Raw genomic sequence first — 115343 nt, forward strand, 5'->3', positions numbered from 1 at the left:
TATCCCTTCCGTCTCTTCACTCTGAAAAACAGCACCGACAATCAAAAAACCAGAAATTCCAGTCCCTCAACGTCGGGACGCACCTTCTAAGCCCCAAATCAAAAACCGTCAACACAATTCATTAAACATATAACAAAAAAAAATGCATCATCCCCCAAACAACAAGGACTGACGATCAGCCTGCTATCACAGCATCTTCGCTAACATCCGTTTCAGGTGAAATGGCAATAGCATCCTTTACCAAGCCGGCGTTGGCTCTGATAGCCTGCTCAATCTCAGCAGCCATAGCTGCATTGTCTCGCAAGAACTGCTTGGCATTCTCACGCCCCTGCCCGATGCGGGTAGAGCGGTACGAAAACCAGGCACCAGACTTTTCAACAAGCCCAGCCTTCACACCCAGATCCAGAAGCTCTCCCGTTTTGGAGATGCCTTCGCCGTACATGATGTCAAAATCAATAACCTTGAAAGGTGGGGCAACTTTGTTCTTCACAACCTTGACCCTGGTCTGGTTGCCAACAACATCATCACGATCCTTGATCTGGCCTACGCGACGAATATCAAGCCGCACCGATGCGTAAAACTTCAGCGCGTTCCCGCCGGTTGTTGTTTCAGGGCTCCCGAACATCACACCGATCTTCATCCTAATTTGGTTGATAAAGATAACCAAGGTATTGGACCGGGCAACAGAAGACGTCAACTTGCGCAGGGCTTGGCTCATCAGACGGGCATGCAGTCCAACATGGCTGTCACCCATTTCACCTTCAAGTTCGGCTCTGGGAACGAGAGCAGCGACAGAATCAACAACAAGGACGTCGATCGCACCGGAACGAACCAAAGTATCTGCAATTTCAAGCGCCTGCTCTCCGGCATCGGGCTGAGAAATAAACAGTTCGTCCGGATTCACGCCCAATTTGCGGGCATAGACAGGATCCAGGGCATGTTCAGCATCAATGAAAGCACACGCTCCACCGACACGCTGCGCTTCGGCAATGACATGCAGAGCCAGCGTTGTCTTGCCAGAACTTTCCGGGCCATAAATTTCTATGATCCGGCCACGGGGCAAGCCACCTATGCCAAGGGCAAGGTCAAGACCCAGGGAACCAGTCGACACAGCCTCCATATCTGCTACAGAGTTATTCTGACCAAGCCGCATGACAGATCCCTTGCCAAAGGCACGTTCGATCTGAGCAAGCGCGGCGTCCAGGGCTTTTTGTTTATCCATGGTGTCCTTGTCAACAAGATGGAATGCGGTTTGAGACATCTCAATCCCCGTTTATTTCACAGCTGGGCGATACCTGCAATGCGAAGAATGTACATGTTTTGTTCTTCTGCGCAAGAAGAACCGCAACATCAGGCAGAATTCACGCATTCTCTTCGACGAAGAAGGACAGCATGCACACACTCTGCCAACTGCGTCAGGGAAAATGGTTTCGGAAGAAATGAAAAATCGGTCGAGTCCGCGATACCGCCACCGGCTGCTTCTTCGGAATAGCCGGAGATAAGGATCACCTGAATATCAGGCTTTTCTACCTTCACCCTGCGCGCCAATGTCGCACCATCCATCCCGGGCATGATCATGTCGGTAACCAGCAGATCAATATCCAGGTTATCGGCCAGTTTCTCCAGCGCCTGCTCCCCGCTACAGGCTTCAACAACGCGATAGCCCTTGTTACGAAGCGCACGTGATGCAAAAACCCGAACAGCATCCTCATCCTCCACCAAAAGAATTGTCGCGCTTCCGGATAGATCCTTTGCTAAAGTCTGTCGTTGTGGCGTTGTGGCCCCGACCCTTCCAATACCTGAGGCTTCAGCCTCTTCTGTAACGGCATTGTCTGCACAAGGCAGATAAATGATGAATTTGGTTCCCTGCCCTACACTGGAATCCACAAGGATTACGCCGCCTGTCTGTCGAACAATTCCATAGACTGTCGACAAACCAAGACCCGTGCCAGCTCCAACACTTCCTGTCTTTGTCGAGAAGAACGGTTCAAAAATACGGGCGAGGTTCTCTCTTGAAATACCGGTCCCGGTATCAGAAACGGTAATAACCGTGTATTCTCCGGCAGAAAGGCTTTCAGCACCAACAACCATGGGGCTGCCAACCATCTCACGTCGTGTTTCTATACTCAGGCGCCCCCCGCCCGGCATTGCATCCCTGGCATTGACGGCGAGGTTGATGATCACTTGGTCCAACTGTCCTGGATCAACCCTGATTGCCCCGACATCTCGCCCAAGACGTAGCTCAAGATGTATGCTTTCTCCCAGCAACCGCCGGAGAAGATGACTGATTTCTGTCAGGGCATCGGTAACCAGAACCTGGCGAGGTCTTAAAGGCTGTTTTCGCGAAAACGCAAGCAGTTGACGTACCAGATTGGCAGCGCGATTGGCGTTTTGCTTGATCTGCATCAGATCGGCAAAGGATGGATCACCAGCCCCATGCCTCTGCAACAGCAAATCACAGAAACCAATCATCGCGGTCAGCAAATTATTAAAGTCATGAGCAACACCACCGGCAAGCTGGCCCATGGCCTGCATCTTTTGTGCCTGGGCAAACTGTATTTCCAGATTACGGTGGGCAGTATTATCGAAGAAAAATGCCATAAACAAAGCCCCACCCAAGGGGACAATGCCAATAGAAGCTGCCTTGTCAGGGCATTTGCAAAAACGCACTTCATGAGCCATACCGGCCTCGACGCTCCCGCCCAGCAGGGCCTGTTCAAACAGGTCATCCCATGTGACACGGTCATCCTCTGCCAACACATTGCGAACAGATGTTTCTTTCAACGACGAAGCATCATACCCACACAGACGTAGGAAGGCTTCATTGGCATCGGTTACAACGCCTTCAACATCGACAAGGCACAAGCCTACGGGAAGGGAAGCAAATACAATACGGAACCACTGGTCTACGGGAGAGCAGGACAAGTCTGTTGTATGAGCCTGACGCATGACGACGCTGCGCGTACGTGTTTCTCCGGCATCATCAAAGGCCACCTGCTCCACCATCGCGGAAAAAATATTCCCGGTGCGGTCACAAAAACGGAGCACACCGCTCCACGCCTCCTCGGCATCCGGTCGGCTGCCATCAGCCAGAATACGGGACAAGGGCATGCCCAGCAGTTCATTCACGCTGTACCCAAGCCAGTCAGCAAGACGCTGGTTCACAAAGCGCAACTGCTCGTTGGCATCAACAGAGTACAGTCCTGCTGGCATAAGGTAGAGAAACTCAGCCTGAACATCACGGTCACGACGCAGTATATCTTCTATGGCACGATGCGCTGTAACATCCTGCGCCGTCCAGATCACCCCCTCGGCACACGGCGATGTCATGGGCGCTGGACAGACCCCGATACGCCACCATTCTGCAAGCCCACGTTCACCCTGTAACATAACGTCCACATTTTCCGGAATCCGCCGTGCCACCGCAGAGAGCAAACGCTCAAGGGCACCAAACGTTTCCTCATCTGCGCGATCAATGCGACGGGCCAACTCAGCATCTGGCTCACTTCCTCGCCAGAAAGTTTTTGCACGGCTATTTACAGCCAGCACATGGCCGTTGGAGTCGACCATAAGACGGGCAACGTCATCAGCTTCCAGAAAACACCTCAGGCATCCCACATCACGCCGCAAGCGCCGGATGTAAAAGACAAGGCCGCACGTGGCCAAACACAGTATGCCTGCAGCCAGTACATAAACCCACACAAGGTGCAGATCGTGCAAGATGATCACAAGGTCTGTCCTCTTTCGTCTGCAGTGACACGGTCTGCCCCCTGCCCGGAACGCCTGCTACGACCTGTAAGCCCTGCCCTCTTCAGCTTCATAACGTACCCAATGACCTCAGCCACAGCCTTGTAATGCTCTGGAGGAATTTCCTGGTCCAGCTCCACAGCGGAATACAGCACCCGCGCCAACGGGGGGTTTTCCATGATCGGGATATCATGTTCCTCGGCAATGGCACGAATACGCAGGGCAAGGCTGTCCACACCCTTGGCGACCAGTTTCGGGGCGGACATTTCATCCATCTCGTAACGTAAGGCTACCGCATAGTGAGTCGGGTTTGTGATAACAACGCTGGCTTGGGGAACGGCCGCCATCATACGTTGCCGCGAACGCTGCAACCGCATCTGCCTGATCTTGCCCTTGATCTGGGGATCACCCTCGGTATCCTTGTGTTCGTCCTTGACCTCCTGCTTGGTCATTTTCAACTGCTCACGATGCCGGTAGCGCTGCCACCACCAATCTGCTGCGGCAACAAGCGAGAACGTCACCACAACACCGGCGAGAACAAGGACTAGTAACGTGTGCAAGTTCTCCAGAACCACAGTAGGATCCAGAGCCATATAGACCTCGGGGGTAGCTAAGTGTGGTACCACCAAGGCAAGAAATACAGCCGTAACCAGAATGATCTTCAGCACACCCTTGGCCAACTCAAACAGCTGATTACGGGAAAAGATGCGACGAAAGCCGCTGATCATGCTGATGTTGGATAATTTTGGTGCGATCTTCTTCGGTGTGAACACAAGCCCATATTGAAGGGTACCAGACAAAATTGCTGCCAAGAATGTAATGGCAAAAACAGGCGATAAAAAAATAATACCCTTCAGAATCGCGTGCAGGAACCACATCCTGAAACCTTCCGGATCCAGCGGGACCGCATGCACGCTGGCCAGGAGACTGCCAAGATGCTTTTTCAATTGCCCGGACAACCAAGGAGCCAACATGGCCACCAAAGCCAATGCCGTCACCAGCATCAGTAGACTCTTGATTTCTTGGGATATGGCAACCTGCCCTTCCTGTCGGGCACGCTGGAGCTTTCGCTCGGAAGGCTCCTCGGTCTTGGATTCCTTGTCTTCGTCTTCCGCCATTCCGGACTCAGCCCGCGGTAAACGTCATGAGAACATCCTCCAGATGACGCAGGAACCACATCATCAAGGCTGGCACTGTAACCCACAATACCCCAAGTCCGAACAGGATCTGAACAGGCAGGGCAACGAAAAACACATTCAGCTGCGGCGACAGACGGGACATCAATCCCATCGAAGACTGGAAAACAATCCCGAAAACAATGAAAGGCATGGCCATAGACAGGCCAAGCAAGAAGCTTTTTGCCAGAATATCCAGCCATGTTGTCAAATGATCTTCGGCAACCGGGTTCTGTCCCACCGGAAACAAGGCATAGGAATGGTAAAGGGCCTGCAACATCAAATGGTGTAGATCCATCACAAAAATGCTGACCAGCGCAATGGTTGTCAGCATACCAATAACAAGCGCGCCCTGCGATTCTGTAACAGGATCAAACACCATGGCATTCATCAGCCCGGAGTTCTGGCTGATGGAGGTTCCGGCCAGATGTATGGAGGCTGTCACAGCTTGCCCGATCAGCCCCAGGAAAATACCGTAAAAAACCTCGATTATGATGAGGAAGACCAAAGGACCAACAGTGGCGGGTAAAGCAGGAAGAACAGGCCCCAGAACAGGGGCCATGACCAATGTCACGCCAATGGCTAGCAAGAGACGGGCCTGAACATTGAAATAACCAACCGAAAAACCCGGCATGGTTACCATCATGCTTCCGACACGGCAGAATGTCAGCAACAGATGGAACGTGTTCAAACCAAGGAATTCCGAGAGCGTCACAACGGAGTCTCCAGCCAACCCTGATCAGGGCAGCGAAATAATCAGATCCATAATTTGCTGGGTAAACTGCGTGATATGGCGCAGCATGAAAGGAAGAAGAAAAATGATGGCGCCAAACACAATCAGCATCTTGGGAACAAAGACAAGCGTTGCTTCCTGCAAGGATGTCAAAGCCTGAAACAGGGAAACCAGAAGACCCACAGCCAAACCAACCAAGAGGACCGGTGCGGCAATAACAATCATGACCCATACGCTGTCGCGGGCAATATCAAGAATTTGCGTCTCATTCATCGGAACGGATCCAGAAAGACAATAACGCCACTCAGATCGGCATCTTCAAGATTTCCTGATAGGCAGACACGACACGATCCCGGATTGCCACCACGGTATTCAGCGTTGTCTCGGCATTGCTGACAGCCAGAACCACATCACGCATATCAGCCTCCCCGGCAATACCCCTCAGGCTGACAGCCTCTGCCGTCCTTTGAACCTGTACAGCCTCCTTCAGAGAAGACCGGACCATATCGCCAAAAAGACCATTTTCGGGTGATGGAGCACCAACAGAGGATGTTGCGGCACGAACAGTCTCGGCCGTTTCCGTAGCCGATCCCAGAACCTGACGGGCGGCTGTCCGGTATGCCTGTATGGCGCTGGAAATAGAATTGGTCATGGCCGTCATCCATCAAACGCCGCTACTGCAAACAACAGCATCACCGGAGAAGATCCAAGGTCTTACCCAGAAGATCACGCGATATGCTGATTGTATTCAGGTTGGCCTCGTAAGATCTCTGCGCTTCCCGCAGGTCCATCACTTCGATCAACGGATTGACGTTCGGGGTCATGACATACCCCTGCTCATCCGCACCCGGATGCCCGGGATCGTACTTCCGCCCGAAATCGGTCATGTCACGATCGGTACGATCGGCACGCACTGTATCCACCTCAAGGGATGGATCAAGCTGGTTGCGAAATTGAAGGATCTTGCGCCGGTACGGTTCGCCACCCGGGGTTTTGGCCAAAGAATCGGCATTGGCCAGATTTTCCGAAATCACACGAAGACGCTTCGCCTGGGCTTTCGCCCCGAACGAGGCGATCGACGTCGCTTTCGAAAGATCATCCATATCCCATACCCCCTACACCACAATCGCGCCAGACAGAGAGCGCAGGTGCCACATCCCTCACGTCAACGCTGCCCAAGCGCGGACTTGATCATTGTCAGGTTCTTCTTGACCAACTGCAAGGCCAGATCGTACTGGGACCGCCCCCTGGCCATCTTTTCCATCTGCTCCTCAAGAACAACGGGATTGCCGTCAATGGAACGCTCCCATGTTCTGCGCACAGCAACTTCGCGATACGGACCCAGATCCGGCAGGGCGACCCCCATGTGGGATGGGTTGGTCATGGTCGGCTTGACAGACGGTTCTGTCGCATCCAGGACCATTTTCCCGAAATCAAGCTCCCTCAGGTCTTTAGCCTTGAATTTCGGGGTATCCGCGTTTGAAATGTTCTGGGCCAGAACGCGCTGACGCTGGGCAAGCCAGTCCATCTTTGTACGGGCCATACGAAACAACGATAACTTGGATGTATCCATAATTCCCTGTCCCTGCCGTACGGGGCATACAGTCCAGGCTACCCGCTCACAAGTAGCCTCAGGTGTGCAGACATGATCCAGCCCACCCCTTTAAGAAAGCGTAAAGACCGGTTCACAACACCCCCGGATACCGGGACATAGCAACCTGGCGACAAGCTAAACGATTTTTTAAGCGCCACCCCCACATGATGGGCCTGTCACTGAATGGTCACAAGGCCGATGGGCTTGCTCAGAGTGGAAGGAAATACCCGGTGAGTACCGGCACCCCCAAACCACCACCGGAGTCAGGATCCGGGTCACACCAAGACGATAACGCGTCCGCAAGCACACAGCCCGTCGCTGTCGCCGTGGATCATGATCCATCTGTTGATACAGTTCCCAGGATTGTCGCATCAGGGCGCGGGTTCGTTGCAGACCAGATTCTGAATATTGCGTTCGCAAGTGGCGTAAAAGTCCGACAGGACGCCGACTTGGCCCAGATTCTATCTGCTGTTGATCTGGATTCTGAAATTCCGACTGAGGCTTTTGCCGCTGTGGCGGAACTGCTGGTGTATGTCTATCGAGCAAACGGGACCTATCCACTGCCGCCTACGGCACCACACCTCGGAGGAGCAATGCCATGACGGCTCCACCCCGTCCCCCGATTCCGGGTATCCCTGACAGTGCCGTGTTGCGTCAGGAACTGCGCCGCATCGGTGATATCCTCTTCCAGGCACGCTCTTCTATTTCAGATGGTACCCTTCCTCGCCTCGGGGATCTGGAGCGCATGATACGAACAGCGTGCACATCTATTCACCTGATGACAAAGGATGATGCCCGCGGTCTCCGGCCCATGATGGAAGCCCTTTTTTATGATCTCGATGCTCTTGAGACCGAGATGCGTAACCGATTCGGAGATCTTGCGCTCCGCCCCGGTATTCAGCCCGGCAACGAACCGACACAGGCCGTAACCGTTGGTGCCGCATACCGTCATGCACAGAAGCTGCATATACCTCCACTGGGGGAAGAACATCGCCAAAGCGATACCGTCACACACCGGCAGAGTGATCCGGCAACCCACCCTGCTCGCTCTGTGTAATGTTTATTGTTTCTGATCTCTTCCAGGCCTGATTACGGCATCCCATGGACACAGACTTTTATCTTCGGCCACTGCTTGCCCTTTTTCTGGTTATCGGCATGATTTTCATAGCTGGTGCCGCTGTGCGACGCATCAGCCCGATACGCTCGTGGGCTGGAAAACATTCTGCCCCAAGCCTGGAAATCACAGAACGCCTGAACCTAGATGCCCGCCGACAGCTTGTCCTTGTCCGGCACAATGATCGTGAACACCTCATCCTTCTCGGGAATGCCAGTGAATTGTTGATTGATGCGGGCCAACCAGTACCAAGCTTCACAACGACAGAACAGGAAACAGCGCAACATACCATTTGTGCGGACCCCTTGTTACCAGAGCCGGAACCGGAGAGAGTACGATGAGAAACAGGCCTTTCAGCATACCGTGCAAGGCAGTGCTTTTGTGCCTGTTCCTCATACTCCTGCTGCCACACGAGGCCGTTGCCCAACAAATAAACCTTGATTTCGGGCCATCCGGGAGCGGATCAACAACAGCGACCATTGTTCGGCTGATTTTGCTGATGACAGTGCTGACACTGGCACCGTCTTTTTTGCTGATGGTAACCTGCTTCACCCGACTGATTGTTGTTTTCTCTGTTCTGCGGAATGCCATGGGAACAGGAACGACGCCTCCCAATCAGGTTATGGCCAGCTTGGCTCTGTTCATGACCATTTTTATTATGCAGCCAACCCTTGAGACCGCATGGAAACAAGGGATGGAGCCGATGATGAGCGACCAGATTGACGAATTCGAGGCATTTGACCGTTCCGTTATGCCCTTTCGCATGTTTATGGTCGAACACACACGCCCCAAGGATTTACAGCTGTTCATGGATATGGCCAATCTTGAGCCGGTAGAAGGGCCGGAACAGACGCCGCTACGGGCTCTGATACCCGCTTTCATGATCTCGGAGCTTCTGCGGGCTTTCGAGATCGGGTTCCTGATCTACCTTCCTTTCATCATCATTGACATGGTTATTGCCAGTGTGTTGATGAGCATGGGCATGATGATGCTACCACCCATGATGCTGGCCCTGCCCTTCAAGCTTGTTTTCTTTGTGCTGGTTGATGGCTGGCACCTGCTGGTTGGCTCTCTTGTCCAGAGCTACGGAATCCTGCAATAGAAAAATCCTTATACACGACCTGTCGCCTGAGACACGGCAATGTGCCACAATGCGCGCCACGTGTTTTCCAACCTGAATGAGAAGACCCATGCTGGATAATCTGGATCGCCAGATTCTGGACGCACTACGCGCTGATGCCCGGGAACCGACCGCAGCCTTGGCCAGACGACTGGATGTGTCACGCAGCACCATCCAACACCGGGTCAAACGCCTTGAGGAACAAGGTATTATTGAAAGCTATACAATTCGTCTGGCTGATGAGTTTTCCCGGCGCATAATACGGGCCCATGTCCTGATCAGTGTGTCCCCCAAACATGCGGCGCGGGTGTCCAGCGGAATAAAGCCGATGCTGGAAGTCAGGGCTCTCCACGCCATCAGTGGTGCATTTGACATGATTGCCGAAGTTGCCGCCGAAACAATGGATGCCCTTGATACAATCACAGACCGCATTGGAAGCATCACGGGCGTTGAACGCACACAGACCCTTATTCTGATGTCGACACGCTTCTCACGTTAACAGACAGGAGGCGTATCATCGCGACCTATCAATTGATTGTACTAAGCCCCATACTCTTCAGCTTCTCTTCATAGCCAGCCATGAAAGAGCGAAAGTTCTCAGCCTGCCGGATGCGCCCGGATACGGTCCTGTAGTCAATCAACCCACCTTCCGGGGTGGTCGTGATCAGGTCAAAGGCTGTATGATAGGATGTTTTCTTCATGGCCGGCATATACAATTTACGCAGGTCCATAATGCCGCGCTCATCCTGAGCCAAGGTCAGGGCCGTAGCCCAGTCCAGCAGCAACCTGGCTTGGGTGTCGGTCAAGACAAGGCCACTCTCCGGCTCCGGCGTCAGCTTCTCAAGGGTCTGGGCAACAGCGGGCCAATTCTGCTCTTTCCAGTAAATCTCCGTTCGCAGCAAGTCTGCCTCGGTTGATGTATCAAGCCCCAGAAGGTCAATCGCCTCAGCTCCCCGCCCCATGTCCGACAGAGCCCGGGCCAGCAGCCGTTGTCTCTGGGCTTCCAGTGGTTCCGGAGTGGCCGGATCGGCTGTTTTCAATAAAGCCTCAACGGCTTTCTGGGGCTGCTTGTCCAGCAAGTTGACCAAGGCAAGCCTGGCCCCAACCCGGCTTTTTTCGACCCCGCCCAAGCGATAGGTCACCTGACGGTCCAGAAGGGAAGCCGCCTGGGACAACAAATCAACCCCCACCAATCGATCGGCCAGACGACGAATCATTTCATCGCCTTTTTCCCCAGTTGGCGTCAATTCACGGAATTCATCATAGAGGGCAATTGCACCGACCGGGCTCATGCTGTCGGCTGCACCCTTGAGAAACAGGGACTCAAAAGCATCGCGCATACTGGCTGTTGCCTTCTCTGCCTCGCGATAGTCCTGAAAGTATGTGGCAGCCTGCTGCCAGATACGCAACGCTTCCCCATAACGTCCACGATCGCGCTCCAGATCCCCCAGAGTCATCAGCAAGTTAAATTCAAAAGCGCCGCCGCGCCATGCATAGCGAAGACGCTCCAAGCCATTGACAAGGGTTTCGGTGTCAATTTCCTCTATCTTCTTCTGCAACATTAACCGGTCGTACGAAGCAACGGCGCTATAGTACCGATCGCCTGTCTCAATAGCGTCAGCAAAGCGCTCCAGCGCAATCTCGAAATTCCCCTTCGACTGCGAGAGCTTGCCCTCGATGTAGTTGATGGCAGCAAGTTCACGCTGGGTATTGTGGTCAGACCGGGCGGCTGTCAGGAACGTATTGGTTCCAATTTCATCGCTGACACTAACCGTGGCTTTGGCAGCCGTCAGTGCCAACGGGATTTTCACGCGCTCGGGATAATTGCCGATCACCCCCCCATAGGCCCGCAGAGCCTGCGCCTGCAAACCCGGGTCTCCCATCTCCACCTGCGCGGCGGCACGCCAGAACGCCGCCTCTTCCACACCTTTCAGACTGGCGTGCTCCAGATCCTCTATGGCTTCTGGATAGCGTCCCATCAAAAACGAGGACACGCCACGCAGAGCACGAAATGCGCCCGTGTTGACGATTTCCTTGTCATCATCTGCCAGCACCTTGAGGATACCCAGCGCTTCGGCCGCACGTCCGTGCGCAAAGAAGAACCTGGCCAAGTCAAGCCGGGCATTATTGCGCCGTGCCGGTGGCGTGCTGGCCACAGCAATTTGCAGCTGCTTTCTATTTTTTGAAAAGTCCTCTTCCGGTCCATGCATCCAAGCATCAATATCCAGTACCTTTTTGAAGTCTGTCTTGGTGCCAATGCTGCTTAACAGCTCAGCTTGAGCAAGATCAGGCGAGAAGGTCAGACCACCACGGGCCGTTACATCAACTCCATTCCGGGTGGAGTTGACAACAATACGGTCTGACTTCGGTTCAACCAGAATGCCCTGCACGGTGACAGGAATATCGACGTCAGGGAAACTATAGGCAGGAAAAATACCGATCCCCAAAGGAACCAGGGGAACAACAATAAAACGATCGCCCACTTCCGGATCTTCCAGCACCATGGCACGACCACCTTCGGCCACGGGTACGAACAACCGGGGACCAACCGGGCTTTTGGGCTGAGCTTCGACTGAGGTTGGATTGGCCGGCCGCCACGGCTGACGCAACAGATCAACAACCCATAACAAGCCTTCACGGCGTACCGATGGATTATAGCCCGGCTCAACCAACATGCGGATCACCGTAGCGGAGCGGCTGGGGATCTGCTCAATCTCGCGCACAACACCACTACCCAGACGGCGCAACAAACCCAGATCCATCTCCTTGGGGCGATCAAAGACGACCCATGTCCAGCCGCTACGCCGAAAAACAGCAGCGGCTGCCGGCTCATTCCAGGGAAATGAAAGACTGGCGGCAACAGGGGCATCCCCACTGCGCCCCTCCTCTACCTGGACGGAATCAGAGTCTGATGAGGAGGGCGGCGGCGGAGGGGGAGCAGGCTTGGCCAGTCCCAGCCTATCTCTCATGGCCTGCTCCAAAGCCTGGACAGCAGCGCTGGGCGGTGGAGGAGGTGTTGTGGTCGCAGAGGGAGAGGCCGCCTCGGTATCTGTTGCAGCCTTGCCAGCAGGTGGACTAGCCGCCACTTCTGTTGGAGGTACATTTGCAGCAGGGACGTCCGGGACCGTCGCCGCTGCCGCCGAATCAGGCGAGGATGTAGCGGGAGATGTCTCTCCCCCTGTTTGCTTGATATCAATCAGAACACGCTTGCCATCCGCCGCCGTCATCAACGTTGCACGCGGAGGAACCGGAACGGTTATCGCCAGACGTCCACGTCCTTCTTCTACGGCAATATTTTTCAGGGACTCTGGTAAAGCAGATCGCAACGACGCGATATCGATCGTTGCCGTACGCGGAAATGTCACCGTTGTCTTGCCATCACCACGCTGCACAGTATAACGCTGCCGCTGCGGCCAATCCAGGGCAATGCGGGTAACTCCCCCTGGTTCGCTGGAGACCGACACCTCCACACCGCTGGACTTGATACCAGAGACAGCTTCAGGGGGCGCAGGCTGCACCGACGATGGCCCACGGTCTGCCTCTACGGGTGGTGATGCTGCAGGAATAACAGGAGGGGAGCCCCCCCCTGCTCCTGCGGAAGAAGGTGGAACTTGAGCTGCAGCGGGCTGTGCAGGCGATGTTTTCGGACTACCACCAGCTTGTTGTGGACCTGACTTCATATCCTTGGAAAAATCAACAGCAATAGCCGTACCAACAGTCAGAACCCGCACTGACCATGGCTCTTTCATAACCATGGTGACAACCAACATATCTGGAGATAGTGAGACTGAGTCGACATAGGACCGGATAGGTTTGGTCACGGAAGACGGATCTTTTTCCACCGGCTTGTCAAAGGTCATGGTCGCGGTCGTACCGGAAACCGAAAGATTGTATTTAACGGGAACGCCCCAATCAAAAACCAGACGGCCATAGGTATCGTGCAACCCTGCCCTGGTTTCAAAAGCCTGTACCGCAGATGATAAGCCAAACGCCAGCAATGCCGCCACCAAGAAGAGCGGGGACAAAACCGTAGCACACCATCTCCACGCGGACATCATCGCCTGTTCCGCTCCGGTAGAATGAGGATATCAACCGGTTGCACAGCATCTGCTGGAACCCCCGCGACCGGACGAGCCCCCCCATAACCAACAAGACCAAGATCGCCGGGGTATCCGGCGGACCGCATAGCCTGCGCAACAACACGCGCACGGGCCAAGGACAAGGTCCACGCCACAGCAGACCCCATTTGTCCTCCATCTGCTCGCCCGGCAATAACCAAACGGTTATCCAGACGAGATACAAGGTTCGCAACTTCTGCCAAAATATCCGATCCACCCGGCGCCGGAACCGCCTCCCCAGCCGGAAACAGAACCTTCCCCGGCAATGATAATACAAGCTGATCATCGGACATGGTCATTACCATGCCGTTAAGACGGGGTTCATTCTGAAGCGTTTGTCCGATAAGGGCACGGAGATAGGAAATATTTTGTCCAGGAGAAACAGCAACCTGCACCATGGAAAGGTCAGGGCTTGTTTCAGATACCTCCCGAATTACCAAAGGAGCAGGACGGGTTGAAATGCCATCAACCAAAGAACGCAAATAACGGAGATCAGGGTTCCCCATAGCGTACAGCATCACAAAAAAGGACAGCAAAAGCAGGATAAGATCTGTGAACGTATAAATCCAGACGCCGGATGATGTGCCAATGTCCTTTGATAACGCAGAGTCTGTGGAATACGGTTCCCCATCTTTGTACCCGGCCAAGACTCACCCCCCATCAGGCATCAGACGGAAGGCCAGGACGAGTTCACCATCCTTGCCAATCTCCTCGCCAACAACAAGCTGGGACACAGGCATGCCACGGGCTGCCGCAAGACGGGCAAAGCCAACAGCACGCTGTTCAGCCAAAAGTATCTCTCCAACCCGATCCATAGCGGGAACCTGGATCAGGACAGTCATCTCGCAAGAAAATCCGGCAGGAGAAGATGACAGTACGGCAACCAGATGATCCAGAAATGCTTGGCGTTCAGACCGGAATGCAGCTGTGCCGGGTTCAAAAAGGGATTCGACAGGAAGGACTGCCCTCAGGGTATCAGCGCCAACATAGTGAATAACCGGAAGAACCCGTAAATCCGTCGTCAAAGCCCGTGTCAGCGCAGCCTCGAAAGAACGCGCACTCGACAACCAGCGACCATGTCGCCCCGTAAAGGATACCCGATCAACCAAGCCATCATGATGACGAGAGTCAGAAAAGGCCCGCACGACACCTGACAGGACAGGTGTTGCACGATGACTGTCATAGCGGGAAGAGGAAACCAGAATAATGAAGAAACCAAGCAGCAACAGCGATAAAGAGAGGAACAGTGTCGTGGTACCACTCAACAGGACTGAACGACGGGATGATGCATCGACAGAATCAGTCATTACGGCCCAGCCACTCAGGTCCGCTTGGGACCCGTACCGTGAAGCAGAGAATCGATATCCCCCTGTTTCATCGCATCTCCATCCAGCTGTGGGCCATTAAGCAAGGCATCATCCCCCTCGTTATCACCAACAGCAGATGCACGGGCGCGCCCCTTGTTCCCCGCCTGCTGAACCGACTCCGCAGCTGCCGCATCACGCGCGGCAGCAATGAGCTTGGGATCGAATGCCTTGACAAGACTCTCAACCCGCTCCTCAATACTCTTAAGCATGCGAACAACTTTTGTAATGCGCTGGCCGGTCAGATCCTGAAACGAGCAGGCCTCGTATATCATTGTCGCCGCATCCATGAGCCGGGAACCCAAGTCTTCGCTGACAAGACCAGAGACCTCCTCGACCGCTTCGGTCGCATCCATGATGGAACCCGTAGCATTTTCGGTAGACTGGATAATCGCATCCAGTTCATCCGTTGCTGTAGGGAGAAACTCTTCCCGGATATCGGTGGGATTAAGGGCCGCAATCTCTGACCGAGCCTGACGTATGTACTGGGCCAGCTGCTCTACCTCTTGGTAAAGCCGCATATCCTCGGCAGACAACTCACCGGAAAGGGTATCCAGGATATCCGCAACGACACCACCTATATTGTCGACAGGCACAGCAACGCCGTGAGCCTCGCGGATTCCTGCAATGCGGGAAGCAACAGCACGGTGAAGGCCGCTGTCTTGTCCAGACGACGGAGCCTCTTGAGAGGAAGGGTCACCGACCATGATCATGGGCCTCCGGTCTGAAATCCAGAATCAGGACGGTGCGCCGGGACAACCTCAGAAATCGCCCAGAACGCTGACCATCTTGGCCTTCAGCGTTTCAGCATTGAAGGGCTTGACGATGTAGTTCGAGACGCCAGCCTCCTTGGCTGCGATAACGTTCTCGGACTTGGACTCGGCCGTGACCATGATGAAAGGCAACGCCTTCAGCTTGGGATCAGCACGAACCTCCCTCAGGAGCTGGAGTCCGGTCATAGGCTCCATGTTCCAGTCCGAAATGACCAAGCCGTACGTTGGCCCGCTTCGAAGCTGGGACAAAGCCGCGCTGCCGTCGGACGCCTCATCTATGTTGCTGAAGCCCAGCTGCTTCAGCAGATTGCGGATGATGCGAAGCATCGTCTTGTAGTCATCCACAATCAGAATGTTCATGTCTTTGTCGACAGCCATCTCACACTCCGTTCATGACGGCCAAACGGGCAGCCACAGCGATCTCCAGAACATCTTTCCTATTGTTACTAAAAGACTCAACCCCTTGGACGCAACATCTTTCCAACCATACTTATACCCAACACATAACGGAACCCATATTTACTTGCCGGGCTCCCCTTTGCCAGGGGCAGGAAGCTGGTGCCGGCGGCTCATCTCCATTGTCACGGCCCGCGCCTTCTCTGGCTCCATCGCAGCAAGGATAGGCGCTGTCTTGGCCTCCTTCATGTTCTCCATGATAGTCAGAAGAATGCCCATTTCCAGAGCATTGAAAATACCGGCTGCATCTTTTGGCTTCATAGTGGCATAAATCTTGACCAGCTGGTCAATTCTGCGCTTCTCGGCCTCGTTATGACGATTCAAAAGCTGGCTGATCGTCTTCTCTAGGTTCTGTAGCTCAACAATCTTACGATCTATGCGTTTCTCTGCTGCCTTCAGCATGCCATCGCGGGTATCCAACTCTTTTTCTCGACGGTCAAGAAGTTCACGCCGTTCCGCCAGCCTCTGGAGGACATCAACCTCCGTGCGCGTAAATGATGGTCCTCCACCACCCTCAAGATCGGACAGGGACGAGGGTACCGGATCTGATGTCTGCGCAACAGCGGAACCAATATGAATACCCGGTTCTTCTGCTGGACTCGGGACGGTGATAGCCCTTGTGGCAGATGATTCTGCCATGCGTGGCAAAGAGATATCCCTGCCCGGTTGGCTGGTCCGTTCAAAACTGGCCCCAATATCGTGCCACAAAGACTCCAGCCGCACTGACAGCATCAAAACCGCCACAAAAATGACCAGTGGCAACAGGCGAATCCGTGGGGTTTTGAGTCCTGCCATGCCCTGCCCCCTCAACGCACCGACCTGAGGGCACGCAGAAGCTCTTTCTCGGCTTCAGACCGGTCATCATCCCGGGGTATCGGTGCGTGCTTTCTTTCTGACTCAACGCGCTTGGGGGGAATCGCAGCTTCGGTCCTCTCCGTCGCGGCCAAAGCACTCCCCAACGATGGTGGCTGGGATATAGCCAAACCAGACTGAGAAACCGGACGCACATCAGGCATTACGTGCGAGTCGTCCCGAACAATCTCTGTGGTTGACGGTGCTCTTGCAACAGATGTGTTTTCGGCATACTCGGCAGCAGCAGCAGCGCTTTCAATATCAAGCTGAGCTGGAGGAGGAACACGGGCTCCGGATGCAGACAATCCAGCAGCAGCAGCAGCAGCGGCAGCGGCGGCAACAACAGACTCAGCCGCAGCAACAGGATCAACCGGCGGACCTCCCGAAACAGAGTTTCCGGAAGCAGGGATAACAGAAGACAGAGCACGCCCGGCTTTATCCTTTGCGGCACGTGCAGCTCCATCAAGCCGCTCTGCCATTGCGGAAGCACGTTCAACCATGAACGCAAGGTCATCACGCAAGACCTGCGCTCTTTCAATCTTCTCCTGTAGAAGGCGTCCTGCATCCTCACCAGCCTTGCGCAGGCGGGGAATACCACTCTCGGCCCTAACCGTTGCTTCATTGAAGGCAGCAATCAGGCGCGCCAGATCCTCACGGTTCCGGCGTAGTGCAGAAAGCCTGTTGTTAAGAAGGACGGCAAACACAATCGTTGGCACCAGAAGCAGAACAACCAGTACATCGAGGATCAGCGCAACGTCCATGGCACTACCTCCTCTGCTGCCTGATTTTGGAATCAACCCGGATTGAAATATGGTTACCCCTGCGTCCCATTTGCCCGGAAAACATGGGAATATCGCCACAGCGCAACTCAACGGGTGAATTGGGGGCTGCATTCAGCATAATCCGGGACCCCACTTCCAGGTTCAGGATATCGCGCAGGGACATGGTTTGTTCATCCAGAACAGCCTCCATCTCGACCTCGGTGAACCACATCTCTTCAGCCAAGTGGGTTTCCCAGATCGAGTCACGACCAAACTTTTCCCCCATGAACATCTGCAACAAGAGTTCACGGACAGGCTCCAGGGTCGCATAGGGCAATAGAAGCTCAACCCTACCACCGCGATCCTCCATATCGATTCGGAGCTTGGCCACAATCGCAGCATTGGACGGACGGGAAATGGTGGCAAAGCGGGGGTTGGTTTCCAGGCGATCAAAACGGAACGTAACCGGTGACAGCGGGTCAAAAGCCGCAGAAAGGTCGGCCAGAAGGACGTGAATCATACGTTCGACCAAGTTGCGTTCAATGGTCGTATAGGGGCGCCCTTCTACACGCATGGCCGCTGTCCCGCGGCGCCCACCCAGAAGCACGTCAACAATGGAATAAATCAGGGCGGAATCAACAGTCATAAGGCCGTAGTTATCCCACTCTTCGGCCTTGAAAACGGTCAGCATCGCCGGCAAAGGAATGGAGTTCAGGTAATCACCGAACCGAAGATTATAAATGTTGTCGAGTGAAACCTCGACGTTATCAGACGTAAAATTACGCAACGATGTAGACATCATACGCACAAGTCTGTCGAACACCACCTCCAGCATGGGCAGGCGTTCGTACGACACCAAAGCGGAATTCAGAATAGCCTGAATACCCGTCTTGTCGCTGCGCTCGTCGTCGGAATCATCAAAGCCCAGAAGGCTGTCGATTTCATCCTGGTTCAGAACACGTGTACTTTCACGCCCCGAGGAAGAGCTGGCTGTAAACTCAGGCTTTACTTCGGTCGCAACTCCGCCGCCACCGTCCCCACCACCCAGCATGGCCTCCCATTCAGCGGCCATGGCATCAGCGTCATCCCCTTCTTCTCCACCACCACCTCCGCCGCCGCCGCCGCCGGACATGGCTTCCCATTCCTTCATCAGGGCTTCTTCGTCTTCGGCGGTCCGATCTGCATCCTGAGGCGCGGTCATCCTGCTTCCCTCACTTCACCCCACTCCCCCTCCACATAAACAGAGGGCTACTGAACCAGCATTTCCTTGAACAGAACATCATTCACCTTGGCGGGTCGCACAGCAGAATTAACACGTAGCAAGAGTTCCTCTCGCAGGCGATAAATCCCGGCAGCGCCCTGAAGATCCTCAATGCGCAGCTCACGCAAATACACCTGGAAATTATCAACAATACGCGGCATGACACTTTCCACGATGGGAACATCCGCCTGCGACGACAACTCCAGACTGACCCGGACTTTCATAAAAGTCCGCTTGCGGCCCTGCCCGGCAATGTCCACCACCATCTCCGGCAGGTCATAGAAGGCCGGACCAGCAGGAGCGCCAGGAGCACCAGCAGCGCCAGGCGCTCCGGCGGCACCAGCAGACTGCGGCGCGGCCCCTTCGCCAGACGCAGCGGCTGCCTCAGCCTCCGGCGGTGGCTTGCGATCAAAAACGCCGGCAAACCATGCGCCGGCAACGCCCCCGACAATCAACAGGATCGGCAGCAAGATCAGCAGCAGCAGCTTTTTTCGTCCGCCACCGCCACCGCCACCGCCGCCATCGCCATCGCCATCATCGTCGTCATATTCTTCATCAAGATCTTCGGCCATCGTCCCCTCGGCATCAGCCAGTCCATGTGCGGGCGAGGTTCACCACGTACAAGCATGTATCCTTCTTGGGCAAAGACTACGCAGGAACCCTTAACAAGGGGTTAGGGCTTTCCCGTGTCGAACCCGGCGGAAATTTCTGCCTTCCCACCATACACCTTTTTACCTGAGTCCCAGGCAAGAAAGGACGCCATAAGAGCATAACACACTCATATATCAGCACTAAACAAGCTGGCACGATATGTGCTTCCCTGATCGGCACAAAAGCAATGCCGACGGGAGACCAGAAAGGCCATGCAAAATACGGGTTACATCGCCCTGTCTGCCCAAACAGCCCTGTGGCGCCGTATGGAAACGGTTGCCAACAACCTGGCCAATATGAACACAACAAACTATCGGCGACAGGACACGTTGTTCACCGATTATATGGTGCGCACACCGAATACAGACTCGGTTTTCAGGGACCAGGTTCGATTCGTACAGGATTTTGGAACAGTCAATGACCTGAGTCAGGGGCCAATCCGACACACAGGGAACACCTTGGATGTGGCCCTGGAGCGCCCGGATGTTTTCCTGTCTGTGGAGACACCTGCCGGCGAGAAGTACTCACGTAGGGGATCACTGATCCTGAACGAACAGGGACAACTGTCCAATCACGATGGCTACCCGATCATGACCGACAACAACACACCGATCTTCATTGCCCCGAATGAGTCCCAGATCTCCATCATGGCGAATGGAACAGTGGCAACAGAAAATGGACCCGTTGGTCGGCTGAAAACAGTGAATTTTGAAAATCCGCAGCGCCTGAAACGCTATGGCTCAACCTTATGGGAAGCGCCAGAGGGAATGAACGCGGAACCGGCGCAGAAACCCGGCGTTGTCCAAGGTGCACTGGAAGGCTCCAACGTCAATGGAATCATAGAGATCACACGGATGATAGACATTCAGAGAGCCTATGAACGTTCAAACATGATGATTGAAAGAGAAGACGAGCGCGTCCGTCGCACCATGGATACATGGACACGGCGTAGCGCATAACCGGCTGGATATGTCCTCCCGGCAACGGGAAAGAAAAGCATGGCCCCACACAGGGGAATGATGCGGAAGGAAAAAGAAGATGCGATCGTTGGCTATTGGCGGAACAGGGATGCTGGCTCAACAGACAAACGTTGAGGTCATCTCCAACAACATCGCGAACATGAACACAACCGCCTATGCCAGAAGGCGTGCCGAGTTCGCTGATCTTCTTTACCAGGATGTCCGCAGGCCCGGTGACAACTCTTCCGATACAGGAACCATTGTTCCGGCCGGTATCCAGCTGGGACTTGGCGTCAAGACTAATGCCGTATACCGGATTGCCGAACAAGGTAGCATGACATCCACAAACAATTCGTATGACATCGCCATTCAGGGCAAGGGATACTTCCAGATCACACTGCCTGATGGCACCACGGCCTATACCCGGGATGGCGCATTCCAGCCAGACCCCAATGGTCAGCTGGTGTCACACGATGGTTACACACTCCAGCCGGGGATCGTGATCCCCCAGAATGCAACCGGCGTCACGATCAATGCTTCGGGCGAAGTGATTGTCAAGATCGATGGACAGGTTGCACCCCAGAACGTAGGCCAAATTCAGCTGGCAACCTTCGCCAATGACGCCGGTCTTGCCGCGATCGGGAAGAATCTTCTGGTTGAAACACAGGCATCCGGGGCTGCAACCGTCGGGAACCCAGGTGCACCCGGGTTTGGTGGCCTACTACAGGGTTTTCTTGAAACCTCGAATGTCAACGTTGTGTCCGAAATCACCGAGCTGATCTCTGCCCAGCGCGCTTATGAAATGAACTCCAAAGTCATTACCGCATCCGATGAAATGATGCGGACGATCAGCCAGCTCCGCTAAGAACCATGACTGACTGGACCTTGAAACCATGACCACCACCCTGCGCATACTTGTCGTGTTTCTGGCGGCCGGCCTTGCCGGTGAAGCCATGGCCCGGACAGGTTCAGGACCCATTCTGGTCAGCGTACCGGAAGCCTTGATGGCTGCGGCACAAAGAAACGGGACAGCCGCAGTTCCGGTATCCTTGAATCGCAACATCGTTGTCACGGGGCATTCCGTTCGTTTGGGGGACTTGTTCAGCCCCGTAACAGGAATCCTGGAAAGCGGGGATGTCGAGGTCATGCATGCACCCGCCGCCGGAGAACAGCTGGTTCTGGGCGCTGACCGCCTGACCGCTATTTCTGCAGCCTGGAACCTGGGATGGCTTCCAGCCAGCCCAATGGATCAGGTCACCATAACACGTGACAGCACCACCGTCGGGCAAGACGACATTATGAATGTCCTGCGTCAGGCACTGGAGCAACGCGGCATTGCACCCGGAACGGACATCGAGCTGACCACCATGCCTGCCCCCGTCGATATACTCGCCGGTGATCTCGATAATATCCATGTCGTGGATATTGCCACAGACCGGTTCGGACGTTTCAGCGCCACGCTGACCCTGCCAGTTGGCGGTTCTGAACCCAAAAAGCTTCGTTTGTCAGGGCGACTCCACGAAACAGTGGAACTACCGGTTCTGACCCGTCCGATGACCCGTCGTGAAATTATCCGTGCCAAGGACATCACCTGGAAGCGTGTTCGCCACAAGGAATTACGGGACTCCGCCCTTGTTGATTCAGACAGAATCATCGGCATGGAGTTACGTCGCTCCATGCGACCGGGAGAACCTGTCAGCGCAGGAGACGTGGAACGTCCTGTCCTGGTAGCACGTGGCCAAATGGTCGTCATAGAACTACATACGGCAAACATGTCACTGACATCACGCGGGCAAGCTCTTGAGAACGGAAGCCTCGGAGACAACATCCGGGTCGAGAACCTTCAAGGCAAAAGAACTGTAGTCGGCACCGTGACGGGACAACGCACGATCCGGGTATCCGGCCCCGTGCAATCGGCATCACTCCGTTAGACCCGGTGGCGCAAGGAGATATGGTATGAAACCGTTACACAAAGCAGCCAAAGCCGGAATTCTTGCCAGCGCCCTACTCACGGCCAGCGGATGCGACACAATACAAAGGCTGTCTGAAATCGGAGGGGGACCAAAAGTCTCCACAATTGAAAACCCGGTCAACAAGCGGGATTACAGGCCTGTATCCATGCCAATGCCTGCGGCAAATGTAGCCACATCCAGCCCCAACAGCTTGTGGCGCCCCGGTGCCCGTGCGTTTTTCAAGGACCAGAGAGCTGGGCAGGTTGGCGACATTCTGACCGTTGTCGTCAACATAAAAGGCGAAAAAGCGTCCTTGAGCAATTCCACCAACCGTGATCGTGCAAAACCCACGGAAGAATTCGGATTTACCAACTTGATGGGGTTGGAAAATTCGGTCAGCAAGATTCTCCCCAACACGGTCAATCCTGCAACAATGATCGGTGGGATCAACTCCAGAAGCACACATGGCGGTAGCGGTAAAATCGAACGCCAAGAAACCATATCCGTCCAACTTGCTGCCGTTGTGATCCAAGCTCTTCCCAACGGGAATCTTGTGATTGCAGGACGCCAAGAAATCAAAGTCAACGGCGAGCTTCGCGAGCTGGCGGTTACAGGCGTGATCAGGCCCGAGGATATTGGGTCAGACAACAAGGTATCGTCGGAGAAAATGGCTGAGGCCCGGATTATCTACGGCGGACGCGGCACACTGTCTGATGTCCAGAAGCCACGCTACGGGCAGGAAGTCCTTGATATTATTCTTCCTTTCTGATCCACCCGGACCAGAAAGAGAGTGGACCCGCAGACCGGCAGCGGTAACACCAGAGAATCCAGCCGGCAAAGAAACAGGAGAATATCATGAGTACACGCACGATTGGTGAGACCTGCGAGGGAGAAGCTCTCGCCCTGTTCCTCGTCTCTGACGCCATCAGTCTGGCAGAGGAAAAAGGCGACCAAGCCCTGATGGACGCGGCCATAGAGAAGAATCTGGATATATGGCTGACTGTCAAAGCCCATTGCATAACCGGAAGTACGATTTTCCCGCAGCACATCCGGAATAACCTGATGGCGCTGGCAGACTATGTATCGCGTGAAACGGCCTTGATCATGCAGGGCAATGGCGGTAATCGCAGCCGTTCTCTTGCTGCCATAAACCTCCAGATTGCTGAAGGCCTTCTGGAGTCGGTACGCAACAGCGAAGCATCAAATGACAATGCCTTGGAAAACAGCGAAATAAAAATGCACGGCACACTTGAAGACAGCGCCGTGCACTAATGCAGAAGGAACAACTTCTAACGGTGAAAGACCGCTATTGATCGGATCAGAACGATAACACTAAATCAGTCCGTACGGTGTGTACGCTCCATCCTCTCGTGGCGCTCTTGCGCCTCAATAGAGAGGGTGGCGATGGGTCGTGCCTCCAGCCTACGAAGGCTTATGGGTTCGCCGGTTTCCTCACAGTACCCATAGGTACCGTGCTCCAACCGCTCCAGTGCTGCATCAATCTTGGAAATCAGCTTGCGCGCGCGATCACGGGTACGCAGCTCTAAAGCTCTCTCCATTTCAGCCGAAGCACGATCAGCAAGGTCTGGTTCCTGCAATCCCCCTTCTTGGAGATGCTCAAGCGTCTCCTCGGACTCACGCAAAAGCTCGGAACGCCACTTCAACAGCTTCTGTCGGAAATACTCCCTCTGGAGCTCATTCATGAACGGCTCATCATCCGAAGGACGATAGTCCGGCGGCAAGATACTCACTGTTGTCATGACGTGACGGACCTCCCAAATCCGGTCGGGACTATAGGGTGCAGCGCAGAATAGCGCAAGAAAAGTTGCGCTACCTTAACAAGATTAAAGACTAATAAATAACGCAAAAAGGGTATTGACGCCGCCATTACGAGGACGGCTCCCGGGTTCTGGCAGCATCCCCAGATCCCGAGCGTGTTGCGAGTTTTGCCAACTCCACCTCGGCCCTCAGTTCTATTTCATCGAGAATGGCGACCAAGTGAGGATCACCACCTGCATCCCGACGGGCACGGACCATACGGGCCAGATCGGCCAGCATATCCCTCGGAATAGCACCAACCAAAAGGCCGTGACGCACATTCTCCAACTTGTCCAATAAATCCTCGGCACGCTGCATCAGGCGACGGTTAGCTTTCCCCCCACCTGCATCAGGGTCAACCGTCTGCACAGATAAAATACTGCTGATCGCCGCCAAAGACGCTGGCGCATCAGGCCCGGAAGAGACATCAACGGCTCCGGCTGTATCATCAAGATGACTGGCAAAGCTGCGCGACGGGCTTCTGGATTTCCCGGCACGTTTGGTTGAAGACGTGGAACCACGGCCAACACCTGAAACTTTCATTGATATCCAGCCTACCCGTTTATTGCACAGAAACAGACCCCGAACACAGGGTACCCCTCTTTCCGGAGAGATTCTAAGGTGTTGCTGACAGTGATAAAAGGGGAAATCAACACGGGGCACCCGGCAATTATTGCCTGCCCTATCCGGGTGAAGAGCAAGAAGGATATGAGGTCGTACAATATTATGTATCCATAACAAGAGACTGTTGCACGGCATATACACACCGGCATCATGGCATAATTCTGGCATATGAGAGGAACGCAGACTGATTGTTTTGTCCCCGAGAGACAGACATGACCCTGCCCTGGATTGGAGGACTGTTGGAAATGCCCTGTTTCCGCGCTTGTTGTGCGAAAAAGTTGCGCGCTGTCACCACGGCAATAACTGCCGCTCTGGTTTTTCTGGCTGCAACGAACACGGCATATACAGCACCATCACGAATCAAGGACATTGCCGAGTTTGAAGGCGTACGGGAAAATATGCTGATTGGGTATGGCTTGGTTGTTGGCCTGAAAGGAACGGGCGACAAAATAGAAGATATGCCCTTTACCCGGGAAAGCCTGATCGGGATGCTGGAGCGTCTGGGTGTCAACACGCGGGATGCATCAAGCCTGAAACCCAAGAATATAGCGGCTGTCATGGTTACGGCCAGTTTGCCGCCTTTCGGACGTCAGGGATCCCGCATTGATGTTACCGTTTCGGCTCTGGGGGATGCCAAAAGCCTTCTGGGCGGCACCCTGCTGGTAACTCCCCTGGTTGGCGCCGATGGTGAGGTGTATTCCGTTGCCCAAGGGCAGGTGCAGGTTGGCGGCTTCGAAGCCCAAGGACAAGGAGCCAGCATCAGCAAGGGGGTTCCCACATCTGGCCGTATACCCAACGGTGCAACGATTGAACGTGAAGTCCCTTTCACGCTGGCCGGAATGCAAACGGTTAACATCTCTTTGCGCAACCCCGACCTGACAACCGCACGGCGGGTGGCTGCAGCAGTCAACTCATATCTGGGAAGCCAGCAAGCTGTCCCCGATGATCCGGGAACCGTCAAGGTAACCGTCCCACTTGGGCGTAATGTGGTCTCGCTCCTGACGGATATCGAGCAACTACGTGTAGAACCAGACCAGCTGGCACGGGTGGTCATTGACGAGCAAACTGGCATTATTGTGATCGGTGAGAATGTCAGGGTTTCACGGGTGGCTGTCGCACAGGGAAGCCTGACAATCCGCGTTACCGAAACACCCCAGGTCAGCCAGCCCAATCCCTTCTCCACAGTCGGCGAAACCGTCACGGTCCCCCGCACAGATATACAGGTGGACGAAGGCGCTGATCGCAAGCTGGGCATTGTGGATGCTGGAGTCAGTCTGCAGGAAGTTGTCAATGGTCTCAATGCATTGGGCATTGGCCCACGGGACATGATCAGCATATTGCAGGCCATCAAGGCCGCCGGGGCCCTTCAAGCAGAGATCGAGGTGATGTGATGGTGCCTCTGGCTGATACATCGCTGGGTTACAGCAGCGCCCGTCATCAAAATGAACTGGCTGCCCTAGGCAATCACGCAGCGGGAAGCAATCTGGACAAGGTGCATGCTGCGGCCGAAAGCTTCGAGTCCTTCTTTCTCTCGCAGGCCCTGCAGGCCATGTTTGCCGGCATCAAGACCAACGAAACATTTGGCGGGGGGATCGGGGAAGACAAATGGCGCAGCCTTCTGATTGATGAATACGGAAAATCCATTGCCAAGGCCGGCGGAATCGGTTTGGCCGACCACGTTGTAAAAGCCATGCTACAGGCACAGGAGACAACCCCATGATGACCTTTGGTTCATCCAAACGCCCCGGTCGTCTGACACGAACGGCAACACAGGATGCCACCCCCCGTGCAGGACGGCAGTCTGTTGCCAGCCTTGGTGCCCCGAGGCAAGCCCGGGCTGTTGCTGCCACCGGGAAACCACGTAATACGCCAAGAAACACGCATCAGGAAACAGCCAGTCGTGAATCCGGACAGGACAGAACATCCCCAATCACACCACCCGATCGTCCGGAAGATCTGTTGATGGTCGTGACTGAACTGACCCACATCCTGGATCTGGAAAATGATGCCTTGCGCAAACATCGTTATGGCGATGTCAAGGAACACAGCGAACGCAAGAAGGCCCTGACCCGGGCATACTTGGAACAGATTGTTGTACTGCGTCGGGAACCGGACATCACCAAAGGCATGCCGCAGGCACAGGTCGAAAAGCTCAAGGTTGCCGGAGAACTTCTGGAGCAATCCTCACGCCTGAACGAAAGCTTGCTGCGAGCCAGTATTGTGGCAGGCAATACCTTTATGGGGGCTGTTGCCGATGCCGTTCGCGAAATTCAGGAGAAAGGTCAGGCTGCTTATGGCGAGAGTGGACGCTTGGATGGAAATCAGGTGGAAAACAAGCGCCTTGCGATCGCCCTGAACAAAGAATTCTGAAACCGTATTTATGGAAACAAGCCGTTTTCAAACGGTAGCCAAAGGATAATCCCATGTCGCTGACACTTGGACTTTCTGCTGCTCTCAGCGGGCTACAGGCCTCCAAACAGGGCCTGGACCTGGTGTCAAACAATATTGCCAACATGAACACGCCAGGCTTTTCCCGCAAGCTGTTCAACCCGACAAGCCGCGTTCTGGCTGGCTATGGGGTTGGGGTAGAGGTTGCGGAAACAACACGCCGGGTTGACGAAAAATTAAGAGCCAATTCTTGGCAAGCCACGGGCTTGTACCAGCAGTACGCCGCTACACAAAAGTATTTTGACCGCCTGCAAGATCTTTTCGGCAAACCGGGTGACAATACAACGATTGCCCACACCATCAATAACCTCTCGACCCAATTCGAACAGGCTGCCATCAATACGGGACAAAGCGACCGTACTATCCGGAAAATGCAGGATATTGCGTATCAAATGAATACTCTGTCCAATTCCATACAGGATCTGCGGGCCGCAGCCGACCAAGATATTTATGGCAACCTTCAGACCATGAATGCGGCCGTTAAGGATATCGCAGTTCTGAATGAACGGATCGTTCTGGCCAGGGCAACCAAGCGTGGCACCGCCGACTTGGAAGACAAGCGTGATACGCTTCTGGGCAAAATAAACGAAATTATGGATGTCCAGCACTTTGTCCGCGAAAACGGGGCGGTTGTCATGTACACCGCGTCCGGCGTGACACTGATTGACAGTGTCGCCAAGGAAATTGTCTTTAACCCGGCGACCCAAGTTTCACCCACCGACACATTTGCCTCGGGCCAGTTCTCAAAGATGTCCGTCGGGGTTCTGGATATCACCGGCGATATCCGTCAGGGGAAACTGAAATCCCTGATCGAGGTTCGTGATCGGGAACTTCCCGACCTGCAGGCCCAGCTGGACGAACTGGCTACAAAACTGCGGACCTCTGTGAATGAAGCCCACAACCGGGGAACCAGCTTCCCAGCCGTGGCTAATGCTATGATCGGATCACGCTCATTCATACCGGATGCGACAACCACAAACTATAATCAGACAATCTCTCTGCAAAAAAGCGACGTGAACTTGACTGTTTTCAATACAGACGGGTCACAAAAGTCAACGACCACGCTGAATACAATCATGACCGATGGATCCTTTGCCGGTGGAGCTTATCCCGCCAACGGCCCATGGACCATCGACCAAGTAGCCAGCCGCATGCAATCCTGGTTGCGGCTTCCGGCTGGTCCAAATCTGGCTGATGCAACAGTCAAGGTCAACGCAGGTGGAACCTTTGAGATCCAGCTCAATACCGCCCAAGCGTCACTGGGTTTCCGCGACCAGGTTGACTCCAGCCTTGGGGCTGAAGTCACAGATGCCACAATCTTGTTTGATGCCAATCATGATGGAAATGCGGATGAGACCGTCAAGGGTTTTGCCAACTTCTTTGGACTGAATGACCTGTTCCACAAAGGCGTCAAGAACAGGACCTGGGACAGCACGGTTATCTCAAAAGATTACTATACCGTTGGCAGTGCAACCCTGCAGTTTTCAACAGACACCGTCGGCATCAACTTTGCCACGGTTTCCGTTCTGCCGGGGGATAGCCTGAGAACACTTGCTGATCGTATCAATGGAACTCCGGCCCTTGCAGACCGCATTATTGCCAACGTCATCCCGGATGGCACCGGAGAACGGCTGCGCCTGAGTAATCTGGATGGTGGAGAGCTGGTTGTAACCAGTGCCACAGGCGCCACAACAGCGTTTGGCCCATTGCAACTAGCCCCATCCGATACCGGAAACGCACGTAGCATTGTTGTCAATCCCAGCCTGACGCTCAGCCCCAGTCGGCTGCACCGGGGCAAGGTCCAGTTCAATCCCATTACGGCGCAATACTATGTGTCGGTCGGGGACAACAGCAACATAAACGAAGTGGCAAAGGTCTTCACAACACCACGGAGCTATAATCTGTCTGGCGGACTGGCCACCGGAAGCCTGAAGCTGACCGACTATGGTGCCGCTATCGTCTCCAATGCGGCAGGCCGAGCCGCCACCGCCAAGGAATCCGTCACCTATCAACAGGGACTGAGTGAAGCACTGGTTATGAAAGATGCTCAGGTCAGCCAGGTAAATTTGGACGAAGAGCTGTCGCAGTTGATGATCTTTGAACAATCATACTCTGCTGCGGCCAAGGTCATTTCAACGACCAAGCAGATGCTCGACATCCTCAACGATATCATCCGGTAAGGACAACGGCCATGACACGTGTTCCAAGCTATGTCAGCAGTCAGGTTCTGTTGAATCGCATGGTAGACCTGCAGGGCATGCTCTATGATTCAACCCTGCAAGTGAACAGTAAGAAGAAGAGCCAAACCTACGCAGGGCTTTCCATCGAAAGCTTCCGCCTAGTCAACATGGAAACCATCCGTGATCGCGCCGAACGGTTCAAGGCAGGCAATGTTGTCGCTGAAGTACGGGCCAACCAGACCCAGAATTGCGCCAATGACATTGAACGCAACGCACAGAAAATCATTGCTGATATCCGCGAAGTCGCCAAGCTGCGTACAGATAAGCCTGCATCGGAATACATCGCGTCCCTGAACCAAATGCGTAAAAATGCCGTGGGATCGTTGGCACAGATCCGCGATACCCTGAACACAGATCTTGAGGGACGCTATCTCTTTTCGGGAGGACGGGAACAAACACCACCGGTCAAGATGCCTGTATCCAGCCTGGAGGCATTCGAAGCTGTTTATAACGGCAACACCGTGACCTTCCCTGAGACACGCGCAGCCAACCTGTTTGACATCGATTTCCGTGCTGTGGATGTTGCATTTAACAATCCCCCTGCCATTTCTGGAACAAGCTATGGCACTATCGCAGTGGATACGGGGGCTGGTGAGACCAAACGCTTCATCACCGGTTCAATATCGGCGGCAACAGCCGGAACCATGACGTTCGCAACCTCTGTCCCTGATCCCAGACCGGCACCTGCGCCCGCCGAAGGTTCCATCACTTCGCCCAATGCCAATGCCTTTAGTCGGCTGGAACGAGGGATGGCCCTTTTGATTGACAGCGGCACGGCAGCCAATGACGGCGTTTACACCATTACAGAAATCTCGGAAGACGGGCGTTACATGAAGGTAACACCTCCATTCCCCAGCGCCGCAACAGAAAGCATTGATCTCAATGTCGGGGTTCCGAACGGAGCAGCCATACGACTGGAAAACAGCACAGGAAACAACACGGTCTTCACGGTACGCTATCCGTCGAATGCTGACATCACCGGCGCAGGTACCATGACACAGATTCTGGCCGGGGAAATGATTTACACAACGCCTGTGATTCCGACCACGGGCAATCAGGCCGACGTCAATATTGTCAGCACGGGCTATTATCAGGGCGACAATCTACGCAGCGAGCACAGGGTTGATGAAAACCGGATTATTACCATCGGTGTCAACGCACAGGATGCCGCGTTCGAAAAGCTGATCCGCGGATTGGGCATTATCGGTCAGGGTTTTCCGGTAACAGGTACAGGAGATATTGACCTGCCTGAGTTCTATCGGCGTCTGGAAACAGGAATCGCGTTGATCAACGACGCGATTCTGCACGATGAGGGCATGAATGAAAGCCGCAATGACTTGTCCGCACTTCAGCAAACGATAGGCTTCAACCGTGTCGAGCTGAAGGGCGCCGAAGACAGAGCGCGGAATTTCATTGCCTTTCTCGAAACCGGGATTGCCGATATAGAAGAAGTTGACATGGCCGAAGCCATCACCCGGCTTAACGAAACCCAAAGGGCACTGGAGGCATCATACCAAGTAACTGGACGCTTGGCGAAGTTGAGCCTGAAGGATTACATCTAAGAAAGGAATTCTGAAGAATAAAAGGCTACATCCAGCCCATACTGTCATAACAGAGTCGCGAGAACCTGCCTGCCAGCGTTTCAGATGCGGCTTTCTTCTGCCTTCTTGGCAACACTGATCTTCTCGTCCATATCCTCCAGAAATTCTCTGATCTCGGCTGTAATGACTTTGCTGCGTTCTTCATAAGCATTTGTAAATAGATCAAAGAATGCCTTCCTGTTATCCGGATCCTTGATCCTCGTTCCAACAAAGGCACCATACCGAATCATGGATTCAAACGTTGCACTGGCCATACGGGCGATAGGCATGAATGTCGTGCTGGATGATAAAAGCTCCTGGACCTGCTTTAAAAGCGATCGATAGCTGGGTGCTTCACCCCGCAAATCCTCCAAGATGCACGAAAGCGCATCATCATAAGACTCTATACCTTGGAGCCAACTGGATATGGTAATGTCACGCAAAATATCCGGAGGCTGGAAAAGCGGGAGCTGACGCTCAACCCTTTCAAGTATTTTCGACTTGGATACAGTGGATACATCCAGACGAATTGCCCCGGCAGCCAAGGGGGAAAATCCTTCTATCTTGGCCCCGTCAGAGCAATTCCACACGTCAACAGACAGCAGACGGACCGTCTCCACAAAAACGCGACGGGACATATCCAGATGCCAAGCACTGCGGACAGTGCCACCAAAATTTCCGGGCACAGTCCGAACCAGTTTATTTTCCCAATCCGTATCAACTTCAGACTTCCCATTGTAGTCAACATTATAGAAAACCTGCTCAGCATGATGCTTTTTAGGATCACGTGCACCACAGTCACAGCCAAAAAAATAGAATGTACGAAATCCAAGACGGACCATGCCGGAAAAGGCCGCATTTGCTACCAAAGGAAACGCGCCAAGCAGAGGCACTTCACGACCACCAAACAGATGGGTACTGGACAAGCCACTCCGGAAGTAAAACCAGACCGAACCAAAGAGCTTTCCAATCTCTGGCGTTACCGTCGTAGAAGCCATCAACCTGATTGTACTCAAATCATATTTTTCTGCAGCACCGGAGAGAATCTCCGCCACCAAATCAACATTCTCATTCTCAACATGTATATCGGGTTTTATACCAGATTTCAGAAGAATCCCTAATGCAGTACCGCAGCTAACAACAATAGATCGATCACTCCATTTACGAATATAGGCCATATCTTTATCAAGAGAAGGGCCAGACCCAACAATAAAAACTGGCATTCTCTGCTCAAGCATTTCTTGAGCACGAAGAAGCCTGAATGTGTACATATTGAAATTTGAAACTGTATTATAAACCATCTTTACTTCATCTTCATAAAATCCACTTGTTATATAGTGATACTTTATCATGTCGCTGAATATATTGTATGATTCCTTTAGAGCCCAAGAATAGTAATGTACATAAATATATGATCCATCCAAGAATGCGTTACCTCTGTTTGTAACGACATCTTCTATGGACCTGACAGCACGTTCTGGCATATCTGCTGTGATAAAATATAAAGAAGCACCCCGCTCATATATCTTCTCGATAACAGGAACCCAATCAATAACACTCATTGAATGGATGATAAATTCCGCAACAGGCTCTATGATAATAAATGTATTAACATCTTCAGACGATAGAAGATCATTCAGATGATAACCAAGACCGAGACCAAATACAAAACTATATTCAATCTCATCAAGAGGACACCCATCACATTCAATACTATTTTCCGATAAAAATCTTGCGCAGTCTTTAGTAAGAGGTAATCCAATCCCGGAAATATTACAATGATCAGGGCTACCAAAAACCAAACGGTCCATGGTATCAGCACGACCGCGCAACTGACCAGCCGTCCAAGAAGGAGCATCGCCCGGATAAAGGTTGGTACCCCCTATGTCAATATTGACCGCTTGGTCACCATTCCAGACAATGCGGGATGATGGCGTACCGATAGAACGCAAATCAGCAGCCAGCTTGGGAAAACGTTCTTCAAAAACCTTATAGTTACGAGCAAGACGTTCTTCAACTTGCTGATCAACAGCACTCATATCTATTGCTGACCCCCACCACTTTTCTCAGCAATCAACGGGATCCCCGAATTTAGCGAGAAGATTATCGTAAATACCTTCCAGAGAGCGACAACGCGCCTTGAAATCAAAGGGTGGTGCCTGACGTAGGCGGTCACGGATCGTATCTCGAAAAGATACCAGACGCCCCCTGTCAGAAGCCCACTCCGCAGCCAGCTCCGCAACATTATCCGGCGTGGACCCCACACACGCCTCACCCAATCCAACCATAGTCAGGAAAGAGGAGACACCCCGCATGTGCCGCCCCTCTCCAGCCAAAGCCAGAACAGGTACACCAGCCCATAATGCACTGACAGCATGCACTGCTGACCGAGGCCCGGGAGGACTGAGAACAAGATTACACTCACAAGCCAGAGCCGCTTCATCGTCAACCTGGATCAGGTCGATACGATGAGCAACGCCGAAGGTTCCAAACATTGTCAACAAACGGCCAACGGTCTCACCAAACGAGAAATCACGGTCAATTAACACGATCTTTGATTCAGGAATCTTCAGAAGACATGCCGCCGCCAAGGCAACCGAATAATAGTTCAGCTCACGGAAATAGATGGGGAAGCCTATCAGAAATTCGCCATCACATGCACGATCCGATAGAGGAGCATCATCCGGGGGCAAACCGGTACATAAGGCCCCCCCATACAGAGATACAAGCTTCTGTTCATCAAGAGCAGGAGCAGTACGTATGTGATCATCAAGAACCACAGCATCAAAGACGTCCGATCCAGGATTCCAGGGAAGCCCTCCCCACGACACCTGAAGCGGTGCCATCCTCGGAATGAAAGCCTCAAATTGGCGAGGGAGAGCAAGGCCAGACGTATCAACAAGGACGTCGATCTCTTCGCCCTGAACTAATCTGGAAAATGTAAAACGATCCATATCACTGATATTGTGCCACACAGAGAAGCAGTGCTGGAAAAGCCCGTTCCTGATTTCTGACAAGGCTCCTTCACCAAAACCAATAACACGCCAGCGCACAGGATTATGAGCAGCAATAACCGCAGCCAACCCTAAATCATCCAGTGTCACGGTTCGCCGCGACACGACGTAGCCAATGGTTATCCGGCCAGAGCCACGTGAATACAGGGAAATCGCATCATCGCGCCCAACATCAACAAGAGCGGTGGAAATCAGATCTTGGTAACTCTTTTCCAGAACGCCCGCATCCTCCAACGGATTGGAAAGACGATCAACAAAAGCATGTGCACGAGAAGAAAATGAGGAATCTACCCTGACAGCCCAGTCATGCACAACACGACCGGCTTCGTAATCACCTGTACTATACAGCGCCTGACCAAGCGTCATGGCCAATGCACCACTATCGGGCAGAACATGCATAGCCGCCCTCAAACCGCTTTGAGCCGATAAGTACTGCTCCATGGACATCATGCAAACCGCAATGGCCAAGTGTCCGTCCACACTGGCGGGATGAAACGCAACGTGCCCTCGAAAGCACTCCTCGGCGGCTACATAGTCTCCCGTTGCCAACAAGGCTACACCTCGCTGCATCAGGGAGTCATCTTCCATCATGGAAAACGCCTTCCCGGCATCAGGAATATGTGCGGACGCAAAGTCACAAAACCACTCAACAGGAGAAGGATCAAGCGTGCCCGCGATCTTGAGATAATACGCTGCATCAGCCATAGATGACGCCTTGGCTGCAAGGGCAGAGAACAACTCGGCAGCTTCCTGACTGGATGGGTCCAGCTCCAGTGCTCGCTTGTTATGGCTATGCGCCTTACGCCACAAACCAAGGTTCAGGCACGAGAGCGCAGCCACAACAGATGCAATCGTAAGATCCTGCACATCTCCATCCTGCTCCAGCACAGCCTCTGCGCATTCCAGAACAGAATGCCAGTCTGGTTCTGCGCCAGAAAGCAAGTCGCGGAGAGAGTTGATAGACAGGGAAGCAGTCTCGCTCATTGCACACACTCACGAACAGCCGACCAGAACGGGTGCAAAATCACAATACACCACCAGACACTGTCGTAAATCTGTAAATCGCACGGCGGACCCCGAAACCAAGAACAAACAAGTTACGTCTGCACGTTATGACCACTTGGCACAACAGCTTCAGACGCATCCCCTGAAACAGAGCTGCTTTCATCTGTCGTAGATAAACCAGCACTGATTTCCCTGTTGATGGAAATCAAGGTATCAAGAAGACGTGCATCCGGATTGGCCATGAACGCAACAGCCTGACGATCGACAAAGTTTGAAAGAGAAAGCATATTGGCGCGCAGCTCTGGCGGAACAGGACAATCCGGCTCCAAAAGATCTGACTGCAGGATAGTCCAAAGCCGCCAGTTCAGACGCAAGGCCGTACGCATTTGATCAAAATCACCGCTGTCCTGCGCCAATTTCATACGCACAGCTGCCTGCATCAGAGCCCAAGCCTCGGTTTTCCGGGGATCACCCGGCTGGATCACTGTGTTGTAACTCTTCAGCAAGCCTTTGTTCGACATGGCGGAGGATATCTCCCTCGTGGGTAATCAAGCGTCGGGCAACTTTCAGTGCCTTGAAGTAGTCCTCATCTCCAACAAGCGCAAAAATCTCCTCGGCGATCTCCCGCGAACTGGGCACAGCATCAGTAAACGATGTCAGGAAATCCTTAAAAAGGATTAAATGACGCGAACGATCTTCCGGAAACAAATAGACACACTGCAATGCATAATAAACCCGGGTTGCCGGCGTAATCGCTTCATCCTGGGTCAGGATATCCTGCTGCCGCAGGATGGAAACTTGATTGTGCACAAGAAGAGAGACAACGCGGGCCGACGCATTTTCCAGAACAGCACCATTAATAACCAGTTTCTGGCCGGGTTTGATTTGGACCTTCAACGCCATGACAACACGCCCCTCTCCGTCAAGCACGATGAACACCGGCATAAAAAAGACCGGGAAGAGAATGTCTCTTCCCGGCCACTCTAACGCAGGGATGCTTAACGGAACAGCCCCAGAACAGCCTGTTCAGACTGACCAGCGAACGACAGCGCCTGAATACCCAGCTGCTGCCGGGTCTGCAGAGCCAGAAGGTTTGCGCCTTCCTCGTTCAGGTCGGCGAGCGTCAGCTTGTCCGAACCTTCTGTCAGGATGTTGGTATAATTCTTGGTGAAATCCAGGCGAACCTGGAGGATAGCAACCGAGTTACCAAAAGCAGCTGACTTTGCACGCAAGTTGCTGATCGTCTTTTCCAACCGGTTCACGACCAAGTCAGCCACCTTGTTAAAGGAGGCCAGATCTGCCGCAACGGACAGCTTGAACGCTGACAGGGCAGACGCAAACCCAAGCTTGGTTACAATCGCCTTCCCGAGGTCGCCCGCGGATACCTTGAGGTCAAGAGCCACGCCGGCTGAGTTCAAGAAGAACTTGGACGCATTGAAGTTGATACCATTGACATCCAGCTTGGAGTCGGCCTTCTCCGAGAAGTAGACTGTCAACTTGGAGGCTGACGAGTTCAGGAGGTTCTGCCCCTGATAGGATGTGTCATCAACCAGCTTCTGGACCTGCCAAGCCAAGGAGGCAATCTGGGAGGTAAATTCCTTGCGCTGGTCCGCTGTAGAAGCACGCGAACTGTTGACAAGACCACGCATCTGGTTGACGAATTGCTCCAGACGGGTAGTAGTCTCAACAACGACCTTCAGGGCATTAATCCCTTGGTCAATCGAGTCCTTACGGGCTGACAAGTCGCCCGCACGGTCAGTCAGAGACTTTGCGCTAAAGAACTTCAACGCATCATCAATAACCGAGGATACCGCCTTCCCGGTGGAAAGGCGATTCTGGGTCCGGTTAACAAAGGATTGGGTGGTCTGCAAAGAAAGCAGGTTTGACCTACTTGCAGCAGAAAGTGCAATATCCGTCATAACGGTACTCTCCATTTCTAGAGAACATGCTGTCCGTTCTGGACGCAGGCATCCCCATCAAGAGATGCAGGAAGAACTATACAGACATAAAATCAAGATACCCAGATATTATTTTCTGATATGGCATGGTTCTTAATAACTATATGAAGAAAGACCGCCAATTAGCAGCCTTTCTATTAAAAACTTATTTCTATAATAATGACATTATTGAACAGACTGATATACGTCAGCCCTGACCTTTTGTCGGAAAACATCCAAGGGAACCAAGTTACCCCCATACCGGGTATGCCAGAATGTCCAGCCATTACAAGCTGGGGCCCCCTGCACAGCGGCCCCGACCTGATGTATAGATCCACGAACCTCTGCCGAAATAATGGTCCCATCAGCCCGAACCTTGGCCGTAAACCGCCCTGATACATCCGTCAGAAGGGCGCCCGGAGCCAGCAAACCACGCTCCACAACAGTCCCAAAGGGCACACGGGGCTCACTACGACGTGAGGGCGTCAACAAAAGATCTGGCTCCGAAACAGGTTCAACAGCCGCTATTCTTGCCTTTGCGGCCGTACGGTACCCGGAATCGCGCTCAATACCTATAAACCGGCGCCCCAATCTTCGGGCGGCCGCACCCGTCGTACCTGTCCCGAAGAAAGGATCCAAGACAACATCACCGGGATTGGTAGTTGCCATAAGAATACGGTACAATAATGCCTCAGGTTTCTGGGTTGGATGAAGCTTGCCGCCATCATCACCCTTGAGACGTTCGCTGCCGGTGCAAAGGGGGAGCGTCCAGTCACTGCGCATCTGCGTGCCATCATTCAATGATTTCATCGCATCATAATTAAACGTGTACTTGGACCCCGCACTTCGGGCACACCAGATCAAGGTCTCGTGAGCATTCGTAAAGCGTGTACCACGAAAGTTGGGCATCGGGTTGGTCTTGTTCCAGACCACATCGTTGAGAATCCAAAATCCAATGTCCTGAAGCGCCGTGCCAACACGAAAGATATTGTGATAGGAGCCGATAACCCACAGCGCCCCATCGTCTTTCAGCACACGCCGCGCGGCAGCCAACCAGTCGCGGGTAAAGCGGTCATATTCAGCAAAACTGTCAAATTTGTCCCAATCACTGTCAACGCCATCAACACGGCTGTTATCAGGACGCGTCAGCTCTCCACCCAATTGAAGATTATAGGGTGGATCCGCAAAAACAAGATCAACGGACTTCTCCGGCAGGCTGTTCATTACAGCGATACAATCACCTGAGTGGACAACATCTGTTTTCAACGGACTATGCAGCACAGGAGGGGCGGAAACCATTTTCTTGCGTGACATGCTTGGGTCCTGGTCAATCGGGTCAAAAGAAGTAAAAAGGCAGGAATCGTTTTCAGCCACGCCGAATCGCAGGTCAAGAGTCCCTGCACACCGAACATCCGTCATCATTCTTTTGAACATTGACCCAGACAGACCACAGACACAGCATCATGTGCCACCCTGGGCATAACACCCACAATCCCTTGACGGTGTTGCAGCAAAGCAACATAGAAAGAAAATCACACTGTCCACAGGCTGTGGATAGTGTGATGCGACTCGTTGCATTAACTGTGAATCATAACAATCTTGCAGGAAAGAATTCACACACTCTCAAACAGGCTGCCCTGCCCGGCAAAGCTGCGCCGATGATGCGGGGTTGGACCATGCCTGATAATTGCCTCCCGGTGGGCAACCGTTCCGTACCCCATGTTTTTATCCCAGCCATAAGCTGGGAAATCTGCCGACAACACCTCCATCATGCGATCACGGGTTACCTTGGCCATGATAGATGCTGCGGCAATGGACAAACTCAGGCTATCACCCTTCACAACACACATCACCGGACACGGAAAACTCTTTGGGGCCTGGTTTCCATCAATCAAGGCCACATCAGGACACACGCCCAATCCATTCACAGCTCGTGCCATGGCCAGATGCGTTGCTCGCAAGATATTGATGCGGTCTATCTCTTCCACGCTGGCGATACCAACCGACACGACCACACCAGGGCTACTGGTCAGCATCGAGAACAAGGCATTCCGCCGTGAGGCCGACAGCTTCTTGCTATCATTCAGGCCATGGAACAAGGCATCCGGCAACAGGTCTGGATCAAGCAAGGCGGCCCCCGCGACAACAGGCCCCGCCAAGGGCCCCCGCCCGGCCTCATCAACACCGGCAACCTTTGAACCAAAGCGGGACCGCGCGTCATTTTCCAGATAAAAATCAGGCATCTCTACTCCTGGAGACAATACGGGAAACTACACCCCAATAACGAAGGGCTTTATGGATCTCGGGCGCGCAGGCCACACGCAAAACATCGGCAGGGCCAGAGAAAGATTCCGTGCAGGTATTCAGGCGACGCACCGGTATTTGCCACAGAGGACTGATCGTCAGGGACAAAACTGTCACAGCAACCACCAACTGCCCCTCCCCGCTCTCCAGGAGCCTGCGGGAAACCCCGGCTCCCGCCAGCATAAAGGAGAACTCCCCGATCTGTGCCAGCGTTACCCCCACACAGAATGAACGGCGCCAACTGATCTTCTGCAAACGCAAGGCAAGCACATTGATCGTCGCCTTGATCACGGTAACAGCAACCAGCATCAGCAAGACGATACCAATATTGTCACGGAGAAATGTCAGATCGAGCAGCAGGCCAACAGACAGGAAAAACACCATCAGCAATAAAGCCTGTATCGGGTGAGCATGATGCCTCAGACTTTGTCCATCCGCACTGTTCCCGATGACCAGACCGGCCACAAAGGCCCCATACCCAGGTGAAAGTTCAGCAAAACCAGCCAAGGCAGCCGCCCCGAAGCAGGCTCCAAACGCGGCCAGCGGCCCAAGATCAGGGTGCCCCGAGACCGTTCCAACAAAGGGTAGACGAATGTCCCGACGCAACAAAACCCAAACCAGAGCAACCAGGATAAGGATCGACACGGCAACCCGCAGCATGACCTTGGGATCGATACCATCACCCGTCAATGCCGACAGCGTCAGCATCATTGGAACAACAGCCATATCCTGGGCGATCAGGATACCAACCGTCAGCCGTCCGGACGGACTGTCCAGCTCTCCTCTTTGCTCAAGGACCTTGATCACCACAGCTGTCGAGGACAGCGCCAGACAGAAGCCCAGCAGAACGGCGGTTCCTGCACTCCAGTCAAGCAGCCGGTGAAACAGGAGCATGACCCCAACACTGCCCCCCGTCTGTAAAAGCGTGGTCAGAACCGCCACACGCCACACTTCTGCAAAGCGATGGACCGACAGCTCAAGCCCGATAACAAACAGCAACATAACAATGCCCAGCTCGGCCAACAGGGCAACACCACCACGATCCGTGACCATTCCCAAGGCCGAGGGGCCAAGGATCACACCAGCAAGGATGTAACCAATAATCGCTGGCTGACGCAGACGCGTGAAAACAACACCACAAGCCATCGCAGCCAAGGCTGTTATGGCCATCCCTGTGAAATCATGATGCTCCATCGGACACTACCCTGAACGACAAGACACGACGACCCGGCCAACATGCCTGCCGTGACCGGGCCAGAAGAAAAACAATCACTGTCAGGACATAAAGGCCAAAAGCAGGGCAAGGGCAAGCGCAACCATGGCAATCCAGGCGACACCTCCCAACAACAACGGGGCCATCCCAAGACGATGCAACTGGCGGAAATCTGTACGCAAGCCCAGCGCGGCCATACCCGAGGTCAACAGCATGGTTGCCAGCAGGCCTGCGTGCTCTTCTACAAGACGGGGTAATACTCCAGCACTACGCATGACAAAAAGAGCTGTAAAACCGACCACAAACCATGGAAGACCCATGGGAACATGCACGTCGTCACGATTCTGTCGCCTCTGGAAGAAAACAATAATAAACAAGGCAGGAACAAGCAGAACAACCCGCAGAAGCTTTGCCAGCGTACCAATAACTCCGGCATCAGAACCAACCTGCCAGGAAGCGGCAACGGCCTGAGCCACTTCATGCAAGGTTGCCCCACACCACAGCCCTCCCCTGAATTCATCCAGATCAAACCAGAGTACAAGGTATGGCAGGATGAACATGCCACAGGTACCAAGCAGGGTAACCAAGGCAATGGCGCAAGCGACGTGCTCAGGAGAAGCCCGCGTCACATCGCGACCCGCAGCAATGGCCGAAGCCCCGCACACGGATGTTCCCAAGGCAATCAGGGAGGTCAGACGGGGATCAAGGCCCATTCCCCGCCCCAGCCATAATATCAGCAACAGCACAAAGAGAAGGCACACGACAACCAGGCCCATGCCTCCAAGCCCGATGGCCTGCAGTTCTGCCAATGAAACAGTCGCTCCCAGGCACACAAGGCCAGAGCGCAAGAGAACGCCGGCCATGGCCACCTCACCCGGTTCACGGCGAGCAGAGAATGGAAGAGCAGATCGCGCGGCGATACCAAGAACAATGGCCAGACTCAGCGTCCCGAAGCCAAAGGCAAGATGCAGGTGGTGCAGCAAGAAAGCCACCAAGGTAACCAACGACACAGACAATATGCCAGGGACGCAAGACAGATAGAAGGTTACACTACGCATCAGATATGTCTTCTTCCTCGCATCACGACATAACATTGATCATCATGACAGTCGGAAAGACATAGCCTGAACGGAAAGACAGCGGCTGATCCTGCGCTGTGGGCGCGGCCGTACGAGCATCCTGCGGAACATAAAGAGGCCAACGCCCGGAAGCCACCATGTCCAGTCCGGGATTGTCCTGTCCCAAGCGATCACGATAAATCCACAAATCTGCCAAAACACGCTCGATATAGGCACGCGTCTCACGAGATGGGATAGCCTCTATAAACAGCAAGGGATCATCGTCGTACCGAACCGTCTTTCTCCAGCGCGCCAGCGTACCCGGGCCTGCGTTATAGGCCGCGGCAACAAAAAACATGTTTCCCTTTATGTCCGGCAAACCCAAAAGATGCTCAAGGTACGACTGCCCCAAGGACAAACTGACTTCAGGATCCATAACGGCCCGAGACCCACCCAGCCAACCATTATTCTCCATACGCGCAACCGCACGGGCCGTAGCAGGCATGATCTGCATCAACCCGACCGCACCAGCCGGAGAACGCGCTGCCGGGTTAAAAGCAGACTCCTGGCGGGCAAATGCATACAGCATGGCACGGTCCAACGCCCATCCATTGCGGGGCTGCCAGGCAGGAACCGGATACCGGGCCGATTCAAAGGAGTTATCCATACTCTGGGTACGAACAGATGACAGATGCAGGGCCAGACTGGCCATCCCTTCCCGCTCTGCGAAATGGAGGATTGCCTGCCTTTGTTCATGACTGGCTGCGGGGTACAAGCGGCGCAACTCATCTTCTGCACGATCATGCTTGCCAACTAGAACCAAGGCCAAGGCACGCCGCCCGGCGGGTGAGTCGGTGATCGCCACCGCCTCTTGATCCGTGATTGTATCCGTACGCCACGAAAAGTCCAAAGGCAGGCCAAGCGCACGCCGCGCAATCAACCCATAGAATGTATGCGGGTAGGACGCCGCAATATGAAGTGACTGGCTGACTTCCTGCGGCCGCCGATTTTTCAGGGCAGAACGGGCAGACCAATAAGCTGCCGCAGAACGAACCCAAGGCGAAGCATTGTCTGCATCACGCAATGCAGAGAACCATACAGCCGCCTCCTCGTAATCATGGCGCCGCCAACTTGCCAAGCCACCAGCCCAGTGGGCCAACGACAGGGCACGCGAATCCCGGCCACGCACCTGACGGGCGAAACGCAAAGCTGTTTCGTCTTTTCCCTTGATAAAGGCAGCATAGGCAAGAGAGGCCCACAGACGATCACGATCAACAGAAGACAAAGGACTTGTCCTGAGAAGATTGCTTGCCGCATCAAACCGACCGGCAACCAGATGCCCCCGGAAGATACGTCCTGTCTTCAGAACAGACGCCGCACGGGAGGACAGAACCGATGCCTCTCTCTCCCACCGGGGATCATCACCGGAGATGCCCGTAACAAACCCCTCCGGCGAGACGGGATGCGGCAAGGGTCCTCCACCGCGTTTGCGGGCCAGCCGATAAATCCGGCGGGCATCATGGTGATCGGCGTACAGTTCCATCCACGACCGGAGTTCCTGGAAAGACGCCTTGCCATAACGGGCAGAAAGATATCGATCCTGCAAGACATAACCAAGCAACAGCTTGCTATCCAAAGAACGCACAACATGATCTGCGGCGGCAAAAAGGCCTTGATCCTGAAGGGAGAAAATACGCTGGTAACGTTCAACATCAGGCGCGGATAACACACTGGAAATACCAACATGTCGCGCCCCGTCATCACTAGGATCGGGGGAGGAAAAAGCGCAAGCTGGAAGCCCTGAAAAGAACAAGCACAGCAGAGATAAAACAATCCCCCCTGCCCACTGGCGCAGCAAAACAGCTACACGACACCCTGCACACCAAATGGGCTGGATCATCAGATATCACTCCGCTATCGCCGCCCACCTGCTTATACGCGCGGGGTAGCTTGGCAACAAGGTGAAGGAAACAGGCGACATGATCACAAGGGCGCGAGCGATCCCAGCTTCAGCTTGACTTCCAGAAGATCACGCCATGCCTGGCGCTTGTGAGCCGGGTTACGCAGCAAATACGCTGGATGAAAAGTGGCCAGTGCCGGAACCGGAGCGGAAAGCCCCGGACTTGACCAAGACCGCCAATGCCCACGCAAACGGGTGATACCTTCCGTACGCGCAAAAAGGTTCTTGGCCGCCAATCCCCCAACCAAAAGAAGGACTTTTGGCTGTACCAACTCAATATGACGAACAAGGAAGGGAAGACAGACGGCAACTTCGGCATCTGTAGGGGCACGGTTTCCCGGCGGACGCCACGGCAGCAGGTTGGTGATGTAGTAAGAACGACGATCAAGGCCAATGCTGGAAAGCATGCGATCCAGAAGCTGGCCACTGACCCCGACAAACGGTTTGCCTTCCCGGTCTTCATCCCGTCCCGGTGCCTCGCCAACAACCATCAGGTCTGAATCCGGGTTGCCATCAGCAAAAACAGTCCGCGAAGCCGTCACCTTCAGAGGGCATCCTTCAAAAGCCTCGACAGCAGCCCGCAAAGTTTCCAGATCCAGGCATTCCGCAGCAGCACGCGTTGCACCAAACCGTGCCGCTGCCGGCTCATCCTGCAAGGAGGAAGACGCAACAGAATGACTACGGGGGGCCGCAGCCGGTGCTGGCAGGCTCACACCCTCTGGCAACGGGGAGACAGGCCGCACAGGAGCAGCATCAACAGCCGGACGGGACAAGGCAAAGCGATCTTGCGGCTGTTCGCCAACAACCTCGTCGACGCCGGCGTCAAGATACCAACGCAAGAGAGCCGGTCCAGACAGTACATCCGGGGTACACTGTGTATTCTCTATCATGGCCAGACCATAGCACACACTCTCCCGGATCGTCACTTCTCCGTACACGACCCTCCCCCTCTTTCCATATAATCCCTTTCCTGCAAGCTCTTGCCCCCGTATGCTGGCGGCTTGATACAGCCGCGTGACAAGACAGGGGAATGGCCGATGAAGCGGGAGTCCATGGAGTTTGATGTGGTTATCGTTGGCGGCGGCCCCGCCGGACTCAGCGCATCAATCCGACTCAAGCAACTGGCTGCCGCAGAAGGGCGGGAACTGTCAGTATGCGTTATTGAGAAGGGATCGGAGATCGGAGCCCATATTCTGTCCGGTGCGGTCATTGAAACGCGTGCCCTGGACGAGTTGATTCCAAACTGGAAGGTCAAGGATGCTCCCCTTAAAACACAGGCAACGGACGACAACTTTCTGTTTCTGACAGAAACCAGGGCCTTCCGCCTGCCCACACCGCCGCAGATGCATAATCATGGCAACTACATCGTTTCCTTGGGCAACCTTTGCCGGTGGCTGGCAGAGCAGGCCGAAGAAGCCGGTGTAGAAATCTATCCGGGATTCGCAGGAGCAGAGATCCTGTACGATGAAACCGGCGCGGTGCGCGGTGTGGCAACAGGGGACATGGGGCGAGACCGTAATGGGGAGCCAACGGACCAGTTCCAACCCGGCATGGAGCTTGTTGCCCGCCAAACCCTGTTTGCAGAAGGCGTACGCGGTTCACTGGCCAAGGAGCTGATGGAACGCTTTGATCTACGCAAGGACTGTGATCCGCAAACGTACGGGATCGGGATCAAGGAGATCTGGGAGGTAGACCCATCTGTACACCGTCCGGGACGGATTGTGCATACCATTGGCTGGCCAATGCGAGCCGATACCTATGGCGGCTCTTTCCTCTATCACATGGAAAACAATCAGATCGCCATCGGCTTTGTCGTCGCCCTCGACTACTCTAACCCATATCTGTCTCCTTTTGATGAGTTCCAGCGTTTCAAGACCCATCCGTCCGTCAGACCACTGCTTGAAAAAGGTCGACGGGTTGCCTATGGCGCCAGAGCAATCAATGAAGGAGGCTTCCAGTCTATCCCGAAACTGACATTTCCCGGCGGGGCTCTGATCGGCTGCTCGGCAGGCTTCCTGAATGTCCCGAAGATCAAGGGAACCCATACCGCCATGAAATCCGGCATGGTTGCCGCAGAGGCTGTTTTCGAAGCCCTGTCAAACGGTGCATCATGCCGGGATGAAGTCAGCGCTTACGGTCATATGATGAAAGCCTCGTGGGTATGGCCGGAATTACACAAGGCCCGCAATATCCGCCCATCTTTCCACAAGGGTCTCTGGGGCGGCTTGATCTATTCTGCACTGGCAACCTATGTGTTCAGGGGCAAAGAACCCTGGACATTCCACAACCACGCCGACCATGCCTGCCTGAAGCCGGCCTGTGCTGTCCCTGTGATCCAGTACCCCAAACCAGATGGCGTCATTACATTTGACCGTCTGTCCTCGGTCTTTCTGTCCTCAACAAACCACGCCGAGAACCAGCCCTGCCACCTGACCCTGAAGGATCCAACACTGCCTGTTTCCGTAAATCTGAAGATCTATGCAGGGCCTGAAGCACGATTCTGTCCCGCCGGAGTCTATGAGTTTGTTTCTGACCCAACAACCGGGAAAGACCGTCTTCAGATCAACGCTCAAAACTGTGTACACTGTAAAACATGTGATATCAAAGATCCCTCCGGGAACATCAACTGGGTTGTTCCACAAGGGGGCGACGGGCCCAATTACCCGAATATGTAAAAACAGGGTACAGGTACGAACAGGCTGAATCGATTGGATATGCTTTCATACAAGACTTGTGGCAGATGGCCTCGTCGGCGCAGCCTGTCCCGTGCCCTGCCCCGGGCGGCCACTCTCTGGGTATCCGGGGCAACCCTGTTGCTTGCATCGTGTAGTCCGGTCTCGGAATACGGCAAGGTCAGTCTTGCATCCGAGCTTCAGGATCACCCCCCGCCCTTGTCGTCTGCTTTCGGGCAGTACCTGGCCGGACGTCAAGCGCAAGTGGAACATGACAGCACTGCAGCGGCCGCTTACTATCAGGGTGCCCTGCTGCATAATCCTGCCAACATAGAGCTGGCGCGCCGCACGTGGTATTACATGCTGGTTTCAGGCCAAAGCAAGAATGCCATTGCCTTGGCCACTGCAACATTACCACATGACAAAGGGAACACGCTTGCCCCGCTTGTGGTCGCAACGGGGTATGCCCATGAAGGGCGCTGGCATGATGCGCTGGAGATTCTCGCACCCCTGAAGGAACAAGGGCTAAACAGCTTTGTGGTTCCGCTTATGCGGGCGTGGATCCTTGCCGGGTCGGGGCAACACGACCAAGCACTGGAAACACTCCGGCCCATGCGTCAACAGCGACAGCTTGTACCACTGCACGATTTTCACGCGGGCTTGATCCTGGATACGGCAGGCCGGGATGCCGAAGCTGGCTACTGGTACGAGAAAGTTCTGGATGGCTCATCGCTGTCTCTGCGAGCTGCCCAGATTATAGGGGCCTATCTACACCGGAATGGCAAGGCCGAAGCCGCGCTGGAGCTTTTTGAACGCTACAGACGGGAACACATGTCTTCCGTTCTTGTCGATGCCGCATTGACGGAGTTCCGTTCAAGTAACGGACAGGACAGACCTGTTCACTCTGCATCTGATGGGCTGTCTGAAGCCCTGTATGGCACCGCCTCTTCCATTGTACAGGAAAAAGCATGGGATGCCGTTCTGGTCTTCTCTCGCATGGCCTTGATCGCAAGACCCGACTTCAGCTACGCACAGCTGATGATCGGAGATGTCCTGTATGAACAGCGGCGCTGGAAAGAAGCAGCCCGCACCCTTGGCAGCATTACAAAAGATACCCCCCTTTTCTGGCCGGCCCGCCTGAAAATGGCCGAAGCGTTTGAGCAGGACGGCCTTCCGGATAAAGCCCGCAACGTCCTGAACATTCTCTCGGACATGCACCCGGAAACCCCAGAGCCCTCGATGCTTCTGGGCGATCTGGAGCGACGGCAAAATCGCTGGTCAGCAGCCATATCGGCATATCGCTCTGGCCTGGAGCGGCTGAAAGGAACAACCATACCAACGTGGCCGGCCCACTACAGCTTGGGCATGGCCCTGGAGCGCAGCGGGCAGTGGGATGAGGCAGAAAAACACCTGCTTCTGGCCTTGGAGCAACAGCCGGACCACCCGATGATCCTAAACTATCTTGGCTATTCATGGATCGACCGCGGCCTGAATCTGGAACGTGGCAAAGCTATGATTGAACAGGCCGTTGCCCAGCGCCCGGATGATGGCTTCATCGTCGACAGTCTGGGGTGGGCCCTGTACCTTTTGGGTGACTATCAAGGTGCGATTACCTATCTGGAACAAGCTGTCGAGCTGGAACCAGCCGATCCAACCATCAATGATCATCTTGGCGATGCATACTGGAAAACAGGGCGCACACGAGAAGCCATTTTTCAGTGGAAACGGGCCTTGAGCCTGAAGCCGGAAGACAGCATAGCCCGAAGTATCACGCAGAAACTGGGCGAACACGCCAAGAGCCGTGAAGGCACATCGCCGCAGTAAGATCTTCGCACCACCCGAAGAATGAAAAGAGACGGCACCGCCAAGGACAGGACATGACCACTTCTGAAAAGACAGTGTGCGTTGCAGCCCCGGCCAAGGTCAACTTGACCTTGCACCTTATGGCACGTCGCGACGATGGCTATCATATGCTGGAAAGTCTTGTGGTGTTTGCAGGCATTCTAGATCGCATCACGCTGGAACCGTCCGACACATTTTCATTGGTTATTGAGGGGCCCCAAGCCCACAATCTGGATACCCTGGATCCAGCAGACAACATCACCCTGCGAGCCGCACAGCGCATGGCCGCTCTTGCGGGACGTAGGGATGGCGTGCAGGTGGTTCTGGAAAAAAACATCCCCGTTTCTGCGGGAATAGGCGGAGGCAGCGCCGATGCCGCAGCGGTCCTGCACGGTCTGATACGCTTGTGGTCCTTCTACCCCACAAAAGCAGCCCTGCATGAATTGGCTCTTGGTTTGGGTGCCGATGTTCCGGTATGCCTGCAGGGACGCTCAACAATCATGGAAGGGATTGGCGACGTCCTGCATGAAGCCCCTCCACTGCCCGGATTTTGGCTGGTGCTTGCAAACCCGGGCGTAGAAGTCTCCACACCTCTGGTTTTCCGGGCCCATACCGGTGACTTTCTCCCCCCGGTCCGGCTGACCGATACACCCCGTTCCGCCGAGGATCTGGCAGCGCAATTGCGTAAAGGACGCAACGATCTGACCGCAGCAGCCATAAGCCTGGAACCGGTTATCGGAGAGTGCCTGGCTCTTCTGACGGCTCTGCCGTCGTGCCTGCTTGCCAGAATGTCCGGCAGTGGCGCAACATGCTGGGCACTCTTCTCTACAGAGTATGAAGCCCGGACAGCGGCCAAAGCCCTGCGCACAGCCAAACCTGCATGGTGGGTTGCAGCGGCCCCGGTTCTGCACACGGTTGACCCGTCCGGGCTGGCGGACTCACCCGTCTCGTTCACCGGGATCTAACCCTTCGTCATCACATCAACCGTGGCGGTTTCCGAGGGTAAGCGCAACAACGGCTTGCCAAGAGGGTAGCCCGGCATACCTTGCCAAACATCAACGGGGCCGCTTTTTCTGTACCCGGCTGCCAGATAAAATGGCAACGCTGTCTTGGTACTTGTCAGCGTGATGGTGGAATGCCCCCGCCTCGATATCCATGCCTCAAGATGCGATAAGACAGCCCGGCTGATCCCTCGGAACCGGCAAAGAGGTTCTACGTAGTTCAGAAGAATCTCGCCATCCACACTGGCAGCCCCAACACCCACAACACAGTTGGCATCTTCTGCAAAAACGAATCTGATGCTCTCAGAATCAATCCAGAGAGCAACCGTTTCGGGGGTCTTATTGGCAAGCCAGAGCGCCATCCGCTCAGGGCTTCCTCCATGATCCGCCTGGCACAGATCTACAATAGAACGCCGCAGCACATCTGTTGCCGAGCATATATCACCTGGCTCTCCTGTTCGTATATGCACAACAACCCCCGGATCATCAACGGAGCAGACAATAACACCGAAAATAGCAATATATCATGCTGCACCATCAAACCCAAAATAGCCCTTGCGCACCAGATGTATGTTGTGACCCAAAGTGTTGGCGTGTGCACAAAAGACTGTTGCACAGGTCAGAAGAATACCTTATGGTGCCGCCCTCTCGCACAGGGTAGTCTTTACTTTGTCTGTTGGGGTGTAGCCAAGCGGTAAGGCAGCGGTTTTTGGTACCGCCATTCCCAGGTTCGAATCCTGGCACCCCAGCCACCACCTATCAATCATAGCACGTAATTAAAACGCCCGGTTCAGACACTGGCGCTTCCCCACGATTCATTGGCAACCCGCCTGAAGTTTCCCCCCATAATTTTGCCGGCATCATCCCGATTGTAGCCGTGCGCAAGCAAAGAACAGGCAAGATGTGACAGGTTCTCAGGGGCATAGACCTTGACCGGATAACCAGGCGTGTATCCGCGCTCAACCGGCCACCAGTATCCCCGGTCAACGCCATCGGGAAAGTCTGTCATTCCAGGCAGCTCATGCATGACATCCAAGCCGATCCCGACGTGATCTATACCCGCAACAGCAACAACATGATCAATATGACGGATCATATCCTCGTCCTGCACATCCGTCTTAATGTCAAAAAACCGATTCAATCCGGATAATCCGACCACCCCCCCGGTCTGGGCACAGGCACGAATCAGATCATCATCAATACAGCGCTCATGCCCACACAAGGCACGGGGATTGGTATGGCTGAAAACAACGGGACGCTGCGCAACCTCCATAACATCAAGGGCAGAACGGCGCCCCATATGCGAACAATCCATGATCATCCCGTTGTCATGCACAGCCCTCACCATACGGCGCCCCAGTGCGGTCAGGGGCATGTCATCGTCATGACATCCCCCCGAAATACTGTTGTTCCGGTTATAGGCAAAGTGAATCTGGCGTACACCCAGAACTGAAAAAACCTCCAGCATCTCGGGCATATCCTGAAGCATCAAAGAACCTTCAAGATCAAAGGCTATGGCAAGGACCCCTCTGGACCGTGCGGCATCAATATCCGCCACTGTACGAACAAGGGACCAGCGGTCGGGAGATTCCGCGATTTTGGCCCGGAAGGCGGCCAAGACACGCATGATCTGAGAGATCTGGTTCATATCCATGCCAACATTGACAGAGACAAACCCGGCCCCACCACGAACATGACTGTCCAAGAGAGACAAAGGTGCCCGCGTATCAAGGGGCAAGCAGACATGCGCATCCCAGATCAGGTCAGGCAACCAAGAATCCATCATGCAAAGCATCCTTTAATAGCCAGAACGAAACATAATCAGGGCCACGCCCACGTTTTAAGTTGAGACAGATCAATTCATCATATTGACAGATAGCATATGAAAATCAGATCAAGTTGCAGCAAGCTCGCACTCCAGCAGCCCATTGCCAGAAGCCGATACCCGAACAACAGAACCATGGCAGATATGACTCTTCAGGATCTATACCCCGGACAAGCCGCACGTGTCATCGGATTACAGGGGGGGAGTGCCGGATACCGGCAACGCCTGTTGGCCATGGGCCTGACACCGGGGACCTGCTTTACAATCACACGTGTCGCCCCATTGGGAGACCCGCTAGAGCTGCATGTACGGGGTTGCAGTCTGACCATACGCCGTTCTGAAGCCAGTATTATCGCCGTGGAGGTCCTGTCGCCATGACCCTGCACATTGCACTGGCCGGCAACCCAAATTGCGGAAAAACAACGCTTTTCAATGCATTGACAGGATCACGTCAATACGTTGGCAACTGGCCCGGCGTGACCGTCGAGAAAAAAACTGGCACCATAAGACTACCGAACGGGCGCTGTGTCACACTTGTCGACCTACCAGGAACCTACATGCTGGGCGGACCGGATACCAGCAGCGAGGATGAGCGGATTGCCCGTGATGCCCTGTTGCTTGACAAACCTGCCCTGATTATCAATGTGCTGGATGCCTCGGCGCTGGAGCGGAACCTCTACCTGACCACACAGATTCTGGAAATGGGTGTCCCCCTGATTCTGGCCATCAACATGATGGATATGGCAGAGAGCAAGGGAATCACCATTGACCATCAGCAGCTGTCCGCAAACCTAGGATGCCCGGTTATCCCTTTAATCGCCTCTCGCTCCCGTGGGCTGGAACAACTTAGGATAACACTGGAGACGGCAATAGAGGCCCCAAGCGGAACAGAGCGACGCCCGGACCATCACGCAAGCATTATTGAAGCCTCTCGGGCGCTCGTTCCCTTCGTCAACGACAAGGCCAGAATGGAAGGTATTGACCCCACATGGGCAGCCCTGCGCCTGATTGAAGGTGACAGCCTGGCCGAAACCCTGACAGATGCTGCGGGGATTAACGCTGCAGAAACAGCCCGTAACGACATCAGCACAAACAGCGGTGAAGACGCAGACATCCTGATTGCCGAAGGACGTTACACCTTTATTGGCGCGATTCTGGCTGATTGCTGCAAAAAGACCCCCATGGAAACGGCACGCACGACAGGGAGGCTTGATTCCCTGGTTCTGAGCAAATTTGCGGGAATCCCCATCTTTCTGGCCGTTATGTACCTGATGTTCCTGCTGACCATCACGCTGGGCGGGGCATTCATCGACTCCTTTGACCTGGCAGCAGGTGCTTTGCTGGTTGATGCTCCGTCCCGCCTTCTGGAAGCGGCCGCTGCCCCCCCATGGCTTGCTGCCGTAGTGAAAGCTGTCGGCCAAGGCATGCAAACCGTTTGCACGTTTATTCCCATTATCGGCTTTCTGTTTCTCTTCCTGTCTGCCTTGGAAGACTCGGGCTACATGGCTCGCGCAGCGTTCGTTGCCGATCGGGCCATACGCAGCCTCGGCCTACCCGGAAAGGCCTTTGTCCCCCTGATTGTAGGGTTTGGCTGTAATGTCCCGGCAATCATGGCAACCCGAACCTTGGAACATCGGCGTGAAAGAATCCTGACATCCATGATGGCCCCTTTCATGTCATGTGGGGCCAGATTGCCTGTTTTTGCGCTTTTTGCAGCCGCTTTCTTCCCTGAAAACGGCCAGAACGTGGTATTCGGCCTTTATATTCTGGGCGTTATAGCTGCTGTAGGCACTGGGCTTGCCCTCAAACACACATTCTTGGGGGGAGAATCGCTCCCCTTCGTTATGGAATTACCCCCGTGGCATGTTCCTTCGGGGCGAACAATCATGCTGCAAACGCGACAACGACTTGCCGGTTTTGTCTTCCGGGCCGGTCAGATTATTGTTCCGGTCGTGACAGTTCTCTCCCTCCTGGCATCAACAGGTACGGACGGAACATTTGATATTGCAGACAGGCAGAATTCTTTCCTGGCATCAACAAGCCGTGCCCTGATCCCTGCGCTCGAGCCTCTTGGTATTAATGATGACAACTGGCCAGCTGCAGTCGGGCTGGTAACCGGCCTATTCGCAAAGGAGGCCATTATCGCCACACTGGACAGCCTGTATGTCTCTACGCACGATAATGAAAACACAGCGAACTCAACGGCTCCACTCCTTGAAGCGCTTACTGATGCTTTCACTACCATCCCCACAAACATAATGGCCCTAACAGGGCTTGGATCGGTTGAAGACAATCCGGATCACCAGGAAACACCCCTGACACAAGAACTGGCACGAAGGTTCAGCAGCCCACCAGCAGCCTTGGCCTATATGGTGCTGGTTCTACTCTACAGCCCATGCGTAGCGACTCTCGGTGCTATACGGCAGGAAATTGGCGTGCGCTGGATGTTGTTCTCTGCCATATGGACAACGGCACTGGCTTGGCTATCCGCTGTCGCGATCTACCAAGGCGGAACCTTGGCCATAAAATCGGGATACCCTGTAATCGCCACAGGTATAAGCCTGATACTGGCTATAGGGATTCTGTCTGGCATCAGTCTGAACAGACGCCGGAAACAGAGAATAGCATGAACAGCTTGTTTGCCATACGGCACTGCCTGCAAGCCTATGGCCCCTTGTCTGCAGCTGATATTGCTGCGCATGTCAACAGTACCGAGGAAGCCGCAGAACCCCTGATCGAACGATGGATCGCAAAGGGACAGGTCCGCCGCATCACCGCTCCCCCACCCTGCGGCATGCGCCGTGGTGGATGTGCCATATGTTCCTCTGCATCGGTTGATCGATATGAATGGGTGCAACACAGAACTGCATTGTATCCATAAAAGACCATGAAGTACCTGCCCAGCGGCTTACACAGACAGGACCTTCCTCTTGCGCTCTTCATCAACGTCAGCATGGGCGGAAAACTTTGCGTGATAAAGCAAAACCCCCCGCCGAAGCGAGGGGCTCTGCCAGATAGCGTGGTTGGATGTACACAATACACCCAACCAACACTACAGGGGATCAGAAGTTGACACGACCTGTCAGCATGCCGTTGTGACCGACATAGCCAGACCGCATTTCTGCGTCATAGTCCGCACGAACTTCCCACACGCCATCGGCCGTGGTGTAGCCCAAGCCGGCACCAATGGTGCCACCAAACCGGGACCGCTTCAGGCCAGAGGTGTTGAACAGGGTTGCATCGCCGGAATACTTACCGGTGCTGGTGGCATCATCACCGATGAAGTCATACAGCGCAGCAGCCCGCATTTCCGGACGAACCACAGAACCGCGCAGGGTCTGGTGTTCATAGGCCAGCGAACCACCCAGGCTCCCTTCCAGAATGCTGGTTGCCGAAGGATCAACAGTCATGTTGAACGCACCGGCACCGGTTTCCGTGTACTTGGAAGGATCGGTATAGGTGTAGGACAGACCTGCTTTCGGGGTCAGGGTGACCGCACCACGGTGCAGCGGGGATCCGGCGGCGACAGAGGCAGAGTACTGGTTGGCGTCGTACTTGCCTTTGGCGGTCCGGTCCAAACCACCGATGCTGATCTGGCGGGAGGTCTTCACGCTATTCTGGGCATAAGCCAGCTGACCTTCAACGAAGAAACCCTCTGGCTCATACGAACCGTACAGGGCAACCTGATAGGATGTAACATCGGTCTTGGTCTGGCTGGCACCCTTGCCCTTCATGTCGGACTTGGATGTGCTGAGCGCCAGACCAACGCGCAGGTCGTCGGCAACCGTGTTGTCCACACCAATGGTCATCCCATAGCTGTTGGTGCTGTTTCCAGCCACACCACCACGGGATTTCTGAGATGCGGTGCTGCCTGCGGCCTTGACCCAGGCGCCGTTGCGCAGGGTGCTGTCACCGGCGGCGGTACCGCTTTGCTGCAAGCCGGCCACATCGGTACCGGTACGGGCCGATGCCAAACGGGATGCAACAGCATCAGCCGCAGCGCGGGACGCGGTGTTGATAGCCTGGTTGGCCTGGGACACCGTGGATACAGCCGACTGACGAGCTGCATTTCCGGCATCGCTGTTTTTGCCAAGCGCCACATTCATGGCTGCACGAGCTTCGGCATCACCCCCCAATGAACGAACCACAGCCTTGATAGCCTTGGCTTCATCGGTGCTGACCGACAACCTGCGGGCAATTTCACTGTCGCTGCGCGGAGAAACTGTTGTTGTGGTCAACGTTCTATCGTCAGAAACGATACTCTCGATCCGAGCCAGGGCGGTACCATAGTCACGACCGAACACTTCCTCAACAAACATTTTGTCGTTGGCACTCAGTGCAGCTGGAGGCGTATTGATCTTGAAGGACTTGAACTTTCCTTCCAGGACTGTGTTCTCAACACTAGGAATGATGGCAGATACTTTCTTTGTCGCGCTATCAGATGTAAAGCCTCCAATAGATTCTACTTCCAAGACGGCTTTGTTAGCTTTCATAGCTGCGTCGATAGCTTTCTGGGTAACAATGATCTTTGCTCCCCAGTATGAATACTCGCTACCGTCCTTCAGTGTACCTATTCTCTTGGTCTCGTCCTTCATTTCCGGGGCATGCAGTGTGCCATTGAGCTTGACCAGCCCATCAAGCCGCAGATTTGTGCCATTTTCCAGATGCAAGTTCTTTGCATGCACTTCGCCGGAACCAAGAGCAAGCGATCCTTTCTCCAACCTGAGTTCATTCAGGGCATGGTTCTTCGTGCCGATTTGTCCGATTCTGGATCCTTCGGCAGCATACAGGCGCAGGACGCCCTGCTCATGAGTCTTGGTTTCGACCTTGCCAATGTTGAAGCCTTGGACGTTTTTAGCGCTGCCGCCGATGCTGTTGGTGCCCGGTCCATCAAGCACCAAGGTTCCTGTGCCAACATAGCCCAGGTTGATCGCATTGCCAGCGTCAGCCGCACGGGCCGTTACTGTTTTCAGGGTCAGCTTGTCGGCGTGAACATCGCCACCGGTTGCAACGGCTTTGGATTCGGTTGCGTTGATGGTGACATCAGCAAAACGCTTGCCGGGGGTACCGATGTTGCCAACGGTGCCGCCCTTTTTCGTTACTTTGCCATCACCATCCACGGTATCTGCAGCAGCGTGCAGTTCCAGCTTGCCCTGGCCGTTCTTGGTGGTGGAGACATTGCCAAGGTCGAAGCCACCAACCGCGCCAGCGGAGCTCTTACCGATAACATGGCTGCCTTCACCATTGATCACCACGGCCTTTGCTTCGGTCCGACCGGACTGTGCCGTAAAGGTCTTTCCGGCATTCATGGTCAATACGTCGGTATAGGTCTCGTCAACGGTAACATTAGCCTTGTCAGCGTTCAGAACAGCGAACGGCTCCGGCTTGTCTGCCGTACCAATGCTGGCAACAATGTTGTCATGCCGCTTTGCCTGTGTCAGGAGCTTTTGCCCCAGGTCCCATGCATCCAGCAGCGCCTGTGCTTTTTCTTTGCCAGCATCATTATTTGTAAAATAATTGGCGAGGTCATTGAAACCAGAAGCTAGCTTGCTGGCATCAATCTTAGTGCTACCAAACAACGCCTTTGCGGCACTAGATATTGTAGCAAAATTGGGAGTCTCTTTGACCAATTCTGTGCGCAATGCGTTGATCAACGCATCAGTAACACCTGCACCGGCAATCTCAGAGATCTGCTCCACGAGCTTGGCCGGCGTAGCAGCCGCATCCGTTGCAAGAGATGTGGCAAGTATTGCATTCAAGGCGTGGTATTTCCCATCGGCCGCAATATCCGACGCCTTGATCAGACCCTGAGGGTTTGCAGCAATACCATTTACAATGACGCCACCGCCGTTGCCAACCTTACCTTCGGCAGCGTAGCCGCCGTTTTGTACGACCACTTCCGCCTGTGCCGGTGCTGCCGACGAGGTTGCCCCTGCCACGCCGGGAATTGCCATAACAACTGCGGCCAGCGCCGTTGTTGCCAAAAGATGCTTACGTTTTTGTAACACGATCGGTTCTCTTCCTGTGTTGTGTTGATGCCAACCACACGCACCGGACATGGACACCTGCGGTTATGGGGTTCCCTGCCTGCGCGCCGGACTCTCTTGATAATACGTTCCGGCCGTGGGTCAACATGCAAAACACACTTATCATGCTGATTTTATTTGGTTTTTTAACTCCATAATTGCCATTCGCACAAACTGCACTTTTTCGTTGCCCCCCTGTTACACAGATGCCACAGCGCGGCAAATGCAATGATTGCTGTTTGCCAGAACTTATATTCATGGTTGAAACGCGAAGACACGTTTGCCATGACGCCTTTCCCCGGGTGGTGTACACAAGCCACGCCAACCTTGATCACGGAGCCTAGGTCCATGACATCCCACGCGGAAACACCTGTATCCCGGTGCATACGTGCCATGGGCCTGCATCGCTGGCTGGCCGTTCTGGTGATGGTGGGACTGGCTGGGTGCGGGGGCGGGCCTTTGGGGGATCGTCTCGATTCGGCGCTGGCGACAGGCCAGGCACAGGGTATGCAGCCGCAATGGCTGGACAGCGGGCCGTTCACCCTGTTGGCACAGATACGGATACAGGCGCCGGGGCAACCGTTGCGGCTTTATATAGAAGGCGATGGCTTTGCCTGGATCACCCGCACCCGGCCTTCGCCCGATCCCACTCCGCACCGCCCGGTGGCGTTATGGCTGGCGACCCGTGACCCGGCACCCAACGTGGCGTGGCTGGCGCGTCCGTGCCAATACAGCATGCTGGCCCGGCCCGGAACGGTGTGCGACCGGTCGTACTGGACCCATGCCCGCATGGCTCCTACCGTCATAGAGGCTGTAGATGCCGCCGTGACTGCCCTGCGCAAACAGGCCGGGGCCACAGCGGTGGAGCTGGTCGGTTATTCCGGCGGGGGTGGCATTGCCGCCATTCTGACCGCGCGCCGGGGCGATGTAGTGGCTTTGCGCACCGTGGCCGGCAACCTGGATTCCGGGGCCTTTGTCCGGCACCATCGGGTTTCCCCCATGACCGGATCCATCGATGCTGTTACGGAGGCTGCGCGCACACGCTCTGTGCCACAAATTCATTTTGTCGGGGAGCATGACCGCACTGTTCCCCCGTTCCTGGCCGATACCTTCATCCGCCGTGCTGGGTCGGCAGCTGTCAAGGTGGTGGTTCCCGGACTGGATCATGCCCGCGGGTGGAACACCGCATGGCCGGAGTTGCTGCAGCACCCCCTGCCGGATGTGACCAAGGCGTCACCGTGATATCCCGGTACCGTGAAAAAGACACATTTACATTGCCGCAAACGGAAACCAGACATACCCTGTGCACGATCGTTTCGGACCTGCTGTGAAGGGTCCAGCGACAAAGGGGAAACAACAAAATAAACAATACAGGGGACGTACCATGTCAGATAAAAAACAGGCCGGGTTTGCCACCCGGGCCATTCATGCGGGCTATGATCCACATAGCCATCAGGGGTCTTTGGTGCCGCCGGTTTACATGACATCCACCTTTGCCTTTCCCGATGCCCAGACCGGGGGGGAACGCTTTGCCGGCCATGACGCCGGGTTTGTCTACACCCGTCTGGGGAACCCGACACTGGCGCTGCTGGAAACACGACTGGCTGCACTGGAAGGAACCGAGGCGGCCCTTGTCACCGGATCCGGCATGGGGGCCATTGCCGCCACCCTGTGGACCCTGCTGTCACCCGGGCAGGAAATTATCGTTGACCAAACCCTGTACGGCTGCACGTTTGCCCTGCTGCACCATGGGCTGGCCCGGTTCGGGGTCAAGGTTACCCATGTGGATTTGACCAATCTGAAAGCACTGCCCGCCGCCATCGGGCCCGATACCGCCGTTGTATATTTCGAAACTCCGGCCAATCCAAATATGCGCCTGATCGATATTGCCGCCGTATCGGCTATAGCCCACCATGCCGGGGCTGTAACTGTTGTCGACAACACCTATGGAGCCAGCGTTATCCAACGTCCGGCCGAGATGGGGGCCGATCTGGTTGTGCATTCCGCCACCAAGTACCTGGGTGGGCACGGCGATCTAACCGCCGGGGCCGTTCTGGGGACACGTGACATGGTTGCCACTATTCGCGCAACAGGATTGAAGGACATGACCGGAGCAGTGCTGTCTCCATTTGATGCCAGCCAGATCCTGCGCGGACTGAAAACGCTGGAACTACGGATGGCCCGGCACTGTTCTACAGCCACCGCTATCGCGCGCTTGCTGGAACAGCACCCGGCTGTTTGCACTGTCATGTATCCGGGGCTGGACAGCAACCCCTCGCACGATCTGGCACGGCGGCAGATGACCGGAGGCTTTGGCGGTATGGTTGCCTTCGAGCTGCATGGGGGAATGCCCGCCGGGCTGGCTTTTATCGATGCCCTGCGCCTGGTGACCTGCGCAGTCAGCCTTGGCGATCCAGAAACGCTGGTGCAACACCCGGCCAGCATGACCCATTCCACCTATACGCCGGAAGAGCGGTCAGAACACGGGATCTCCGATGGACTGATACGAATCTCAGCCGGGCTGGAGACGCCGGTCGATATTCTGGATGACATCCGCCAGGCACTGGACCACCCGCGCGTCTCCAGAAACAGAAAGCCCGCCGGGGCCTGTGCGTCCCGGCGGGCATTATGAACACTTTGTGTATCAGGTCACTGGAAGTCTAGCCACCGGTCCGGATCTCCTCGACAAAGCGGGTGACCTCATTTTTCAGTGCCGCAGACTGCTGCGCCAGCTCCTTGGCTGCAGACAGAACTTGGCTGGCCGAATTACCAACCTCACCGGATGCTTCGTTCATGCTGCGGACGTTTCTGGTCACCTCGCCCGTACCGTTGGAAGCTTCTTCCACGTTGCGAGCAATCTCACGCGTGGCCGCATCCTGTTCTTCCATGGCCGAGGCAATAGCCGCCGAGATCTGATTCAGGCGCCCGATGGTCTCGATCACCATGGCAATTGCCGCCACCGCATCATGGGTCGCATTCTGCACAGCCCCGATCTGCTCGGAAATCTGGCCGGTTGCACGGGCTGTCTGATTGGCAAGGCTCTTGACCTCGTTGGCAACCACGGCGAAGCCTTTGCCGGCCTCCCCGGCGCGGGCCGCCTCAATTGTGGCGTTCAATGCCAGAAGGTTGGTTTGGCTGGCGATGTCATTGATCAGGTTAACCACTTCGCCAATCTGCTGGGTAGACTGGGCAAGCCCCTTGATAATCTCGCCGCTACGACCTGTCTGATCAACGGCATCTGCCGTAATCTGGCTGGAGTCGGAGACTTGGCGCACAATCTCCTGGATCGATGCCGCAAGCTCTTCTGATGCCGATGCCACGGTCTGCACGTTGGACGAAGCCTGCGTTGCCGCTTCGGCCACCACCTTCCCCTGAGATGCAGACATCGAAGCCAATGACGTCATGGATTCCGCACTGGCCTGAAGCTCTGTAGCAGCAGAAGACAGTGTTTCGACAATCGACTGCACGGACGATTCGAAACGATCGGCCAGCGCGTTCATTGCCACCTTCTTTTCCTGCTCGGCACGGCGCTTCTGGTTGGCCTGCTCGGCCTCCATCTGACGAATACGGATGCCATTCTGTCGGAAGATGTCAACACTGCGGGCCATAACCCCAATTTCGTCTTTGCGATCCAGCCCCTGTATTTCAGTGTCAAAATTACCGTCCGCAATGGTTTCCATGACCGAAGCCAAGCCATTCATCGGTCCAGATATTGTCGTCTTGACCAGAACAATAGCGACCAGAACAACGACAATCAGGCCGCCGATAATCAAGACAATCGTGCCAACAATAGCCGCATCAGCACTGTCGCCCAGATTGTCAGACTTTTTCTGCAGCTCAACATCAACGTTATCCACCAAGGACGCCACCGTTGTACGCACAGTACGGCCCTGTGGGGTTGCCTTGTCTACAAGGACGATTAAACCCTCGTCAAACTTGCGTGCAACAATCAGGTCACGGGCCTCGACAAGGGCGCCTTCGTAGACCGCAAACTCCTCGACGATGGCAGTGATACGGGGGGCATAAACCGGAAGAAGCTTTGCGGCCTCTGCTGTCCGCTCCCGGAACAGCTTGAAGTCGTTGTTGATCTCGTCTGATATGCCCTTGAGGACTGCATCCTCCCTTTCCTGCGTCAGGCGATAGGCCAAACGCCCAGCATTCAGCAGGTTCTGGTTGGCCCGCGCCAGAAGCACCTGCACCTTGGTGTCATGGACAAGCAGATCAGAGTAGGAATTATCAATCTCCGCCATGCGGACGACAGCCAGACCACCGGCAGCAACCGTGGCCAAGGCCATAAGAGCGACCACCGCCAGAACTTTGAATGTCATGCCAACGTCAGCGAATCGCATGTCCATCTCTCCTGCCGGGAACCAGGACCAACCATGCCCCACCGGGACTGCGTGGATGCACCGGCGTTGATCTTGGCGGTCGGCCTGGAAGGCAACAAGAAAAACCTGTTTTGCCTTTACATGGAGACACAACTTGACCGTAACAAAACAAACCTGATCCCCGGGTGCTTTTAGCCCATAGGTATATCGTCAACTCACCATCCGGGCATGAACCTGCCCCAAAACCCGACGAAAGGTAGAAATACTGTGATTGGGCAAGGGAACAAAAAGCTTACAGGCTTTGCGGCAATTGCGCTTGATATGGACCATCGCCTCATGGCTGACGCAGGTCACAGGACAAAAGACCATGTCCACACACGACACAGCGCCAGCCAGCTGTGGGCAGCCATCATCCAGCCCTCCATCGTGATGGATAAACTCCCCGTTACAGGACCGGACCACGTCTTCCAGATGACGGGCAACATGACTTATTCCACCAACGTACAAGATCTTCTGCTTTTTCAGGTCAATATCATCCCCACCCCTGCTCCCATCACACGCCCCGTGTGAATCTGATACTTCTTGGCGAAGCCGATTCTCCAGCTCAACAACACGAGCCTCCAAGGCCCGATTCCTCTCCCTTTCGCTCGACTCCCGTTCCGATAACAGATCCAGACGACGCAGAAGTCCTTCAACTTGACGGGCCAAAGCATCTCTCTCGGCGCGGGCCGTACGGGCGGCATCTTCGGCTGTACGCAGAATTTCCCCGCTTTCCAGATCAGCCAACCGCGATGCCAAATCTTCAACCCGGCGCTGCTGAATACTGGCAATAGCTATGTTCCGTCGCGCCTCATCACGTTCATCCCGTGCTTGGGCCATCAAGACACGCAACCGACCAATTTCTGCCGTGCGCTCGGCCAAAGAGGCCTCCAGACGTACTATCTTCTGCATATCAGCCCGCTGCACGGCCCCGGACAAGTGAGACAGCATATGCACCTCACCATAGGCGCGTTCACGCAGATCGCTGCAATCCAGCGGATGAGTCATCAAGGCCCAATACGCCCCCGGGATATCGCCGCCCTCCAATGCCTCGTTCCACAAGATAGCCAACTCCCCCTCATCGCGCGTTCTCATAAAGCGCGATACTGTCACGTGATAACGCTTGTCCAGAATCCGCATAACCTGCTTGCCCAGTATCTTGTTCTGGGCTGCCAGATGGACAACGGCACCGTGCAGGCGGTAATCGCTGATATCAGGCGCCAAGTGCACAGAAAGCTTTGCCGCAAGCTTCCTGAGATCGGCAAGCGTCAGGCATGTCCCGACAATACTGCAATGCCAACGCGGTGCAATTTCATCCAGGCGAGGGCGACGGGAAGAAGGGGGCGATGACTGGGCCAAAAGGTCCTTGGGCAGGCTCATGGGGGGCATATAGATCTCTCCTCGACGGGGTGAGGGATTTCATTTGATATTAATTTTCATTATCAATAAAGAGTCCGACGCAGAACTGGCAAGATTTTTTATTGTTTCAGTGCCCGGAAGACCGCTGATAAAAAATGACTGAATAGTCCTCTATGGGACATTGACCCCTGAAACGGGACTCCTATACTGAATACTCATGGGTGTGCCTGTGGATATGTCCGGCAGGACAAGCACGACACCTCCTTCTCTGGCCAACATGTTGACGAAACAGTACTGTTTGTTGCGCCGGACTTGGCTTGGATTTTATGCCATCCAAGCTGTAGTCTGGAGGATTACGGGAAGACAGATCACCCCTGAGTAGACCGTCAAGGAAAGCTCGCAGGTCTGGCGGAGTCGGCAGAAAGCACGCTCTTCTTTTCCGGTTTTCACAAGTTTTTTTTGCCCTGCCCTTGTTTCGCCTTGGTACATGTTTACGAATTGGTGGTTTTTTATCGTGTTGTCACTTGTGCACTACAATCCGGATGGACCAAGTGCCTTGGCCGCACTCTCCACACAGCTCCCGGGAGGTGAGACCATGCCATCGTTGATTTCTGATACTGCCCGCCGCACCTTTCTGCGTTCCGTACGCAGCAATGTTCTTGCCAAGCGCCGTACCATGGCATGGGAAGATCCGGATCTGGAAACCCTTCTGGATGACCCTCTGATCATGGCGGTCATGAATCGCGATGGCGTGCGCCCGGATGATGTAAGAGCCGCTTTTGAGACCGCACGAGCCAACCTTTCTCATTAAAGGATACAACTCACTGGAAAAGGGCCGGAACATAGCCGTTCCGGCCCTTTTATTGCGTGTCAGCCTGTTACCCCAAGAAGAGCCCTACTTCTCGACAAACGCCTTCTCAATAACATACTGACGGGGGTCATTGGATGCTCCCTCGTGGAAGCCCATATTTTCCAGCAACTTGGTCGTATCCGTCAACATTGCAGGGCTTCCGCACAACATGAAACGGTCATCTTCGACATTGGGGTCTGGCAATCCAAGATCACTGAACATCTGCCCACTCTCTATCAGGGTCGTAATGCGTCCCTGAACGGGGTGCTGCTCGCGGGTTACGGTCGTATAGTAAAGAAGCTTGCCCCGTACCAGATCCCCAAGGAATTCATGCTGCGGAAGTTCGCGGGTAATGTAGTCGGCATAGGCAAGCTCTGCCACTTCCCGGCACCCATGAACAAGAATAACCTTCTCATAACGCTCGTAGGCATCAGGGTCACGAATAACACTCATAAACGGCGCAAGCCCCGTACCAGTCGACAAAAGATACAGGTGACGACCGGGCAAGAGACTGTCCTGCACCAACGTCCCGACCGGCTTTGTACCGACCAGAACCATATCACCAACCTTTATGTGCTGAAGACGGGATGTCAGCGGTCCGTCAGGAACCTTGATCGACAGAAACTCGAGCTCGTCCTCATAATTGGCGCTGACCATGGAATAGGCCCGCAAGAGAGGTTTTCCCTCTACTTGGAGCCCGATCATCGTAAACTGTCCGTTGATATACCGGAACCCCGGATCGCGCGTTGTCCGGAAACTGAACAGACGATCGGTCCAGTGGTGAACGTAGGTTACTGTCTCCCGCCGAATATTACTCATGATTCTCCGCATAATAGCCAGAACCCGGGGATGCGCCCTTCCCGGGATGTGTGTACAGGAATGGGGTTTCCGTCAGCGCGACACCCTGCAGAATGATCGTATGGTTAACATGGGGTTATCCCCGAGGCAAATTGATTGGAAGGACCATGTCGTCACGCATACATACAATGCTGGGCCGCGACAGAAACAGCCACGGCCCAGCACAGAACAATAAAGAAGAAAGTATCAGGCGGCGTCTTCAACCCAGCGCACAGCCCCGCCCGGCGTCATCGTCACCTCGGCTGCTATCTGCAAGGCCAACCCACCACAGGACGTTTCCCGATACTTGGGATCCATATCCTTACCGGTTTCGTACATTGCGGCAATAACCTTATCGAGGGAAACCTTGGGCGTGCTGATCCGGTGCATGGCCATACGCGCCGCATTGATCGCCTTGACCGCTGCGATGGCATTACGCTCGATGCAAGGAATCTGCACCTGCCCACCAACCGGGTCGCAGGTAAGGCCCAGATTGTGCTCCATCGCAATCTCGGCTGCCATACAGACCTGCTGCGGGCTTCCGCCCAGAAGCTCGGTCAATCCGGCAGCAGCCATGGAGCATGCTACCCCAACCTCTCCCTGACATCCGACTTCAGCACCGGATATGGAAGCGTTCAGCTTGAACAAACAGCCAATGGCACCAGACGACAGGAAGAACCGCAGCGTCGTATCTTCGTCCAAGGGCTGAATGAAGTGATCGTAATACGCCAGAACCGCCGGAACAACACCACAGGCCCCATTGGTGGGGGACGTGACAACTTGCCCACCCGCGGCATTCTCTTCCGACATGGCCATCGCGTACATGTTGACCCAATCCATGACGTTCATGGGGTCATTGGCCATTTTCAAGGACGTTGTCAGCATTCTGTGGAGAGCTGAAGCGCGCCGGGGAATTTTCATTGGACCAGGGAGATTACCCTCCACGCGCATACCGCGCTCCATGGACCCCTTCATCACCTGCCACACACGGCGGAAATGGGAACGCAGCTCGTCGGTATCGTGGAACGCCCTCTCGTTCTCCATGACCAAAGCCGATATAGACAGGCCCGTTTCCTCACACATACGCAGCAAGTCTTCGGCGGACAGGAAATGATGGGGAACCGGTGTTTCGCTACAGGACCTTTGATTGAACTGCTCTTCCTCGACAATAAATCCACCGCCGATGGAATAGTACGTCTTGGAGAGAATCAGTCCATCGTCACCATAAGCGTGGATTTGCATACCATTTTCATGCAGGGGCAAATTCGCACGATGAAAGTCCATGCTGAACGTTACGCGCTGCTTGGTTCGCCCCAGGTTCAGCGTCCCTGTTGCCTCAACATCCGCGACAACAGACGGTATCTGATCAGGATTGACGGTATCAGGCTGATTCCCGCACAGCCCCATGATAATGGCATGATCTGTACAGTGCCCCTTGCCGGTCAGGGCGAGAGATCCATAACAATCAACATGGATCCTGCGCGTCTGGACAAACTTCCCCGTCTCTTTCAAAGCCCCCAGGAATTGATGACCGGCGCGCATAGGGCCCACTGTATGCGAACTGGATGGGCCGACGCCTATCTTGTAGATGTCAGACATACTGAACATGGTAAAATCTCCCGGATAACTTTCGCCTGACAGGGTCCGGCCGCTCTCTCCGGCCGGACCCGCTTTTCGGTCAGGACAGCAGATCGAAGAAGATTGCAGTCATGGCAATCAACCCAATCAGAACAACAAAGATGTTGCTGAATGCGCCAGAGTACTTCTTCATCGCAGGAACCTTGGCGATGGCATACATCGGCATCAGGAACAGCAAAGCCGCAATAACCGGACCACCCAAACTTTCGATGGTGCCGATAATGCTGGGATTAAAGGTTGCAGCCATCCAGCAGCTCAGGATCATGAACACAGCGGCAGCACGATCAAGGACAGAACCGGACAGAACCTTCCCGCGCTGGCGCAGTTCCTGCTGGATCAGGCCATTAAAGCCTTCCTTTGCGCCCATATAGTGACCCAGGAATGACTTGCTGATGGCGACAATCGCAATCAAAGGCGCGGCCCAGGCTATGGCAGGCGTCGAGAAATGATTGGCAAGGTAGGACAGAATGGAAATGTTCTGTTCTTTCGCGGCCATCAAGTCGGCCGGCGACAGGCTCATCACACAGCTGAACACAAAGAACATCACAGACACGACCATCATGGCATGGGCACGGAACAGAACCCGGCTGGAAGCTGGTTCCGCTTGTTCACCATGCAAACGCTGCTGGTCAACCGCAAAGGAAGAAATAATCGGCGAGTGGTTGAAAGAAAATACCATCACCGGAATTGCCAACCATACGGTCTTCCAGAATGTCACGCCAGAAACGGCGTCGGAAAAGCTTCCCGCACTGTCAAAGGCAGCAGAGCTCCACTCAGGGATCAGGTAAATAGCCAGAATCATCAGGGCTGCAACAAACGGATACACCAGAAGGCTCATGGCCTTGACGATCATTTCCGCACCCAGACGAACAATCGCCATCAAGGACAGAATCAAGATCAAAGACAGAACAGCGCGATGCGGAATCCAATCAGCCAAACCCAGCTGGTTGATCATGAAGGATTCAACCGTGTTGGTAACAGCAACGCTGTACAGCATCAAAATGGGGTAAATGGTCAGGAAGTACAACAGGGTAATAATCTTCCCGGCTGCACTGCCAAAATGCTCCTCGACGACTTCCGTAATGTCAGAACCCGGCCGGCGGCTGGACATGACAAAGCGGTTAAGCCCCCGGTGGGAGAAGTACGTCAACGGGAAGGCAATGATGGCCATCAGCAAAAGAGGCCACAGCCCACCAATACCCGCATTGATTGGCAAAAACAGGGTTCCGGCACCAATTGCCGTTCCGTAAAGGCCCAGCATCCACGTGGTATCGTGGCGGCTCCAAGCGGCCGGACCGGCCGCAACCGCCGACGGATTTGGCACTGATGATGATACAACTTGAGACATGTTACACACGACCTCTGCTGGTATGGGCTCGGTTTTTCAAGCAGCCTCCCTATAGAACGCGGGTCGTTTCGCACCGCACCAACGGGAAACCATCCGAGATTTCGACTCAACGGTTTGCGAACTTTATTTTCTTTTTCTCATTCCAAGGGCCACGTTAAAACGAAGCCCTAGTGCTTGCCTTGACATACATCAAACGCTTACGAAGTAATATTGCGGACTAGATCGACTGTCCATCACTTTCGCATACAGAAACAACTTCCTCTGGAATACTCTGCAGGCAGAATGCGCGGCCCCTAAACCAAACCCTGTGATCGTAAACACGAAAACAGTGCCAGGAAAATAGAATACAAAAAAGAAAAAACGCGCATAGGAGGTGAGCCTGAGGCAGCATCAGCCTCAGGATATACAGATCCTGCATTTTACATGTGATATCAGGGTTCCGTGCTGCCAAACATGGTTAAAACGACCCTTTGACGAACGGCCAGAGCTAAACAAAAAGCGAAATTTCATGCTTTTTACGACATTCGCGTTAGTCAAAGCGAATGTCGTAGCACACAAATTAAGAACATGTTCGAAAAATTGATGCCCTTACACATGGTACGTAAAAACCAAGTGCCAGTTCCTATGCGAGGGGCGAGTTCACAACGCGCACAAGAAGAGCCCTCCGATAAAGGGCATGAATCCCTGAGAAACATCTATGGGGTGCGAACCCACGCTCAAGTCAAGAAGACTTGATACCAACACCCAGACTTACAACAAACAACGCTATTGCAGTGCACAGCACACACTATAAGACCAAGATTGCAGTCGACTCACCCCCCTGTGCCGCCAACAGTCAGGCGCTCCACTTTCAGAGTTGGTTGTCCAACGCCACAGGGAACCCCTTGGCCATCCTTGCCACATGTGCCAATCCCCGCATCCAGCTCCACATCATTGCCAATCATGGAGACACGCGTAAGAACATCGGGACCATTGCCAATCAAGGTTGCTCCCTTGACCGGAGCTGTCAGCTTGCCGTCTTCAATTTTCCAGGCCTCTGTACAGGCGAAGACAAACTTTCCAGACGTGATATCAACTTGGCCACCGCCAAAATTAACGGCAAAAAGGCCCTTTTTCACACTTCGGATAATTTCCTCCGGCTCGTACGAGCCACCCAGCATAAAGGTGTTGGTCATACGCGGCAGCGGCTTATGAGCATACGACTGCCGGCGCCCGTTTCCGGATGAACGAACCCCCATCAAGCGGGCATTCATACGGTCAAACAAATAACCTTTCAAAATACCATCCTCGATCAAAACATTGCGGGCCGAAGGCGTACCCTCGTCATCAATCGTGATCGACCCGCGCCGGTCCGGCAAGGTTCCGTCATCAACCACAGTCACACCAGGAGCTGCCACACGCTGGCCCATCAGCCCGGAAAAGGCCGACGTCTTCTTGCGATTGAAGTCTCCTTCCAAGCCATGCCCAACAGCTTCATGCAAAAGAACGCCCGGCCACCCACACCCCAGAACAACCGGCATTTCACCGGCAGGGGCATCAACGCTTTCAAGATTGACCAATGCCTGATTCAGGGCACGCTCCGCCGCAGTCTTCCAGGTTTCCTCTTCCAGCAACCAATCGTACTTGATACGCCCACCCTGCCCCCATGATCCCGTTTCACAACGACCGCCTTTCTCAACCATAACGGTGATGCTCAGGCGCACCATCGGACGAATATCAGCGGCTTCACCGTCTGGACGCATGATATGAACAGCCTGCCAAGACGCACCCAAGGAGGCCATAACCTGGCGAACACGCGGATCACGCCCCCTGAGATAGGCATCAATCTCTCCAAGCACCCCGACCTTGACTGAAAAAGGAACCGGCGAAAGGGGGTTCTGATCTGTATAAAGAGATTGGTTTGTCCCTACAGGTGGCGCAGCAAAGGTCCCGGAATAACCACCACGTACAGCCGAAACAGTGGCTGCTGCGCGACGCAAGGAGGCCTCATCCAAGGTCGATGCATGAGCGTACCCTGCCGTATCCCCCACGATGGCCCGCAGACCAAACCCCTGTGCCGTATCAAAGGAAGCGGAACGAATACGCCCATCATCCAGCGAAACGGATTCAGACTGCCTGTATTCCAGATAAAGCTCTCCGTCATCCGCCCCGGATAAGGCCTCAGAAACGATACGGCGCGTTGCATCTTGGTCGAGCCCGGCACGAGAGAAGAACAGATCTTCGGTAAGGGCACGATCAACCATGGTGAAAACTCCGGTCCAGACGTCAAGAACGCCCACACTATGTGCGTTTCCTGGCAAAATCACCAGCCCGGAAAATAATAAAAAAGCGCCTCTGGATAAACTCAGGCTCTCTGAACAAGCCTATCAGGGGGAAGCCATACGCGAACCTCGGTCCCTTTACCTGGCGCGCTGACCAAGGATAATGTCCCCCCATGCGCCTCCACCAAGGAACGGGACAAGGGCAGCCCCAAACCCGTTCCCTGATGTCGGCGCGACAAACTGCTGTCAATCTGACCAAACGGGGCCAAGGCAACGGCAATATCATCGGTTCGCATACCAATTCCGTTATCAGAAACCGTTATCGTCATACCATCCGCAGGGGCGCACAAAGCAGTAATATTCACAACACCGCCTGAGGGAGTAAACTTGATCGCGTTGGACAGCAAGTTCAGCATGACTTGGCGCAGGCGTCGCGCATCTCCCCGTATAGACGGAAGGTCTGCGGGAATATCTGTGCGCATGGTCAGCCCTGCGGCAGACAGCTGGCCCTGAAGAAGACGGATTGTTCCATCAATCAGGTCAACCGGTTTTATCACATCGTCATCAAGCGTCAGATGCCCGGCCTCAACCTTGGCTGTATCAAGGATGTCATTGATAATAGAGAGAAGATGCTGCCCTGAATCCTTGATACTGGCCGAATAGTCCTTGTACTGAGGTGCTGTGTGGGCACCAAAAATCTCACTGGCCATAACATCCGAGAAGCCAATAATTGCGTTCAGCGGCGTCCTTAGCTCATGGCTCATATTTGCCAGAAAAAGAGACTTTGACCGGCTGGCAGCATCCGCCTGCTCCAGGGCTGCCCTAAGGTGCATTTCTGTCTCGACATGGGTAATCCGAGCCCCAATCCACAGGGCCAGCAAGCGCGCAAACTCAAGGTCAGCGGGCTGCAGGCAACGCCCGGCCTGTCCCGGACCACGAAAGAACAAGATACCCCACGTGCGTCTGCAAGCCACAACACGTACAGCCAGACAGGTTTGAGCGGTTTCCCCCTGCGTACAGCTTGGCACAAGGATTTCCCGCCCTTCCAGAACATCAGACAATGACATTCCGGCGCAGGATAAAACCTGTCCCACCTTCAGATCATCATGCCTCCCAACCACGTAGTCCGAAATCAGGACATCGCCCTGACAACGCGCAAGACAGGCACCGGTCATGTCAAAACGCCTGCACCCAAGCTGCAAGAGGGCTGGAACCTTCTCGACCATTCCCTGGTCTGGATCACTGGTGATCCTGTGCAGCTCACGCAAATCAGCCTCTGACGACAACAAGGCCAACTCGGCCGCTTTTCGTTCCGAGATATCGGTAAACGTCATGACCGTCAGCCCCTCAGGCGTCCTGGTTTCTGTCATCAGGACCCATAAAGAATCCCGGAAGCAACGTTCACGCGGACGGGAGAGTTGGCCGGAAGTATCCCCGGAAGCACGGTCATGACCGTCTGATGCAGAAGCAACCTCAAGAGCATCAAGCAGTGCTACGACTTCGGCATAATGAATGCCGGGCACAACACGTTTGCTCAGTGACGGGAACAGTAACCGGAATGCCTGATTGCAAATCAGAAGACAGTCCTGGCTGTCCCAAAGAAGAAACCCCTCGGATACCCGGTCCAAAGCTTCGGCCAAACGGCTTTCAACCGTCTTTTTGTGTTCGAGAGTTCGGGCGGTAAATTCTTCTTCCATCCGATCGCGCGCATTGCGAAGATCACGTTCCAGGCGCTTCATGGCCGTAATGTCCGTAATGGAAATGAAGAAACCCCTCACGGCAGCCCGTTCAAAAACAGGCTGTAATTCGACCCTGACGCAACGCACCCCGTCAGGGAATGACCAGACCCCCTCGGAAACCGCAGACAACCCATCCAGAGCGGCCACAACAAGATCAGAAACCTGGGCGTAGTTCTCACCCAGATGAAATTCAAAATTCTCCCCAGCCAGAAGGTTGGTACCAACCGGAACGGAGGATGTCCCAAAAGTGCCAAACCAGCGGCAATATTCAGCTGTTGCAAAAACATAATGCTGGCGATGGTCAACCCGGGCAATCATTGCCGGCAAAGGACCCGTGATATCCTGCAGGGAGCAAGACAACGCGCTTATACTTTCCTCCATATGGCGACGCAACGCCCCTTCTCTCACCAAAAGCTGGCGATCGTGCACCCGGGCACGCCAGAATACGGCACAGATTGCCAAGACAATCAGGAAGACAACACCAAACCCTGCCCCAACGCACCAACGATATACCCGCAAAAAGATCTGTTGTTCATTCAGGGCTGAGCTGGCATCAAGACGCAACAGAACCCCGCCAACAAGACTACCGTCACGACGCTCCAAAGGAAGTGCGGCAATAATTTCCACGGACGTACCATGATCCTGCAACCAAACGGGCTTGTATCCACGCAAGGCCGAAGACAGCCACAAGGGATCAGAGGAAAGATCAGGCAAGGCAGGAGCTGCATCCGGGATAACCGCAGACCCGTCCGGATAAACCACCACAACGGCTGTCACGGGAAGATGGTGAATCTCCCTCATGACAAGACTGTACACAACCAAGGCAAGATCATGGGAAAGTTCTGCAGGAGCCTGTGTCTGTGACGACCATCCCTCCAGAGCTGAACTCAGGACCGGCAAGGACCCCCAGACTTCCTGCAGGGACAACTCCAGCGCCAGTTCACGCACCCTGCGTTCTGAGAGCAAAAGAGATACGAGAGCAGCCAATACGACAAAACACAGGGAAAAAAGCGTTGCGAGCCGCAAACCCCATGCCTTGCCCTGCTGCCCGTCAACACTCATTATCACCCACGCACAAGCCGAAAAATAAGGGTTACACACAGGCCGACCAAGACAACAGCCATCGCCTGATGTACGATACCAAGGCTGACAGGAACAGCCAGCAGCAAGGTTGTAATACCAAGACCAAGCTGTACACAAACAGCAAAAACCAAGGTGAGAGCAAGGTAACGAACAGGCTTGGACAATGATGCAGCCCAAAGTTTCCAGGCAACGACACAGGTCACCACAACCGTACAAAACGCCAGAGACCGATGCACGAACTGTACCGTTGCAACGTTCGCCACCAGATTATACCACCAAGGATCCTGCAGCCATGCCCCCGGTGGAACAATATGCCCATCCATCAGGGGAAAGGTGTTGTAGGTCAGCCCTGCATCAAGGCCCGCGACAAAAGCTCCCCATGTCATGGTCAGCATAATCATGCCAAGACACAGCAAGGGACCGCGTACAACACCATCTGGTGCCGGAGAGAAGACGGTGGAAACAGTACAGTCCAAGGCCATCCATAACAGGGCTGCAAACAGAATAACAGCCAGCATCAGATGCGCTGCAAGGCGGTAGTGGCTGACATCCGGACGTTCAACAAGGCCCGAGGCAACCATGAACCAGCCCAGTGCTCCCTGCAGACTACCAAGAACAAAAAGCCCGAGAATACGGCGCAACACACAACGATCCACAAGACCACACGCCACAAAAACAAGCAGCGGGACCATAACCACAACACCTACCAGCCGCCCCACAAGGCGGTGCACATATTCCAGCCAGAAAATCCCCTTGAACCCAGCCAGATCCATACCCACATTACGGTGTGTATACTCGGGAGACGCCTTGTACAGCAGGAACATCTCCTCCCATGCGGCCTCGCTCATAGGGGGTAGGAAGTCGAGAGGCCTCCACTCCACCATAGAGAGTCCGGATTGCGTCAATCGGGTTGCTCCCCCCAGAAGTACCATGCAAAAAACTAGGGCACAGAGTGACCATAACCAGATCTGGACCGGCCGATGCCCGATATTTCCCACCACTTCCACAGTGGCTGCATGATTCCCCGCCATCAATCCCCCAAAACCCACATACCAGACACTGCTCAGCCACGCACCTGATGGCAACGGGCAATCCCCTCATAGGCCGCTGCAAGCAGACGAACAATAGCGTCCACGTCATCCAGGCGTGCCGTGTTCAGAACCAGATCAAACGCCGCAGGTTCATCTGAACGAGCCCCGAACATATCTTTGAGAAAACACAAACGTGCCGTATCCGCCTCCAGAACCTGCTGGTCGGCGATGGCCTCTGGCACGGCATTACGCTCGGCAATCCTCTTGATCCGCAAAGCCCGCGGGGCAACAAGCTTCAGGCGAAGGGCACAGGAATCCTCCAGAACAAGGTGTGCACCACGTCCGAGAATAATGCCACCAACCTTGGATAAGCCCAGAAAGATATTCACCAAGTGAGTCCGCCAGGTATCCTTGGAAAGATCTTTTCCCTTCAAAAGCCCCACCAGCCATAAATCACTGGCACGCCCCACGCTTTCATCCAGCATTTTCGCCGTCTCCTGATCAACATCAAGACGGCTGGCAATCTTGCCAATCAAGGCGCGGTCATACAGGGGAACCTGCAAATGAGCAGACAGAGCCTCTGCGACCTGGCGCCCCAATGCCCCATGTTCCCTGGAAATGGTAACCACCGGGCGCACCGGACGCCCGGCAGCCGAGTCTGCCTTGAGACGGCTCGCAGACATCAGGGCCTGCATGGCAGCATGCACATCGGTCATCACAAACCCCACACCGAGCAAAAACGGGACGAAAACACCCCTACTGAACCAAGGGCAACCCCAAGACACGGAGTATACCTGACACACGGTGAATGCGCCAAGAGAAGCCAAGCAAAAAACCGGGGCCTTCACAGCCCCGGTTCAAGCAAACGTACGTAATCGGATAACAGGATATTCAGCCAAACAGCTTGTCGATATCGCCCTGAGAAATTGCTCTCTCGGCCATCTGGGGTCCGTTAAGCAGACGGCGCTCGTCGTCACCGGCCGGCGTATCAGGCATTTCAGCCAGAAGCTCTTCAAAGGTTTCCTGACCCCAGATATTGATCATCTTGTCGATACGCTCTTCAACAAACTTCAGCGTGCTGACGACCTTGTTGATGCGCTGACCCGTGATATCCTGGAAGTTGGCATGTTCGAAAATCGCAACCACGTGCTCGCTGATATCTTCGGCAAGGTGGGCAAAGTAAGCATCATCGGCCTTGGAGCGCAGGTTCTGAGCGGCGTTGTCGATTTTTTCAGCCGCCTCCAGGATCCCATCCGTCGCCCGCTCGGTTGCACCGACAACCGCATCCAGTTCACCGGCAACAATATCAAGCCGATCAGAATCCCCGTCACTGGTCCGCAACTGCGCAATTTCGCGTTTCGTCTCCTGAATGGAGTTGGCCAAAGCCCGCAACTCCATCTTCAGAATGCGCACCTCGGCACGCTGACGCTCAAACTCCTGCACCAAGGGATCCTCGGGATCGGGCTCCCCATCGGCAGCTTTTTGCTCGTCTTCCGGCGGAATAACATACGTTCTGAGGAGATGACTGAGGTGACTGACCTCATTCTTCAGGGCGGAAACCTCGTCACGCATTTCAGGATCAGAGGCAGCAACAACAGCGCCACCGGCAGGGGAAGCGTCACCGCCATAGCGGTTACGCAGCTGAACCTCTGCGGTGAACATCTTGCGCGGGGAACGCCCTTTGTCCATTCCTGCCCTCATCCAGTACTGAATTCGGTCAAGTCACTCTGCCCATACCGACAAGGAAACCACCAAAAGGCCCCACTCGCCATGGACCAGAATAACCGGCACACCCCGACGACAGGACATACTTCCCGACCGCTTTGTGCATACCGAGGGATACCGCACTTCTCCAAACCCCGGCAAGGCTGCAGACCCGGATGTGTCCATCCGGACTACGTAACCTGCCTGCAAATAATTTTGATGACAAAAAGGACGTGGCAACACAAAGCCAAAGCCTGCTGTTTCTCATGTCATTTAGGGCTGGAAAACAGGGCAGCCAACATGCCAGCATGGTTCCGGTTTCACCTGTACAGCAACAGAAGCAAGAGAATCCGACACCCATGACCCCAGGTTTTATTGCCACCCTTGTTGTTTGCCAGCTTGCGGGAGAAGCCCTGGCCCGCATAGCCCGCATTCCCGTGCCAGGCCCTGTTCTTGGTATGGTTCTGTTATTTTCCGGGCTTATGGTGCGTGGCTTCCTCTTGCGCAGGGGGGGACTGGCCGATCCTCCACCGGAGGGCTTACAGTCCACGGCCAATGCACTTTTGCGACATCTTGGCCTGTTATTTATCCCCGCAGGGGTGGGAGTCGTAACCTTGGCACCACTGCTGACCCTAGAATGGAAGGGAATCGCACTGGCGGTCGTGGGATCAACGCTTCTTGGCCTGATTGTTACGGGCCATGTCATGCAGGCGATGATACCCCGGACACGCTTCTCTGCAGAACCTCATGGCAGGCCAGAGTCTGGTCATGACGTACAGGAACAGCCTCCCTCATGATGTCCACGCATATCACCAACGTCTGGAATGACCTCAGCACAAGCCCCCTGACAGGGCTGACCATCACACTGTTAGCTTATGTTGCCGGCTTGTGGATCTTCGAAAAAAGTGGACGGCGAGCCATTCTGAATCCGGTTCTGACGGCCATGCTGCTGCTGGTCGCAGTCCTCAAGATCAGCAATATCAGCTACGCCGATTATTTCAGTGGGGCACAATTCATCCATTTCCTGCTGGGGCCAGCTACCGTGGCACTGGCTGTCCCGCTTTACAACCAGCTGGGGCGTGTGCGCCGCTCCCTGCGGGCCCTTGTCGTAGCAATAGGCACCGGCTCAGTCTGTGCGGCCGGCAGCGCCATTGCTCTGGCATGGGCAGCCGGTGTCAGTCCCGTCGCCCTCGCATCCATAGCACCAAAGTCCGTCACCAGCCCTATCGCCATGGGAATTGCTGAGCAGATCGGTGGTTTGCCCTCCCTGGCGGCGGTTGTTGTTATCCTGACCGGCATACTGGGAGCCGTGGTTGGCCCCGGGATCCTACGCCTGACCGGAGTTCGTGACCGCCGGGCCTGCGGTGTAGCCATGGGCACGGTGTGTCACGGCGTCGGAACAGCACGCGCCCTCCAGCACAGCGAAGTCAGCGGCGCCTTCTCCAGCCTGTCCATGGGCCTCAACGGCCTGGCTACAGCCATTATCCTGCCGATTTTATGGGTCCTTTTTACCGGATAACGGACCCATCAGGGGATGGGCGGCTGTTGGGTAAGCACCAGCTTCGAGACCGGATACCCCAGACGCTCTGCCTTACCCTTGAGGATCTCGTACTGGGATTTACTCATCGTCGGGGTGCGCGACAGTATCCAGAGATAACGCCGGTCAGGAGAGCCAACGACGGACCACCGATAGCCTGCATCAAGAGCAAGGACCCAGTACGCTCCCTCAGTAAACGGAAAGAAGCTGACAAACAGACGGGATCCATCCGGCTGCAAGGGATCGAGATGCGCAGTTCCCTTTGCTTCCCGCTCCCGTCCACGGAAAGACTCGTGCAGGCAGCGGTTTGTCACCTCTATGGTTCCGTCAAAGGTCTTCTCGTACTTGGCTGTGGTTGCCACACACCCCTCCTGGAACGGAGCAGGCAACGAGGCAATTTCATACCAGGTTCCCATATAACGATCCATGTCAACCGGGCCAGCCGTTGGCGGAGCGTTCACGGGAGGGACTTTCGGGCCACACCCGACAAGCAGGCCAGAAACCACGACAGCTACAAATCCGTACCGCTTCATCGCAACACCCTCCACCCGGTTCAGCAGGATCACGGTAGATACGGATTCCACTGAAAATCAACGGTATTATCCAGTAGAAACAAAAAAGAGCCGGATTTTTCTTAAATCCGGCTCCATCCCTATCCATCGGATATTCGGGATTACGACTTGTCCGCTTCCGCAGACTGCGCCCCGGCCTGAATAGCCGTCAAAGCAATGGTGTAGACAATATCATCGACCAAAGCACCACGGGACAGGTCGTTAACCGGCTTGCGCAACCCCTGAAGCATCGGGCCGACGCTGATTACACCGGCAGAACGCTGAACCGCCTTGTATGTTGTATTGCCGGTATTCAGATCCGGGAACACAAAGACCGTGGCACGCCCGGCAACCGGACTGTCCGGGGCCTTGCTCCGGGCTACACTCTCGACACTGGCCGCATCGTACTGCATGGGGCCATCAATGGTCAGGTCCGGACGACGGGACCGGGCCAGCTCGGTGGCTTGCCGTACCTTCTCGACATCATCCCCGCTGCCGGATGTACCGGTTGAATAGGAAATCATCGCCACACGGGGATCAATACCAAAAGCCCGCGCAGAATCTGCCGACTGAATGGCAATATCAGCCAGCTGCCCGGCATCGGGGTCTGGATTGATGGCACAGTCGCCATAAACCAGAACCTGGTCCGGCATCAGCATGAAAAAGATGCTGGAGACAATACTAGCACCCGGTGCGGTCCGAATTAACTGAAGCGCCGGACGTACCGTGTTGGCTGTTGTATGGACCGCTCCGGATACAAGGCCATCGACCTCGTCCAAAGCAAGCATCACGGTACCCAGCACAACCGTATCTTCCAACTGTTGCGCTGCCTGCGGTGCGGTCAATCCCTTGCCCTTGCGCAGCTCGACCAGCGGGTCCACATAGCGGTCACGGACAGACTCCGGATCAACGATCTCCAGACCATCGGGCAATTCCAGACCACGCGCAGCCGCCACTTCGCGGATACGACCGGGATTCCCCAACAGAACACAGCGGGCAATCCCCTTGCGATGGCAAACCACCGCAGCCTCCAGCGTCCGGGGCTCGTCTCCCTCGGGAAGAACAATCCGCTTGTCGGCCTTCCGGGCTTCCCGGATCAGACGGTAACGGAAAGCTGGAGGTGACAAGCGAAGCTCGGAGGGTTCACCGATTATACGACGCAAAGGTCCGGTATCCAGACGACCGGCCACAAAATCGATCACCTGCTCCATCTGCTCGAAGTCATCGGCAGCAACCCCGCTGGCCAGACGGGACAGGGCAGAAGCCACAGCAAAGGTATCCTCCTTCGCCATAACAACCGGCAAGGTACCGGAGCTGGGCGGCATGACCAGATCGGCAACCCGCGGCGATAATGTCCCTCCACCGGTCAACAACAACCCGGACAGGGGAACTCCCCTCTGGTTGGCAAGAGCCGTAGCCAAGGCAATGTCACCACGGTCACAGTGACTGACGACCAGGGCACCGGGACCAAGGCGGGAAATACAGGTCTCGGACTCACCCGCCGCCACAACGATACTGCGCACCCGGGAAGTTTCCAAAGCTCCGTGATGCAGCACGGTCAGATCCAGGGCCCGCACCACGTCGGACAGACGAGGGGCCAGCAGCCGCGGCTCCCACGGGACAATACCGATCAGCGGCGTTGAAACCTCGACCTTCTCCATGGCGGTCCGCAAAGCCGAAGCATCAACATCCGCGGCATGCTTGTTGACCAGAACCCCGACCGGGGGACGGTCTGCAGCGGGAAGGCGAACAGCCTTGGCCACAGAAGCAGCCAAGGCATCCACGCCCTGGTTCTGTCCGGGGACAACAACAATACGACCAGCATCCAGGCTGCGGCACATGGCCGCGTTAAGGGCCGTTGCCATGCCACTGCCATTCAGGGGCAAGAGCCCTTCCAGGACAACAACGTCAACGCCGGAGGCAACCGCCTCGACAATCGTGACAACCTCCTCCATCAGACCGTCGATATCCCCGGCCGTAAAACGCGCCTCCGCCACATCAAAGGGTATGGAAGACGCCACTTCGGCCAGACAAAGCTGACGGGCAAACTGGGCCGACGGATCGGCCAGGTCGCCCTCGGGAACCGGACCCGTGGAATCCGGCTGGGCCACCGGCTTGGCAAAGGCAACCTTCAGACCGCTACGCTGAAACGCGCGGGCCAACCCCAAAGCCGCAGAGGTCAGCCCTGCATCGCGGGTGGTCGCAGAAAGAAAAAATGTTTTGGAGGACACGCTTACTCCCCCTCACGCTGGACCAGAAGAGGACTGGACCAACGCCAGTGCATCGCTGGCAATCATCCATTCCTCGTTGGTTGCCACAACGGCAACCACCGGCCTGTTGCCGGCAGAAATGACACCGGCCCGGCCCCGCACAGCCGCATCGTTTGCTGCCACATCCAAAGTCAGACCGAAAACACCAAGACGAGCCACCGTATCGCGGCGGATCAGGGACGAATTTTCGCCAATACCGCCTGTAAAGACCACAGCATCCAGCCGGGGAAGAGACGTCGCCAAGGCACCGATCGAACGCGCCAGACGGTGAACGAAAACGGCCAACGCCAACCTGGCCCCGGCATGCCCCTCGGCAGCAGCCTGCTCTAAGGTCCGGCAATCGTTGGACAAACCCGACAGACCCAGCAACCCGCTTTCCCGGTTCAGAACGCGGTCAATTCCATCCAGATCAAGCCCTTCACAACGAGCCATATGCAGAACCGCACCGACATCGACATCGCCACACCGGGTACCCATGACCAAACCTTCCAGCGGCGTCATACCCATAGAGGTATCAACGCTACGTCCGTTCAGGATGGCCGAAGCCGAAGCCCCGTTGCCAAGGTGCGCAATCACAATCCCGTGATCATCCGGATTGAGATCCAGCATCTCAACTGTCTGTGCAGCCACAAACCGATGACTGGTCCCATGGAAGCCATACCGGCGCACACCATGCTGGCGATAGAATCGCTCCGGCACCGCATAGGAAAAGGCTGTTTCCGGCATGGTTTGATGGAAAGAGGTATCAAAAACAGCCACATGAGCCACATCCGGCAAGGCTTCCATGGCGGTGCGAACCCCCAGAAGGTTAGCCGGATTATGAAGGGGGGCCAACGGGGTACAGGCCTCGATATCGGCCAGAACTTCGGGTGTAATCACGGCCGAAGCACAAAACCGCTCTCCTCCGTGCACAATCCGGTGCCCGACAGCCGTGACACGGCCAAGAAGCCCCTGCTCCCCCAAAATTCCCAAAATAGACGCCAGAGCCGCATCATGACCCGGCCCGGACAAGGCCACCGTCTGGCTTTCTCCATCATGGATCCGGTATTTCAGGCGGGCCTCCGGACTGCCCAGGCATTCTGCAAGGCCTGACAGCTCGGGATCCTGGCTGCTTCCGGCAAAAACCGCGAATTTCAGCGATGAACTACCGCAGTTGATGACCAGAACCAGATTTTGGGTATCGCTCATAACAAAAACTTGCCTCGTCGCAGGGCCGGCACAGGATCATGATCCAGCCGGAACAGAAAAAAATCAGTAAACGGTCAAACCATAAGCCGCAAAGCGTTTGCGGGCGGCATTGGCCTGCTCCGCTGTCGGAACCGGGGTATCCGCCAGGGGGTAGTCCATATCAAGCGACTCCCATTTGGAAGCACCCAGCTGATGAAATGGAAGAACCTCAACACGTTCGACCAAAGGACCAAGAGACACCAGGAAAGCTCCCAGCCGGTCGATATCCTCTTCCCCGTCGGTCACACCGGGAACCAGCACATACCGGATCCACATCCGCTTGCCAAGTCGAACCAGACGCCGGGCAAAATCAAGGGTGGGTTGCAATGGCTGGCCAACAAGCTGTTGGTAGGCATCCGGGTCGCTGTGTTTGATGTCCAGCAGGACAAGATCAACCGGATCAAACCAGTCATCATCCACACCGGCATGCAGAAAACCCTGGGTATCAAGCGCACAGTGCAGGCCGAATTCATCCTTCAGGCGCCGCAACAGGGCACCGGCAAAAGCCGCCTGCATCAACGGCTCCCCACCGGACAGGGTCACCCCGCCGCTGCGCTTGAGAAAGCGGGCATAGGGGCTGACCTCGGCGACCGCCTCGTCCAGTGTGACAAGGCGGCCATTATGAAGCTTCCAGGTATCCGGATTATGGCAATACGAACACCGGAACAAACATCCTGACAAAAACAGAACGACGCGCATCCCCGGTCCGTCAACCGCCGCCCCGGTTTCCACCGAATGCAGATAGCCACAGGGAGTATCTCCGCCGGGAGCAACCGGAACATGGGGGCGGGTCAGGGACATAGGCATACGCGTCATTCTCCGGGTAACAAGTTTACATGGCGCCGTGGAAAGTGCGGTTGATCACATCAAGCTGCTGTTCACGGGTCAGCTTGACGAAGTTCACCGCATAACCCGACACGCGAACGGTCAGCTGGGGGTACAGCTCGGGGTGCTCCATCGCCTCAACCAAAGTGTCGCGATTGAACACGTTGACGTTGACATGGAAGCCTCCAGCTTCGGCAAAACCATCCAGGCAACCCGCCAAGTTGGCAGCTCTCTCGTCCGGGGTACGGCCAAGGGAGTCCGGAGTGGCCGAAGCCGTCCAGCTGATGCCGTCCAGGGCAGCGTCATACGGCAGCTTGGCAACCGAAGCGCCCGCAGCCACAAAGCCCTTGGTATCGCGACCGTTCATCGGGTTGGCACCCGGGGCAAACGGCTCGCCGGAACGACGCCCGCACGGGGTATTCCCGGTTTTCTTGCCGTATACCACGTTGGACGTGATGGTCAGCACAGACTGTGTCGGCATGGCATTGCGATAGAAGACCGGCTGGGCCGCCACCTTCTTCATGAAGGTCTCCGTCAGCCAGACAGCAATGCTGTCAACACGGTCATCATTGTTGCCATAGGCCGGGTAGTCACCTTCGATCCGATAATCAACCGCCAGCCCGCGCTCATCACGGACAACATGAACCTTGGCATGACGAATGGCAGACAGGGAGTCCGCCGCAACAGACAGGCCGGCAATACCACAGGCCATGGTCCGCAGGATGTCACGATCATGCAGGGCCATTTCGATCCGCTCGTAGGAATAGCGGTCGTGCATGTAGTGAATGCAGTTCAGAGCCTTGACATACGTCACAGCCAGCCAGTCCATGGTCTTGTCGAAGTGCTTCATCACCTCGTCATAGTCAAGAACATCAGACGTGATCGGCTCCATGCCCGGGGCTACAGTCTGGCCGGTCTTTTCGTCAACACCACCGTTGATCGCGTACAGCAGGGCCTTGGCAAGGTTGGCACGCGCACCAAAGAACTGCATCTGCTTTCCAATACGCATGGCAGAGACACAGCAGGCAATGCCATAGTCATCGCCCCACTTCGGACGCATCAGGTCATCGTTCTCGTACTGGATGGCGCTGGTGTCTGCTGAAACCTTGGCGCAGAACAACTTGAACCCTTCGGGCAGGCTGGTGGACCACAGGACCGTCAGGTTAGGCTCCGGGGCCGGACCCAGGTTGTACAGGGTATTCAGGAAACGGAAGCTGTTGCGGGTGACCAAGGGACGCCCGTCCTCAGCCATGCCACCAACGCACTCGGTCACCCAGGTCGGATCACCGGAGAACAGCTGGTCGTATTCCGGCGTACGCAGGAAGCGGACAATACGCAGCTTGATCACCAGATCGTCGATCATCTCCTGAGCCTGCTCTTCGGTCAGGGCACCGGCTTCGATATCGCGCTGAATGAAAATATCGAGGAAGGAAGACACACGGCCGAAGGACATGGCCGCACCGTTCTGTTCCTTCACAGCCGCCAGATAGGCCATGTAGGTCCACTGGATGGCTTCACGGGCATTGGCTGCCGGACGGCTGACATCAAAGCCATAGCGGGCCGCCATCTCCTGGAGCTCGCCAAGGGCACGCCACTGTTCGCTCAACTCTTCGCGCAGGCGCAGCACGTCCTCGGTAAAGCTGTGGTTATCCAGCTCATGGAACTCACGCTGCTTGTCCTGGCGCAGGAAATCGACGCCGTAAAGGGCAACACGACGATAGTCACCGATAATGCGGCCACGACCATAGGCATCGGGAAGGCCAGTGATCACACCGCTCTTGCGGGCAGCCAGAATATCGGGGGTGTAGGTGTCGAATACGCCCTGGTTATGCGATTTGCGGTACTTGCCCCAAATCTCCTGGACAGCCGGATCAATTTTGAAACCATAGGCCTCAAGACCGCTCTCGACCATACGCAGACCCCCGTTGGGCATAATAGCCCGCTTCAGGGGGGCGTCGGTCTGCAGACCGACAATAATCTCGCTGTCCTTGTCAATATAGCCGGGATCGTGGGCAAGGATCGAGGACGGACGATCCGCAGAAACATCCAGCACACCCTTTTCGCGCTCAAGCTTCAGCAGTTCGCCAAGCTTGTCCCACAACGCCTTGGTCCGCTCTGTCGCACCGGCCAGAAAGCTGTCATCTCCTTCATAGGGGGTGACGTTACGCAGGATAAAGTCGCGCACATCGACTTTTTTCTGCCACTCACCATCCCGGAAACCGGACCAGCACAGGGCAAAGGCATCGTTTTTGGATTGAACACTCATTACTCTCTCCTTTGGAGCAGCCCGGGCAGCCAACACAAGACTGCCCGGGTAACCGGTCTATTCGGCCGCAGCGGGTCCGAATGCCGGGGCTTTTGCAGCCCGTAGCATTTCAGCCCACTTGCGAATGGCCGAAATCAGGATCACGACCCCAAGTCCCATCATGATAAGCGAGAGACCTGCATTGAACGGGCTGTAACCCCGTGCCGTTTCATTCAGATAAACATTCTCTATCATCCAGAAAGCAGCATAGTTGACAGTGACAAACAGGTACGCCAAAGGCACCAGGCAGGTCAGCACATAGATGCGCTTCTGCGAGAGCCTCAGGATAATTGTTGCACCGATAATCAGACCCACAGTGGCCATCAGCTGGTTGGACACCCCGAACAGGGCCCAAACCGAGTTGATATCACCGGAGTTAAGAAGGTATCCCCAAGCCAGGCAGGCCAGGGCACTGGCACCAATGGCACCCGGAGCCCAGTCGATCCGCTTCAGGGGTGCCCACAAGCTGCCGCCGAAATCCTGGATCAGGTAACGGGCAACACGGGTCCCGGAATCAACCGCCGTAAGGATAAAGACGGCCTCGAACATGATCACGAACTGGAAGAAATACGACGACAAGGTCGAGAACCAGGGAATTTTCGTGAAGATGTACGTCATGCCAACGGCCAAGGTCACCGCACCGCCGGTACGCCCGGCCAGGTCGATGCCAATAGCCTCGGACAAGCGCGGCAGTTCGACCACATCCATGCCCAGCGCCGCAAACACTTCCGGCTTTGCATTAATGGCGAAATAGTCCGCCACAGGCAGGGAGGTTGCAGCAACCAGGGCCATAACCGCAACCAGGCACTCCACCAGCATGGCACCAAAAGCGACCGGACGAATATCAGACCACTTGTCCACCAGCTTCGGTGTTGTTCCTGATCCGATGAAGGCATGGAAACCAGAGATCGCACCACAGGCAATGGTAATCGAAATGAAGGGCCATACCGGACCGGACAAAACCGGGCCGCCGCCATGAATAAACTGGGTAAAGGCCGGAAACTGAATCGTCGGGTTGATGAACACAACGCCAACAACCAAGGCACCAAACACCCCGATCTTCATGAAACTGGACAAATAACCGCGTGGGGTCAGCAGCAGCCAGACAGGCAATGCACTGGCAAAGAATGCATAGATCGGCAGCGACAAGGCAACCGTATCAACATGCAGGCTAAGCCATTCACCGACCAGCGTGCCCTGAATATAAGGACCAGCCACGACAGAGGCCAGGATCCCGGCCAGACCAGCCCACGTCGCTGCACGGGCATGCCCCGTAATCCGCTCGAACAGGCCAACAAAGATGGCAATCGGCACCGTCATGGCCACAGCAAACGTCCCCCAGGGGTTCCGCTCCAGGGCATGAACCACGACCATCGACAGACCGGACATGGTGATAGTGATAATAAACAGCATGGCCAGACCGGTACACACACCGGCAACGGGACCAAGCTCGGCCTTGGCAATTTCAGACAGGGATGTTCCGTTATGCTTCATCGAAGCAAAAAGAACGACCGTGTCATGTACAGCACCACCGACAACAACGCCGACCAGCAGCCATACAAAACCAGGGAAATAACCAAACTGGGCTGCCAGAACCGGACCAACCAGGGGACCAGCAGCGGCAATGGCAGCAAAGTGCTGCCCGGCATTTACCCATTTACGAGTCGGCACATAGTTCCTGCCATCGGCAAGCTTGTGAGCCGGCGTGATCTGCGAATCATCTGCGCCCAGAACGTTTTTGACGATAAAAACACCGTAAAAACGATAACATATGGCAAGAACACAGATGGCCACGATCACGAAGGTCAGGGCATTTTCCATAGACTTTCTCCGTGACTATGGTTGTTGATGAAACCTTATCTTTTTTATGGCTTTTTGGGGGCACACAAACAGCAAGCGGCTTGATAAAACTGCCAGCGGCAGAAAAACAGCTGCGAGCGGTTCTGAAAAAAAACAAGCCCCCGCCCCCGACGGAACACACACAGGCCCACGCCAGGAAAAGACCGGGTCATGCTATACCAAGATGCTCTTTGAGCAACCCAAGGAAACGCCGGCTGACCGGTACCGTGTGATTACTGCATGTTTCAATCAGGGCACCCCCTCCGTCGCACAGGGCAATATCGCGGATATGATCAGGGTTGATCATATACTGGCGATGGCAACGAATAAGCGGTGTACGTTCCTCCATGGTCCGAAGGGTCAGCTCGGTAAAATGCTCCACACCGTCTGTTGTCATCACATAAACCCCGCCGGGCCTGGAAACAGCAGCCTCAATTTCCTCAACCTTGAACAAACTGATCCGATGCAGCCCAGAGCAGGGAATCCGCAGCAACGGGCGCGTAACAGAAGGCATGGAGCGGTTCTTGTCCCGCAAGGCATCCAGGGTTTTCTGCAACCGTAATTTCTCAATCGGCTTGAGAACATAATCAAAGGCCCGCCCTTCAAAGGCCTGCAAGGCATAATCCTCATGGGCTGTCAGGAAGATGATCCGGGGCATACGTTGCGGATCAAGCATAGACAAAAGCTCAATACCGCTGATCCGGGGCATCAAAATATCCAGGAAGACCGCATCCGGCGAGGTCCGGTTGATAGCAGCCAGGGCATCAACCGCATTGCCGCACTCACCAATGACCTCTACGTCACATTCATCCAGAAGAAGGTCCTTCAATGCATCACGCGCCAAAGGTTCATCATCAACGAGCAGAACACGGATCATGCGGCAACACTCCGCTTGCACCCCAAATCCTGGATACTGGGCACAGATACCGGAATAGAGAGGGTAGCCCGGGTTAACGTTCCCGGCAGGCATGTCATATCAAGCGCACCGCCCCCACTACCAATCTTCTGCCGTACAAGGCCAAGGCCCATACCCTTCACCACAGAAGAGCCGCCCTCACGGTAAAGCCCAGCGCTGTCTTCCACCGCTATAACCAGGTGACCTTCTCCACGGTGTGCCCGAATACGGACAGTACAAGGCCCCAGGCTCTGGGAAACAGCATGCTTGATGGCATTCTCCACCAGTGGCTGCAGCACAAAAGAGGGAATACTGTCCCGATACAGGTCATCCGGGACGCATATCTCCAGCTTCAGACGATCTGCAAAACGTGCCTGCTCGATAGCCAGATAGCTGGTCACATGCTCCAGTTCATCTTCCAAAGATGTTTTTTGCCACGGACGATCCAGATTACGGCGCAACCATGCCGCAAATTTCTGGATCAGAAGACGCGCACGGTCAGGGTCATGACGAACAACGGCAGCCGTTGTATTCAGGGCATTAAACAGAAAATGAGGATTAAGCCGGGCCCGTACCAACTCTTCCCTGGCTTCCTCAAGCATACGCGCCTGCTGCGCACCACGCTCCGCAGTCCATGCCGACAAGAGCAATGCCCCAACCATCTCCGTCAAGGTTACAACGTACGAAACGCACGGATGATAATCAGAAACAAAGAGCACCAGATGCCCACTGCATTCTTCTTCCTCATTGCCAAAAGGTATGACCAAAATGGAATCAGACCCCAGACAACGAGCAGGCAACCGCATCTGGAAGGGCTGCGTTAGATCCTTGCAGGGCGCTATATCGTCAGTACAAAATGAATTGGGAACTTCACCCGCGCTGGCCAAGACATGCAGCTCGCCTGTTATGCAAACACCATTGACGCCAAGACCTTGCCATAGAAGCGTTGCAACAGAAGCCGCACGCCTGGAATCAAGGATCGGGAACAGCCCCTGAAGCCTGCCTGCAAGATCCTGCGCCTTGTTCCATGCGGCAGTCACATCAAAATGGGCAGCACGTAGACGTACTCTGAAGACAGACACAAAGCCAGCAATAGAAACAACCTGCACCAGAAAGGTAAATGCGGCGGCAAACAGTAAAGACGGTTGATCAGGCCCGATCCGATCTGTTGCCAACAGGATAAGCATATAATGCAGGGACACAGGCAGAAGCGTCGCCAGAGGAATCACGAGCAGATTGGACAAACAGGGAAAAGAATCCCGATAACGCATGCACAGGTAGCACACTATTCCAGCCAGAAGCCCGCATGCCGCCATTGAAAATGCAGTAACGATGTCATAAAGCCCCAGACCATAAAGACACAGAGAGCTGGTCACCGCTACGGCACCTGCCGCAATAAAACCATGCAGAAGACTGGCTATCACCACGGCGGCTATGGGTAAAGCGACCCAATGGGGACCAAAACAAGCTGCATCAAGCCACCCGCACAAAACAGACAGGAACGCAGCCCCGGACACAAGCACGGTCTTGTGTGGCCATGCCGGATATGGCGTGCAGACTGAAGATAAAAGAAAGGTGGCTCCCAAAACCCAAGCCAACAAGGCGTAACCCGAGACCTGCTCCACCAACACGATAACCAAAGAAGAAAGATCGGGGAGCACAGGTGCGCCTCCATAACTTACGCCAAGACCGCAAGCCGCAGTACTTCTGCACACCCGGGCCTGCGCATCCTGCCCCAATACCCATAAAATAAAACAGGACTTATTTGCAGGACTGCCATCTCGATATGAGATGGCAGTTCATCTATCACCATAATATCAATATGTTACATTCAAAAGTCGGATAATGCGCGCCACAAGAAAAACACTCAAGATTAATTTATTATATCAAATAAATACAATAAGAGTAGATATGAACCCAACCGTCAGGGCAAAACAACAGCTCCATCAGGAATCGTGGCCTTGTGCAGATCCGCTGCTGCTTTTGAAACAATCAGATGGGGCTTGGGCAGAACAATAGGTAGCATCGATGCATCCTGTCCTTTGAAAACAGCCAACGCTATTTCAGCCGCAGCGCGCCCAATATCCTCAGCCAGCGGAGCCCAGGTTGCCAGCCACCCTTTCCGTACAGGATCCTCGCCAGAAGCAAAAAGCGGTATACGGGAACCAATAGCCTGATGAATATCCGCAGCTTGTGAAATCAGATAGCTGTCGGTTCCGATAAACAGGGCATCCGCACTCAATTCACCGGACGAGATACTAACCAAGGCACGTTCAAGCGCATCCGTCCCCGGGGCAACCCGGCGTTCCAGCACCTCCACCCCGGCTGGTCCTGCCCAGCCCCGCACCTGATCAGCAAACAAGTTGGCATTGCTCTCCCGCGCGTTGAACAGAAGGAATAACCGCTTGATAGGCACCAACCGCGACAGGGCATCAAGCTGCGCGTTGACAGGAACCCCAATCGTAACGCCCGTCACATTGCCACCAGGAATTTTCACGGAGTGGACAAGGCCGGCCCCTACAGGATCAAAGACATTGACGAAAAGAACCGGCACAGCTCCACGAACGACCTGCACCGTCATCTGACACGCTGTTGTCCCGAAGCAATAGACAATATCAAACTTTTTGCCCGCAATATCTTCCTGCAAGGCCCGTATCTTCTCGCCAAGCACAGCCCGGTCCTGCTTGGACAAAATTTCGGTATACGTTACCGAGTACCCATCCTCTTCGATCTTGGAGCGGAATGACTGCTCAACCGCCGTAACGCCACGCCACAGAACCATCAGAATGGCCTTCTGCTCTGCAGCTGCAGCAGAAAAAGACGAGACAGAGCTGGCCAGCCCAAAACAAACAGCAGCCGAGAACCATAACAGCGTTGAACGGAGAATCATCATGGAACAGCCTTTTCTGTCACACCCCCCGGACCAGGAACACCGGTGGGAAACACGATATTGTGCCGCTTGGCAGCCGCTGCATCAAAAAACAACTGCGGCTTGGGCATCCGAACCTCCTCAAGCCCCGGGTCTATCCCCTTGCTCAACACATCCAAAGTCAGATCTGCGGCCATACGGCCGATTTCAGCTTCATCCGGAGCCCAAGCAGCAACCCAGCCGGCCCGCACCAACTCATGACGACCTGCCAAAAGGATAATACGTTCCCCCACCGTTTCTGCAATTTCTTGTCCTCGTGACGTCACATAGCTGTCATCAGAGACAAACAGTACATCGGCAGCAAGTTTCCCGATGAAAAGGTCAGAAATGACTTCATCAAGGCTTATACTGCCAGGAACAACACGCCTTTCCTCGACACGAATTCCCTCTTTCTCGGCCCAGTCCATCACAGCATTGCGGGAGAGGATCGAGTTGTATTCACGTGGATTATAGAGGAAAAGGAGGCTGTTGAAGCGAACAAGACCACGCAAAACAGAAAGCTGTTCCCCAACAGCAACTCCTCCTTTCACGCCACCCGTTCCAAGCCCGGGAACAACCAAGGAATTGGCAACGCCAGTCCCTACCGGGTCCATAACATTGGCAAACACAATAGGAACATCACCCCGCACGACCTGCTTCGCCACCATACAGGCCATCGACTCTGAACAATAAATCAAACGAATCTGCCCGCCATCAAATTGGCTGCGCAGTTTACGCAAACCATCAACCAAACGCCCCCGGTCTTGCTCCGCAGACAGAACTGTAACCTGATGCGGTATACCGGAATGGTTCATACGGTCCCGCCATGCGCTCTCGACAGCGGTTTCACCACGCCACAGCAGCATCAGAATATGGTGTTCAGACGCAAAAGCTCCCCCGAATGCCGGGGCCAGAAGCCAAGCCGACAGAGCCGCAGCAAGTGTCCTGTGCCACCTGGCCATTACGTCCCGACCGACCCTTTCTCACGGATTCCCACCACTCTCCAACGATAACTGCCACAGGACAAACTGCCCCGAACTTTTGAGGCAGCCTGTCTGAATGGTGACAGCAGGATACAGAACCAAGGATAGATCAGCCGAGAAGCCCTTATTCGCAGACAAGCACTATACCCGATCGCTGCAAAGAATAACGCCGGGATTAAGAATATCTTGGGGATCAAGGGCCTTCTTGATCCTGCGCATCATATCAATTTCTTCATCTGCCTTATAACGAAGCATCTCATCAACCTTGAGACGTCCTATGCCGTGCTCGGCGGAAAAAGACCCACTCATATCAGCAACAATGTCGTGGACAATCCGGTTCAAATCTTCCCACTTAGCAAGGAAATCAGCTGAAGACATCATCTCAGGTTGAGTCAGATTAAAATGGATATTGCCATCCCCGACATGCCCGAATGGACACGGCCTGATCCCTGGAACAGCTTGAGATACAGCCTGCATAGCCCGCTCCAGAAATTCTGGCACACTGGCAATGGGAACGGATATGTCGTGCTTGACTGAAGCACCCTCATGCTTCTGGGCCTCGGGCAGTCCTTCACGCATTCTCCAGAATGCAGCGTCCTGCCGCCCGCTTTCGGCAATGACCGCATCGCCGATCAATGCCTGATCAAACGCTTCTTCCAGAAAGCGCTCAAACACTGTGCGCAAATCTGTTCCGGCCCGGGTGGTTGAAAACTCAACTAGGACATACCATGGCCAAGGAGACTCAAAAGGATCGGTAACGCCATCAAGATGACGGCATGCCAGCTCAAGAGAGAAACGAGCCATAAGTTCAAAGGCACTGACCTGATCACCCGAGAGAGAGCGCGCCAAAGCCAGAAGATGAGGAACAAAGCGGACATCGGGAACAGCACACAGCGCTGTCTGCTTTTCCAGCGGGCGGGGGAAAAGCTTCAGAACAGCGGCGGTAATAACGCCAAGCGTCCCCTCCCCACCGATAAACAAATGTTTCAGCGCATAACCCGTATTATCCTTTCCAAGACGCTTCAGGCCATTCCATATCCGCCCGTCTGCTAGGACAACTTCCAGTCCCAGGCACAAATCACGTGCGTTACCATAGCGCAAGACGTTCAAACCTCCGGCATTGGTTGCCAGATTACCACCAATCTGGCAGGAGCCCTGCGCGCCAAGCGACAAGGGGAAAAAGCGATCTGCGTCCAATGCAGCCTTCTGGATCGTTTCCAGAACTACGCCAGCTTCCACGGTCATGGTAAAATTGACAGGGTCCACAGAGCGAATCCGGTTCATGCGCCCCAGTGACAGAATGATCTGACCGGCATCAGAAACGGCACCGGCACACAGGCCTGTGTTACCGCCTTGGGGCACAAGGCTTAATTCGTGGCGGGCACACAGCTGTACGACGGCAGAGACCTGATCAACCGAAGATGGGCGCACGACAAGCGATGATGCACCACGATACCGCCCACGTTCCTCACGCAGGAACGGATCAAGGGCCTCAGGATCAACAAGAACACCCTCTGCCCCGACGACAGAATACAGTTCGGACAAGATATGATCAGCTATAGACACAGAAGGTACCCCGAGCCCTATTTTATGAAATCAGGGATTATATGTTGGTTCTCATATACCGCAATCCCCACAACAGCAAGAATGGTGTATCTTGGCATGTCTCAATCATACAAAGAGAAAATGCTTTCTGGAATCATGCAAAGAAATACGGCATGCTAATGGAAATACTGTCCTTGTGAGTGGAGCACCGCAGCATGCGTGATATCCTGAAAACGGGTAGTTTTGCGGTCCTGCATTTCAGTGTTGGCTTTGCCATCACCTATCTTCTGACAGGTTCCATCGCCATTGCGACGGGGGTTGCCCTACTGGAACCAACCGCCAATACCATTGTATTCTACTTTCACGAGAAGGTGTGGAACAAGTTCTCCCCGCAATCCAAGGTCATTGGTGCATGCGGTGGACACAAGCGACTGGCCGAAGAACCGTTCGGAACACGCTGACCGGAACCTGCACCAGCCATAACCAAGACTGGTGCAGGCCCTGTAATCAGCCGAAAAAACCCTGACGGGGATCACGCGGGGCAGCTGCACGTCGCAAACGATCGTTGATCGCCAATCCCAAACCATGATCGGGAATAGGCATCACGGCAATGCCGGCCCAACCGGCAGCATCCAGCTCGAACAACATGGCAAAAAGATTGGCAGCAGCTTCAACCAAATCCCCGGAAGGGGACAGGTTAAGCGTAGAACCCGCTGTAAGGCCGGCAGCACCAAAACCAAGCAATGCCTCCCCCGGACCTGCCGACACAGCATCAAGGCGAACGGGACAAGAAGGAGCATAATGCGACAAAAGCTGACCTGGGCTATGCGGTGCCACATCATTGTCAACCTCCCACACCAGCGGCCCAAGAACAGATTCCAACCGTTCCCGTGAAATCCCCCCGGGACGCAGCAAGGCAGGCTGACGCCCTGTCAAATCTACAACCGTACTTTCCACCCCGACACCACACGCTCCCCCATCCAGAACCATATCAACACGGTCACCCAAGCTGGCAACAACATGAGCAGCAAGCGTCGGGCTGATAGATCCCGAACGGTTGGCCGAAGGCGCAGCAACCGGGTGCCCGCATTCGCGCAGAAGGGCAAGAGCCAGGGGGTGATCCGGTACACGAACGGCAACACTGGGCAGACCCGCTGAAACCAGCGGAGAAAGAGAGCACCCCTCACGCCGCGGCAAAACAAGGGTTAGTGGCCCGGGCCAGAAGGCAGCCATAGCCAGTCGGGCCCGTTCATCACAGTGAACCAAGGACACCAAGGATTCCGGATCCGGTACATGACAGATCAAGGGGTTGAACGATGGCCGTCCCTTGGCCTCGTAAATGCGGGCAACAGCACGGTCCTGGGTTGCGTCGGCACCAAGGCCATAGACTGTCTCAGTCGGAAACGCGACCAAGCTACCTGAACGAAGGAGACCTGCTGCAGCCGTCAGCGCTGTCGGATCAGAAAATGGGATAACAGGCATCAGGACAGAACCCGCATCACAAGCCGGAAGCGATAAAGCCCGGATTGCCAAAACCCGGCTTGCCATAGACAAAAGGTGCACCGTCAAAACAAGTCATGCGCCCGCCGGCAGCCAAAAGAACAGCATGGCCCGCACAGGTATCCCACTCGCTGGTAGGACCAAAGCGGGGATAAACATCAGCCGTTCCTTCTGCCAGACGACAAAACTTCAGCGAACTGCCGGCGTGCACGATACCGGCAACAGCCTTGTCGGCAAGCCAGGCAGAAAGAGCGTCTCCCTTGGCATGGGAACGACTGGAAAGCACGGTCAGTCCTTCGGCACCGGGGGCACGACACTGCAAACGTTCCGGCGGGTTATCACCCGTATACCGAAAGGCACCACCGGAGCCATAGCCGAGATACAGCACATCCGAAACCGGAAGGTATACAATCCCGAAGACGGGGCGTTGCCTTGAAACCAATCCGACATTGACAGTGAACTCGCCGTTTCTTCGCACAAACTCTTTTGTGCCATCCAAAGGATCAACCAGCCAAAACGGGCCATTACCCACGGAAGGGCAATCCCCCGCAGCCACAGCTTCTTCGGCTACGACGGGAAAATCCGGCGTCAAATCACGCAGGACTGGAACCAGGATATCCTCGGCAACGCGATCTGCCGCCGTCACAGGCGAATCATCGTCCTTTTGCAGGACAGCAAAATCACTTTCGTAAATCCCCATAATCGCAGATCCAGCCTTGCGAACAACCGGTATCAAACTATCGGCAAGAAAGCGAAAATCGGGCATATCAGTCACAGAAGTCTTCCATTATCTGGTGTTCACAAGCCTCTTTCCTCTTCATGGTCCTGAAAAGAGGGCTTCTACAGCATATCGGCTACAAGAACCGTGGTCGGCAGGGTAAAAAAGGCCAAGATCATTTGCAAAGATATTATGCGGGCCATAAGCGGAGCATCCCCCCCCATCTGCCGGGCAAGCACATATGCCGAAGGCGGGGCCGGCAAAGCGAGCATAAGAATAACCACCGCACGCACCATACCTTCCAGCCCCAGCAGATGCGCCGCTAACACCCCACCGGCAGGCATAATCAAGAGCCTGAGCAGAGAAGATAACGCCTCCATTAACCAACTTGCACCCAGCGGACCAAACCGCAGCCCGGAGCCAGCCACCAACAAGGCCATGGGCACAGCGGCCGCTCCGGCAAAACCCAGCCCATCCATAAGGCCGTCAGAAACGGAAATGATCCCCGTTCCAAAAGCCCAGCCAATAACACAGGCCCAGATCAGCGGGTTACGTGCCAAGGCCAAGGCTATCTTGAGGAAAAGAGGCCACCTTCCCTGCGCCTGCACCAAAGAAACCGATAAAGTACCAACGCACAGCACATTGAATAAAATGACCGTTACGCCAGCGGCAGCTGCAACCAAGGTCAGACCGGGCGGCCCCCACAAGCCTTCGGCAACACCCAGAGCAATAAAGGTATTTCCACGAATAACCCCTTGGAAAACAGACGTAAAAGCCGCACGATCACAGGTCGGAAACAGAACAGGAACAGCCCACAGGGCCAGCGTCATACACAGTGATACCCCCAGAATACCACTTGCCATCCCTCCGATTACCGCAGGCTCAGGCGGGCGGTGACCCAAAGTATGGATCAGGAAGGAAGGGATAAGAATATAGTAGGTCATCCACTCCAGGGCGGACCAGATCCTTGGGGAGACAAAGCCTGCCGCACGTACGCTGTATCCAAGCCCCAGCAGCATCACCACAGGCAACAGGGCACCGAACACAACGAACACAGCGATTTCCTTACCTTAACTGGCTGATGTAGCTATAACACGCTCACTCAAGACTTACCGGCACTTGGAAAAACGTGTCAATTGGCCGGAAGCATACGTGTATTTACGCATCTCTGCCCCTACAACCGTAAACAGGAAGTCAGGGCTGTCATTAGGCTCAAACCGCTGCAGTTTGAAGGAAACACTGCCACTTCCCGGCTGCCAGGAATACTTGCCACGGGCATAGCCCCAGTCGGTGGCAGCCTTGCGCCAACGATAGCCGCCGGAGGAAAAGATCATCAGCAAGCTGCCACTGTCCTCACACCTCTGCCCGGCCTTTACCCAAGACCCTTCAAGATCAGGCGAAACATCATTACGCCAGCTGTAGGACTGTGCAAACACACCATCTACAGACATGATGACAATCCAGAATGCAGTCAGGAACAACAACACAGCATATCGGATGCGCATATCAAAGACCTCCCCCAAGAGCCGGGCAAGAGCTTAGGGCACATGGCTGCAAAATTCCACCATCCGTCGTGCCTTTATTTTCACGCAACATTCAAGAATTTCGCGGCCGTACCGGCAGTTATACCTTTTCAGGAATCCGGAAAGGGGTAAATATCCACAAGAACTTCGATTTTCACGGCCACAATGGCTTCTGGTTTCACAGGTCGGCTTATGGCCCCGGACAAGCACAGAGAGACAGACAATGAAAATAAGCTTTGCCAAACCTGCCCTGCCTGCCTCGGGTACAATCGTTGTCGGTATTCTTGCCGGGCGCAAATTAACCGCAACGGCCCGTTCCCTGGACAAATCTGGCGGAGGACACCTGAGCCGGGCCATGGAAGCCGCTGCCTTTGAAGGGCGGGCCGAGCAGACACTGACCATTCTCGCACCAGCTGGCAGCGGCTTGTCCCGCCTTGTTCTTCTGGGCATGGGGGAAGCCGCGAAGCTGGATACGGCCGCGTTCGAACGGCTTGGCGGAGCCACATGGTCGGCCATAGCCAATACAAAGGACAAAGACGTCACGCTAGTTGTCGATGCTCTCCCCGGATGCAATGTCCCCATCGCACAGGCGGCAGCACACATGGCCATAGGGGCTCTTCTGCGCTCTTACCGGTTTGATCGCTACCGGACCGAAGCGACAGAAAAGAAGGATGACAAGCCACAAGTTGGCAAGTTGATTGTTTCAACCGCAGACCATGATCTGGCCAAAAAAGCCTTTGCCCCGATGGAAGCCGTGGCCGAAGGCGTGTTCCTGACCCGCGACCTGCAGAGTGAACCCGCCAATATCCTGGGACCGGTTGAATTCAGCGAAGAATGCCAGAAACTGGAAAAGCTGGGCATCAAGGTCAGTGTCCTGACTGAAAAAGAGATGAAGAAACTGGGCATGAATGCCCTGCTGGGCGTCGGGCAAGGCTCTGCCCGCGGCAGCAGAACCGTGATTCTGGAATGGAACGGCGGCAAGGCCAAAACGCCACCTTTGGCCATTATTGGCAAGGGCGTCTGCTTTGACAGCGGCGGAATCTCCATCAAGCCAGCCGGCGGCATGGAAGACATGAAGTGGGATATGGGCGGAGCCGGCGTGGTGACCGGGCTGATGGCAGCCCTGGCCCGGCGCAAGGCCAAGGCCAATGTGGTTGGCTTCCTCGGCTTGGTCGAGAATATGCCATCCGGCACAGCCCAGCGCCCGGGGGACGTTGTCCGGTCCATGAGTGGCCAGACCATCGAAGTCATCAACACCGACGCGGAAGGGCGGCTGGTGCTGGCTGATGTCCTGACCTATGCCCAGCGTAAGTACAAACCGGCCACTATTATTGATCTTGCGACCCTGACCGGAGCCATCATCATTGCCTTGGGGATGGAGCACGCCGGCCTGTTTTCCAACGACGACACACTGGCCGGACAGCTGGCCAAGGCCGGACAGGAAACAGGGGAAAAACTGTGGCGCCTGCCGATGGGAGACAGCTACGACAAGCTTATAAAATCAGACATAGCCGACATGAAAAACGTCGGCGACGGTCGTGGTGCCGGCTCCATTACGGCCGCCCAATTCCTAGCCCGTTTTGTAGAAAACGGAACACCATGGGCACATCTGGACATCGCCGGAACAACCTGGACCAACAAGGATCTGCCCCTTGCATCCAAGGGCGCGACAGCGTTCGGTGTACGCCTGCTGGATCGCTACATCGCTGAACATATTGAAAACAAGCGCTGACAGAATGAATCACCCCCGCCACACAGTGTGCGGGGGTGATCATCATCTGGGAAAACAGGAAAACATACCCTTTTACTTGCATGAATTAACTTGATCCTGCACCCTTCCCGGGAAGGCCTGATGACAGGGATGTGCCAGGAGGAAACATGGCTGACTACACTGCCCCTCTGAAAGAGATCATGCATTCCATGAAAGTAGTCGGGCTGTCGGATATCACAGCACTACCTGCCTACAGCGACGCAACGGATGATCTGGTACAGGCTGTGCTGGAAGAAGCAGGACGGCTGGGCAGTCAAGAACTGGCACCACTGAACAGCCTTGGTGACCGCATGGGGTGCCGTCTTGAGAATGGCACGGTTCATACCTTCCCGGAACTGCGGTCCTTTTATGCTCGCTACCGTGACGGGGGATGGAATGCCATTCCTTTTGATCCCGAATACGGGGGCCAAGGCCTTCCCTGGCTGGTTGGAGCCGGCGTACAGGAAATCTGGCAATCTGCAAACATGGCTTTTGGCCTGTGCCCCATGCTGAACCAAGGCGCAGTGGATCTTCTGGACGCCCACGGATCCGAAGAACAAAAGACCCTGTATCTGCCGAAAATGATCTCAGGCGAATGGACCGGCACCATGAACCTGACGGAATCACAGGCCGGGTCCGATCTATCACAGATCAAGGCCCGGGCCGTTCGGGAGGAGAACGCATACCGGATTACAGGCACCAAGATTTTCATCACCTATGGCGACCATGACCTGTCGGATAATATCATTCATATGGTTCTGGCCCGCCTGAACGATGCACCGGAAGGCGTCAAGGGAATCTCCCTGTTCCTGGTTCCGAAATATCTGGTCAACCCCGACGGCAGTCTTGGGAACCGCAATGACGTTGTCTGCACAGGACTGGAACACAAGCTGGGGATTCATGCCAGCCCGACAGCGGTCATGTCGTTCGGGGAACGCGAGGGAGCTGTAGGCTGGCTTGTCGGTGAAGAAAACAAGGGGCTGGCCTGCATGTTCACCATGATGAACAATGCACGTCTCAATGTCGGACTACAGGGCTATGCCATTGCGGAACGGGCCTACCAGCACGCCGCCTGGTATGCGCGGGAACGTGTCCAGTCCAAGCCCGTGGTGGGGGAGCACAAGGGACCAGCAACCATTATCCATCACCCCGATGTCCGGCGGATGTTGATGAACATGAAAGCCCGCACACAGGCCGGACGCCTGCTGACATTTTCGGCCATCGCAGCCAATGACAGGGCCATCAAGACAGCAGATCCCCATAAAGCAGCCGCATGGGCAGCACGGGTCGCGCTACTGACCCCCTTGGTCAAGCTATGGGGCACAGAGATCGGCGTGGATGTTGCCAACGAAGCCATTCAGGTCTTTGGCGGCATGGGCTTTGTAGAGGAAACAGGTGCAGCGCAGTTTTATCGTGATGCACGGATTGCCCCCATTTACGAGGGAACAAACGGCATTCAAGCCGCTGATTTTGTCGGCCGCAAGATTCAGAAAGACCAAGGGCGTGAAATGTTTGCGCTGATTAACGAGCTGCGTACAGCCCTTCCACGCCATGATGCCAGCCTGACGCCACCTCTCGAGAAAGCCCTAAAGGGACTTGAACGAACAACACGCTGGGCCTGCACTGCTTCGACAGCAGACGCCTATGCGGCGGCCCTCCCCTTTACCCGGCAGGCTGCCCTGACACTTGGTGGATGCTGGCTTGCCTTGTCAGCGACGCAGGCTCAAAACAGCGAAGATCAAGCTTTTGCGCAGGAGAAGACAACAACAGCCCTGTACTTCATCCGCCATATTCTTCCGCAGGTAGCAGCTTTGGAGGCCGATGCGACAGCAGGCGCCAACGCCCTGATGGCGATACCGGAAGAGGCCTTCTAGCCTGAAGGATCGGGGTATCCTCCCCTCTCAGAGGAGGGTGCAGTAGTAGAGTGCCTTGCCAAGAGCACTGGCACCATCGTTGCCGGCCACCTGCTCCAGTCGGGCACGTGTGATCTGTCCGGTCCACTGGTGCCTCTGGGACAGGATTTCCAGAATTGATGCACTGTTGGACGGCGTAAAGGCAACGCCTGCCTGTTTCCAGAGACACCGGCAGTCCAGCCTGGGCACAAGCTGCTCGCACTGTGCTACAACCTTCCCTGCCATATCATCCGTATATTCATTGGACGGCCTGGAGTTATAGGCTTTCAGCCACAATCCACCTCCAACCCCAAGTGTCAGGGCAATACCCAACGCAATAATGCGGATAAAGAAACCAAACTGCGAGGGACGACGGAGAGGCCGACCATGATGGTCATGGTGACCGTGATGACCATGGTGATGATCCGCCACATGATGATGGTCAGCCGCTGAAGGAGCATGGCTGTGATGATCATGGGCATGATGAGGCTGTGGATGCGTGGTACCGCCATGAGCCCCGAGACCATGTTGGCCGGAAGTCGGGTGACCATGGTGCCTGAGGCCACGATTGCCATGCTTGTCCGGTTTATGATGGTCCGGACCATGCTCCCCCGTGCCATGGCCGTGGTGATGAGCCCCACCGGAAGAATGGCTGTGATCCTTGGCCATATGCGCTCCCCCTGTATCACAAACCCTCCAAGTACAGCGTATTGTAGCACATCCTGCCCGAAACATGGAAATCGTGCTGGTTTCTGGATACAAAGCCGCTCTATACTCCGCCCCACGATGCGTACCATAACGTCCTATGTCCTGTTTCAGCTTGCTACCGGAACCATCTTGGTCACCGCCGGTCTGCTTTCTGTTGCCTGGCTCACACAGTCGCTGCGTTACATTGAACTGATTGTTACGCAGGGTGTGTCTGTCCACTCTTTCCTGACCTTGACCGGATTGTTGCTTCCAGGCTTCCTGTCCCTGATCATGCCCGTCGCCTTGTTTATGGTTGTTTTGTTTACATACAACCGCCTGAATACAGACCGGGAGCTTGTTGTTATACGTGCGGCCGGGGTAGGCCCGTTCGGCTTGGCGTGTCCGGCCCTGATTCTGGCTTTTGTCATGATGGCAGCTGGCTACAGCCTGACGCTCTGGCTGGGGCCGGAGAGTGCACGTTCCTTCAAGGAACTGCAATGGAGCCTGCGCAACGATGCATCAAAGTTGATGATCCAGGATGGTACTTTCAACGACGTTGCCACCGGCCTTACAGTCTATACCCGCGCCAGAACCAGCAATGGAGAGCTTCTTGACGTCATGATCCATGACACCAGAACACCGGGCAAGACAAACACAATTATAGCAGAGCGGGGAGCTATTGCTTCGTCGCCGGCAGGCCCCGTTCTGATTCTGGGCAAGGCAAGCAGCCATCAGGTCACCCTTGGGACCGGAACCATGTCACTGCTGGATTTCGAACGCCTGTCCGTCAACCTGTGGGATCAGTCCGGGAAAGAACACGAGCAGCGCTATCGTGAAGCACAAGAACGACCAACGCGCGAGTTGCTGACGGTCACAGAGAAAACAGATCTGACCATCCGCCCGGCTGATGTACCCCGTTTCAGGGCAGAAGCCATACAGCGGCTCTTTAATCCCATATCCTATATCTGCTTCGTGCTGATTGCCCTTGCTGGTCTTTTATCAGGTTCCTTCAGCCGACGTGGACATACACGGCGCATTGTGCTGACAGCAACGGCCATGGTTCTGGTGCAATCCGGGATCATCGGTGCCGGTAATCTGGCATCACACGCTACAAACCTTTTACCCCTTATTCCTGCCGCTGTTCTTTTGCCAACAGCGATAGCCTTGTTTATCCTTGCTCGCTCAAGCCAATCCATTAACGTGGCCTATTTCCCCAACCGGACCAGAATGTCATGACAAGACGTGGCATGTTACCATTACTTTCTCCGCTGACGCGCCCAATACCATCTTTCCTGTCAGGCATGATGATGTGCGCCACGGCCATTGCGCTATGCATTCCGCAGCAGGCGTGGAGTCAGATGTCGCCCCCCCCGCCGGCGGAGAACCGTGCGGAGGAACAGAAACCACGTGCGCATGTGACCGCCGATGAACTGATCCACGACAAGAACCTGGATACGGTTACAGCACGCGGAAATGTCGAGTTCCAGTACGGTGCGGTCATTCTGATCGCTGATACCATCAGCTATCAGCCTGGAAAAGACTTGGCTACGGCCAGCGGAAATGTGGTGCTGACAGACGAGGATGGTACTACCACATTCACGGACTATGCAGAGTTAACCGGAGATCTGAAGAACGGCTTTACTCACACCATCAAGGTCGTGCTGGCGGATGGATCACGCAGCCACGCTGAACAGGCGGTGCGCCATGAAGGGACATCGACAACCCTTGAGAATGCAGCCTACACACCGTGTGATGCCTGCGGCGATGATCCTGTCATATGGCAGATCAAGGCCGTACGGGTTGTGCACGACCAAAATGCCCGGGAGGTTCGTTATAACCACGCATGGCTCGAGCTTTTTGACGTGCCGGTCCTGTATACCCCGTACCTGTCTCACCCGGACCCTACTGTCAAACGCAAAAGCGGCTTTCTGGTTCCATCGTGGAAGAATAATAAAGATCTTGGTTCTGCCTTCAGTATACCGTGGTTTCAGGTTATCAATGACCAGCAGGATATAACCCTGACGCCCACAATAACTTCAAAGGAAGGGATTGTTCTTGGCAGTCAGTATCGTATTGTCAGACATAAAGCAGCTCTTTCTGCCACAGGGTCCGTAACCCGGGACAGTCGGGAACATGTCCGCAATCATCTGTCTGCCAAAGGACTATACGCCATAAACGATACGTGGCGCGCCGGTGCCGATGTTGATCTGGCGTCTGATCCGACCTACCTGCGGCGTTATGGCTTTGGGGCACCTGCTTTCCTGGAAAATCGGGGCTACGTCGAAGGATTCAGCCGTCGCAGCTATGCCGCGCTGGAAAGCTTCTACTTCCAGAATACAGGCGCCCCGCTGAAAAAGGGCTATGAGATCCCGTTTGTTACTCCGCTGGGCAGTATCAATTACAGTACAGAACCCGATAACAGGGGAGCATGGACAACGCTGGATATATCCGCTGCCAGCGTAAATCGCACATCAGGGCCAAAAAGCCAACGGGCAACGACAACGCTGGGATGGCATTTACCCTATGTCGGACCTGCCGGAGACGTCTGGAGGCTGGATACCAGCCTGCGCGGAGATGTGTGGCGTGTTGCTGATGTACCAGTCAAGGACAGCACCGATCATCGCTATACAGGGACCATAGGACGAGCCGTGCCGGAAGTTGCGCTGACGTGGAGTCTCCCCCTCGAGCGTACACATGAAGATTGGAGCGAGGTGCTGGAACCGACGATACAGGGTGTGGTCAGCCCACGTGGGGGCAATAACCGTAAAGTTCCCAACGAGGACAGCCTCGATTTCGAGCTTGACGATGTCAACCTGTTCTCGACCAACCGCTTCACGGGCTATGACCGCATTGAAGGCGGAACCCGGATCAACTATGGAATGCGCTATACTGCATACGGCACAAGAGTGGGGACCATAGACACCTTGGCAGGGCAGACGTGGCGGCAGCATCCTGATGGATTGTTTCAGGAAACATCCGGACTTCATGACACTTTCTCCGACTACGTCGGCAGACTGTCTGTTTATCCGAACAGCAATTTCTCAACATCCTGGCGTTTCCGACTGGATCGTGACAACGGTGAAATACGCCGCAATGACTTCAGCACAACAATCGGACCGGACGTCATGCGTACGACGGTTGGATATGTAAGCACGCAGCGCCCAGCGATTGAGGATAATACGACCGGCGAGCGCAAGGAGTTCTATAGTGGCGTGTCGTCACGTATCTCCCGGTACTGGAGCAGCGGTGTATCCGGACGTTGGGATGTTACCCGTAACGGGGGGCCAATCGCAACCCAGGGGCAGCTCGTTTATGAGGACGAATGCATTGGTGTTACCTTCCAGGCTGGTCGTAGATATACCTATGACAGGGATTATACTGGTGGAACATTTATCGGACTGGTCCTGTCACTAAAGACACTGGGCGACTATAACACACAGCTCTGAGACAATCGGGAATAGCAAGAGTAGCAAGGCATCCTATGATACACACCACACAGATAACCAATGTCGCATTACGATCCAGGCTTCCAGTGTCAGCTCTTGCCTTTTGCGTCGGGCTTTTATCGGTATACGGACCCTTGCCTGCTTTTGCTGTACAAAGTAGCCAGACTCAGCGCATCGCAGCCGTTGTCAACGACGAAGCCATAACATGGAAGGATGTTGATGAGCGGACATCCCTTCTTCTGCTGACCTCGCGCCTTCCGGACAATCAGGAAACCCGGCAAAGAATTATTCCTCGGGTTATTCAGGTTCTGGTCAACGAGCGCCTGAAAATGCAGCAAATCAAGAAGGCAGGGATAGAGATAGAGCCAACGGACATTGCAAATGCGAAACGCCAGATCGAGCGGAACAACGGCTTCCCGACCGGCGCCCTGGATGACTTGCTGAGGCATCAGGGCCTTGCTCCTCATATCCTGGAAACACAGCTCCGCGCTGATATAGGCTGGGTACGCTACGCACAGAGTACCCTGCGTCGTCAGGTTTCTGTTGAACCTGCTGAGGTTGATGCCGTCATCAGTACCATGAAGGATAACCTCGGACGCCCACAACGGCTACTGGCTGAAATTATCCTGCCTGTGACTGATCCGGCTGAAGAACGGCAGATGCGCGCCTTGGCCGATCGCTTGGTAGACCAGATCAGACAAGGCGCTCCCTTTGCTTCGCTGGCGCGCCAGTTCTCGGCTTCGGTCACGGCCGCTGTGGGCGGTGATCTCGGCTGGATCAGTACCGGAGCCTTGGAGCCCGAGATTGAGCGGGTTCTGGACACCATGTCACCGGGCATGCTGTCACAGCCTGTCCGTACGACCGGCGGCTATGCCATCATGCTGTTGCGTGAGGCTAGGGAACCCAGAAAGCAGAGCGCGGATGACATCAGAGTCCAGTTGAGCCAGATTTTCATGCCATTATCCGGTCCGGCAGCCGTACCCGAAGCCAAAAGGGCGGAGATTGCACGCTCTGTCCGGGACAGCGCCAGGTCATGCGCCGATATTGATGCAACGGCAGGGCAACTGAACCTGCCAGGATCCGGTGCCATAGGCAGCATGCGGCTTGCCGACCTGCCACCGCCGGTACGGGCTGTGGTCAGGGATTTACCCCTAAACACCCTCGGCGGCCCGGTTGAGGTTGCTGGAGGGGAGGCTATCGTTATGGTCTGCGATCGTCAGGACACAGCCGGCCTTCCACCACGGGAAGAGATTGAACAACGCCTGACGCTCGAGAGGCTGGAGCGGGTCTCCAACCGTGCACTCCGTGATCTGCGTCGATCCGCATTGATTGATATCCGGCGCTGAGATCAATCGTACCAATCACAACAGAACGGCGCACTGTACTGCCATGCACACAACACGCCCCCTCGCCCTGACAATGGGAGACCCTGCAGGAATCGGGGGGGATATTACCTTGAAAGCGTGGCTTGGGCGGAAACAGAATCCGGTGCCTGCCTTTGTAGCCCTTGATGATCCCGGGCGCCTGCAAGAACTAGCCTACAGGCTGGGACTGCATGTACCACTCGTAACGGTCAGCACACCGCAAGAGGCACAAGCCGTATTTGACCAGACCCTACCCGTGATCCCTGTGCCCCTTGCCAAAAAAGCGGTTCCGGGATACCCGGATCCAGACCATGCCGGTGCGGTACTGGACTCCATACGTATAGCCGTTCAGATGACGATGGCGGGCAAAACCTGTGCCATGGTTACAAACCCCATCAGCAAGAAGGTGTTACGTGAACAGGGGTTTGGCTTCCCCGGTCATACCGAGTTCCTGGCTAGCCTGGCTGGCCCTGATACACAAGCCGTCATGATGCTGGCCAACGAGAGCCTGCGGGTTATTCCCGTTACCATACATATTCCCCTGCGGGATGTTGCAAGCACCTTGACCACAGAGCACATCGTCACATGTGGGCATACCGCTGCACAGTCCCTGCGACAGTACTTTGCCATCCCTTCACCCCGGCTTGCCATTACGGGTCTGAACCCTCATGCCGGAGAGGGCGGGATCATGGGAACCGAAGAGCAGGATATTATCGAGCCTGCTGTTCAGCTCCTACGCCAAGACGGCATTGAAGCATCTGGCCCGCTGCCAGCTGATACCCTGTTTCACGCTGAAGCCAGGCAGCACTATGACGTTGTGCTGTGCATGTACCATGACCAAGCACTGATCCCACTCAAGGCCCTGGATTTTCATGGCGGGGTCAACGTAACCCTTGGCCTTCCCTTCATTCGTACATCACCAGATCACGGAACAGCATTTGCGCTGGCCGGGACCGGGAAGGCGCGCGAAACCAGCTTGGTTGCAGCCCTACGCATGGCCTCCGCCATGGCCGGGCGTTCTCCTGCCTCAGCTGCACATTCATCCTGAAAGTAACCTTGTGCCATGACGCCGTCGCATCCAGATTTCCCGGAACATCCCCTGTTCCCGCTTCCACCTCTACGCGAAACCATTGCCGCCCACGGCTTGATGGCACGCAAGAGCTTGGGGCAGAACTTTCTCTTTGATCTCAATCTGACAGGACGCATCGCCCGTAGTGGAGGTACCTTGGCTGCAGGTACGACCATAGAAATTGGTCCCGGCCCCGGGGGGTTGACCCGCGCCCTGCTGGATAACGGCGCACGCCACGTCATTACCATAGAACGTGACCCACGCATGCTGCCGGTCCAGCACGAGATTGCATCCGCCTACCCGGAACGTCTTGAGGTCATACAGGCTGACGCCCTTGCCATACCCGTGCATACCCTTGGCGCATCACCGCGGCGCATTGTGGCCAACCTTCCCTATAATGTCGCAACCCCGCTGATTCTTGAATGGCTGAAGCACATTCAGGCCTTTGAATGTCTGGTGGTCATGCTTCAAAAAGAGGTTGTCAACCGCCTGGCGGCACGACCCCGTACATCAGATTACGGACGCCTGACAATTATTACCCAGTGGCTGTGTACTGTTGAACCCTTGTTTGACGTCAATCCCCGGGCTTTTATTCCCCCACCAAAGGTTACATCGACGGTTGTCCGCTTGGTTCCGCGTCCAGCTCCCCTCGCCCCTTGCCGTTTTGACATGTTAGAGGCCGTCACCGCTGCTGCCTTTAATCAAAGGCGGAAAATGCTGCGATCAAGCCTGAAGGGCCTAGCGTCATACATGCCAAGCAGCATGACAACGGAAGACCTGTGCGCCGCCGCCAACATTGTGCCTACAGCACGCGCCGAGGAGCTGGACATTCCCCAGTTCTGCGCCTTGGCGAACAGCCTGAACCCCAGCCACACGCCATAAACGCCGCAGGTTATAAACCGCGCAGAGCGGCCACAAAGGTTTCCATTCCTCGCTGGCGAGACCGTTTCAGGCGCTCTGCCTCAAGGATGGAATGCACAGCGCGGATGCTTGCGTCAAGATCGGTATTAACCAGAACGTAGTCATATTCCGCCCAGTGCTCCATCTCGCTGCTGGCTTTGGCCATTCTTTTGCGGACAACCTCGTCTGGATCCTGAGCTCGCCCACGCAGGCGGCGCTCGAGCTCGGACAGCGATGGTGGCAGAATGAAGATGCGCACAACATCATCAGCTGCTTTTTCCGTCAGTTGGCGCGCACCCTGCCAATCAATATCAAACAGCACATCCTTCCCTGCAGCCAACGCTTTTTCGACAGGCTCCCGCGGTGTGCCATAGTGATTGTCAAAGACTTGAGCGTGCTCCAGGAAACTGCCGGCAGCAACCATAGCCTCAACATCGGCATGTGTCCGGAAGTGATAGTGCACTCCGTCAATTTCACCAGGGCGCGGGGAACGGGTTGTCACGGACACAGAAAGCTCAAGGCCACTCTCCTGCTCCAGGATTGCCTGCGCAATTGTGGACTTCCCTGCACCAGAGGGGGACGACAGGATCAACATCAAACCACGCCGGGACACGTGAGGCATATCAGGGGCAAACGTCATGAGATTTCCGCTGTATTGAAGAAAGGACACACCAAACAAAGGTTATTCAATATTCTGTACCTGCTCGCGCAGCTGGTCGATCACTGTTTTAAGAGCAAGGCCCAGCCGGGTCAGGTCCGCATCCTGGGACTTTGAACATAACGTGTTGGCCTCGCGATTGAATTCCTGACATAGAAAATCAAGACGACGCCCACAAACACCACCTGTTTCCAGAAGTTGCCGAGCCTGGGCAACATGGGCCAACAGACGATCCAGCTCCTCACGGATATCCAGACGTGTTGCAATCAAGGCCAGTTCCTGAGCCAAGCGTTCTTCAGGAACAGGAACCTTGCTGTCAAGCAACACAGCAAGCTGTTGTTCCAGACGACGACGGACAGACCCGGGACGGGCAGAAGCTGTCTCCCCGGCCTGCTGGATCAAGGACTCCAGACTGGCAAGATGTCCCTGCAGAACCGTGTACAAACGTGATCCCTCCTCACAGCGCACGGCAACCAAGCCCCCAAGCGCCTTGGATAGGGTCTCAAGGACCGCTGCAACAAGATCAGGTGTCTGGAAATGCTCCCCTGCTTCAGAAGGCTCGGCGTTCTCTTCGATAACACCACGAACCCGCAGCAGACCATCAAGACGCGGCTGCCCCACAGACGATGGCAGATCTTTAGCCAAGGCGATCAATGTTGCCAGCCACTCACGATTGATGGTCAGCCCTGAGGCAGAACGGGAGCTGTCATTCAACGACAATGACAAGGCGATGCTTCCACGCGACAGGCATTTCTGGGCCAGATCACGGGCTGGTGCTTCTATACTGTCCCAACCTTGGGGCCACCGTATCCGGATATCCAGCCCCTTTCCATTTACACTGCGTGCTTCCCAGACCCAAGACAGGGCACGGCCCTGATCCTGTCCCTGTGCGCTGGAAAATCCGGTCATACTGGTGATACCCACGAATGCTTCCTCTTTCCCCGGACTGTTGGATGGGACGGTTTATTCCACGACACGGCTCCATACACAACGGTTGACAATACTTTCACCGCTTTCACGACCGAATAAAACAAGGCATGCTTCGCAGCATATACCAAACACGCTTCCACACGATGGTTACATGCCCGATAACAGTACTCTGACCGATAGACTGATACCAACACTGTCACCTGCCATACCGGGTCTTGCCTGCTTTGCCTCTGTTTCATCGGTACAGGCATACTGGCCTCGTGGCTATGAAGGGCTGTCTACAACAGAACAGGACTCCGTCAGCCGTATGATCCGGGCAGAGGACAGGGCGCAACGCGCCGCTGCCCATATCCTCAAACGCAGGGTACTGGGGCACATCCTCGGCGTATCCCCCGAATGTCTTGAGTTTGATCAAGACAGGAACGGCAGGCCTTTCCTGCGTCACCCTGAAAGCACACTGGATTTCAACATCAGCCACGCCGGGAACTGGGTTGCCTTGTCCGTTATTTCCTGCCGCGCCCAGGCATGCGGCACAGGCGTGGATGTAGAAGCCCAGCGTCCTCAGCTGGACTGGACGTCATTATCAGAGGATTTTCTGTCCCCTGCGGAAATCCGGATTATGAACGAACTTGATTACGATCAGGGCCGTCTTTTTGCCCTGTCCCGCTGGAGCATGAAAGAAGCCATTGTGAAAGCAACCGGTGAAGGGCTTGGGGCCACCCTGAGTACGATAACGCCAACCGTTCATGCCGACGGCACATTCCACTGTAATAACCTGAATGGATATACCATTGCCTGCGATGGTCATCATGTTATGGGAGCAGCTGTTTTTCCGGACACAGTAAGAGCACAGGTTATAAGACTGGACAGCACGGGATGGGGGCAGGCAACTCCCGTAACCCAACCGCACAATAGCTCTGTAAGCCATGACTAAGACAGCAAACAACCCGCATACGCTGATAACGGGAGCCTCTTCCGGTATCGGCCAAGCCTTGGCCCTGGCCTATGCACAGCAGGGGCATGATCTGACCCTGACCGGTCGCAATCCAGAACGCCTGGAAGAAACGGCTACCATCTGCCAGTCCACGGGTGCATCCGTGCATACCAGTCTGACGGATGTAACAGATTGCGACGGTATGAAAGCGCTGATACAGGAGGCCGATGACAAAATTCCCTTGAGTCTTGTCATTGCCAATGCCGGCATTGGGGAAACATCATCACCACAGACCGTATTCGCCACCAATATCACCGGGGTTATGAACACGATCATACCTGCCTTGGACGTGATGAAACCACGCAGAAACGGGCAAATCGCGCTTATGGCCTCTGCAGCGGGTTTCCGGGGTTTGCCGTCAGCACCGGCCTATTGCGCCAGCAAGGCCTGTATAAAAGTTTGGGGCGAAGGCCTGCGCGGGGCACTGGCCACAGAGAATATAAGGGTTTCTGTTGTGTTACCTGGATTTGTAGAAAGCCGCATCACTGTGGTTAATCCGTTTCCCATGCCCTTTCTGATGCCTGCCGAGAAGGCAGCCCACCATATTGTGCGTGGGCTGGCAAAAAACAAGGGGCGGATCAGCTTCCCATGGCCTGTCATCCTGACCTCATGGCTTCTGGCAACCCTTCCCGATCCGTGGGCGGATCATCTCACCCGCCGCTTTCCACAGAAACCACGCATGGATTGAAAGAGAGAAAGCAGCCTTCTCAAGCGGGCCAGGGCATCACCCCATCCGGCACCAGACCGGCCTTGCGGGCAGCAACAAAATCAGCAAAATCCCTTGGCGGAAGGGGGCGGGCAATCCAGTACCCCTGGAAAGCATCACAGCCCATTTCACGCAGAAGATCGACGTGCTGTGTATGCTCCACACCCTCGGCAACAACACCAAAACCAAGGTTACGAGCCAAGGTAATAATGGTGGTGACAATGGCGGCATCACGCCCACTGCCGGACAAGTCACGAACAAATGTCTGGTCAATCTTGAGGGTATCAATCGGGAAAGTCTTCAACCAGGTCAGCGATGAATAACCCGTTCCGAAATCATCCATCGACAAGGTCACACCAAGATCCTTCAACTCCCGCAGAATACTGACTGCACGGGATACATCCCCTGTCATGACACTCTCGGTAATTTCTAGGTCAAGGCGTACCGGATCAAGCCCTGTCTCATCCAGAATCTGGCGTACACTGGCCACAAACCCCGGGTCCTGAAACTGACGCAGGGATACGTTGACCGATACACTGGGGACACCGATATCGCTGCGAAGCCAGTTGACCAGCTGCACACAGGCACGGCGCAAAACCCAGCGCCCTATAGGCACGATCAAACCGGTTTCTTCAGCAATGGGCACAAACTCTGCCGGACTCACCATACCATGAACCGGATGATGCCAACGGATCAGGGCTTCGGCGCCCCTGATTTTCAAGGTACCAGCATCCACCTTGGGCTGGTAATACAACTCCAGCTCACCACGTACAGAGGCCAGCCTGAGGTCATTTTCAAGGCCAGGATGGACACCTGCAGCAGCAGACATGGACGAGTCATAGACCGTATACCGGCGCACAGCGTGCTTCTTTGAAACCTGCATCGCAACATCTGTGTTGCGCAAGACATCGCCTGCAGTCAGGCCGTCATCAGGAAAAAGAGCAATCCCTATGGATAATTGACAGAACTGCTCTGTCCCGGCTAACGAAAAAGGTTCCTGCAAAGCATGCAGAATGCGTTCGGCCATCGCAACGCCAGCTTGGACTGTTTCAACCTCGGGCATCAGAACCAGAAATTCGTCACCACCCAGACGCCCGACACTGTCTTCTGATCCAACACACTGATTGAGACGACGGGACAAAAGCCGCAGCAACTCATCGCCCGCTGCGTGCCCCCATGCATCATTAATGGTCTTGAATCGATCAAGATCAACCAAAAGGACGCAGCCCTGTTTGCCTTCCCTACATGCTGTCTCCAGTGCAGACTCAAGACGCTCCATCAAAAGACGCCGGTTGGGCAGGCGGGTCAGCAGATCATAGTTGGCATGAAAACGAACCCAAGCCTCATCATTCTTCCGCGCTGTTACATCTGAAAGACGAATGACAAAGTGGGTAGCCTGCCCATGATCATCATGCACGGCCGAGACAACAGCCTCTGCAGGAAAGGGGTCACCATCACTGTCACGGATGAACAACTCACCCGCCCAATGCCCCGAAACACGAACCGTTTCCAGGATACGATCCAGATAGTCAGGGTCGTGCAGCCCCTCGGCGAGCAAACGCAGGGGCTTTACTTCCACGACATCCCCCGAAAGCCCCGTCATGCATACAAAAGCCGGGTTGGCAGCATGCAACCCCCCGCTCTCATCAAGCAGTACAATGCCTTCGCGTGTGCTTTCAAAAACACGGACCAACAGGCGCAAACGTTCGTCTGCTTCCTTACAGGCGGTGATATCACGGACTATCGCCTCGTAAAACAATGGCCCCCCACGATCATCAACCACGCAACTGATCTCCTGCGACACCCAAAGGATTACATGATCCGGGCGTGATACCATCATCTCAAAATCGCGGACATAACCCCGCTCTTGCGCCAAGGCAAATAACTCTATACCGCATGCAGGATCAACATAGGAAGGAAATGCACCGACAGGCAACGGTGCAATCAGATTTCCACTACCAGGGTATCCCAGAAGCGCAGCAAGATCCGGACTGACATAAACACAGCGTCCATCAGGCGTAAGGCGATACACGCACCGCGCTGAGGCTCCTGCCCCGGGACAATGAGCAGAAGGAAAGAATGCGCTTGAACAAGCAAGATAATCATCTAGCGGCCTGACCCGCCATACATCTGCAAAGACACCATCACCCACGCCTGGTGCGTTACGGATGAGGGAAACGTTAACCCTGGTATGGCGTCCATTCTTCGCGAGCAAACCAACCTGGAATCCGGCCTTTTCTCCACGCTCCTTTTCCCTGTCGGGCAGCTGGATCAGCGAAGACCATGCCTGGCCGCACAAAGCACGCGCAGACAGACCGGACAGAGCCTCCATCGTCGCATTGACCTGCACAACAAAGCCATTCCGGACAACAACCAAGGCATCAGGAAAAGACCGCACGAAAGAGTCCGGGAGAACGGGTTGCGACGACAGAACGCAGGCGGTCAATCAAGAAACCCCCCTGACTGAATGCTTGCATGTGATCGGTTTATCTGGAGACAAGGTAAATACACAATAGGAAAAGAGGAAAAGCAGAGGGAAACAATCCCATACATCAAGCCCCGCATAGAACAAAGAGGAGCCCGGAGCGGATCAGTCTCCCTGCCCTACTGCCAAAAGAATCGTCCCAACCATCAGAAGAGCGGCAAGACCAAGACCAATATGCTGGGCCACGCGCGACACATCCTGAAACCCCACAGCGGAGACAGCCAAGATACCGATAAACGCAAGAAGGCCAACCAAGCCTACAAAGACCACGCCAAGCGTTTTTCCGGCAACAGAACCGTGGGTCATAACACTCTCCCTTACATCCATGACATCGTCAGGATAATACACCCTTGATTTCATCAAAGAACAGAAAAGACAAGAGGATATGGAAAAATTAGCGCCGCAGACGCATACCAACCCGGCATCCGTTACACAGCCGCCGAAATGCGCCTGAAGCACCCCAGAACTTCCGAAAGATTGCGACTCTGCCGGACCCGCCGACTTTCGTCAAAAAGTGTATACACAACATGGCCCGACACAGCGCGCTTTGTCAGCACACAAACAGGACGTTCGCCGGCATAACGACACACGGCAAACCACGCCTGCCCACCATCACTCCCGATGGCATAATCACGCCAGCCTCCCCGTGAAACACAGTCTGCATAAACCCCGAGAAGGGCACTCATCTCGTCCCGATTGAAGAACACAGCCATACCATGACGGCAGGCGCGATAGCCAGCCAAGGGAACGACCTGGGTCATAGCGCCTCCTGTACAGGCAGGACACCGCGCGCCGCCCCGAGCAGGGCCGCAACCGATCGGTCTATTGTCAGGAATCCAGTCCACCGGGTCAACTCTACACAGGAACTACCATGTTCTCTGCAAACCACCGGGAACATTTCCAACCAGATGGTCATGAGGGTTGGGACTCTGTGTATGGTAACAATCCACCGCACCGATAGAACGATAGCAATACAAATCGGGGGTCTCCGGCCTGTTCTCATAGACAGGCTGGCACCAGTGCCCCCCACGCGCTGCACGGGCCGAGGAACAATCCTGACCGGACACCCAACCGCTGAGGCGATCCAGAGGGGTGCGATCTGTCCCGATGTACCCGAGTCCCACATAGCCGGGCTTTGGCAAAACCTCACATCCCGAGGACATGAGGACAGCCACAACAGCCAGACAGCGTGGAATCAGGGCATTCATCCAGGCTACACCTTCCCAAGAGGCCAATTCAGGGATACCAGAAATTCGCTAAAGCAGGCACCATCACGGATTGTCACTGCGTGTCCCATGGTCAGGTCACGGTGGTTAAAAAACGCTGAAAAACGCATGAAATGTGCCGAAAGAGGCGATCCGCTCGTTGCTTACAGAGCCACCTCGCACTATGTTCGGGGCTCCAAGGTTTCTTGCAAGGACTGATACCCGTGGCTGATACACCACTTGACCCACAACAGGCCGCCCTGTTCCGCGAGGTGGACGACGACCTTCGTCACGAGCAACTGAACCGACTGTGGAAGGCCTATGGCCCCACAGTTGTTGCCACGGCTGTGGCACTGGTGCTTGCTGTTGCCGGCTGGCAGGGGTGGATGGCCTGGCAAACGTCTTCCCGGGCAAAGGAAGCAATAGCGTTTGAAGCCGCCCTGTCACAGGGCGTTGGCACAAATCATGAAGCAACGGCACAGGCGTTGAGAGAGTTTGCTTCAGGCGCATCAAAGGGAAATCGTGATCTTGCGGTCATGAAAGCCGCCGCCCTGCTGGCGCAGGCAGGCAAAGTGACCGAGGCTACAGCCCTGTGGAAAGAATTGCGTGACACGAGCAATGCCGACCCGATCTTCCGTGACCTTGCCCGCCTTCTTGTTGTACAGCACGGAATGAATCAGCCCGGAGCCGACCTGTCCGCCCTTGATGCAGAACTTGCGTCACTTCTTGGTCCGTCAACCCGCTTTCGTTATCTGGCCGGCGAACTGCGCGGGCTGATTGCCTTGCAGCAAAACCGCCGCGATGATGCGGTCACACTCTTTACGGACTTGGCTGCTGACCGCAGTACCCCTTACGGGATTCGGGCCCGCTTGCGCGAGGTTCTGATGTCTTTGGGAGCGACAGTCCCTGACGCCCCCTGACACATGCACCCTTATTGCTGTCCTGAGTTATTGAGCCCCCCGGGAGACCTTATCTTCATGGCCCGAAACCGCAACGCCTGTACCGTTCTTGTTCGCGCACTCTGCATCATGACCCTCTCTGCCGGCTTGTCTGCCTGCTCGGGTGACAGCTGGTTCGGGGATGATGTGAAACCGCCTGTACCTGGAACCCGCATTTCTGTCCTGGAGCATGAACGTTCCCTGAAACATGACCCGGACCTGGCTGCATCCATTCGCCTGCCCGCCCCGGAAGACAATCCACAATGGCCGCAGCAGGGC

The 115343-nt window shown here is 55.0% G+C and carries 103 protein-coding genes and 1 tRNA gene (1 of these 104 running past the window's edge); 39 read left to right on the forward strand and 65 right to left on the reverse strand.

From position 1 onward, the window contains the following. Positions 1–175: 175 nt before the first annotated feature. The 8 genes from recA to HEQ60_RS07535 form a co-directional block, all read right to left on the reverse strand. Entirely contained in the window at positions 176–1261 is a 1086-nt protein-coding gene (recA, locus tag HEQ60_RS07500; protein WP_168071116.1) for a recombinase RecA, read from the reverse strand. 89 nt (positions 1262–1350) lie between these two features. Further along, a complete protein-coding gene (locus tag HEQ60_RS07505) occupies positions 1351–3729 on the reverse strand; it encodes an ATP-binding protein (RefSeq protein ID WP_322099312.1) in 2379 nt (792 codons plus the stop codon). Further along, positions 3726–4865: a flagellar biosynthesis protein FlhB gene (flhB, locus tag HEQ60_RS07510; protein ID WP_168071117.1), complete on the reverse strand. Its 1140-nt coding sequence runs from the start codon at positions 4863–4865 to the stop codon at positions 3726–3728. The genes HEQ60_RS07505 and flhB overlap by 4 nt, the downstream gene beginning before the upstream one ends. Before the next feature lie 7 nt (positions 4866–4872). Further along, positions 4873–5637 carry a flagellar biosynthetic protein FliR gene (gene fliR, locus HEQ60_RS07515; protein WP_168071118.1) on the reverse strand — a complete coding sequence of 255 codons (765 nt, stop codon included), beginning with the start codon at positions 5635–5637 and terminating at the stop codon, positions 4873–4875. 24 nt (positions 5638–5661) lie between these two features. Beyond that, complete coding sequence (gene fliQ, locus HEQ60_RS07520; RefSeq protein WP_066131756.1) at positions 5662–5928, reverse strand: flagellar biosynthesis protein FliQ; 267 nt, start codon at positions 5926–5928, stop codon at positions 5662–5664. A 31-nt stretch (positions 5929–5959) separates the two neighbouring features. Continuing rightward, a complete protein-coding gene (locus HEQ60_RS07525) occupies positions 5960–6307 on the reverse strand; it encodes a flagellar hook-basal body complex protein FliE (protein ID WP_066131758.1) in 348 nt (115 codons plus the stop codon). 40 nt (positions 6308–6347) lie between these two features. Beyond that, positions 6348–6758, reverse strand: a complete 411-nt coding sequence (gene flgC / locus HEQ60_RS07530) for a flagellar basal body rod protein FlgC (RefSeq protein WP_066131760.1) — start codon at positions 6756–6758, stop codon at positions 6348–6350. A 62-nt stretch (positions 6759–6820) separates the two neighbouring features. Then, entirely contained in the window at positions 6821–7228 is a 408-nt protein-coding gene (locus HEQ60_RS07535) for a flagellar basal body rod protein FlgB (protein WP_168071119.1), read from the reverse strand. A gap of 251 nt (positions 7229–7479) precedes the next feature. Here HEQ60_RS07535 and HEQ60_RS07540 point away from each other — a divergent pair, with 251 nt between their 5' ends. From HEQ60_RS07540 to HEQ60_RS07560, 5 genes are all read left to right on the forward strand, one after another. After that, entirely contained in the window at positions 7480–7851 is a 372-nt protein-coding gene (locus HEQ60_RS07540) for an EscU/YscU/HrcU family type III secretion system export apparatus switch protein (RefSeq protein WP_416046640.1), read from the forward strand. Next, positions 7848–8306, forward strand: coding sequence for a hypothetical protein (locus HEQ60_RS07545; RefSeq protein WP_168071120.1), 459 nt, complete (start codon positions 7848–7850; stop codon positions 8304–8306). The genes HEQ60_RS07540 and HEQ60_RS07545 overlap by 4 nt, the downstream gene beginning before the upstream one ends. A 44-nt stretch (positions 8307–8350) precedes the next feature. After that, positions 8351–8704, forward strand: coding sequence for a flagellar biosynthetic protein FliO (locus HEQ60_RS07550; protein ID WP_168071121.1), 354 nt, complete (start codon positions 8351–8353; stop codon positions 8702–8704). Beyond that, on the forward strand, positions 8701–9465 hold the full coding sequence (gene fliP, locus HEQ60_RS07555) for a flagellar type III secretion system pore protein FliP (protein ID WP_168071122.1): 765 nt from the start codon (positions 8701–8703) through the stop codon (positions 9463–9465). Before HEQ60_RS07550 ends, fliP begins: the two co-directional genes overlap by 4 nt. An 88-nt stretch (positions 9466–9553) precedes the next feature. Then, positions 9554–9982 (forward strand): Lrp/AsnC family transcriptional regulator, encoded by a 429-nt coding sequence (locus HEQ60_RS07560; RefSeq protein WP_168071123.1) that lies wholly within the window; start codon positions 9554–9556, stop codon positions 9980–9982. 28 nt (positions 9983–10010) lie between these two features. Here the strand turns inward: HEQ60_RS07560 and HEQ60_RS07565 are convergent, their stop codons facing one another. From HEQ60_RS07565 to HEQ60_RS07605, 9 genes are all read right to left on the reverse strand, one after another. After that, positions 10011–13541, reverse strand: coding sequence for a tetratricopeptide repeat protein (locus tag HEQ60_RS07565; RefSeq protein ID WP_168071124.1), 3531 nt, complete (start codon positions 13539–13541; stop codon positions 10011–10013). Then, positions 13538–14248: a flagellar motor protein MotB gene (locus HEQ60_RS07570; protein WP_168071125.1), complete on the reverse strand. Its 711-nt coding sequence runs from the start codon at positions 14246–14248 to the stop codon at positions 13538–13540. The genes HEQ60_RS07565 and HEQ60_RS07570 overlap by 4 nt, the downstream gene beginning before the upstream one ends. A 3-nt stretch (positions 14249–14251) precedes the next feature. Beyond that, complete coding sequence (locus tag HEQ60_RS07575) at positions 14252–14908, reverse strand: hypothetical protein (RefSeq protein WP_168071126.1); 657 nt, start codon at positions 14906–14908, stop codon at positions 14252–14254. Between the two features lie 14 nt (positions 14909–14922). Further along, on the reverse strand, positions 14923–15672 hold the full coding sequence (locus HEQ60_RS07580) for a protein phosphatase CheZ (protein ID WP_245183836.1): 750 nt from the start codon (positions 15670–15672) through the stop codon (positions 14923–14925). A gap of 54 nt (positions 15673–15726) precedes the next feature. Then, positions 15727–16116 (reverse strand): response regulator, encoded by a 390-nt coding sequence (locus HEQ60_RS07585; RefSeq protein WP_066131784.1) that lies wholly within the window; start codon positions 16114–16116, stop codon positions 15727–15729. A 141-nt stretch (positions 16117–16257) separates the two neighbouring features. Continuing rightward, positions 16258–16989, reverse strand: a complete 732-nt coding sequence (locus HEQ60_RS07590; RefSeq protein ID WP_168071127.1) for a MotE family protein — start codon at positions 16987–16989, stop codon at positions 16258–16260. Between the two features lie 11 nt (positions 16990–17000). Then, entirely contained in the window at positions 17001–17807 is an 807-nt protein-coding gene (locus HEQ60_RS07595) for a DUF6468 domain-containing protein (protein ID WP_168071128.1), read from the reverse strand. 4 nt (positions 17808–17811) lie between these two features. Continuing rightward, positions 17812–19008 (reverse strand): flagellar motor switch protein FliM, encoded by a 1197-nt coding sequence (fliM, locus tag HEQ60_RS07600; protein WP_167805044.1) that lies wholly within the window; start codon positions 19006–19008, stop codon positions 17812–17814. Between the two features lie 47 nt (positions 19009–19055). Next, a complete protein-coding gene (locus HEQ60_RS07605) occupies positions 19056–19640 on the reverse strand; it encodes a flagellar basal body-associated FliL family protein (RefSeq protein ID WP_168071129.1) in 585 nt (194 codons plus the stop codon). 291 nt (positions 19641–19931) lie between these two features. On the opposite strand from HEQ60_RS07605, the gene flgF reads away from it, so the two are divergent. The 5 genes from flgF (at position 19932) to HEQ60_RS07630 (ending at position 23902) form a co-directional block, all read left to right on the forward strand. After that, entirely contained in the window at positions 19932–20678 is a 747-nt protein-coding gene (gene flgF, locus HEQ60_RS07610) for a flagellar basal-body rod protein FlgF (RefSeq protein WP_168071130.1), read from the forward strand. Between the two features lie 79 nt (positions 20679–20757). Continuing rightward, positions 20758–21543 (forward strand): flagellar basal-body rod protein FlgG, encoded by a 786-nt coding sequence (gene flgG / locus HEQ60_RS07615; RefSeq protein WP_066131799.1) that lies wholly within the window; start codon positions 20758–20760, stop codon positions 21541–21543. Between the two features lie 28 nt (positions 21544–21571). Then, a complete protein-coding gene (gene flgA / locus HEQ60_RS07620) occupies positions 21572–22609 on the forward strand; it encodes a flagellar basal body P-ring formation chaperone FlgA (protein ID WP_168071131.1) in 1038 nt (345 codons plus the stop codon). A gap of 25 nt (positions 22610–22634) precedes the next feature. Continuing rightward, a complete protein-coding gene (gene flgH / locus HEQ60_RS07625; protein ID WP_168071132.1) occupies positions 22635–23399 on the forward strand; it encodes a flagellar basal body L-ring protein FlgH in 765 nt (254 codons plus the stop codon). An 86-nt stretch (positions 23400–23485) separates the two neighbouring features. Then, on the forward strand, positions 23486–23902 hold the full coding sequence (locus HEQ60_RS07630) for a flagellar biosynthesis regulator FlaF (protein ID WP_168071133.1): 417 nt from the start codon (positions 23486–23488) through the stop codon (positions 23900–23902). Positions 23903–23967: 65 nt separating this feature from the next. Here the strand turns inward: HEQ60_RS07630 and dksA are convergent, their stop codons facing one another. Both dksA and HEQ60_RS07640 read right to left on the reverse strand, forming a co-directional pair. Next, on the reverse strand, positions 23968–24390 hold the full coding sequence (gene dksA, locus HEQ60_RS07635) for an RNA polymerase-binding protein DksA (protein WP_066131813.1): 423 nt from the start codon (positions 24388–24390) through the stop codon (positions 23968–23970). 127 nt (positions 24391–24517) lie between these two features. Next, positions 24518–24991: a flagellar assembly protein FliX gene (locus tag HEQ60_RS07640; RefSeq protein WP_168071134.1), complete on the reverse strand. Its 474-nt coding sequence runs from the start codon at positions 24989–24991 to the stop codon at positions 24518–24520. 326 nt (positions 24992–25317) lie between these two features. Between HEQ60_RS07640 and HEQ60_RS07645 the strand changes: the two genes are divergently transcribed. Genes HEQ60_RS07645 through HEQ60_RS07665 form a run of 5 tightly spaced genes read left to right on the forward strand, consistent with a single transcriptional unit; the run spans position 25318 to position 31322 of the window. Beyond that, the gene (locus HEQ60_RS07645; protein WP_168071217.1) at positions 25318–26463 is read left to right on the forward strand and encodes a flagellar basal body P-ring protein FlgI; all 1146 of its coding nucleotides are present in this window, start codon (positions 25318–25320) and stop codon (positions 26461–26463) included. Beyond that, complete coding sequence (locus tag HEQ60_RS07650) at positions 26463–26792, forward strand: rod-binding protein (protein ID WP_168071218.1); 330 nt, start codon at positions 26463–26465, stop codon at positions 26790–26792. Before HEQ60_RS07645 ends, HEQ60_RS07650 begins: the two co-directional genes overlap by 1 nt. Beyond that, a complete protein-coding gene (locus tag HEQ60_RS07655; protein WP_168071135.1) occupies positions 26789–27442 on the forward strand; it encodes a hypothetical protein in 654 nt (217 codons plus the stop codon). Before HEQ60_RS07650 ends, HEQ60_RS07655 begins: the two co-directional genes overlap by 4 nt. A gap of 53 nt (positions 27443–27495) precedes the next feature. Further along, entirely contained in the window at positions 27496–29700 is a 2205-nt protein-coding gene (flgK, locus tag HEQ60_RS07660) for a flagellar hook-associated protein FlgK (RefSeq protein ID WP_168071136.1), read from the forward strand. Positions 29701–29711: 11 nt separating this feature from the next. Next, a complete protein-coding gene (locus HEQ60_RS07665) occupies positions 29712–31322 on the forward strand; it encodes a flagellin (RefSeq protein WP_168071137.1) in 1611 nt (536 codons plus the stop codon). A gap of 80 nt (positions 31323–31402) precedes the next feature. Here HEQ60_RS07665 and HEQ60_RS07670 read toward each other — a convergent pair whose 3' ends face one another. From HEQ60_RS07670 to HEQ60_RS07720, 11 genes are all read right to left on the reverse strand, one after another. Then, complete coding sequence (locus HEQ60_RS07670; RefSeq protein ID WP_168071138.1) at positions 31403–33379, reverse strand: motility associated factor glycosyltransferase family protein; 1977 nt, start codon at positions 33377–33379, stop codon at positions 31403–31405. Positions 33380–33406: 27 nt separating this feature from the next. Further along, positions 33407–35338: a hypothetical protein gene (locus HEQ60_RS07675; protein ID WP_168071139.1), complete on the reverse strand. Its 1932-nt coding sequence runs from the start codon at positions 35336–35338 to the stop codon at positions 33407–33409. 113 nt (positions 35339–35451) lie between these two features. Next, entirely contained in the window at positions 35452–35844 is a 393-nt protein-coding gene (locus HEQ60_RS07680) for a flagellar biosynthesis regulator FlaF (RefSeq protein WP_168071140.1), read from the reverse strand. Further along, a complete protein-coding gene (locus tag HEQ60_RS07685) occupies positions 35828–36304 on the reverse strand; it encodes a flagellar biosynthesis repressor FlbT (protein WP_066131841.1) in 477 nt (158 codons plus the stop codon). Before HEQ60_RS07685 ends, HEQ60_RS07680 begins: the two co-directional genes overlap by 17 nt. A gap of 53 nt (positions 36305–36357) precedes the next feature. Beyond that, the gene (locus HEQ60_RS10690) at positions 36358–37278 is read right to left on the reverse strand and encodes a flagellin (protein ID WP_168071141.1); all 921 of its coding nucleotides are present in this window, start codon (positions 37276–37278) and stop codon (positions 36358–36360) included. 204 nt (positions 37279–37482) lie between these two features. Next, positions 37483–38595, reverse strand: a complete 1113-nt coding sequence (locus HEQ60_RS07695) for a site-specific DNA-methyltransferase (protein ID WP_209315475.1) — start codon at positions 38593–38595, stop codon at positions 37483–37485. Between the two features lie 314 nt (positions 38596–38909). Then, on the reverse strand, positions 38910–39539 hold the full coding sequence (locus tag HEQ60_RS07700; protein ID WP_168071142.1) for a ribonuclease HII: 630 nt from the start codon (positions 39537–39539) through the stop codon (positions 38910–38912). Continuing rightward, positions 39532–40794, reverse strand: a complete 1263-nt coding sequence (locus tag HEQ60_RS07705; RefSeq protein WP_168071143.1) for a cation:proton antiporter — start codon at positions 40792–40794, stop codon at positions 39532–39534. The genes HEQ60_RS07700 and HEQ60_RS07705 overlap by 8 nt, the downstream gene beginning before the upstream one ends. Positions 40795–40875: 81 nt before the next feature. Continuing rightward, positions 40876–41871, reverse strand: coding sequence for a YeiH family protein (locus HEQ60_RS07710; protein ID WP_168071144.1), 996 nt, complete (start codon positions 41869–41871; stop codon positions 40876–40878). 22 nt (positions 41872–41893) lie between these two features. Continuing rightward, on the reverse strand, positions 41894–43771 hold the full coding sequence (locus HEQ60_RS07715) for a lytic transglycosylase domain-containing protein (protein WP_168071145.1): 1878 nt from the start codon (positions 43769–43771) through the stop codon (positions 41894–41896). Between the two features lie 83 nt (positions 43772–43854). Next, complete coding sequence (locus HEQ60_RS07720) at positions 43855–44769, reverse strand: uracil-DNA glycosylase (protein ID WP_322099313.1); 915 nt, start codon at positions 44767–44769, stop codon at positions 43855–43857. Between the two features lie 99 nt (positions 44770–44868). Between HEQ60_RS07720 and HEQ60_RS07725 the strand changes: the two genes are divergently transcribed. Genes HEQ60_RS07725 through HEQ60_RS07735 form a run of 3 tightly spaced genes read left to right on the forward strand, consistent with a single transcriptional unit; the run spans position 44869 to position 49310 of the window. Further along, positions 44869–46506 carry an electron transfer flavoprotein-ubiquinone oxidoreductase gene (locus tag HEQ60_RS07725; RefSeq protein ID WP_168071146.1) on the forward strand — a complete coding sequence of 546 codons (1638 nt, stop codon included), beginning with the start codon at positions 44869–44871 and terminating at the stop codon, positions 46504–46506. Positions 46507–46545: 39 nt separating this feature from the next. Then, entirely contained in the window at positions 46546–48327 is a 1782-nt protein-coding gene (locus tag HEQ60_RS07730) for a tetratricopeptide repeat protein (RefSeq protein WP_168071147.1), read from the forward strand. Between the two features lie 53 nt (positions 48328–48380). Further along, entirely contained in the window at positions 48381–49310 is a 930-nt protein-coding gene (locus HEQ60_RS07735) for a 4-(cytidine 5'-diphospho)-2-C-methyl-D-erythritol kinase (protein ID WP_168071148.1), read from the forward strand. Here the strand turns inward: HEQ60_RS07735 and HEQ60_RS07740 are convergent. Further along, positions 49307–49816 carry a GNAT family N-acetyltransferase gene (locus tag HEQ60_RS07740; protein ID WP_168071149.1) on the reverse strand — a complete coding sequence of 170 codons (510 nt, stop codon included), beginning with the start codon at positions 49814–49816 and terminating at the stop codon, positions 49307–49309. The two genes, HEQ60_RS07735 and HEQ60_RS07740, sit on opposite strands and share 4 nt — an antisense overlap. A 207-nt stretch (positions 49817–50023) precedes the next feature. On the opposite strand from HEQ60_RS07740, the gene HEQ60_RS07745 reads away from it, so the two are divergent. Continuing rightward, a tRNA-Gln gene (locus HEQ60_RS07745) sits at positions 50024–50098 on the forward strand. Between the two features lie 38 nt (positions 50099–50136). Here the strand turns inward: HEQ60_RS07745 and HEQ60_RS07750 are convergent. Next, positions 50137–51132 carry a dipeptidase gene (locus HEQ60_RS07750; RefSeq protein ID WP_245183838.1) on the reverse strand — a complete coding sequence of 332 codons (996 nt, stop codon included), beginning with the start codon at positions 51130–51132 and terminating at the stop codon, positions 50137–50139. Between the two features lie 174 nt (positions 51133–51306). Here HEQ60_RS07750 and HEQ60_RS07755 point away from each other — a divergent pair, with 174 nt between their 5' ends. Genes HEQ60_RS07755 through HEQ60_RS07765 form a run of 3 tightly spaced genes read left to right on the forward strand, consistent with a single transcriptional unit; the run spans position 51307 to position 54052 of the window. Beyond that, entirely contained in the window at positions 51307–51549 is a 243-nt protein-coding gene (locus HEQ60_RS07755; RefSeq protein WP_209315470.1) for a FeoA family protein, read from the forward strand. Beyond that, positions 51546–53801, forward strand: coding sequence for a Fe(2+) transporter permease subunit FeoB (gene feoB / locus HEQ60_RS07760; protein ID WP_168071151.1), 2256 nt, complete (start codon positions 51546–51548; stop codon positions 53799–53801). Before HEQ60_RS07755 ends, feoB begins: the two co-directional genes overlap by 4 nt. Further along, positions 53798–54052 carry a FeoC-like transcriptional regulator gene (locus HEQ60_RS07765; protein WP_168071152.1) on the forward strand — a complete coding sequence of 85 codons (255 nt, stop codon included), beginning with the start codon at positions 53798–53800 and terminating at the stop codon, positions 54050–54052. Before feoB ends, HEQ60_RS07765 begins: the two co-directional genes overlap by 4 nt. Before the next feature lie 181 nt (positions 54053–54233). Here the strand turns inward: HEQ60_RS07765 and HEQ60_RS10890 are convergent, their stop codons facing one another. Beyond that, on the reverse strand, positions 54234–57179 hold the full coding sequence (locus tag HEQ60_RS10890) for an autotransporter outer membrane beta-barrel domain-containing protein (protein ID WP_168071153.1): 2946 nt from the start codon (positions 57177–57179) through the stop codon (positions 54234–54236). A gap of 366 nt (positions 57180–57545) precedes the next feature. Between HEQ60_RS10890 and HEQ60_RS07775 the strand changes: the two genes are divergently transcribed. Both HEQ60_RS07775 and megL read left to right on the forward strand, forming a co-directional pair. Beyond that, complete coding sequence (locus HEQ60_RS07775; protein WP_168071154.1) at positions 57546–58439, forward strand: alpha/beta hydrolase; 894 nt, start codon at positions 57546–57548, stop codon at positions 58437–58439. Between the two features lie 142 nt (positions 58440–58581). After that, on the forward strand, positions 58582–59829 hold the full coding sequence (megL, locus tag HEQ60_RS07780; RefSeq protein WP_168071155.1) for a methionine gamma-lyase: 1248 nt from the start codon (positions 58582–58584) through the stop codon (positions 59827–59829). Positions 59830–59857: 28 nt separating this feature from the next. Here the strand turns inward: megL and HEQ60_RS07785 are convergent, their stop codons facing one another. Both HEQ60_RS07785 and HEQ60_RS07790 read right to left on the reverse strand, forming a co-directional pair. Then, complete coding sequence (locus HEQ60_RS07785) at positions 59858–61546, reverse strand: methyl-accepting chemotaxis protein (protein WP_168071156.1); 1689 nt, start codon at positions 61544–61546, stop codon at positions 59858–59860. Positions 61547–61735: 189 nt separating this feature from the next. Continuing rightward, positions 61736–62953 carry a DUF2325 domain-containing protein gene (locus HEQ60_RS07790; RefSeq protein WP_168071157.1) on the reverse strand — a complete coding sequence of 406 codons (1218 nt, stop codon included), beginning with the start codon at positions 62951–62953 and terminating at the stop codon, positions 61736–61738. A 565-nt stretch (positions 62954–63518) separates the two neighbouring features. On the opposite strand from HEQ60_RS07790, the gene HEQ60_RS07795 reads away from it, so the two are divergent. Beyond that, complete coding sequence (locus tag HEQ60_RS07795) at positions 63519–63734, forward strand: hypothetical protein (protein ID WP_168071158.1); 216 nt, start codon at positions 63519–63521, stop codon at positions 63732–63734. Positions 63735–63818: 84 nt separating this feature from the next. On the opposite strand, the gene HEQ60_RS07800 is transcribed toward HEQ60_RS07795, so the two are convergent. From HEQ60_RS07800 to HEQ60_RS07835, 8 genes are all read right to left on the reverse strand, one after another. After that, on the reverse strand, positions 63819–64592 hold the full coding sequence (locus HEQ60_RS07800; protein WP_168071159.1) for a ferredoxin--NADP reductase: 774 nt from the start codon (positions 64590–64592) through the stop codon (positions 63819–63821). Between the two features lie 225 nt (positions 64593–64817). Then, positions 64818–66218: an L-serine ammonia-lyase gene (locus HEQ60_RS07805; protein WP_168071160.1), complete on the reverse strand. Its 1401-nt coding sequence runs from the start codon at positions 66216–66218 to the stop codon at positions 64818–64820. Positions 66219–66288: 70 nt separating this feature from the next. Then, the gene (locus HEQ60_RS07810; protein ID WP_168071161.1) at positions 66289–67596 is read right to left on the reverse strand and encodes a serine/threonine transporter; all 1308 of its coding nucleotides are present in this window, start codon (positions 67594–67596) and stop codon (positions 66289–66291) included. 812 nt (positions 67597–68408) lie between these two features. Beyond that, positions 68409–69839 (reverse strand): metalloprotease TldD, encoded by a 1431-nt coding sequence (gene tldD, locus HEQ60_RS07815; RefSeq protein WP_168071222.1) that lies wholly within the window; start codon positions 69837–69839, stop codon positions 68409–68411. A 101-nt stretch (positions 69840–69940) separates the two neighbouring features. Then, on the reverse strand, positions 69941–72658 hold the full coding sequence (locus HEQ60_RS07820; RefSeq protein WP_168071162.1) for an ATP-binding protein: 2718 nt from the start codon (positions 72656–72658) through the stop codon (positions 69941–69943). Between the two features lie 2 nt (positions 72659–72660). Then, positions 72661–73710, reverse strand: coding sequence for a COX15/CtaA family protein (locus tag HEQ60_RS07825; RefSeq protein ID WP_168071163.1), 1050 nt, complete (start codon positions 73708–73710; stop codon positions 72661–72663). Between the two features lie 32 nt (positions 73711–73742). Continuing rightward, on the reverse strand, positions 73743–74426 hold the full coding sequence (locus HEQ60_RS07830) for an AAA family ATPase (protein WP_168071164.1): 684 nt from the start codon (positions 74424–74426) through the stop codon (positions 73743–73745). Positions 74427–74601: 175 nt separating this feature from the next. Continuing rightward, complete coding sequence (locus HEQ60_RS07835; RefSeq protein WP_168071165.1) at positions 74602–75399, reverse strand: protein phosphatase CheZ; 798 nt, start codon at positions 75397–75399, stop codon at positions 74602–74604. Between the two features lie 374 nt (positions 75400–75773). Here HEQ60_RS07835 and HEQ60_RS07840 point away from each other — a divergent pair, with 374 nt between their 5' ends. Together HEQ60_RS07840 and HEQ60_RS07845 are read left to right on the forward strand one after the other, a co-directional pair. Continuing rightward, entirely contained in the window at positions 75774–76211 is a 438-nt protein-coding gene (locus HEQ60_RS07840) for a CidA/LrgA family protein (RefSeq protein WP_168071166.1), read from the forward strand. Continuing rightward, on the forward strand, positions 76208–76933 hold the full coding sequence (locus HEQ60_RS07845; protein ID WP_322099314.1) for an LrgB family protein: 726 nt from the start codon (positions 76208–76210) through the stop codon (positions 76931–76933). Before HEQ60_RS07840 ends, HEQ60_RS07845 begins: the two co-directional genes overlap by 4 nt. A gap of 8 nt (positions 76934–76941) precedes the next feature. Here the strand turns inward: HEQ60_RS07845 and HEQ60_RS07850 are convergent, their stop codons facing one another. From HEQ60_RS07850 to HEQ60_RS07900, 11 genes are all read right to left on the reverse strand, one after another. Continuing rightward, positions 76942–77517 (reverse strand): lipocalin family protein, encoded by a 576-nt coding sequence (locus HEQ60_RS07850; protein ID WP_168071167.1) that lies wholly within the window; start codon positions 77515–77517, stop codon positions 76942–76944. A 107-nt stretch (positions 77518–77624) separates the two neighbouring features. Next, the gene (gene pta, locus HEQ60_RS07855) at positions 77625–79733 is read right to left on the reverse strand and encodes a phosphate acetyltransferase (RefSeq protein WP_168071168.1); all 2109 of its coding nucleotides are present in this window, start codon (positions 79731–79733) and stop codon (positions 77625–77627) included. A 12-nt stretch (positions 79734–79745) separates the two neighbouring features. After that, on the reverse strand, positions 79746–80960 hold the full coding sequence (locus HEQ60_RS07860) for an acetate/propionate family kinase (RefSeq protein ID WP_168071169.1): 1215 nt from the start codon (positions 80958–80960) through the stop codon (positions 79746–79748). A 63-nt stretch (positions 80961–81023) separates the two neighbouring features. Then, entirely contained in the window at positions 81024–81806 is a 783-nt protein-coding gene (gene pflA / locus HEQ60_RS07865; RefSeq protein ID WP_245183839.1) for a pyruvate formate-lyase-activating protein, read from the reverse strand. A 25-nt stretch (positions 81807–81831) separates the two neighbouring features. Then, complete coding sequence (pflB, locus tag HEQ60_RS07870) at positions 81832–84090, reverse strand: formate C-acetyltransferase (protein WP_168071170.1); 2259 nt, start codon at positions 84088–84090, stop codon at positions 81832–81834. A gap of 57 nt (positions 84091–84147) precedes the next feature. Then, complete coding sequence (locus HEQ60_RS07875) at positions 84148–85950, reverse strand: carbon starvation protein A (RefSeq protein WP_168071171.1); 1803 nt, start codon at positions 85948–85950, stop codon at positions 84148–84150. Positions 85951–86137: 187 nt separating this feature from the next. Then, positions 86138–86845 (reverse strand): two-component system response regulator BtsR, encoded by a 708-nt coding sequence (gene btsR, locus HEQ60_RS07880; RefSeq protein WP_168071172.1) that lies wholly within the window; start codon positions 86843–86845, stop codon positions 86138–86140. Further along, the gene (locus tag HEQ60_RS10895; protein ID WP_168071173.1) at positions 86842–88524 is read right to left on the reverse strand and encodes a histidine kinase; all 1683 of its coding nucleotides are present in this window, start codon (positions 88522–88524) and stop codon (positions 86842–86844) included. Before HEQ60_RS10895 ends, btsR begins: the two co-directional genes overlap by 4 nt. A gap of 263 nt (positions 88525–88787) precedes the next feature. Continuing rightward, positions 88788–89756: an ABC transporter substrate-binding protein gene (locus HEQ60_RS07890; RefSeq protein WP_168071174.1), complete on the reverse strand. Its 969-nt coding sequence runs from the start codon at positions 89754–89756 to the stop codon at positions 88788–88790. Further along, positions 89753–90733, reverse strand: a complete 981-nt coding sequence (locus HEQ60_RS07895) for an ABC transporter substrate-binding protein (protein ID WP_168071175.1) — start codon at positions 90731–90733, stop codon at positions 89753–89755. Before HEQ60_RS07895 ends, HEQ60_RS07890 begins: the two co-directional genes overlap by 4 nt. Before the next feature lie 162 nt (positions 90734–90895). After that, positions 90896–92320, reverse strand: a complete 1425-nt coding sequence (locus HEQ60_RS07900; protein ID WP_168071176.1) for an FAD-binding oxidoreductase — start codon at positions 92318–92320, stop codon at positions 90896–90898. A gap of 194 nt (positions 92321–92514) precedes the next feature. Here HEQ60_RS07900 and HEQ60_RS07905 point away from each other — a divergent pair, with 194 nt between their 5' ends. Further along, positions 92515–92760: a DUF2061 domain-containing protein gene (locus HEQ60_RS07905; protein WP_168071177.1), complete on the forward strand. Its 246-nt coding sequence runs from the start codon at positions 92515–92517 to the stop codon at positions 92758–92760. Positions 92761–92806: 46 nt separating this feature from the next. Here the strand turns inward: HEQ60_RS07905 and HEQ60_RS07910 are convergent, their stop codons facing one another. The 4 genes from HEQ60_RS07910 to HEQ60_RS07925 all read right to left on the reverse strand — a co-directional run bounded on the left by HEQ60_RS07910 (position 92807) and on the right by HEQ60_RS07925 (position 96022). Beyond that, positions 92807–93781, reverse strand: a complete 975-nt coding sequence (locus HEQ60_RS07910; RefSeq protein WP_168071225.1) for an L-threonylcarbamoyladenylate synthase — start codon at positions 93779–93781, stop codon at positions 92807–92809. 16 nt (positions 93782–93797) lie between these two features. Continuing rightward, positions 93798–94565, reverse strand: coding sequence for a 3'(2'),5'-bisphosphate nucleotidase CysQ (gene cysQ / locus HEQ60_RS07915; RefSeq protein WP_168071226.1), 768 nt, complete (start codon positions 94563–94565; stop codon positions 93798–93800). A gap of 74 nt (positions 94566–94639) precedes the next feature. Then, positions 94640–95572, reverse strand: a complete 933-nt coding sequence (locus tag HEQ60_RS07920; RefSeq protein ID WP_168071178.1) for an AEC family transporter — start codon at positions 95570–95572, stop codon at positions 94640–94642. Positions 95573–95626: 54 nt separating this feature from the next. Further along, on the reverse strand, positions 95627–96022 hold the full coding sequence (locus HEQ60_RS07925) for a hypothetical protein (protein ID WP_168071179.1): 396 nt from the start codon (positions 96020–96022) through the stop codon (positions 95627–95629). A 241-nt stretch (positions 96023–96263) separates the two neighbouring features. On the opposite strand from HEQ60_RS07925, the gene HEQ60_RS07930 reads away from it, so the two are divergent. Further along, positions 96264–97772, forward strand: a complete 1509-nt coding sequence (locus tag HEQ60_RS07930) for a leucyl aminopeptidase (protein ID WP_168071180.1) — start codon at positions 96264–96266, stop codon at positions 97770–97772. A 146-nt stretch (positions 97773–97918) separates the two neighbouring features. After that, positions 97919–99664: an acyl-CoA dehydrogenase gene (locus HEQ60_RS07935; protein WP_168071181.1), complete on the forward strand. Its 1746-nt coding sequence runs from the start codon at positions 97919–97921 to the stop codon at positions 99662–99664. A gap of 27 nt (positions 99665–99691) precedes the next feature. On the opposite strand, the gene HEQ60_RS07940 is transcribed toward HEQ60_RS07935, so the two are convergent. After that, positions 99692–100351 (reverse strand): hypothetical protein, encoded by a 660-nt coding sequence (locus HEQ60_RS07940; protein ID WP_168071182.1) that lies wholly within the window; start codon positions 100349–100351, stop codon positions 99692–99694. A gap of 117 nt (positions 100352–100468) precedes the next feature. Here HEQ60_RS07940 and lptF point away from each other — a divergent pair, with 117 nt between their 5' ends. From lptF to rsmA, 5 genes are read left to right on the forward strand one after another with little or no spacing between them, the layout of a single operon-like run. Next, positions 100469–101605, forward strand: a complete 1137-nt coding sequence (lptF, locus tag HEQ60_RS07945; RefSeq protein WP_168071183.1) for an LPS export ABC transporter permease LptF — start codon at positions 100469–100471, stop codon at positions 101603–101605. A gap of 11 nt (positions 101606–101616) precedes the next feature. Next, complete coding sequence (locus HEQ60_RS07950) at positions 101617–103815, forward strand: LPS-assembly protein LptD (protein ID WP_168071184.1); 2199 nt, start codon at positions 101617–101619, stop codon at positions 103813–103815. A 35-nt stretch (positions 103816–103850) separates the two neighbouring features. Next, a complete protein-coding gene (locus HEQ60_RS07955) occupies positions 103851–105161 on the forward strand; it encodes a peptidylprolyl isomerase (protein ID WP_168071185.1) in 1311 nt (436 codons plus the stop codon). 43 nt (positions 105162–105204) lie between these two features. Continuing rightward, positions 105205–106227, forward strand: a complete 1023-nt coding sequence (gene pdxA, locus HEQ60_RS07960) for a 4-hydroxythreonine-4-phosphate dehydrogenase PdxA (protein WP_168071186.1) — start codon at positions 105205–105207, stop codon at positions 106225–106227. A 15-nt stretch (positions 106228–106242) separates the two neighbouring features. Beyond that, a complete protein-coding gene (rsmA, locus tag HEQ60_RS07965) occupies positions 106243–107130 on the forward strand; it encodes a 16S rRNA (adenine(1518)-N(6)/adenine(1519)-N(6))-dimethyltransferase RsmA (RefSeq protein WP_168071187.1) in 888 nt (295 codons plus the stop codon). 10 nt (positions 107131–107140) lie between these two features. Here rsmA and gmk read toward each other — a convergent pair whose 3' ends face one another. After that, positions 107141–107788, reverse strand: a complete 648-nt coding sequence (gene gmk / locus HEQ60_RS07970) for a guanylate kinase (RefSeq protein WP_209315472.1) — start codon at positions 107786–107788, stop codon at positions 107141–107143. A 42-nt stretch (positions 107789–107830) separates the two neighbouring features. Further along, positions 107831–108730 (reverse strand): YicC/YloC family endoribonuclease, encoded by a 900-nt coding sequence (locus HEQ60_RS07975; RefSeq protein ID WP_168071188.1) that lies wholly within the window; start codon positions 108728–108730, stop codon positions 107831–107833. A 157-nt stretch (positions 108731–108887) separates the two neighbouring features. Here HEQ60_RS07975 and HEQ60_RS07980 point away from each other — a divergent pair, with 157 nt between their 5' ends. Further along, complete coding sequence (locus HEQ60_RS07980) at positions 108888–109670, forward strand: 4'-phosphopantetheinyl transferase family protein (protein ID WP_168071189.1); 783 nt, start codon at positions 108888–108890, stop codon at positions 109668–109670. Next, entirely contained in the window at positions 109663–110418 is a 756-nt protein-coding gene (locus HEQ60_RS07985) for an SDR family NAD(P)-dependent oxidoreductase (RefSeq protein ID WP_168071190.1), read from the forward strand. Before HEQ60_RS07980 ends, HEQ60_RS07985 begins: the two co-directional genes overlap by 8 nt. Before the next feature lie 19 nt (positions 110419–110437). Here the strand turns inward: HEQ60_RS07985 and HEQ60_RS07990 are convergent, their stop codons facing one another. The 4 genes from HEQ60_RS07990 to HEQ60_RS08005 all read right to left on the reverse strand — a co-directional run bounded on the left by HEQ60_RS07990 (position 110438) and on the right by HEQ60_RS08005 (position 114129). Next, complete coding sequence (locus HEQ60_RS07990; RefSeq protein ID WP_322099315.1) at positions 110438–112834, reverse strand: EAL domain-containing protein; 2397 nt, start codon at positions 112832–112834, stop codon at positions 110438–110440. 192 nt (positions 112835–113026) lie between these two features. Next, the gene (locus tag HEQ60_RS07995; RefSeq protein WP_168071191.1) at positions 113027–113227 is read right to left on the reverse strand and encodes a hypothetical protein; all 201 of its coding nucleotides are present in this window, start codon (positions 113225–113227) and stop codon (positions 113027–113029) included. Positions 113228–113349: 122 nt separating this feature from the next. After that, positions 113350–113682 (reverse strand): DUF2794 domain-containing protein, encoded by a 333-nt coding sequence (locus HEQ60_RS08000; RefSeq protein ID WP_168071192.1) that lies wholly within the window; start codon positions 113680–113682, stop codon positions 113350–113352. Between the two features lie 105 nt (positions 113683–113787). Further along, the gene (locus HEQ60_RS08005; protein ID WP_168071193.1) at positions 113788–114129 is read right to left on the reverse strand and encodes a hypothetical protein; all 342 of its coding nucleotides are present in this window, start codon (positions 114127–114129) and stop codon (positions 113788–113790) included. 221 nt (positions 114130–114350) lie between these two features. Between HEQ60_RS08005 and HEQ60_RS08010 the strand changes: the two genes are divergently transcribed. Both HEQ60_RS08010 and HEQ60_RS08015 read left to right on the forward strand, forming a co-directional pair. Next, positions 114351–115046: a tetratricopeptide repeat protein gene (locus HEQ60_RS08010; protein WP_168071194.1), complete on the forward strand. Its 696-nt coding sequence runs from the start codon at positions 114351–114353 to the stop codon at positions 115044–115046. A 57-nt stretch (positions 115047–115103) separates the two neighbouring features. After that, positions 115104–115343, forward strand: the beginning of a protein-coding gene (locus HEQ60_RS08015) for a PQQ-like beta-propeller repeat protein (RefSeq protein ID WP_245183841.1). The gene runs 1110 nt beyond the window's last position; the window shows 240 of its 1350 coding nt (coding positions 1–240); its start codon is at positions 115104–115106; its stop codon lies off the right edge, out of view.

The sequence above is a fragment of the Haematospirillum sp. H1815 genome (genome assembly GCF_012102705.1).
Classification (GTDB): Bacteria; Pseudomonadota; Alphaproteobacteria; order Rhodospirillales; family Rhodospirillaceae; genus Haematospirillum.

Bases quoted from the DNA above. Each gene is read 5' to 3' on its own strand.
- HEQ60_RS07955 (WP_168071185.1), top strand. From the start codon at position 103,851: ATGATACACACCACACAGATAACCAATGTCGCATTACGATCCAGGCTT.
- HEQ60_RS07590 (WP_168071127.1), bottom strand. From the start codon at position 16,989: ATGGCAGGACTCAAAACCCCACGGATTCGCCTGTTGCCACTGGTCATT.
- HEQ60_RS07980 (WP_168071189.1), top strand. From the start codon at position 108,888: ATGCCCGATAACAGTACTCTGACCGATAGACTGATACCAACACTGTCA.
- HEQ60_RS07935 (WP_168071181.1), top strand. From the start codon at position 97,919: ATGGCTGACTACACTGCCCCTCTGAAAGAGATCATGCATTCCATGAAA.
- HEQ60_RS07995 (WP_168071191.1), bottom strand. From the start codon at position 113,227: ATGACCCACGGTTCTGTTGCCGGAAAAACGCTTGGCGTGGTCTTTGTA.
- HEQ60_RS07925 (WP_168071179.1), bottom strand. From the start codon at position 96,022: ATGCGCATCCGATATGCTGTGTTGTTGTTCCTGACTGCATTCTGGATT.
- HEQ60_RS07755 (WP_209315470.1), top strand. From the start codon at position 51,307: ATGGCAGATATGACTCTTCAGGATCTATACCCCGGACAAGCCGCACGT.
- HEQ60_RS07825 (WP_168071163.1), bottom strand. From the start codon at position 73,710: ATGGCGGGGAATCATGCAGCCACTGTGGAAGTGGTGGGAAATATCGGG.
- HEQ60_RS07665 (WP_168071137.1), top strand. From the start codon at position 29,712: ATGACACGTGTTCCAAGCTATGTCAGCAGTCAGGTTCTGTTGAATCGC.
- HEQ60_RS07605 (WP_168071129.1), bottom strand. From the start codon at position 19,640: ATGGCCGAAGATCTTGATGAAGAATATGACGACGATGATGGCGATGGC.
- HEQ60_RS07860 (WP_168071169.1), bottom strand. From the start codon at position 80,960: ATGAGCGATACCCAAAATCTGGTTCTGGTCATCAACTGCGGTAGTTCA.
- HEQ60_RS07905 (WP_168071177.1), top strand. From the start codon at position 92,515: ATGCGTGATATCCTGAAAACGGGTAGTTTTGCGGTCCTGCATTTCAGT.
- flgC (WP_066131760.1), bottom strand. From the start codon at position 6,758: ATGGATGATCTTTCGAAAGCGACGTCGATCGCCTCGTTCGGGGCGAAA.
- HEQ60_RS07890 (WP_168071174.1), bottom strand. From the start codon at position 89,756: ATGATGATTCTCCGTTCAACGCTGTTATGGTTCTCGGCTGCTGTTTGT.
- HEQ60_RS07550 (WP_168071121.1), top strand. From the start codon at position 8,351: ATGGACACAGACTTTTATCTTCGGCCACTGCTTGCCCTTTTTCTGGTT.
- HEQ60_RS07655 (WP_168071135.1), top strand. From the start codon at position 26,789: ATGATGACCTTTGGTTCATCCAAACGCCCCGGTCGTCTGACACGAACG.
- HEQ60_RS07775 (WP_168071154.1), top strand. From the start codon at position 57,546: ATGACATCCCACGCGGAAACACCTGTATCCCGGTGCATACGTGCCATG.
- HEQ60_RS07585 (WP_066131784.1), bottom strand. From the start codon at position 16,116: ATGGCTGTCGACAAAGACATGAACATTCTGATTGTGGATGACTACAAG.
- HEQ60_RS07725 (WP_168071146.1), top strand. From the start codon at position 44,869: ATGAAGCGGGAGTCCATGGAGTTTGATGTGGTTATCGTTGGCGGCGGC.
- HEQ60_RS07875 (WP_168071171.1), bottom strand. From the start codon at position 85,950: ATGGAAAATGCCCTGACCTTCGTGATCGTGGCCATCTGTGTTCTTGCC.
- HEQ60_RS07810 (WP_168071161.1), bottom strand. From the start codon at position 67,596: ATGTCTCAAGTTGTATCATCATCAGTGCCAAATCCGTCGGCGGTTGCG.
- HEQ60_RS08005 (WP_168071193.1), bottom strand. From the start codon at position 114,129: ATGAATGCCCTGATTCCACGCTGTCTGGCTGTTGTGGCTGTCCTCATG.
- HEQ60_RS07930 (WP_168071180.1), top strand. From the start codon at position 96,264: ATGAAAATAAGCTTTGCCAAACCTGCCCTGCCTGCCTCGGGTACAATC.
- HEQ60_RS07535 (WP_168071119.1), bottom strand. From the start codon at position 7,228: ATGGATACATCCAAGTTATCGTTGTTTCGTATGGCCCGTACAAAGATG.
- HEQ60_RS07805 (WP_168071160.1), bottom strand. From the start codon at position 66,218: ATGTTCAGTATGTCTGACATCTACAAGATAGGCGTCGGCCCATCCAGT.
- fliP (WP_168071122.1), top strand. From the start codon at position 8,701: ATGAGAAACAGGCCTTTCAGCATACCGTGCAAGGCAGTGCTTTTGTGC.
- HEQ60_RS07650 (WP_168071218.1), top strand. From the start codon at position 26,463: ATGGTGCCTCTGGCTGATACATCGCTGGGTTACAGCAGCGCCCGTCAT.
- recA (WP_168071116.1), bottom strand. From the start codon at position 1,261: ATGTCTCAAACCGCATTCCATCTTGTTGACAAGGACACCATGGATAAA.
- HEQ60_RS07950 (WP_168071184.1), top strand. From the start codon at position 101,617: ATGTTACCATTACTTTCTCCGCTGACGCGCCCAATACCATCTTTCCTG.
- HEQ60_RS07940 (WP_168071182.1), bottom strand. From the start codon at position 100,351: ATGGCCAAGGATCACAGCCATTCTTCCGGTGGGGCTCATCACCACGGC.
- flhB (WP_168071117.1), bottom strand. From the start codon at position 4,865: ATGGCGGAAGACGAAGACAAGGAATCCAAGACCGAGGAGCCTTCCGAG.
- flgK (WP_168071136.1), top strand. From the start codon at position 27,496: ATGTCGCTGACACTTGGACTTTCTGCTGCTCTCAGCGGGCTACAGGCC.
- HEQ60_RS07705 (WP_168071143.1), bottom strand. From the start codon at position 40,794: ATGGAGCATCATGATTTCACAGGGATGGCCATAACAGCCTTGGCTGCG.
- HEQ60_RS10690 (WP_168071141.1), bottom strand. From the start codon at position 37,278: ATGACGGATATTGCACTTTCTGCTGCAAGTAGGTCAAACCTGCTTTCT.
- lptF (WP_168071183.1), top strand. From the start codon at position 100,469: ATGCGTACCATAACGTCCTATGTCCTGTTTCAGCTTGCTACCGGAACC.
- HEQ60_RS07790 (WP_168071157.1), bottom strand. From the start codon at position 62,953: ATGCCCCCCATGAGCCTGCCCAAGGACCTTTTGGCCCAGTCATCGCCC.
- HEQ60_RS07675 (WP_168071139.1), bottom strand. From the start codon at position 35,338: ATGAGCGAGACTGCTTCCCTGTCTATCAACTCTCTCCGCGACTTGCTT.
- pdxA (WP_168071186.1), top strand. From the start codon at position 105,205: ATGCACACAACACGCCCCCTCGCCCTGACAATGGGAGACCCTGCAGGA.
- HEQ60_RS07845 (WP_322099314.1), top strand. From the start codon at position 76,208: ATGATGTCCACGCATATCACCAACGTCTGGAATGACCTCAGCACAAGC.
- HEQ60_RS07595 (WP_168071128.1), bottom strand. From the start codon at position 17,807: ATGGACGTTGCGCTGATCCTCGATGTACTGGTTGTTCTGCTTCTGGTG.
- HEQ60_RS07525 (WP_066131758.1), bottom strand. From the start codon at position 6,307: ATGACCAATTCTATTTCCAGCGCCATACAGGCATACCGGACAGCCGCC.
- HEQ60_RS07795 (WP_168071158.1), top strand. From the start codon at position 63,519: ATGCCATCGTTGATTTCTGATACTGCCCGCCGCACCTTTCTGCGTTCC.
- flgF (WP_168071130.1), top strand. From the start codon at position 19,932: ATGCAAAATACGGGTTACATCGCCCTGTCTGCCCAAACAGCCCTGTGG.
- flgA (WP_168071131.1), top strand. From the start codon at position 21,572: ATGACCACCACCCTGCGCATACTTGTCGTGTTTCTGGCGGCCGGCCTT.
- HEQ60_RS07645 (WP_168071217.1), top strand. From the start codon at position 25,318: ATGCCCTGTTTCCGCGCTTGTTGTGCGAAAAAGTTGCGCGCTGTCACC.
- HEQ60_RS07545 (WP_168071120.1), top strand. From the start codon at position 7,848: ATGACGGCTCCACCCCGTCCCCCGATTCCGGGTATCCCTGACAGTGCC.
- HEQ60_RS07670 (WP_168071138.1), bottom strand. From the start codon at position 33,379: ATGAGTGCTGTTGATCAGCAAGTTGAAGAACGTCTTGCTCGTAACTAT.
- HEQ60_RS07840 (WP_168071166.1), top strand. From the start codon at position 75,774: ATGACCCCAGGTTTTATTGCCACCCTTGTTGTTTGCCAGCTTGCGGGA.
- HEQ60_RS07630 (WP_168071133.1), top strand. From the start codon at position 23,486: ATGAGTACACGCACGATTGGTGAGACCTGCGAGGGAGAAGCTCTCGCC.
- HEQ60_RS07830 (WP_168071164.1), bottom strand. From the start codon at position 74,426: ATGACCGATGTGCATGCTGCCATGCAGGCCCTGATGTCTGCGAGCCGT.
- pflA (WP_245183839.1), bottom strand. From the start codon at position 81,806: ATGCCTATGTCCCTGACCCGCCCCCATGTTCCGGTTGCTCCCGGCGGA.
- flgH (WP_168071132.1), top strand. From the start codon at position 22,635: ATGAAACCGTTACACAAAGCAGCCAAAGCCGGAATTCTTGCCAGCGCC.
- gmk (WP_209315472.1), bottom strand. From the start codon at position 107,788: ATGACGTTTGCCCCTGATATGCCTCACGTGTCCCGGCGTGGTTTGATG.
- cysQ (WP_168071226.1), bottom strand. From the start codon at position 94,565: ATGCCCGATTTTCGCTTTCTTGCCGATAGTTTGATACCGGTTGTTCGC.
- feoB (WP_168071151.1), top strand. From the start codon at position 51,546: ATGACCCTGCACATTGCACTGGCCGGCAACCCAAATTGCGGAAAAACA.
- HEQ60_RS07985 (WP_168071190.1), top strand. From the start codon at position 109,663: ATGACTAAGACAGCAAACAACCCGCATACGCTGATAACGGGAGCCTCT.
- rsmA (WP_168071187.1), top strand. From the start codon at position 106,243: ATGACGCCGTCGCATCCAGATTTCCCGGAACATCCCCTGTTCCCGCTT.
- HEQ60_RS07835 (WP_168071165.1), bottom strand. From the start codon at position 75,399: ATGGACAAAGGGCGTTCCCCGCGCAAGATGTTCACCGCAGAGGTTCAG.
- HEQ60_RS07800 (WP_168071159.1), bottom strand. From the start codon at position 64,592: ATGAGTAATATTCGGCGGGAGACAGTAACCTACGTTCACCACTGGACC.
- dksA (WP_066131813.1), bottom strand. From the start codon at position 24,390: ATGACAACAGTGAGTATCTTGCCGCCGGACTATCGTCCTTCGGATGAT.
- HEQ60_RS07910 (WP_168071225.1), bottom strand. From the start codon at position 93,781: ATGCCTGTTATCCCATTTTCTGATCCGACAGCGCTGACGGCTGCAGCA.
- HEQ60_RS07820 (WP_168071162.1), bottom strand. From the start codon at position 72,658: ATGAGTGTTGACGGGCAGCAGGGCAAGGCATGGGGTTTGCGGCTCGCA.
- HEQ60_RS07565 (WP_168071124.1), bottom strand. From the start codon at position 13,541: ATGATGTCCGCGTGGAGATGGTGTGCTACGGTTTTGTCCCCGCTCTTC.
- HEQ60_RS07735 (WP_168071148.1), top strand. From the start codon at position 48,381: ATGACCACTTCTGAAAAGACAGTGTGCGTTGCAGCCCCGGCCAAGGTC.
- HEQ60_RS07715 (WP_168071145.1), bottom strand. From the start codon at position 43,771: ATGATCCAGCCCATTTGGTGTGCAGGGTGTCGTGTAGCTGTTTTGCTG.
- HEQ60_RS07710 (WP_168071144.1), bottom strand. From the start codon at position 41,871: ATGCGTAGTGTAACCTTCTATCTGTCTTGCGTCCCTGGCATATTGTCT.
- HEQ60_RS07700 (WP_168071142.1), bottom strand. From the start codon at position 39,539: ATGCCTGATTTTTATCTGGAAAATGACGCGCGGTCCCGCTTTGGTTCA.
- HEQ60_RS07730 (WP_168071147.1), top strand. From the start codon at position 46,546: ATGCTTTCATACAAGACTTGTGGCAGATGGCCTCGTCGGCGCAGCCTG.
- btsR (WP_168071172.1), bottom strand. From the start codon at position 86,845: ATGATCCGTGTTCTGCTCGTTGATGATGAACCTTTGGCGCGTGATGCA.
- HEQ60_RS07575 (WP_168071126.1), bottom strand. From the start codon at position 14,908: ATGACTGATTCTGTCGATGCATCATCCCGTCGTTCAGTCCTGTTGAGT.
- fliQ (WP_066131756.1), bottom strand. From the start codon at position 5,928: ATGAATGAGACGCAAATTCTTGATATTGCCCGCGACAGCGTATGGGTC.
- HEQ60_RS07765 (WP_168071152.1), top strand. From the start codon at position 53,798: ATGAACAGCTTGTTTGCCATACGGCACTGCCTGCAAGCCTATGGCCCC.
- megL (WP_168071155.1), top strand. From the start codon at position 58,582: ATGTCAGATAAAAAACAGGCCGGGTTTGCCACCCGGGCCATTCATGCG.
- fliM (WP_167805044.1), bottom strand. From the start codon at position 19,008: ATGACCGCGCCTCAGGATGCAGATCGGACCGCCGAAGACGAAGAAGCC.
- HEQ60_RS07640 (WP_168071134.1), bottom strand. From the start codon at position 24,991: ATGAAAGTTTCAGGTGTTGGCCGTGGTTCCACGTCTTCAACCAAACGT.
- HEQ60_RS07785 (WP_168071156.1), bottom strand. From the start codon at position 61,546: ATGCGATTCGCTGACGTTGGCATGACATTCAAAGTTCTGGCGGTGGTC.
- pflB (WP_168071170.1), bottom strand. From the start codon at position 84,090: ATGAGTGTTCAATCCAAAAACGATGCCTTTGCCCTGTGCTGGTCCGGT.
- HEQ60_RS07695 (WP_209315475.1), bottom strand. From the start codon at position 38,595: ATGGTTTCCGCCCCTCCTGTGCTGCATAGTCCGTTGAAAACAGATGTT.
- HEQ60_RS07895 (WP_168071175.1), bottom strand. From the start codon at position 90,733: ATGGCCAGGTGGCACAGGACACTTGCTGCGGCTCTGTCGGCTTGGCTT.
- HEQ60_RS07750 (WP_245183838.1), bottom strand. From the start codon at position 51,132: ATGATGGATTCTTGGTTGCCTGACCTGATCTGGGATGCGCATGTCTGC.
- flgG (WP_066131799.1), top strand. From the start codon at position 20,758: ATGCGATCGTTGGCTATTGGCGGAACAGGGATGCTGGCTCAACAGACA.
- tldD (WP_168071222.1), bottom strand. From the start codon at position 69,839: ATGGTTGATCGTGCCCTTACCGAAGATCTGTTCTTCTCTCGTGCCGGG.
- HEQ60_RS07580 (WP_245183836.1), bottom strand. From the start codon at position 15,672: ATGGTCGGTGACCCTTCCTCTCAAGAGGCTCCGTCGTCTGGACAAGAC.
- HEQ60_RS08000 (WP_168071192.1), bottom strand. From the start codon at position 113,682: ATGACCCAGGTCGTTCCCTTGGCTGGCTATCGCGCCTGCCGTCATGGT.
- HEQ60_RS07685 (WP_066131841.1), bottom strand. From the start codon at position 36,304: ATGCCGGTGTTCATCGTGCTTGACGGAGAGGGGCGTGTTGTCATGGCG.
- HEQ60_RS07560 (WP_168071123.1), top strand. From the start codon at position 9,554: ATGCTGGATAATCTGGATCGCCAGATTCTGGACGCACTACGCGCTGAT.